Consider the following 111,582-nt stretch of genomic DNA (forward strand, 5'->3'; position numbering starts at 1 on the left):
TCGAGAACGTGAAGATGCGGCGCGTTGCATGGAAGATGCTGCCGGAAGGGGCGCATCCGTGGCCGAGGCTCGAACGTCACTTGGCAGATGTTCTCAGGCCCTATTCTGACAACACGAAGGCGGTGATCTTCGATCGCCAGAAGACGATTCTGAGCCATCACCCGGAAGAATTCTTCGTCGGAACGGGCGGCTTCTCAGACTACATCGCCTACGTCTTTCCGCACCATGGACTGGTGATCCTAGAATGCATCCGCTGGGGCAACGCCATCTACGCCTTCGGACAAAACTGGGAAGCATTCACGAAGCTGACCAAGGCGGAGGTGATCAGCGCGGGTGTGCATGAAGCCCGCATCGTGCACACAGAAGGATGGAAAGAGCGCCTGGCCCGCCTTCTCGATAACCGCAATGCCAAACACCTGGCGGCGGAATAAACCAAAAAATTCATAGGGAAAGGAGGTGAGAAATATGGCGAAAAACAACGAAGTGACGAGCAAGAAAGCGGCATCAGCGGCAGGGAAAGTTCTGAGCGACCCCAAGTCGAGCAAGGCAGCCAAAACTGCGGCGGCATCAGCGCTGACCCAGCGGCCCAGCAAGAAGCGCTGAACCGTGCCCTGCACCACGAAGACCCTTTCCCCTGCCCGACGGCAGGGGAAATCTATCTGTTCATTGAGTGGCTGAATTAAGCTTCTCGGACCAAGTGCAGCTCATCCGAACCGTGGCTTGGCAAACCGAGCGTAGTTGCCGACCTATAGGTTGGCAGACTTGACCTTCAGGACTTCAACCTCGGTCAAACTCCTGTCCGAGCCGCGCCAAATCCGCGAGTGCAGCGTCCTTTTTCTGCATATCATCCTCTTCAGCGATTAGCTTGCGAACCGTGCTGACGGACAGGAACATTCTGAGCGGGTTCGAAGGCAACGGCTCAAACCCGTAGCTCTCGTAAAGCGCCTTGCGGCGCGCAACGCGGTCGGGATCGCCGCAGTCGAGCACATCGAGCATGACGACCGCGACGCCAATTGCGTCGGCCGCAACGGCAATGCGCCGCAGGGCATCGACCAAGAGATCGCCGCCAAACCCGCCGCCGCTGAACCTCCGATCCCGCCCGATCATCGAGATATAGGCGGCAGGAATGTTGCCATGCGAAGGCCGGGTCCGCCCAAACTTCGCAGGAAGATCCGTAAACTGTACGGCATGCGCATTCAGGGCATAGAAGCCGATGACCGTGCTGTCTGGGTCAACCATCACATAGAGGCGGACATTGTCCGCCTTGGCGAGCTTGTTCGCGGTCTTCTGGAAATAGTTGTCGACTTGCTCGACGCCGCAAGAAAAAGCCGCTCGATCATGCCTCGAAGGATCGAACGGCTCGATGGTGTAGGCGACCGGTTGTGACGCGGCCATTTACTTCGACACAACCGTGTCGCTGTGTCGACGGAAGGCCGCGCGCAGGGCATCGGTCGGCGCAGATGGTGCATCGAGCGCCGCGAAGAACGCCTCATGATCGACCGGCTGCAGCACGGTGCGTTCATGCGCAGCGATCGTTGCCAGCGCTGCCTGATAGGCGGCGTTCATCGTGAAGACGGAATCGTCGACGCCGGACAGTGCCGCGGCCTGCTGGATTGCAGTCTTGATGCGCGGCTTCGTCCGGAAATTCATCCGGGCCTCGTTGCGCTCATCGATTGCGCGCGTGGTATCGTGGAAACCGAGCATGGTCGCCTCCTGAAATGTCTTGTCCATATGTACGCCAGATCGACGTACGTTTCAAGCGTGCGGTCGGGAAAGCTCTTCGAAGGGCGCGCCTCACCCGAAGCGGCGCCCTCCTTCGGTGAAGGTGTACTCGTTGACGATGATCCCCTCCTCTATGGCCTCGTCCGAGGTCAGGTGGTCGTATTCCGCCTCCAGCTGGCGGTAGAGCCAGCGGGCCAGATCGCGCAGCGCCTCGGTCACGATCTCCTCCGCATCGTCGGTCGGCGACTGCCAGGTCGGGCTGTCCCGCGTGACGTCTACCGACATCGTGTACTCGTGGTAGTAGCGCCCGCGATGGCTGACCTCGGCGGCAAGCTGGTAGAAGTTGCGGCGCTGGATGGCCTGCAGCCGGTCGGCGATGCTGTGCAAGGTTGCGTCCTGTGGCGCGTAATCCCGGATGCGCGTGGCCCCGCCCTTGGCGTGGGACCAGTAGCCCTCGAAGCATGCGCCGTCCCCCTGGCTGCAGAACCCGGAAAACCAGATGCATGGCTTCGCCCGCGTGCCACCGCCCATCAGGCGGACGGGGGTGGTCTTCAGAAGGATGCCGAGGATGTCGCAGACCCGCTCGAAATCCTCGTAGACCGCGTCCCACCAGTCATCGTGGGGGCCAAGCTCGCGATACCAGTTGCGCGCCGTTTCCTTGGCCGCATCCGAAAGCTCGGGGAACTGGTAGACGGTGGTGCAGATGACCTCAGGCATCGACGTCCTCCCCGTTCAGCGCGGCGGCGAGCCATTCCTGGCTGCTGGTCCAGCCGATGGATTTGCGCGCGCCGAGGTCGATGACATGCGCGCCACCGCCGAAGGCGTCGAGGCGCGGCCGGGAGCAGGTCAGGGCGTACTGGAACCCCCAGAGGCCGACGAGGTCGATCTCTTCCGCAAGGCGCAACACGAAGCGGATGACGGCTTCGACATCGCCGTGGTCGTCGTCATGGATCCAGAGGGTGCTGTCCTCGGGCGCGTCCTGGCGCACGAGGTCGAAGCCTGCGACCTCCGGGTCGTCTGCGTCTTGATCCGCGGCGCGGAGTTCTTCGAACAGCGCGAGCGCGCGGGCGGCCTTGTCGGGGGTGCCGACATCGAGCAGGCACGAGAAATGGGTGAAGTAATCCGCCATGGGGACCTCCTGAATGGGGAAGACCCAGCCGAGAGGCCGGGCGTTGTGTTGGGATGAAGGGGTGGTCGGGGGCGATTAGCCTGTGGAACTGTCGCCCGCCGCCTGTCGCGCGGCATGCGCGCAGAGCATCTGCCGGTAGAAGCGCTTGCGCGCCGCCCGGAATCCGCGAACGGCGCGCGTGTCGGGGTGAAGCGCCCGGACCGCTGCCCGAAGGACGGCGAAGGGCGAAGCCGTCGCTGGCACGCCGAGCCGCTGATAGGCTGGATCGGTCATCTCAGCTGACCTCGACCACGGGCGAGGCGAGATGCGGATCGACCAGCGCCTCGATCCGCGCCGACCGGCCCATCCAGGGCTCGGGCCGGATGGCCTTCACCCAGTCGGCAAAGCTCGGGATGAAGCCGAGGTCCTCCTTCACATGCTGCTCTCCCACCCAGCGGGTCGGAATGATGCGCCCGGTCGAGAGCGTGAGGGTCGGGCCGAAAATCGTCTCAGCCATGAAGATACCCTCCGCATGATGGCGGAGCGCCCGGTGCCGGAAGTCGGCGGTGATCTCCTTGCTCTGGTCGAACCAGGCATGCACCGCCATGAAATCGTCGACCGTCCCGCCCAATTTCTTCACCGAGGACAGGGCGTGGTGATAGGGATGTGCCATCGACGCCCCCTCAGAAATCATGGGTGAAGAGTTCGGACGAGGTGTACCGCTCGTTGAACTCAAGATGGATGCAACGGGCGGACGCGTCGAAGCAGAACTCGCCCCAGGCGCCGTCGTTGTTCTCCCAACCTCCATGGGTGTCGGAAAGGAAGTCGTAGGCGAGTTGCTCGACGACATCTTCCAGCGAGAGCTGCCGCATCTCGACCTCGGGGTCGTCCCAGGTCAGCGCGGCGTATTCGATCTCGGTCGCGGGGAAATCGACGGCGGTCTCACCGGACCATGCGCCGATGCTTTCGATCTGGCCACTGTCCCCGGCACCGTCGAAGGTCACGGTGACATGGGTGATGCCGGCGGCCGTGAGGCCGTCAAAAAGGCGGTCCTTGTTGCCGGGGCGCAGCGCTTCGATCCGCGCCGCGCGCTCGGCATGCGCCGCGAAGATCAGCGCCATGTCGACGGTCGAGGGCGCCATCGGGGGCGCGAGGGTGGGTTCACTCAGGGTCATCGGGTGTCTCCGGTCAGGGGAAGGGATCGAAGCTGGGCCGGGCGATCTCTCTCCCCCGGACAAGCTCCAAATCCCCCCTGCCCTCCTCTGCCTCTCGGGCCTCAGGCAGCGACTTGCAGCGCCCGGGCGGCAAAGGCGCGCCAGAGCGGGTCTACGAGACGCCCATCCAGGAGATCGGCGCGGTGGCGCAGCCGCTCCGCCAGATCGGTCTCGCGCCAATCGGCTGCATGAACCGCCTGCGCTCGCAGCTGGCTCGCCTCGGCCACGACGCCACGTGCCTCAGCTGCGCTCGTCACCGGGTGGCACCAGGCGACGGCGTGGTCACTGGCGGCCCCGGCCAGCACAAGGCGCTCGTCGCGGTCGAGGATCGCCAGAAGCTGGGGCGCGGTATCCGGAGCCATCCCCTCGGCATGGTCGATCGCGCCCTGCATGGCCTCGGCCAACGTCGCGAAGCGTGCGAGAACCAAGGGTGCGGCCCGGCCCGACATCAGATCCGCAGGCGTGCGGCGCGACAGGGTCAGGGCAAAGGGGTGGTTGGGATCAGCATCGCCCACAGCGAAAACCGGCGAGAAGCCTCGCGGGCCGGTGGTCGGGTGGATGGGCAGGGGCAAGTCGAACATAGGAAAATCTCCGACGGCGCGGGAAGCCTCTCTCCCCGCCTCATCCGTCAAAGACAAAACCGCCGCCCTCTTCCTCGAAGGGGCGGCGGCAGGTCTGCTGGGACCATCAGAGCTTGCCGAGGGCCCGCAGGCTCAGCTCCGTTCCGGCACCGACGATGATGTGGTCGTGCAGCGTCAGGCCGAGATACCTACACCCCTTCTGGATCTCCTTGGTCATGCTGAGATCGGCCTCCGACGGCGTCGGATCGCCCGAAGGGTGGTTGTGGATCAGGATCAAGGCGCTGGCGTTCAGCATCAGCGCCCGCTTGATCACCTCGCGCGGATAGACCGGGACATGGTCAACCGTGCCCGTCGAGAGAAGCTCATCGGAAATGATGCGGTTCTTTCGGTCGAGATAGAGCACGTGGAAGCGCTCGATGGGCCCGCGGACGGTCAGCGCGCAATAGTCCATCAGCGCCTGCCAACTGCCGATGACCGGGTTCTGGCTGAGGTAGCGGCCGAGGATGTCGCGGGCCTCGAGGATGACGGTTTCTTCCTGGGGGGTCATGGGAGTTCTCGCTGAAATGCGCAGGCCGAAGCCCCCTACCCTCTCGGGGCGGGGCCAACGGCATGCATTTGAAAGAGGAGTGCGCGACCGCCGCCGATGCAGGCGGTCGCGTTGTCGATCCCGGCGTCAGCCGACCCGGTCGAGCAGCTTCTTGGCGCGCCCTTCCATGTCGAGGCGGGCATCCTGCTGGGTCTTGTCGCGCGCAAGCCGCGTGATGCCCTGCACGAAATCGAAGATGCTCTCGGGCGGGCGGCCCTCTTCCATCAGCACCTTCTCGATGATCTTGCCGGATTCGGCTTTCGAGAAGCCGCGTTTGCGCAGGAAGTCATCCCTGTCCTCGTCCGTACGCGCGACGATCTGCTGCCGCGCCGCCTTGATGCCGTTTACGAACCCCTGCGGCGAGGAATTGGCAAACCGCGTCAGCGCCGGGGCCGCCTCATGGGCGAAGCGCGATGCGGCGTACTTGGAATGACGGATCGTGATCTCCTGAAAATCCTCGACGCCCCAGAGGTTGCGGTTCTGGCACACGGCCCGAAGGTAGAAGCTGGCCATGCCGAGGGTCTTCGCCCCCACCTCGGAGTTCCAGCAGTAGAAGCCCCGGAAGTAGAGATCGGGTGAGCCGTCGGGCAGGCGGCCCGCCTCGATCGGGTTGTGATCATCGACCAGGAACAGGAAGACGTCGCGGTCAGAGGCATAAAGCGTGGTCGTGTCGCGGCTGATTTCGACATCGGGGTTGTAGACCCCGGTCGACCAGTCAAGCACGCCCGGCACCTTCCAGCGCGTGTCGCCCGTGCCATTGCCCGCGATGCGCTGCACGGCCTTGACCAGTTCATGGTCATGGATACGGCCATAGTCGGGGCCGGTCACTGCACGCAGTTCGGTGCGGCCGTCTTCCGTCTCGAAGGTCTTGACCTGCTCGGCGCGATGGTTGGTCAGACCGTATTGCAGGTTGATCCCTGCCAGCGGCGCGGGCAGCTGCCGCAGGTAGGAGGCCGGCGCGCCGACGATGCTGGCAAGCTGGCCGAACGCCCAGTGCGTGGGCACGACCGGTTCATGCGCTTTCGGCAGCATCAGGTGCAGCCGCTCGGGGTTGTCGCGCGCGGCCTCGACCCGGATATCCGCCGTCTGCACGACCCGGCTGCGGCTGCGTTCGGACCGGCCCTTCACCGATGCCCAGAGATCATCAAGCGACAGATACCGCTCGTCATCGGGCCGGTTGAACCATTCGGACGAGACCCGCCCGTTCCGCTCACCCCGGCTCGCATCCACTTTCCATCCACCTGCCCGCGCCGGTGCGACCGGATCCAGAACTTCCACAACGCCCATCGGCTATCTCCCGTGACAGGCGCCGGAAGCCACTCTCCCAGCCCTCAACCCGTCACCGGGAAACCGGCACGTCTCTCACTCTGGTCGACGTGAAGGGCAGATAGCAGACGGCCGCCGCGATGTGCGGTTCCGTGACTGCGTCGCAAAGCAGCCATTCGATGGAGGGAATGGGCCTGATGTCCAACCTTGTTCAGTCTAAATTTTAATTTGAAGAAAGTTCTGCATCGCTTCCCCGGCTGCGGTTCTGGCGCATCCGCGACCGAACTACGTCGCGAAGACGACAATCATCTAGTGGCGCGATCTTCGGCTGTTCCAGCGTGACACTCCGCCTTGACGATCTTCGGTCGAGCGCCTGACTAGCTCCCCATCGCCCTTGGACCGAACAGGATGACCGCCGCGCCGAAGAGGCAGATCGCCCCGCCTGTCAGGTCCCAGGCGTCCGGCCGCTGCTTTTCGACCATCCAGAGCCAGAGGAGCGATGCGGCGATGTAGACCCCGCCGTAGGCCGCATAGGCGCGCCCGGCGAAGTCGGATGGGGCGAGCGCGAGCAGCCATGCGAAGGCGGCGAGGCTCGCCACTCCGGGGACAAGCCAGATGGCGCTCGCCCCCTGCCGCATCCAGGCCCAGACCGCGAAGCAGCCCGCGATCTCGGCCAAGGCGGCACCGGCATAGATGGCGAGTGTGCCGGGCGCGGTCACGGACCGGCCTCGCTCTCCGGATGGCGGTGGTCGGTGGAGCAGAGGGAATGGTCGCCCAGCACCTCGATCACCCGGCAATCGGCAATCTTGCCGCCCGCGCATTGCACGACCATCCGCTCCAGTTCGGCCTTCAGCGCCGTCAGCCGCGCGAGGCGGCGCTCCACCTCCGCAAGCTGCGCGCGCGCGATGGCGTCGGCTGCGACGCAAGGCTGTTCGGGATTGTCCGAGAGGCTGAGAAGGTCACGGATCGCCTCGAGCGTGAAGCCGAGGTCCCGTGCGTGGCGGATGAAGGCAAGCCGTTCCAACGCCTTGCGTCCGTAGAGCCGCTGGTTGCCGGCGCTGCGCCCGGCCTCGGGCAGAAGCCCGATCTGTTCGTAGTAGCGGATGGTCGGAACCTTCACTCCGGCCTGCGCCCCGAGTTTTCCGATGGTCAGCATCAGATTCCCCTTGAAGCTATAGTTGCTAGAGACATTAGCTTCCCGACTCGATGAAGACAATCGCCCCGCGCGGGCCGAGGATTGACGATGGCCGAAGCACGAAACGAAACCGCTTGCGACTGGACCGTGAGGGGCATGGATTGCGGATCCTGCGCCACCAAGATCAAGGATGCGGTGTCGCGCCTGCCGGGAGTGAGCGGTGTCGAGGTCGCCATCATGTCGGAACGTCTCCGTCTGACCCTCGACGAGGCGCAAACCGGGCGGGACAGGATCGAGAGCGCCGTTCGTGCGCTCGGCTATGAGATCGCGCCACGGGCAGCATCGGCGAGGAAGGACTTTGTGCTGCCCGCGACGCCGACGGCAGGGGTGCCCGGCGAGAGGGATGGCGGGGCAGATCCATCGGGCCACGACCATGACGGTCATGACCATGCGACGCACGGGAAGGTTTCGCCGCGTGACGACTCGGGCCATGGCAGCGCGGGCCATGTCCACGATGACCCCGCCGACAGGGGCAAGCCCTGGTACCAGACCGGAAAGGGCAAGCTGGTCATCTTCACGGCAGTCCTGCTCGGCGCGGCCTGGATCGTCGAGTTGATCGCGCCGGACATCGGCCGATGGGCTTTTGTCGCGGCCTGCCTCATCGGGGTTGCTCCGGTCGCGCGGCGCGCCTTCGCCGCGCTGCGGATGGGCCAACCCTTCACCATCGAGAGCCTGATGACGATTGCCGCCGTCGGCGCGCTGTTCATCGACGCGGCGGAAGAGGCGGCGCTGGTCGTGTTCCTCTTCGCGGTCGGCGAGGTGCTTGAAGGTGTGGCGGCGGGCAAGGCGCGCGACGGCATCCGAGCCCTGGCCAAACTGGTGCCCAAGACGGCGCTCCTCGAAGTGAACGGCACCACGCGCGAGGTTCCTGCGGCGAGCCTGGCCATTGGCCAGACCGTCCTGGTACGCCCGGGCGACCGCATCCCGGCGGACGGCGAGATCGTCGAGGGCACCTCGGGTGTGGATGAAAGCCCGGTCACCGGCGAAAGCGTGCCAAGGACGCGCGGACCCGGGGATGCGGTGTTTGCCGGGGCAATCAATACCGAAGCGGCCCTCCGTGTGGCGGTGACAAAAGGGGCCGAGGACAACACCATCGCGCGGATCATCCGGCTGGTCGAGGAAGCGGAGGAGGCGCGCGCGCCGACGGAACGCTTCATCGACAGGTTCAGCCGCTGGTACATGCCGGCCATCGTTGGCGTCGCGGCGCTGGTCGTGCTGGTGCCGCCACTGGCCTTCGGCCAACCCTGGGATACTTGGGTCTATCGTGGCCTGGCGCTGCTTCTGATCGGCTGCCCCTGCGCGCTGGTGATCTCGGTTCCGGCCTCGATCGCCTCGGCGCTGTCCTCCGGTGCGCGACGTGGGCTGCTGATGAAAGGCGGCGCGGTGATCGAGGCGGCGTCCAAGATCGGCTGGGTCGCCTTCGACAAGACCGGTACCCTGACGCATGGCCGGCCGCAGGTGACCGATGTGGTGCCCTTCGGCAAGACGACCGAGGCCGAGCTTCTGGCTGTCGCCGCGGGCGTCGAGACGGGGTCGAGCCACCCGTTGGCGGTCGCCATCCTGAACCGTGCGAAGGACGCGGGCGTCGCGCCGCTCGCCGCCAGCGACGCCAAGGCGCTGATGGGCAAGGGCGTCGTGGCGACGGTCGACGGCGCCCCGGCCTGGGTCGCCTCGCCCCGCTACGCCATGGACAACGGCGGCCTTGACGGGCTTGGACTGCGCCAGGCAACGATCTTCGAAGAGGAGGGCAAGACCGCCGTCGCGGTGTTCCGCGCGAATTCCCCGCTCGGCCTGATCGCGATGCGCGACGAGCCGCGGGCGGATGCGAAGGATGCCGTGCGCCAGCTGACTGCCATGGGCCTGACCCCCGTCATCCTGACCGGCGACAACCCGCGGACGGCGGCGGCGATCGCGGGCGGCCTTGGCCTGAAGTTCGAGGCCGACATGCTTCCCGAGGACAAGCTCGCCTATATTCGCGAGATCGGGGCGAAGGACGGCGTCATGATGATCGGTGACGGCATCAACGATGCGCCCGCCCTGAAGCAGGCGTCGGTCGGCGTCGCCATGGGATCGGGCACCGATGTGGCGCTGGAAACCGCCGATGCGGCGATCCTGCGCGACCGCGTGACCGACATTCCCGCAACCATCCGCCTCTCGCGCGCGGCCATGGCCAACATCCGTCAGAACGTCACCATCGCCCTGGGGCTGAAGGCGGTGTTCCTCGTCACCTCGGTCCTTGGCCTGACGGGCCTCTGGATCGCGATCCTGGCCGATACGGGTGCGACGGTGCTGGTGACGCTGAACGCGCTGCGTCTCTTGCGGTTCAACCCCGAACGCGAGGCGTGAGGCGATGATGTCGGCTTTCGGCTGGGCCGCGCTGGCCCTTCTCTTCGGCTATCTGGCACTGTTCCTCTGGGGGACCACGGCGGCGACGCAGGCGGCGGGCAGGCCGGTCTGGCTGTTCGGGCAGGCAAGGGGACGCGAGCGGCTGGCCGCCTTCGGGTTTCGTGCGGCCTTCGTGCTTGCCTTCTTCGGGCCGCTTCTCTGGCTGGCATGGCCTGTACTCCACAAGGCCGATCCGTTCTGGACCGAAGGCGGGGCGGTTGCCGCCGGGCTGATCGGTGTCTTCATCGCGGGCGTGGGGGCGATGGTCGCCTTTGCGGCGCAGATGTCGATGGGCGCCTCCTGGCGGGTAGGGGTTGTGCCCGGCGCGACGGGCGCCCTCGTCACGGGCGGGCTCTACCGCTACAGCCGGAACCCCACCTTCGTGGGGCAGTTCGCCTTGCTGGCCGGTGTCGCGCTCGCGGCGTCTTCGCTGCCCACTGTCGTCGCGCCGCTCGTCTTCCTGTGGTCGGCTGTCACACAGGTGCGCACGGAGGAGACGGCCCTGCGGGCGGCACTCGGGGCGGACTACGACCGCTACACCGCCGCCGTGCCGCGCTGGATCGGGCTGCGCCAGGGAACCGCTCCATGATCCGACCTGCGAATGTGGTGCTGGCCACGGTTCTGCTCGACCAGACCACCAAGGCGGCCGCGCTGTCCGGCCTGGTGCCCGGCCAGCCCGTTGCCATCCTTCCCGGTCTCGACCTGACGCTCGGTTTCAACGAAGGCGCGAGCTTCGGCCTCCTGTCCGGTCCGATGTCCGGTCGGCCGTTGCTGATGGCCGCCGTGACCGCCGGGCTGACGCTGGTGTTCGCCGTGATGGCCCTGCGCGCGCGCCATCCGGTCGAGCGCACCGGGTTCGCCCTGATCGTCGGCGGGGCGCTTGGCAACATCATCGACCGGCTGCGGCAGGGTGCGGTGACGGACTTCCTCGACGTCTTCTGGAAGGAATGGCACTGGCCGACGTTCAACGTCGCGGACATGGCGATCACCTTGGGAGCGGCCTGCCTCCTCGCGTCGTCCCTGCCACAGCGCCGCCGCAAGGAGCCCGTTCGTGACCAAGGCTGAGGCTGACACCCCGTCCCGGGACGACCTTGCGGTGACGACCGCGTTCGTGATCGCTCTTGCCGCCACCCTCGGGGCTCTCTTCATCGGCGAGGTGCTGGGGCAGATGCCCTGCACCCTGTGCTGGTACCAGCGTATCGCCATGTTCCCGCTGGTCCCGATCCTTGGCCTGTCGATCTGGCGGGGCGACCGCCTGGCGCGGGTCTATGCCCTGCCGTTCGGTATCGCCGGGCTGGCGCTCGCGGCCTGGCATTCCGGACTTTACGCGGGGCTCCTGCCTGCTCCGGTCGTTCCCTGCACCGAGAACGGCCCTTCCTGCTCGGGCCCGGCGCAGGTGATCCTGGGATTGCCCATTCCTTACCTTTCGCTGGCGGCCTTTGCCGCCATCCTTGCCTGTCTGATCCTTCCAAGGGGGACCCGCGCATGAACCGCCGCACTGTCTTGGTCGGGGCCTCAGCCATCGGGCTCGTCGCTTTCGGGGGCGGCGCCTTTGTCGTGAACACCCGGCGTCAGGCAGACGCCGATGCCCGCGCCGCCGCTGCGCCGCCCGTGGACGCAGCACTCCTCGTCCGCCCCTACTCGCCCAGCTTCGGCCCGGCCGATGCGCCCGTCACGCTGGTCGAGTTCTTCGACCCCTCCTGCGAGGCCTGCCGGGCGTACCATCCGGTCATCAAGGAGATCCTCCGGCTGTTCCCGGATCAGGTCCGCGTTGTGCTGCGCTATACCCTGTTCCACGAAGGGTCGGACGAGGCTGCCCGGATCCTCGAGGCGGCGCGGATGCAGGGCAAGTTCGAACCGGTGCTTGACGCCCTGTTCGAAGAGCAGCCGGGCTGGGCGGTCCACGGGGCGCCCGAGATGGACGTGGCCTGGGAGATCGCCGGGAATGCGGGCCTCGATCTGGATCGGGCCGAGACGGACAAGCTCTTTCCCGGCATCACCGGAACGATCAACCAGGACATGGCGGATGTCGAAGCCCTGGACATCCGGCAGACGCCGACCTTTTTCCTGAACGGCAAACGGCTGGAGAACTTCAGCGCGGAAAGCCTGATCGCCGATGTGCGCTTCGCCGTCGAGAACGCCTGACGCCGCCGTCAGGACTTGCTGGCGAAGGCCGCGAAGAGGGCCAGCGTGCGCGCGCTGACGTGATGCTCGATCCCCTCGGCGTCGCGCTCGGCGGTTTCGGGGTCGAGGCCCAGGCTCAGCAGGAACCGCAGCACGATCTCGTGCCGCCGACGGCACTCCCGGGCCAGCGCGCGGCCCTCGTCGGTCAGGAACACGGACCGATACCGCGCCCGGGTGATCAGGCCCTCCCGGGCCAGACGGTCGAGCGTCTTGGTCACCGTCGGGACCCGGACGCCAAGCCGCGCGGCGATATCCACCGGCCGCGCCTCGCCGTGGTCGTGGATCAGTTCGGCGATCAGTTCGACATAGTCCTCGGCCAGCTCGCGGCTGCGCGCCGCGCGCACGCCCTGGAACGCCTCGGCCCGCAGGTCGGCGGCTCGGTCATCGGTGCCCATGCGGTTCTTCGGATCGATCCCTGTCATCGCAGAAGCATCGCACGGGACGGATTGACAAGTAAAGCCGCGGGGAGAATTGTTAGCACCATCTAACATATTGCGCCCGGCCTTTGCGGACGCGTCCTTCTGGGGCTTCCATCCATGCCGATCCATGCCTGGCGTACCGACAGCACCACGCCGTCCCTGTCCGAAGTGTTCCGTTCGATCGCAGTGCCGCGCGGCGCGTCGCCCTTCCGCCGCTTCCTTGCCTTCATCGGACCGGGCTACCTCGTCGCGGTCGGCTACATGGACCCCGGGAACTGGGCCACCTCGCTCGCCGGGGGGGCGGCCTTCGGCTACACGCTGCTCTTCGTTGCGCTGTTGTCGAACATCATGGCGATCCTTCTGCAGTCGCTCTGCGCGCGGCTCGCCATCGCCTCGGGCCGCGACCTGGCGCAGGCTTGCCGGGATGCCTTTCCGCGCTGGGTGTCGGTGCCGCTCTGGCTGTTTGCCGAAGCTGCGATCATCGCCACCGACCTCGCGGAGGTGATCGGCACGGCCATCGGCCTGAACCTTCTGTTCGGCATCCCGCTCGAGATCGGCATCTTCATCACCGCGGCCGACGTGTTCCTGATCCTCTGGCTGCAGAACAAGGGATTTCGGTGGATCGAGGCTTTCATCATCGCACTTCTGGCGGTGATCGCGGCCTGTTTCTTCGTGCAGATCGCGATGGCCGACCCCGACTGGGGCGCGGTGATCGCGGGCTTTGCGCCCTCGACCGAGATCGTGACCAATCCGCAGATGCTTTACATCGCGCTCGGAATCATCGGCGCGACGGTGATGCCGCACAACCTGTATCTCCATTCCGGGATCGTGCAGACCCGGGCCTTCGGACAGGATCCGGGCGGCAAGCGCGATGCGCTGCGGCTTGCGACCTGGGATTCGACCATCGCGCTGATGCTGGCGCTTCTGGTCAACTCGTCGATCCTGATCCTCGCCGCCGCGACGTTCCACGCCAGCGGCACAACCGAAATCGTCGAGATCGATCAGGCGCATGCGTTGCTTTCGCCGCTGCTTGGCAGCGCCATCGCCCCGACCCTGTTCGGCATCGCGCTTCTGTGCTGTGGGCTGAACGCGACCGTGACAGCCACGATGTCAGGGCAGATCGTGATGGAAGGGTTCATCGCCTTCCGCATCAGCCCGGTGTTGCGGCGGCTGATCACCCGGCTGATCGCCATTGTCCCGGCGATGGCCGTGATCCTGCTTTACGGCAGCGAGGAGACCGGCCAGCTCCTGATCCTGAGCCAGGTCGTGCTGTCCTTCCAGCTTCCCTTCGCCATCGTGCCGCTGGTGATGTTCACGGCAAGCCGGGCCAAGATGGGCGATCTGGTGGCCCCCCGCTGGCTTACTGCGCTCTGCGCACTGATCGCGGCCACGATCATCGTGCTGAATGTCAATCTGCTGGCGACGGTTCTGCTCGGCTGACGCCTCATCTTTCCGTGACACCGGGCTTTTTCGCTTGAACCTCAAGCCGCTGGAGGGTTTAGGCACACCGCATCATAGACAGGGGCCGCATGAGACTGACAACATTCCAGAAAGCCCTTTGGGCAGCCGCGGGCCTGGTCTGTCTGGCCTATGGAACCTGGGTTCTGGTGGCCGATCCGGCAACCCCGCCCCGGGCCGAGGCCGCGTTTCGCCCGGTGTTCTCGTTGTCCGACGCCGAGGGCCGGATCCGCACCGAGGCGGACTTCGCGGGAAAGCACCTTCTGGTGTTCTTCGGCTTCACGAGCTGTCCGGACGTGTGCCCCACCACGCTGTCCGAGGTCGCGCAGGTCATGGATGACCTCGGATCGGACGCCGACAAGGTGCAACCGATCTTCATCTCCGTCGATCCCGTCCGCGACCGCCGTCTGGGGCTTGCCGCCTACACATCCGCCTTCCACCCGGCGATCCTGGGCCTCGCCGGAGACGAGGTGCAGACGCGCGCCGCCGCGGAGAGCTTCCACATCTACTTCGAACGCCAGGACGACCCGGCCGCGCCGGATGGCTACACCATGTCGCACAGCCCGGCGCTCTACCTGATCGGGCCCGATGGCGACTGGCTGCGCCAGTTCGCCTACGGCACGCCCGCCAGTGACATCCTGAATGACCTTCGCTCCAGACTGTGAGGCTCCATGAGAACCCCCATCCTTGCCGCCCTTCTGTCCCTTGTCGGCCTGCCTGCCATGGCCTGCGAAACCTTCACCATCGGAAATCTGATGATCGAGCACGCATGGTCCCGCGCGACGATCGGCGCCGAACGCCCCGGCGTGCTCTATGTCGAGATCACCAACACAGGCAGCGCCGATGACGCGCTGGTCGGCATCGCGACGCCCGTCGCGGAAATGCCGATGCTGCACGAAACCGTCGTGACGGACGGCGTCGCCTCGATGCCGCACGCCATGTCGGTTCCGGTTCCGGCGGGACAGACGGTGGCGCTGGCGCCCGGGGGCTATCACGGAATGCTGATGGGCCTGACCACCACCCTGAAGGAAGGCGAGGGCTTCCCCGTGACATTGACCTTCCGCGACGCGGGCGAGGTGACGGTGCCGGTCGAGGTCCTGTCCATGCAGGCGGAGGGGCCGGATTGCGAACACGCAGGGCAGTGATCCTCGGCCTCGGCGGGGTGGCGGGGGCGCTGGCTTTCACGCTCGGCCTCGGGGCATGGCGCAGCCGCGGCACCGCGCCTGCCACAGACCCACGTCTGCCTTTGCCGATCGCCGAAATGGACTTCACGCTGACCGACCAGTGCGGCGCAACCGTCCGGCCGTCCGACTGGATCGGGCGCCCGACCATGATCTTCTTCGGCTTTACCTTCTGTCCCGACGTCTGTCCGACCACGCTCAGCGACATCTCGGGCTGGCTCGAGGATCTCGGTCCCGAGGCTGACCGCCTGAACGTCACCCTGATCTCGGTGGACCCTGAACGTGACACGCCGGCGGTCCTGTCCGACTACCTCGCGAATTTCGATCCGCGCATCACCGGCCTGACGGGCCCGCTGGCCGAGGTCGAACGCGCCGCCGCGGGGTTGCGCGCGTCGTTCGAGAAGGTGCCGCGCGATGGCGATTATACGGTCAACCATACAGCCGGGGTGTTCCTGTTCCACCCGGACGGGCGCTTTGCCAGCATCATTGATTATCACGAGGATCGGCGTTTCGCCGTTCCGAAGATCCGCCGAACCCTCAGCTGAAAGGTCATTCTGCCAGATGATCCGCTCTGCCCTCATCGTCCTCGTCGCCACCACTCTTGTGCCCTTGCGGGCTGTTGCCGACCCGCCGACCGCGCACGGTCCAGCCGTGATCGATGTGACGATCGCCTCAGGCGACACGCTCGACAGCGTGCTTGACCGCGCAGGTGTCCCCGCGGGCATCCGGGCCGAGGCCGCCCTGGCGCTTGCGGGGGTCTACGACCTGACCGACCTGCGACCCAGTCATCGCGTCGAGTGGACGGCCGCATCGGGCGATCCGACCAGCCTGACGCGCCTGTCGCTTTTCGTGGAAGATGGCGTCGAGATTGCATTGACGTTCAATGGCCAGGTGACAGTCGAGCGCCTTCATCCTCCGATCCGTGAAGCAGACCGGCGGGAAACGCTTGTCCTTGACGGCACGCTTTACGAAGCCCTCGTCGCGCGCAACGCGCCGGAGCGCTTCGCCGTGGACCTGACCGCGCTCCTCGCGGGCCAGGTCGATTTCCGGCGCGATCTGCAGGGCGGCGAGACCTTCGCGCTGGTCTGGCAGGAAGACCAGCTTCCTGACGGCAGCATCGCGGGTGAGCCCCGGCTGAACTATGCGCGGCTGGAACTTGCAGACCGGGTGCTTGAGCTTGTCGCCACCGAAGCCGCAGGACCCGTCATCGTGTTCGAGGACGGGGAAGCCGTCCAGCGGTCTGCCGCGCCGATCCTCGGTGCCCGGCTGTCGTCTGTCTTCGGGCGACGCAACCATCCTGTTCTCGGGGGCGTGCGGATGCACACCGGGATCGACTATGCCGCTCCGGTCGGAACCGAGGTCTCGGCCACCGGTGCCGGGCGTGTGGTCTTTGCCGGTACGATCCGAGGTTACGGTCTGACCATCGACATCGATCACGGCGGCGGGGTTGTGACGCGCTATGCCCATCTGTCCGAGATTGCCGAGGATGTTCGGGAAGGCACCCGGGTCAAGGCCGGTGACAGCATCGGTGCCGTTGGCGCGACGGGCCTCGTAAGTGGCCCGAACCTGCACTACGAGGTCCGCGTTGACGGTCGGCCGGTCGATCCGACGGACCGGGACGCCCTGCCGGAACAAGAGATTGCCTCGTCCGAGGATCTTGATGCGCTGACGACATGGCGCCGCGAGACGGGCTTTGAAGCTTTGGTAGTAGGAGATCGGGGATGAGCGGGCAGCACATCCGACGACGCAACCTGCTGCTTGCGGCAGCGGCGAGCGTCGCGGTCCCGGGGCGCGCCGCCTGGTCGCAAGCGGAACCACCGATCCATGTCGTCAAGGGACGCGGCTGTGAATGCTGCGATGCCTGGGTCGACTACCTGCGCGAGCAAGGCTTCACCGTGACGGACGAAGTGTCGATGGGAACGCTGCTGATCCGCTTCAAGATGGACCATGGCGTCCCGGCGAAGGCTTTCTCCTGTCATACCGGCGTGGTCGATGGCTATGCGCTTGAAGGCCACGTTCCTGCCGCCGACATCCGGCGCCTGCTGGCCGAACGCCCCGATGCGGTCGGACTTGCGGTCCCTGGTATGCCCTACGGCTCGCCCGGCATGGGGCCGGAGGACCAGCGCGATGCCTATGACGTCCTGCTGATCCGTCGCGACGGTTCGCTGGATGTGTACTCCCGGAACGCAGCGAGATCCTGAGCCACCCGCGAGCTGCGGCAGGCGAGAAGCCTAGAAGTCGGTTTTCAGGTAGACCCCGGCGCAGTCGCAGGCGACGGCAGCGACCGTCGCGCCGGTGTTCATGAACAGCCGCGGCGAAAGGAACTGCGTCGTGGCGGGCAGGTCGGCGGTGATTTCCTGCTCGAAGACCGCGCCCGAAATCTCGCCGACGACGCGCATCCAGACGGAGCTGCCATTCGGCGGGGCGGCGATGAACAGTGTCAGCACGCCGCCGGTGGCAATGGCGAAACTCGCCCCCATGTCGGTGAGCGTCGGCGCGCCTGTGCGGTTGCTTGCGACAAGCCGTAAGGCAGGCCTAGTCTAAGCATTCGAACGACCGCTTGCTAGGGTGCAGCGCAATGAGCCCGACCGGCAGGTATGGGCCGAAAACGACGGAACCCGGCGGGTTTCCCCGCCGGGCCCTAGGGGGAGACCCCGTTCTTTTCAGAACGGAATCTCGTCGTCGCGATCGACCAACTCTGGGTTTTCGTTCTCGGCCGACTTCGGGCGGCTCAGGAAGTCGACCTTCTCGGCGATGATCTCGCAGCCGTAGCGGTCGTTCCCCATGCTGTCGATCCACTTGGTGTAGTGGATGCGGCCGTGGACGAGGACCTTCATGCCCTTCTCGCAGTGCTCTGCGACGGTCTTGCCGAGACCATTGAAGCAGGTGATGCGGTGCCACTCGGTGTCCATGACCCGGTAGCCGTTCTCGTCGCGCATCACGCGACCTTCCGAGAGGCGGGGCCGCGAGGTGGCCAGGGTGAAGTTGGTGATCTTGGTACCGCTTTGGGTCGAGCGCACTTCGGGCTTTTGACCGATGTTGCCGGCGAGGATGACGATGTTCTGCATTTTGTAGCTCCTGTGTTTCCTGTCCCTGGGACCGTCCCTTCGACAAGACCCGGAAAAAGCCTGTCGGCTGAGGTGTGCACGGGAGACGGAACGTCGACCGGAAACCCCCAGAGGACCGGGGTGGAGCGGGCAGTCCCGAAGGGGCAACACGGCCCGGACTGACGCGGGGTTGCGCGCCAGAGGACGAACAGGCTTAGGGGATTGTCAGTCGAAGGGATGGCACCGGGGATAGGGGCGACCTGGGGCTCTCGCAGAACTCGACCTTCCTGGCCAAGGTAACGGGGTTGAAGCCCTTTCGAGAGCATCGACCCGGCGACTCAAGCCAACCTCATCCCCCTGCCCTATTGCGGTGACCTCCACGGGAGTTGCGATGTTGCAACCTGACGGCTATCCCGGACGCATCAGTCAGGACGCGAGGGGCCCAATGGCTGATTTCAATCTCGAGGCACTGTCGCTCAAGGATCTGCGGCAAATGCAGAAAGACCTCGCCAAGGCGATTTCCACCTATGGGGACCGGCACAAGGCAGAAGCCCGTGCCAAGCTGGAAGCCATCGCCAAGGAGATGGGATACTCCCTCGCCGAACTGATCGGTATTGAGGTGAAAGCCACCCGTGCGCCAGCAGTGGCGAAGTATCGTCACCCTGAGAATGCGGCTCTCACCTGGTCTGGCCGTGGCCGGAAACCGCAATGGTTCGCGGATCATATCAATGCGGGCAGAGACCCGAGCGAGCTCGCTGTCTAGGGACAGCGAAGTGGGAACGGCCAATTCGCCGGCGGCAGACAGCTGATCGCAACTTCCCAAGAGCAGCGGTGATCGCCCATTTGGCGTGCCGACCACCGTCGGCTCATTCTGCCGTTCGGCCCGGGATGGCAGACAGGCGAAAGGCCCGGATCGGAGCCTTCGCTCCGCCTCCGAACCTCAGGAGAATCCGTGGGCCTTACGCCCACGGATCGACCTCGGCGACCACTTGCACCTCGTCTCCGTCGATTTCATCGGCGGGGACAGCGCCGAAGGTTCCATCCCCTGCCTGGAAGACGACGATCGAGACCATGAGCGTGGCGGCGAGGGAGGCGGCGAAGGCGTGAGCATCTTTGCGGGACATCTGTTTGGCTCCTGTCTTGGAGGCGGGGGACCATCCCCCGCGCGACAGGACCCCGCAGGCCCGAAGACTGGCTGACATCACTGGGTGCGTTCGGCTCGCCCGAATCCGCCCGGCGGCACGGGCTTGCCCGTAGTCCGACCCCTTGCGGGTTGATCTCGAAGACGGGATTCAGGGCAAGGAAGGGAATGGCGAGCGGGGGACGGTCCCCCAACGTCAGGAGCCAGTTGTCCCGCTGATGCTTGGAACGCCGCCAGCCTCCCGGGCAGGCTTGTGGTTGAAGACCTCCGTCTTTGGGGATGGATCCTATGGTGCCCCGCGGCATCGCGGGACGAGGGTGCGGTCGGTGAGAGGCCCGCCCTTCGGCAGGCCCCTCACGCAGTATCAGGGCTCAGGCGGCCAAGTCCGCGCCCCCCGCCCTATCGCCGTCCTCGGCACCGACGATTTCTAGCCGCGCGTTTCGGTAGCCTTCGCGTGCGATCCAGAGCTCGGCCGCAGTGATGGACTCCGCCAGATGCAGCAGCTCGGTGTTGCCACCGAAGTCCAGCAGGACGCGCACCTGCCCGGGCTTCGGTTCCTCGGCCACTTCGAAGATCAGCCGGCTGTCGGCGGAATGGCTGCGCATGATGGTGACGAGGATCACCCCGTCCGAGGAAAAGTTCCCTTCATGCAGCGTGAAGGAGGCCGGCGCCGTCCAAGTCTGATATGCCCTGGGCGGTTCCTTCTTCACAAGGCGGCCGACGCCGTTCGAGCGCTCCCAGGCCGCGAGCTTCTTGGTGAAACGTGCCGGCGGCTTGGGACTGCCGTCGGTATAGCGGATCAGCGCCCCGAGGGGGGCTATGTCGATGATGGTTGTTGCAGACATGATTTCCTCGTTTCGAATGCGAGACGTCGCATTCATCATATGGATATTGCTGTACTTTGTGAGACCGGGGGCGAGTTTCCTCGCCCCCGGATGGCTCAGATCACTCTGCGGCCATCATCGACGCGGCGCTGTCCGGCAAATCGGCAGTCAGGAAGGCGGGGAGATCGACATCCTCGGGCTGTTCCGCGTCCTCCCCCTGCCCTTCTGCGATCTCCTCGCCGTCGGACACCACCAGATCGGCCCGGCGCAGGACCTCGGGCAACCAACCGCTGCCCTTCAGAAGCCGCTCGGCCTCGGTCGCCATTTCGCCCTTCTTCAGATGATCGAGCAGCTGCGCGGTCCCCTCGCCCTTCGCCTCGCGCACGGCCTCGAGGATCCGGGCCTTGGGCACGCGGTTGAGATAGCCGTCGACCGTCGGCTCCCAGCCCGCCTCGACCATGTCGAGATCGACCGCGCGCGCCACCAGATCGGCATGGGTCATGCGGCGGGTCAGACCGCTGGCGGAGATGCCAGCCCCATAGGGATTCACCTTCTCATGGAGCGCGTTGATCCCGAAGCTGAGGCAGTGCGCCAGCAGCGCCAGACGGCTGCCGTGGTCGAGGACCGTCAGATAGTCCCAGAGGGCGGCATCATCGCCGAGAGGCAGATCAGCCTCCCAGGCGGCGTGACGCTCGTCGACCAGCTTGGCCACGACGCTGTCCTTCAGATCGGGCGCCTGGGCCGACATGTAGACATGACGCACCGAGGCTTCCAGACAGCTGCCCGAGGCAGAAGAGGTGCGGAAGGTATCCGTCACCAGCTTCAGGAGCAGGAGCGTCAGCGCCACGTCCGGCGACCGCCCGATGGCCTCGCGCAGCGCGAGGGTCCGGTGGGCCGTCAGTTCCATGACCAGTCGCTCGGGCAACGGCTTCAGCGCACCGTCATCTTCCTCATCGGAAGCATCCGCGCCGATCGGCTGACCGCCCGAAGTGATGACGGTGCCTCCGGCGGAGGTCGCCGACGGTTTCCAGGTAGAAACACCGACATCACCCCCCTGCCCCATGGCATCTGCTCCATCACCATCCTGGACCGCGGTCTCCTCGCGCGGCTCATCCTCGGGCCGGACATAACCGCGATAGACCGCAAGGCTGCCGTCCCGATCCAGCGTCACGAAGACACCCGCGCGCGCGATCTCGGCCTCATCGTAAATCAGCGGCCGCTGCTCAAGCGCTTCCATCGCCATCTCGAGCTGACCGAGCCGCGCATCGATCTCCTCGGGGTATTCGTCCTGGCCGGAGTATTCTTCCTCTAGCGCCCGATACTCGGCGAGGAGCGAAGCGTGGGCCGCGCTTTCCTCGTCGGTCATCGGCGCAGGATCACCGGCCAGACGCCGCAGACCGTGGCTGTAGCCATAGGGCAGGTCGGTCGCGACCTCGATCCACTTCCATCCCTCCGAAGCCAGAGCCTCGGCTTCCGCCTGAAGCTTCGCGGCCACCAGCCGGTCGAGCAGGGCAGGGTCTTCGAGCCAGCCACCGTCGTCACCCTGGAAGAGGTCGCGCAGCACGACACCTCCCGCCGCCTCATAGGCATCGACACCCACGAAGACCGCGCGACGATCCGAGGCCCGCACCGAGGTCTCGGTCAGCATGCGCCGGATGGCATAGGGCTCCTTGTTCCAGGAGTTCTTCACCGCTTCCCAGACCTGCACCTGACGCCCGTGGTCAGGGTTCACCGTGAACGCCATTAGCTGCTCGAGCGTCATGCCATCGTCGGCATAGACATCGAGCAGGGCAGGGGCCACGGAGGCCAACTTCAGGCGCTGCTTGACGATCTGCGGCGTAACGAAGAAGGCAGCCGCAATCGCTTCCTCGCCTTGACCCTTCTCGCGCAGAGCCTGGAACGCACGGAACTGGTCGAGCGGATGCAGGGCAACGCGCTGCATGTTTTCTGCCAGCGAGTCGTCCTCGGCGAGGATCTCCGACGCGGCATCCCGCACTATGCAAGGGATCGGCGCCGACTTCGCCAGCCGCTTCTGCTTCACCAGCAGCGACAGCGCCTGGAAGCGCCGCCCACCGGCCGGGATCTCGAACATGCCGGTCTCGACACCCTCGGCATCGAGCATGGGCCGGACGTTCAAGCCCTGCAAAAGCCCGCGCCGGGCGATGTCCTCGGCCAGTTCCTCGACCGAGACGCCTGCCTTGATGCGCCGCACGTTGGACTGGCTCAGCACAAGCTTGTCGAAGGGGATGTCCCGCGAGGGGGACAGGGTAACTTTCTGGGCAAGTTTCGCCATCAGATCTTCTCCGCGACGGGCGCCGGAAGCCACTCTCCCGATCTCACTTCCCGTCACCCCTCAAACCCCCAGCCTTTCCCTCTCTTCGTTCATCGTCTCGCGACCTGTCATGTAGTTCACAGCTGTGAACTCTCGTCCCGCGCGAGCCAGTTCACAGCTGTGAACATTATGCCGCGGTTCGCCGGGACATCAGCGCCATGATCATCGGCCCGCAAGAGAACTCGCCCGCTGCCGCCTTCGATGTCAGCGCGCGGAGGTAGCCACCGGGCGATCGGATATCGGCAAAGCGTTCCAACATGGCAACGACAACGATCGATGCCTGCTCGGGGCCCATGAACCGTTGTGCTTCTTCCCAAGCGGACGCACTGATCCCCATGGCCGGCCGTACATGGCAAGCCGCGTCGAAGAGCTGATGCCAGTGGCGGATATCGCCCTGGTAGAAGGTTTTAAGCGACGGGCAGCCCGCAATCACCAGATGGAGCGGAATCTTTGGCACGCGTCTTGTGTCCGCTTCTTCAACGTCAGCACCAGGTGCATCCGTTTCAACATCTGGCGCGTCGGCTGCCGCCCCGCCTTTTTCTAAGGCAGGTTCAAGATCTATAGATTCTTCATTTGAATTATGATGGTGACGCTCAGTATTGGCACCATTGGTGTTCATTTCTTCTGTTTCAGGCCCATCAATGACGTTGCGTGCGTGATCGAGAAGGGCGTCGAGGTCGGTCCGATATGCGGAGAGCTCCTCAAGCGTGAGCTTGCGGCGCAGGGCGCGCGCAGTAAGGACAGCCTTGTCGCGAAGCTGATCCCAGAGGCCAAGGCCTGGCCGGATCTCCTCTCCAAACTCCGCCACGGCAGCGAGATCGCGCCGCATGAGGCTCACGGCCTCCCGCAGCCGGCGCACACGGTCCTCGGCCTCACGCACGGCCTCTGCGGCCCGTGCCACCTCTTCGGACCGGCAGTAGAGTGGCGAGAGATCAAAGCCGAACGCCACGCGCTCTTCGCCGTGCTTGCGGACATATCGCTTCCCGTTGGGGCTATCGCGCCGCATGAGCAAGCCTGCCTCGACAAGGCGGGCCAGGTGACGGCGCATCGTAGAGCAGGGCATGCCATTCAGCCGCTCGCAGATTGCCTTGTTGGACGGGAAGACGACCATTTCATCGTTCCCACCAAGCGCATCATCCGGAAAGAAGCTGAGAAGCCCCTGCAGAACGGTCAGATCGCGCTCGGAAACGCCAAATGCGGCCTGCGCCTTCGAAAGCTCGCGAAGGAGTTCCCACTTGTTGACGGGCTTGCCCGGAACGGACGCCTCAGGCCGCTCGACCACGCGCAGATGGGCGTGCGAGATCGGCCGCATAAACGGCGAAATCGGTGTGTACTCCATGATGTCAGTTCACGAAGGCATAGAAAGACCGTTCCGCGAATCACATATGACTTGCGGTTTGCGCGCTGGCCCACTACCTTGAAGGTGCTAAGATCAAAGTTGGGGTCTCGTGGAGCGCAAGCTTTGCGGGACCTTTTCTTTAGCCTGTACCGTGCCTCCTTTTTGTTGCTGCTCTGCCTCTCTTCATGTCTCGCGTCTCCAGCGATCATGAAGCTCGTCGAGGACGTCCTGCGCACGGGCGTCGAGCCACTGCGCAAAGGCATCGTCCACATCCGTAAGGTCCAGCCTGACCGCCCGAGCCGACCGCTTTATGGCGCCCGCAGGCGCGCCATCGATCAAAAGAGGCGTCGCTTTGGGTCTCGGCTTCCTGCCAAGAGAAGGACCAGTGGTCTTCTTCACATGGCGGACAACGGCTTCAAATGCCGTGACCGAAGGATCAAGCTGGGGCTCCTCTTCGGCCTGTTCGACTGCAGCCGCTTTGCCTCGGGCATCACTTGCAACACGGCAAAGCTCGTCCATGCCCATGCCGGTATTGGAGAGTTCCTTCGCCAACGATTCCCATCTGGGGCGCCCGATTCCATGAGCCGGTCCAATCGCACGGGCCAAGTCGGTCCCGATCGACTTGGCAACCGAGATCGACATCGACACAGCAGAACGGGTCACATTCAGCACTTCGGCAATCTGAGCCTGCGAACCAAAGCCGTTGGCGAGCAGTTCCTGGGCGAAGAGGGCGCGTTCGATATAGCTCAGATCGCGCCTTCCAGTGTTTTCGGAAACCTGGGCACGCAGCGCGGCCGTGTCGTCCAGGTTCGCGATAAGCGCTCGAACCTTCTTGACCTTGTCGGAGGCACGAATGGCCTCAAGACGGCGGCGTCCATAGACGAGTAGATAGCGATTGGTCTCGGCCGGGTGGCGCCTTACGAGAATGGGGACGGTCTGGCCGTTCTGCTCGATCGACGCACGAAGATCATCCACATCCTTGGGGTCGAGGCGATCCGAATACCTCTCGTCCTCGATCTCGACCGGGTCGAGTTCCCAGACATGATGGGCATCTACGGCATCACGCGCGGAGCGCAGGGCCCGATTGCTTGACATCATGCTGCCCGGGGCAGGGGGCGTCCCCGCTGCTGCCAGACTGTCGAGCATGGACATGCGCTTTTTCTTGCTATCGGTCATCAGCGCCCCCACGTCCTCTGAATGAGCTGGGCAATCTCATCGTTGACGGCATTCAGACTTTCGACTGCCCGGTCATAGGTTGTCCGGGTGAAGGCGCTCCGTTCGACCTCGTACAGAGTCTGCTTTGTCAGGCCGGCATCCGAGATGGCCGTCGACTTGAGCATCGGTGCGTTCAATACCTTGTCTCCGTACATAGTTCGCAGGAAGGCAACGATGCGATTCTGTGGTGCATCCGTCGGCTCGTAGCGGGTCAAGAGATAGCGCATCCAGTCATGCGACATGTCGGCTCCGCTATCGGCGATGACATCCATGAGGTCGGCCGTCATCCTGAGGAACTGGCTCATCGACATCACGTCGAGCATCTCGGGATGGATCGTCACCAGAACGCCCGTCGCGGCAGACAGCGCCGACATGGTCAAGAACCCGAGCTGCGGAGGACAGTCGATAACGACGACATCGTACCGGTCATCGACCTGCGCCAGAGCTTCCTTCACGCGGAAGAAGAACAAGCCCGCGTTGCCGCGAGACAGTGCCCGCGGCGTTTCGTGCTCGAACTCCATGAGTTCGAGGTTTCCGGGAATCAGATCCAAGTTTGGTATGTAGGTCTTGCGGATGACCTGGGCGATCGGAACAGGATCTTCGTAGCGGATCGCATCGTAGAGCGTGCCGCCGTCAAGCAGGTCAAATTCCGGCTGAACCCCGTGCAAGGCCGTGAGCGAGGCCTGCGGATCAAGGTCGATCGCCAAGACACGGTACCCCTTGAGGGCCAACCTTTGAGCAAGATGCGCCGAGGAGGTTGTCTTGCCGCTTCCACCTTTGAAGTTCATTACCCCGATGATCTGAAGATGGTCTCCAGCACGACGACCAGGCAGGTAATCTCCCGGCTTGCGAGCCGTTTTCTCCAGCAGTATCCGTAAGTTATGAATATCTTCGGCCGAGTAGTGCCTCCTGTTCCCCGATGAGACTTCGGGCGACGGCCCCTTGCCATCAAGGTGAAGCTTTCTGAGGTATGAGTCGTTGACGCCCAGCAGAGCAGCAGCTTCACCTGAGGTGAATTTGCGCATGGTCTTAGAAGCATCGGGCGGGAAAAGGCTCTCACGCTGCGAATGTAGTTGCGCCGCCAGCAACTCAGAGTGCTGACGGATCACAGCGTTCAGGTCTTCAGGTGTCTCGGCTCTGCTCATCTGCCCTCTCGCGTCCGTGGCGTGTTCACGGATTTCGGCGTTTAGTCGCCCTTTTCCGTGACTATTGCCGGAGGACTCAGATTCGTGCAAGACCTTTCTAAATCTGGTGTCAGCCGCTGCGGGACGCACAAGAGTAGCCCGGGTACGGGTACAAGCTTGTCGGCGCAACCCATTTGATATACATTACGAAACGTAGATCAACGCAGGAGGTCACGATGCAGGTCGCAAAATGGGGCAACTCGCTCGCCGTCCGCTTGCCCGCGGAGCTTGTCCGGGAACTTGGCCTCAAGGAAGGCGATCAGATCGATCTGGTCAAGGACGACGGCCAGGTCAGAGTCCGTCGTCTGGCGCGCGCGGATGAGGTGCTTACGGGTCTGCGCCGCTTCCGGGGCAAGCTGCCCGCTGCAGAGCGCCTGAGCCGCGATGACGCGCATGAGCGCTGAGTTCGCGGACACGAATGTCGTTCTTTACCTGCTCGACGATGGCCCAAAGGCCGATCGCGCCGAGATTATCCTGGGGCAGGGGCCCCGGATCAGCGTTCAGGTCCTAAACGAGACGCTGGTGAACTGTCGCCGCAAGGCTGGCCTAAGCTGGGAAGAAGCAGGGGCGTTTCTCGAAGGAGTGCGTGCTTTGTGCCCCGTCGAAGACCTGACCCCCCAGACCCATGACGTCGGCCGTGCCTTGGCGGAACGCTACGGCTTCTCGATCTACGACGCGATGATCGTGGCCAGCGCTTTGGTTGCGGGCTGCACCACGCTGTGGAGCGAGGACATGCAAGATGGCCTGCTGGTCGAAGGCCAGCTTCGCATCATCAACCCCTTTGCGTGAGCAGAGAGTTTCTGAGCATGGCGCTGGCCAAAACCTTGTAATCCTTCCATGTCGTGGAGAATTTGCAAGGTATCTCGACTACGCAAGCAGCCCCAGCCTCTCAGCCCTCTCCAGCAGCATCTTCACCGAGGAGGGTTGCCAGCTTGTCCGCCCGCGGGGCGTACGCTCGCGCATCGCTTCCAGTCGAGTGCAGATCGCCTGAAGTGTGATGTCGGGGTCCGCGCCCTTGATGGCGGCGACGATGGCGGGCAGGCGGTCGTTGGTTTCGCGGCGGCCGGCGCGGTCCAGTACCGTCGGCGGTAGGAAGCCGTCCCGAACATAGGCGTTGACCGCGCGCAGAAGCCGACTTTGCGTCCATTGGCGCTCGCGGGGCAGGGGGCCGTTGACGATGCGCAGAACGTCTTCCCAGGCCATGTCGGGCCGCATGCGACGGACATGGGGCACCCAATCCTGCGCCGTCTCGTTCAGGCGTTCGATGTAGCCATCCTCCCGCGCCAGCCGCACCTTGCGCAGTGCGGCCGGATCGCGGGCGCGTAAACCCGGGTTCCCGCCGATCCGCCCCTTGGTGCGCGCCGAGGCCAGCCCCGCCTTGGTGCGTTCCCGGATCAGGGCCCGCTCGAACTCGGCCGCGGCGCCCAGGACCTGCAGTGTGAATTTGCCCTGCGGGGAGGACGTGTCGATCGGGTCCATGAGTGAACGGAAGAAAGCGCCCTTCGCCTCCAGCCGTTCGATCACCTCAAGGAGATGCGAGAGCGACCGCGCCAGCCGGTCTATACGCACGACGACCAGTGTGTCGCCTTTGCTGATCCGCTCCAGCACCCGCGCCAGCACCGGCCGCGCGCGGTTCCCGCCCGAGGCTTGCTCTTCATGGATCTCTGCACAGCCCACGGATTTCAGGGCCTGCGACTGGGGCAGGGGGGTCTGATCCTCGGTCGAGACGCGCGCGTAGCCGATCAGGGGCATCAAAACAGGCCGTTTGCAGTTTCATATAGCGCCAATAAACGACCGTTTGTAAACGGAAGCAAGGGCGCTCTTTGCGGTGCTGTCCATCGAAAAGCCCTTGGTTTCCTGAGGCTGACCACGGTCAGAGAGGTCTCGAAGACCATCGCGCGCGCGTGCTATATACAACTGTGTCGACGCCCCCCAACAAAACCCTATGGTAAAGTGCAAACTGCACGTATTTTGCACATATGAAACCTCAAGCATCCGTCTTGCATGATGATTTCGAGGTACCTCCCATTGCCGTTGGAGAGGTCGATGAGACGTCAGACAACAATCTGTGGTTCCTGCCCGGTCCGATCGAAGAGGAAACCGACGATCTGCCGCCTGGACCACGGGCGGAGCCCCGCGAGATGGCGGTTCTCGACGACTGGCGGAAGGCCGAGGCGGGGCATGCCGCGCGCCTCGCCCGCGTCGCGGGTCGGCTTGGAGCGCTGGATGAACGGCTAAAGCGCGGACCAGAGGGGTGGCGGCACAGACTGGCCCTGATCGAGGCGGCCGACCTGAGTTGGTTCGCCGGGGATCGAGTCGCGCCGGATAGGTTGGCACTGTGGATCTCCATGCGCCTTTCGGGAGTCCAAGACGACACAACAGCGCTGGCGCGGGTGGGGTGGGCGGTGCGGCGCCTGACGGGTGGGCCGGGGCCAGACGTCGACCTGTCTGCCTTCCTGGATCGCCGTGACCCCGAGAACATGGATGATGTGGCAGAACCATTCTCCGATCGAGCCGAGGGGTGGCTGGACCTTATGGCGCAAGCTGACGATCTGCACCCGATCACCCGCGCCTGCATGGGCTTCCACCTTTGGAACCTAGCAGGACTCGGGCAGCACAGTGACCGGATGGAAGCGGCGGTGACCGCCGCACGCATCTCGGCCAGCGAAGGGAGGGGCGCAGTCTTTACGCCGCTGGCGATGGGCGGGGCAGGGGGCCTGCGCGCAGGTGGCTCACAGACTGTCCGTCTGGCGCGCTGGCTCGACGGGATGGAAACAGCAAGCCTGACCGCGATGCGGCACCTCGACGATATCGAAGAATGGTCAGCGCGGGCAGAAATCGAGATGTCACCGCTCTCGGGAAAGACACCGCGGGCGCTGCGCGCTGTACTGACCGAATGGCCCCTCGTCTCGGCCCCCATGGCCGAGACCATGACCGGCGCCAGTCGAGCGGCCGTGCAGCGCAACCTTGCCTGGATGGAAGCGCGGGGTCTGATCCGCGAGATGACAGGCCAGGGGCGATACCGGATGTGGCGCGCGACGAACTAGGGTCGCCGTATCAGGTGTCAGCCATCGGGCAATATGATTGCATCGTCAACGAAGATGGAGCGCGATGAGCGAAGTCCTGTCCTTTCGAAACCGGGCGCCGTCCTATTGAGCCCAACAACGCTCAGCCCACGTCGATGAGCACTGGTCTTCCATCCTCACGCCATTCAGGCAAACCACCTTCCAGCCGCCGCGCGTTTAGACCGTGGCGGCGCAAAGTGGCGACGGCCTGATGGGCATAGACGCAGTATGGGCCGCGGCAATAGGCGACAATCTCGGCGTCATGCGCAAGTGTTGGGAGGATTTGCTCCAACTGCGCCAGGGTGGCGTTCCGCGCACCGGGGATGTGGCCCGCAGCGTATTCGTCGGAGGGCCGGACATCGAGAACAGTGACAGAGCCTTCCGCGAGCCGTGCGGCGAGGACCGCGCGACTGACCGGTTCGGGCGCGTCATAGCCGCCCGAGAGGCCCCGCAGGATGCGCTCGACTTGTGCCAGGTTACGTTCGGCCACGATGCGCAAAAGGTCCATGAGCGCGAGCGTCTTCGCGTCGGTCAGCCGGTAGATCACTGCTTTGCCGTCACGGCGGCTGGTGACGAGAGCGGCCCGTCGCAACTGTTGCAGGTGCTGCGAGCAGTTGGCGATGGTCAGGCCGGTCTTGTCGGCCAGTGCCTCCACCCCGCGCTCGCCTTGCGCCAGTTGTTCCAGCAGCATCAGACGCGCCGGTGCCGACAGGGCGCGCGCGACGAGGGCGTATTCCTCCAACAGGGCCAGCTTCGGGCTGATTGACAAGGACTGTCTCCTGACGCTACATCATTCAAGCGATAACTTGAATAATAGCGATTCCAGCGCGCCCCACAAGCCCCAAGGCCAGCGATCCATGTCCGAGACCATCCTTGCCACCGAGGCTACCATCCGTCTTGCCATCTTTCTGGGTGTTCTGGCGGCAATGGCGCTTTGGGAAGTGGCAGCCCCCCGTCGCAGACGGGAGATCCCGCGGGTGATCCGCTGGACCAATAATCTTGCGCTCGTGGTGGTCGATACGGTCATCCTGCGGCTGTCGTTCCCGATCCTCGCTGTCGGGCTGGCCGTCATGGCCGAGGATCGCGGCTGGGGCCTGTTTAACAATCTCGATGTGCCAGTCTGGGTCGCAATCATCGTCTCGATGCTGCTGCTCGATCTGGCGATCTACCTTCAGCACGTGATGTTCCACGCCGTGCCCGGGCTCTGGCGGCTGCACCGGATGCACCACGCCGATCTCGATTTCGACGCAACCACGGGACTGCGTTTCCATCCCGTGGAAATCCTCATTTCAATGGGGATCAAGCTGGCAGTGGTCGCGGCGCTCGGCCCGCCCGCCGTCGCGGTGCTGCTCTTCGAGGTGGTCCTGAACGCCACCGCGCTGTTCAACCACGCCAATATCGACCTGCCACGCCCGGTGGACCGCGTGCTGCGCCTGTTCGTCGTGACGCCGGACATGCACCGCGTCCACCATTCCAAAGACCCGCGCGAGACCAACTCGAACTACGGCTTCAACTTGCCGTGGTGGGACCGGCTGCTCGGGACCTACATCGCTCAGCCCGCCAAGGGGCACGAAGGGATGGAAATCGGTATCGAACAGTTTCGTACACAGCGTGATTTGTGGCTCGACCAGATGCTGGCTCAACCCCTTCGTGGACCAGCGAGCGGCTACGCCCTCGATCCAAATTCCGGGCTGAAGGATCCCGCAGAATGATTTTACGTCTGTCTTCGTCGGGAGTGCCGCGCTGATTGCGCCAGATCGAACTTACGCCTACAGTGGCGGCGTTTGGTGCCCGCCGCTTTTCGTGGCGGGATAATCGGGAACGCAGTGAAATCCTGCGACGTGCCCAACGCTGTAAGGTGGATGGGGCTGCATTTGCCACTGGTCGAATGACCGGGAAGGCGCAGCACCCGCGGGAAGCCAAGTCAGAAGACCGGCCAGACGAAACAGGACGCGCCGAAGGCCGGCGGCGCGCCCGTTTCGACGAAGGGGGACCGTCATGTCCGTTTCTGCCTCTCCAGTCGCGGCCGGAGCCTTCAGCGAAAGCGAGCGCGCTGCCGTCTATCGCGCTATCTTCTCGCGCCGCGACGTGCGCTCGCAATTTACGGACACACCCGTGGACAAAGATGTTCTGATGCGCATTTTGACGGCTGCCCATCATGCGCCTTCGGTTGGGTTCATGCAGCCGTGGAACTTCATCATTGTCCGGGATGCCGGTGTGAAAGGTCGGGTTCAGGCCGCCTTTGCCGATGCAAACGCTGAAGCCGAAGCGATGTTCGGACCTGACCGCCGTCCGCTCTATTCCAGCCTGAAGCTTGAAGGCATCCTGCAAGCGCCGGTCAGCATCTGTGTCACTTGCGATCGCGCGCGTGGCGGCCCTGTTGTGCTTGGTCGCACCCACGCGCCCGAGATGGACCTTTATTCGACCGTCTGTGCTGTTCAGAACCTCTGGCTGGCGGCTCGGTCGGAAGGGATTGGTGTGGGTTGGGTCAGCATCTTTCGGTCGGGCGCGTTAAGCGAGATCCTTGGCCTGCCCGAAAGCGTTGTTCCCGTGGCCTGGCTTTGCCTCGGCTACGTCGAGGAGCTTTACGACCAGCCCGAATTGGCGGCTAAGGGTTGGGCAAGCCGCCTGCCGCTGGAGCAGTTGATCTATTGCGACGCTTGGGGTCAGTGCGAGGGGGCACGGGATGTCCCGTCAGACGTGACGCCGCCTGCTTGCTAGTATCGCGGCAGGCCGCATGGTGCCCTGTGAAAGGATTGCCTTCCGTCATGCGCGACTGGCATTTTCCCTTGCCGCCACGACGCTGATCACCACCCAGATCGCCAGGCGCAGCGCCATCGCACCCATCGTCCGCGCCTCGTATGCAGTCCCGCGCCAGACCTCCAAGAGAAACACCGCAAAGATCGCTCCGGTCGCAAGGGTGATGGCGATGGCAAGGCCGGGTGCCCAGCCAGTCCTATACCAAAGCCCCAGACCCGCGATGATGTAGGCAAACCCTGCTAGGAAGTTGAACCACAGAACGAACGGGACGACGGCCCCCATGTCGGCGCCACCAAAAAGGGCGCGGCCTCCAGAAACGATGGTCAGGAGACCGAAGACGATTGCGACAACGGCGACGGCCGTCAGGGGCTTTCTGCGGGCGGGCATGGCCTTCTCCTTGGTTCAGCTGTCCACGAGACGACCATCGCGCAGGTGGATCAGGCGGTCGAAACGGTCGAAGATCTTTTCATCATGCGTCACGGCGATGATGCAGGCCTTCTGGTCGCTGGCGAGCTTTCGCAGAAGGTCCATCACAAGCTGCGCCCGACCACTGTCCAACGCAGCCGTGGGTTCATCGGCCAGGATGATCCGGGGGCGGTTCGCCAGCGCGCGGGCAATGGCGACGCGTTGCGCTTCGCCCCCGGAAAGCAGGGCCGGCTTCACCTTGGCCCGATGCCCGACTTCAAGGTAATCAAGCAGTTCGCGTGCCCGTTCGCGGCCTCTTTCGGCAGGCCAGCCCGCAAGGTCCAGCACGACCGAGACGTTCTCTTCGGCGGTCAGAAAGGGCAACAGGTTGTGCGCCTGAAAGATAAAGCCGATCTTGTCCAGGCGCAGCCGTCGCAGATCGCTGCGGAGCCATTTGCCGTCGAACACCGCATCGCCATCCAGTTCGACCCGGCCCGCAGTCGGGGCAAGAATGCAGCCGATCACGTTCAGCAGCGTCGTCTTGCCCGAACCGGACGGGCCCAGCAGCGCGATGACTTCGCCGACATGCACCCGCAGATCCACGGACCGCAAGGCATCGACACGGGTTTCGCCTTCGCCATAATGCTTGGCGACGCCCCGCACATCGACCAGAATGTCGCCCGACGCCATGGGTCAGCCCCCGAGCGCTGTGGCAGGGTCAACCTTCAGCGCCGCGCGGACGCCAAGACCCGAGGCAACAAGGCAGACCATCAGGATGATGCCGGTCAGCACCAGCGCGTTGAACGGCTCAAGCACAACGCGTCGGGGAAAGCTGTCCTTGACCAGAAAGATCAGGGCCAGCCCGATCGCAAGGCCAGAGATGCCAAGGATCAGCGCCTGTTGCACGATCAGGCCCACGATGGTTCGATCCGGGGCGCCGATCAGCTTCAGGGTAGCGATCTGCTTCAGCTTCTCCATGGTCATAGTGTAGATGATAAGGGCGATCACCACGGCGCTGACAGACAGCAGGATCCCCAGGAACAGCCCGATCTGGCGCCGCGCCCGGTCCACCACCGAGGCAAGCAGAAGCTGCTCCTGTTCACCTTGGCTGAGGGCGGAGAGGTGTTTCCATTGCCGAACTGTCGCGGTCAGAAGCGCCACATCTGCACCGGGCTGCAGCCGGGCAACAACGGCGGCCACCGTCGGTGGGCGCAGGCCACCATCGCCCCGGGCCGCCTGCACCCGGGCAGCGGCCGGGTCCATCGCCGTCTGCAACGTCAATGCATCAGCCAAAGTCACATAGACCGCCGGATCGCCGCCTGAGTTCATCGCATCCTCGACCAATCCCACGACGGTAAAGCGGTCGCGTCCCAGCCGGATGGTCTCTCCGGCCACCAGACCCGTCTTGCGATCTGACAGCAGTTCAAAGTGGCTTCTGCCCAGCCCCCGCCCTTCGGCAATGCGCTGCGGTCCGCCGGGACGACCGGGTTCAAAGCCGATGACATAGAGCCGCAAGGTCTTGCCGGCATGGCTGGCCTCGATCGTCTGGTAGGTGATGGCCCCGGCCTCAGCTACTCCGGGCATGCGGGCCACGGCGTCCCGGGTCGTGGCCGGGATGCTTGACGCTTCGGCAAAGGGGCCCTGTGTGCCAGCCTCGACCACCCAGACATCAGCGGCAGGGGCCTTCACGACGGCCAGGGCATCGGCGACAAGGCCGTTGTAGATGCCGATCATCGCGAGCACGACCGTCATCAGAAGCCCAAGTCCCAAACAGGTCAGGACAAAGCGGAAGAGACCGTGGCGGATATCCTTGATGGCAAGGTTCATGGCGCGGCTCCGATGCGGGCAGGCCGACCTTCATCCACGCCTTGCAGCGGGACGGCCACGACCTGCGCAGCATCGGGCAACCCGCCCGTCACTTCCACCCGGCCCCGGTCGTCACGCGCGCCGAATGTCAGGTCGGCGCGCGAAAGCCTCCCGTCCTGGACGATCCAGACCGTGCCGCGATACCCGTCGAAGCCCATAATCGCCACTTCAGGCACCATCAGGGCCGTGGCGCGTGTGGCAGTCAGGATGCGCACCTCGGCTTGTTCGCCCAGAAACATCTGCGGCGGGCAATCCGAGCAGGTCAGCCAGACGCGGCGTTCCTCATTCACCCGGTCGCTTTCCACTCCGATGCGGGTGATCGTGCCCATGAATTCGCTGGCAGGCTGAGACCGCAGACGGATGGTGCCGGGCTGGCCAAGGGCCAGCTGACCAGCGCGTTCTTCGTCAATGTAGGCCTGAATCCAAATCGTATCGGGGTCGATCAGGGTAAAGATCGGATCGCCTGACCGAACCACGGCCCCGGTTTCGGCCAGGCGTGTCACAACCAGCGCATCAAAGGGCGCGGTCAAGCGGTGACGGTCCAGCAGCGTCTGTTCAAGTTGCAGAGCAGCGACTGCATCCTGCCCTTGAGCGCGAATGACGGCGAGTTCCGCTTCGGCAACTTTCACGTCAGCACGAGCGACGTCTTCATCTCGCTGCGCCTCCTCCGCGCGCTGGATGGATGCGGCTTCCTGTCGGGTCAACTCGGCCTGCCGGCGGTTGGCCGCCTCGCGCTGCGCCAGGATTGCCGTGGCGCGGAGGACAGCCGCTTCGGCCTTGGCCTGATTGGCAGCATTCGCCGCCACGGCGGCCTGGGCACGCGCGAGCCGCGCCTCCTGCTCATCCTGATTCAGCGCGGCTAGCGCTTGCCCCTGTGCCACGCGGTCACCTGCATCGACCGTAAGCGACATCAGTGTTCCGCTGGACTCAAATCCTACGCGCGCCAGTACCCTCGCCTCGACGGTTCCGAGCCCGTAGATGCGAAGGGCCACATCGGTTTCGGGCTGCACGACCGCCACCGTCAACGGACGCTCGGTCAGGTACATCGCTCCTGCACCGATGCTCAGGGTCGCCACCACCGCGATGATCCAGATGGTCCGCATCGGTCAGCCTCCTTCCACCCCAAGCAGGTGCAGCTGGACATCCAGAAGGCGCAGCCCTTCGGCCTGCAGGCCAAAGTCGCGCGCGCCCAGTGACCAGCGGATCGCCACCCCCTGCACCAGGGAAGTCAGCAAGACCGCCACATCCGCTGCTGCAACGTCATCGCGCAGGGTATGGGACTGCTGGCCCAGCTCGACTTCGCGCATAAGATGGCCATGGAAAGCGGTCAGCCGCCCGTGGAATGCCGTGCGCAGGGCCGCGTTCTCGACATTCAGTTCGCGGGAAAACAGCAGCATGGGCATCGCGGGTGTTGCTGCGATCTGGTCCAGTTGCGCCCGGATCAGGGCCCTGATCCTGTCAACCGGCAGCTCACTCAGTGCCACAGCCGCATTCCAGGCATGGGTCAGCGTTTCGGCCACCTGGTCGGCCGCGGCACTCCACATTGCAGCCTTTGTTGGAAAATGCCTGAACAGGGCAGCCTGCGTCACGCCGACTTCGTTGGCGACGGCGCCTGTCGTCACCCGGTCCGGGCCGATCTGGTCGGCCAAGGCTAGGATCGTTGCCACGATTTCGGCCTTGCGGAGATCTGACGTCTTGCGCATCGATTCATCCAAGAAAGTAAGTGATTAATCACTTACATAATCGGATGAAGGAGTCAACGTTCCAAGTCAGACGATCGGTCCCGCACCGGAAAGCGAGAACTCGACAGGATCGTTCCTGCCTCGTCGACCGTGAACCGGAGGGCGCGATTAATGTAACGGAACGTCAGGCGCCAGCGTCCCGCGTCCGTCCCCACCCCGGCCTCGCAGATCGATGTCAGGGCGCCGGTGCGCATCGACTCGCGAACGTCGGACTCGGTCAGTCCGAATGCTTCGGCGAGCAAGATTGCCGGGACGACAAAGCCTGCACCGTCACGTTCCACCTGCGTCATTGCGACACCACGAGGTTCTTTGGCAGCGGGGGCAGGGCGATATCGGCCAGTGTCGATCGGTCGAGATCCGTGAGAAAAGCTGCTTCCGCAGAACGCAGACGCGCCTTGAGCCGACAGCGCGTGTCTATCGAACAGGCACCCCCATCGGCCCCGAAACACTCGACCAAGGGCTGCCCTTCTTCCAACAACCGGATGACCTGGCCAAGCCGGATCTCGGACGCCGGTCGGGCCAGCACGGCACCACCGCCGCCGCCGCGCCGGGTTTCGATCAGGCCTGCGCGCGCCAGATGCTGGATGATCTTGGCCAGATGATTGCGGGACAGGCCCAAGGCTTCGGCCAGTTCGGCCGTGGAGATGGCGCGCGACGGATCGGCGGCCATTCGCATCAGCATCCGTAGCCCGAAGTCGGTGAAGGAGGTCAGCCGCATGAGGTCGGTTTCCTTGAATAGGTATTTACAATACCAATTAGCAGGCCTAAGCCAAAGCGCAAGACGGAGACTCAGATGTCCAGCGCAACTGTCAGCTTGTCCATCCCGACAACCAGGCCGGAAGTGACGGCCGCCCTTATGGTAGAGACGGGTCTTAGCCCCGATGTTCTGCGCGATCTGGTACACCGCTTTTACGGCTGTGTCCGTGCCGATGCCGTTCTGGGGCCGATCTTTGCGGCCCGCATCACCGATTGGGCCGTGCATCTTGAGCGGATGGTGACGTTCTGGTCTTCGGTCGCCTTGATGACCGGGCAGTATCATGGCCGGCCGGTGCCCGCGCATACTCCGTTGCCGATCAATGCGGCACATTTTGACCGCTGGCTTGCGCTGTTCCGCGCGACAGCTGTTGATACTTGCACGCCCGCGGGTGCCTTGCACCTGATCGAGCGCGCCGAGCGGATCGCCCATTCCCTGCACATCGCCGTTCAGTCAGCCCAAAGCGACCCCGTCGCCCCACCCAAACTGTTCTTCTGACAGGAGACCTCACATGACCGAAGCTGCAGCGCCGTCCGAGCCGACCGCCCTGACCCGGCACATCGAGGAGCGCTACCATGCCCGCCACAGGGAGCAGCTGCCGCAACTGGTGGCAATGGCCGAGCGTGTCGAGGACGTGCACTTCGGCGACGTGGGCGTGCCGGACGGACTGTCGGCCTTGCTGCACCAGATGCTCGGCGAATTGGAGGTGCATATGAAGAAAGAGGAACTGATCCTGTTTCCCGCGATCCGCAAGGGCGGGATGCCCGGCATCGAGACTCCGATCGCGGTGATGCGCGCCGATCATGCCGGGCATGACCGCGAGCTGGCCGAGATCCTCCGACTGACCGCAAACCTGACCTTGCCCGACGGGGCCTGCGGCACCTGGACCGGGCTTTACCGTGGACTGGATGAGTTCGCCCGTGACCTGACCGAGCACATGCGGCTGGAGAACGACGTGCTGTTCCCGCAGTTCGAGGCGGAGCGGCGCGCCGATGTCTGAGCCGGGCCCATTCGCCTCGTCCCCCTGCATGGCTTGCGAGATCGCCCCGGACTACTTCGATCCGTTGGCTGTGGACCAAGAGCAGGCGCGCGACGTCGCCCGCTGGCGCAAGGCCGAGCGCGCGCGATTGCTCGCAGACCGTCAGGCCCTGTCCGTGTCGCAGCGTCGTGCAGCGGCAGACATGATTGCCGCGCGTGTCGATACCCTCCTTGCTGAACGTTTCCCGAGCGTCGACGGGCTGACGCTCTCGGCTTGGTGGCCGATCAAGGCGGAACTGAACTTGCGGCCCTGGCTGGAAAGCCTGCTCGCACGCGGCGCGCGCGTCACATTGCCCGTGGTCACAGCGCCCTCTGCACCACTGGCGTTCCGCCTATGGACGCCGGATTGCAGGATGGTGCAGGGCTTCTGGAAGATCCCGGTCCCGGCTGACGGGCCAGAGGTGGTGCCTGACCTGACCCTTGCCCCCTTGGTGGGCTGGGACCCAGCAGGGTTTCGGCTGGGCTACGGCGGGGGGTACTTTGACCGCACGCTCGCCGTGCTGTCGCCTCGCCCGATGACAATCGGTATCGGTCTGCAATCTGCCCGGCTTGCCACCATCTTTCCCCAACCCCACGACATCGCACTGGACGTCATCCTGACCGAGGCCGGGGTCCAGTACGAACAGAAGGACGCATGATGACCACCACTGCCGAACAGATGCGCGCCTGGACCGGCCCTGCGATCCTGACCTACGGGTTCCGGCCATTCTTCTTCGGGGCCGCGATCTGGACTGCGCTGGCCATGACGCTATGGGTGCCGATGCTGTCGGGTCATCTGACGCTGCCCACTGCCTTTGACCCAGTCAGCTGGCACGCGCACGAATTCCTGTTCGGCTACCTCGGCGCGGTGATCGCGGGGTTTCTCTTGACCGCTGTGCCAAACTGGACAGGCCGGTTGCCCATCGTGGGCTGGCCGCTTGGCGGGCTGTTCCTTCTGTGGCTGGCCGGGCGCGTGGCAGTTGCCATGTCGGGCACCCTGCCTGCCGGGGTGGCGGCGACGGTCGATCTGTCCTTTCCGCTGGTTCTGGCCGCGGCCATTGGGCGTGAGATCATGGCGGGCAAGAACTGGCGCAATCTGATCGTGCTGGCGATGCTGGCGGTCTTTGCCCTTGGCAACGGACTGTACCACTGGGAGGCGGCGCGGGGGGATTATGCCGCCCAAGGTTATGGCCTGCGTCTGGGGTTGGCGGCGGGTGTCATGATGATCGCGGTCATCGGTGGGCGGATTGTACCGTCCTTTACCCGCAACTGGCTGGTGCGGCGCGGGCCGGGAAAACTGCCCGCCCCGCCGATGCAGGGGTTCGACAAGGTGGCCCTGCTGGCTCTCTTGGCGGCGCTGCTCATGTGGGTCGCGCTGCCGACGTCCTTGGTGACCGCCGTCTTGCTGGGGCTGGCAGGTGCTCTGCATGCTATCCGACTGGCGCGATGGGCGGGCATCCGCACGGCGGCGGAGCCACTCGTCCTGGTGCTGCATGCTGGTTATGCTTTCCTGCCTCTGGGGGCCATCGCGCTCTCGGCCGATATCCTAATGCCGGATGTCTTCGGCATGGCCGCAGCACAGCATCTCTGGATGGGCGGCGCTGTCGGGTTGATGACACTCGCGGTGATGACGCGGGCAACCCTGGGCCATACTGGGCAAGAGTTGCACGCAGGCCCCGGCACAGTGGCGATCTATCTGGCGCTGGTCACCGCTGTCCTGGCGCGCGTGGCCGCGGGAGTCTGGACCGATGAGGCGATGGCGCTGCACAGCCTGGCTGGAGTGGCTTGGACCTGCGCCTTTGGCGGCTTTGCCGTTCTGTACGGGCGGTTTCTGCTGCGCCTGCCGCCTGCGAAACGGCTCTGACCGGGCATGGGCTGGAACGAATTCGCCTTTGCCTTCGGGGCCTTCTTCCTGACCCACTCCATTCCGATCCGCCCGCCGTTGCGGCCCTGGGCGGTGGCAAGGCTGGGGCATGCAGGCTTTGGCATCGCCTATTCGGCTCTCTCACTTGGCGTGCTGGCATGGTTGATCGCGGCAGCGGGTCGAGCGCCCTATGTGCCGCTTTGGGACTGGGCGCCGTGGCAGAACCATGTCGTGCTGGCCGTGATGCTGCCGGTCTGCGTGATCCTGTCGCTGGCAATTGCACGACCGAACCCCTTTTCCTTCGGCGGCGCGCAAAATGACCGGTTCGACCCGGCGAGCCCCGGAATCGTCCGCCTGACGCGGCATCCCCTGCTTCTGGCGCTCGGGATATGGTCGGCGGCGCATATCCTGCCAAACGGCGACTTGGCGCATGTGATCCTGTTCGGCACCTTCGCCGGTTTCGCGATGCTTGGCGCCCGCCTTGTCGACCGGCGGCGACAGCGAGAGATGGGGCAGCGCTGGTACGACCTGCGCGCGGCCATTTCGGAAAGCCCCGCATCGCTATCCCTGACCGCCGGCACCCGTTTGCGCCTACTTGCCGGGCTCATGCTCTATGGGGGGTTGATCTGGCTTCACCCCCTGGTGATCCGAGTGGACCCTCTGGTCTGACGCCTCAGGTGGACCCGTCGTCGATCAGCGGGTTCGGCTTGGCAAACCGCTCGAACTCTGCCTGGTTGGTGACTGTGATACGTGTTCCGTCCACCTCCAGCCCATAGGGCTGCAACCCCTTGAAGGCGCGGCTCAGGTTTTCGGCGGTCATCCCAAGCACTGAAGCGAGGCGGCGCTTCTCGAAATCAAGGTCGAACGATGCTGCCCCACCGGCGCGCCTCTGCTGGCGCAGCAAATAGTTCGCCAGCCGCTCCAACGATGTCCGCAGCTTCAGGTCTTTCTGCGCCTTGATGACCGAGCGGTAGCACTGCGCCAGTTCTGTCACGATGGCGCGGGCAAAGTTGCCGTCAATGTCGAAAACGGCGCGCACATCCTGACTGGGGATCAGCGCGATCCGGCTCTTCTCCAATGTGCGGGCTGACATGAGGTAAGGCGCATCCTTGATCGTAGCGGCTAGGATGAAGGTCGAGATGGGCCGAACGGTCGCAAGGCTGGTCTCACGGTCATTCCAGGCCGAGAAGAGGTCAACCGAACCGGAAAGCACAACATGCAGGAAGTCGCTCGGGTCGCCTTCAGTGATCAGTTCGATCTGCGCCGGGAAGTTCTGGACATAAGCACCGCGCATCAAGGCCGAGAAATTCTCGTCCGCCATCTGTGAAAACAGCGCGAGGTCGCGAATCTCCCTGAATGATGAATCGGGCATCCTGTCGTCCTTAGAAGTGCTTTGGCAGAGTCCAATCCCACGATTGATAATTGTCAAGCCAACAATTGATCATCGCAAGAGGAGCCTTGACTGACCCTGCAAGCGAACCTGACATTTTTCACTAAGCCATTTATTTCAATAAGAAATCCGCAACAGATGATCTAGATCAACCTCTTTGGCCTGCGTGGATCTCAGGACTGGCATCAACCCCACTGGGGAAACTGCCTCCCTCTTGCCGGAGATCCCGCCATGCAGACCGCAACGACAGCCTCACGCGCCGACCAGACCCGCGCCCTGACGCTGAGCACGATCGCCTTCACCGCCTGTTTCGCCGTCTGGACGATCTTTTCGATCATCGGCGTCGCCATCAAGGGCGAGCTGGGGCTGAACGATACGCAGTTTGGCCTCTTGGTCGCCACCCCGATCCTGACCGGTTCGTTGACACGCATCTTCCTTGGGGTCTGGACCGAGAAGTATGGCGGGCGGCTGGTGTTCTCGACGCAAATGCTGCTGGCGGCCTTGGCGACCTGGGCGCTGACCTTTGCCGACAGCTATCCGATGTATCTGTTGGCCGCATTGGGCGTTGGCCTAGCGGGCGGATCTTTCATCATCGGCGTCGCCTATGTCAGCCGCTGGTATGATGCGGGCCATCAGGGCACCGCGCTTGGCATCTTTGGCGCGGGGAATATCGGGGCAGCGGTGACCAAGTTCGTCGCGCCCTTCGTGATGGTGGGCTTTGGCTGGCAAGGGGTAGCGAATGTCTGGGCCGCAGGCCTGGCACTGATGGCGGTGATCTTCTTTGTTTTCGCCAAGGACGATCCCTCGCTCGTTGAACGTCGCCGGACCGGGGCAAAGCCGCCGAGTTTCGCCCAGCAGTTCGCGCCCCTGAAGAACCTGCAGGTCTGGCGCTTCTCGCTCTACTACTTCTTCGTCTTCGGCGCCTTCGTCGCGCTGGCGCTGTGGTTGCCGCACTACCTGATCGACGTCTACGGCGTCGATGTGCGCACAGCCGGCATGGCGGCCGCCTCGTTCAGCCTGTCGGCCAGCCTGTTCCGGGCCTATGGCGGACACCTTTCCGACAAGTTCGGCGCGCGGTCGGTCATGTACTGGACCTTCGGCTTTTCGATGCTGTTCCTGTTCATGCTGTCGTACCCGCCGACCGACTATGTCATCCAGGGCAAGGATGGCGTCATCGCCTTTTCAACCAGCATGGGGCTGTGGCCCTTCATCGCCACGCTCTTCGCGCTTGGCTTCTTCATGAGCCTCGGCAAGGCGGCGGTGTTCAAGCACATCCCGGTCTACTACCCCAACAACGTCGGCGCAGTCGGTGGCCTTGTCGGCATGATCGGCGGGCTTGGCGGGTTCGTCCTCCCCATCGCCTTTGGAGCCCTTTTGGACCTGACGGGCATCTATACCTCGTGCTTTGCGCTGCTGTTCGTGCTGGTCGGGATCGCGCTGACCTGGATGCACCTGTCGATCCGCGCCATGGAGCGCGCCGCGCATGGCGAGGTTCTGGACCGCCTGCCGCAGCTGCCTGAGATGCAGCCGATCCACCACCCCGAACGCACCGCCATGCCGCGTGTGCTCGAGGATTGGCGGCCCGAGGATGCGACCTTCTGGGCCGACAAGGGCCGTGCCGTCGCACGCCGCAACCTATGGCTGTCGATCCCGGCGCTGCTTCTGGCCTTCTCGGTCTGGATGGTCTGGTCGATGGTCGTGGCGAAGCTTCCGCTGATCGGATTTGCCTTCACGCCGGAACAGCTGTTTTGGCTGGCCGCACTGCCTGCGCTTTCCGGGGCAACGCTGCGCATCTTCTACGGCTTCATGGTGCCGATCTTTGGTGGGCGGCTCTGGACGACGCTTTCCACCGCCTCGCTGCTGCTGCCCGCCATCGGCATCGGCTATGCCGTGCAGAACCCGGAAACCCCCTACTTCATCTTCCTGGTTCTGGCGCTTCTTTGCGGGCTTGGCGGGGCCAACTTCGCCTCTTCGATGGCCAACATCGGCTACTTCTTCCCGAAGGCGGAAAAGGGCAATGCGCTCGCTCTGAACGCAGGCCTTGGCAACCTGGGCGTCAGCGTCATGCAGTTCCTGGTGCCGCTGGTCATCACCGCCGGTGTCTTTGGTGCCGTGGGCGGCGAGGGCGTGGCTCTGCAGGATGGCGGCACGCTGTGGCTGCAAAACGCAGGCTTTATCTGGGTGCCGTTCATCCTGGCCTCGACCATCGCGGCGTGGTTGGGGATGAACGACATAGCCGATGCCAAGGCGAGTTTTGCCCAGCAATCAGTGATCTTTGGCCGCACGCAGAATTGGCTGATGTGCGTCCTCTACATCGGCACCTTCGGCAGCTTCATCGGCTATTCGGCAGGCTTCCCGCTGCTGTCCAAGATCGCTTTCCCGGATGTGAACGCGCTGCAATACGTCTTCCTCGGGCCGCTGGTCGGCGCGCTGAGCCGTGCCGGCACGGGCTGGGTTGCGGATCGGTTCGGCGGCGGCCGCGTCACCTTTTGGGTCTTCGCGGGGATGATCGCATCCGTTCTGGCCGTGATCTTCTCGCTGCAGGCCGGCAGTTTCCCTGGGTTCTTCGCAGGCTTCATCGCGCTGTTCTTCTTCACCGGGGTCGGCAATGCGTCCACCTTCCAGATGATCCCGGTCATCATGGGCCGCGAAGTGCCGCGCCTGATGCCGCAGCTGACCGGCGCCGACCGCGCCCGCCAGATCGCGATGGAGTCGAGCGGCATCGTCGCCTTCACCAGCGCCATCGGCGCCTATGGCGGTTTCTTCATCCCCAAGGCCTATGGCTCTTCCATCGCGATGACCGGCTCACCCGTCGGCGCACTGTGGCTGTTCCTTGCCTTCTACGTGATCTGCCTGGTCCTGACCTGGGTCGTCTACACCCGGCCCGGCGGACTTCTTCATGACATCGAGCGTGGTCGCGCTTTTGCGGCCCCCCACCCTGCCGAATAACGAAAGGACGCCAAGATGAGCCACCTGCTCGACAGACTGAACTTCCTCCAGAAGAAGACGCTGGAAACCTTCTCGGACGGCTGGGGTGAAACCACGCGCGAGGATCGGGGGTGGGAGGACACCTATCGGAACCGCTGGCGGCACGACAAGATCGTGCGGTCAACCCACGGGGTGAACTGCACCGGATCGTGCAGCTGGAAGATCTACGTCAAGTCCGGCATCGTGACCTGGGAGACGCAGCAGACCGACTATCCGCGCACCCGGGCGGGCCTGCCGAACCACGAACCGCGCGGCTGTGCACGGGGGGCGTCCTACAGCTGGTATCTGTATTCCGCGAACCGTGTGAAGAATCCGCTGATCCGGGGCAGCCTGATGCGCGCATGGCGCAAGCTTCGGGCGACGATGACGCCCGTGGCTGCCTGGGCCGCGATCCAGAAAGATCCCGCCCTGCGCGCGAGCTATACCAAGACCCGCGGCAAGGGTGGTTTCGTCCGCGCCACCTGGGACGAGGCGACCGAGATCGTCGCCGCCGCCAACGCGCATACCGCAAAGGTCTGGGGACCGGACCGAGTGTTCGGCTTCTCGCCCATCCCCGCGATGTCGATGGTCAGCTATGCGGCGGGGTCACGCTACCTGTCGCTTCTGGGCGGCACCTGCATGTCTTTCTACGACTGGTACTGCGACCTGCCGCCCGCCTCGCCGCAAACCTGGGGCGAACAGACCGACGTGCCGGAATCGGCCGACTGGTACAACGCGGGCTTCCTGATGCTTTGGGGGTCGAACGTGCCGCAGACGCGCACGCCCGACGCGCACTTCTATACCGAGGTCCGCTATCGCGGCACCAAGTCCGCCGTGGTCAGCCCCGACTATTCCGAAGCCGCGAAGTTCGGCGACATCTGGCTGAACCCGCAGGCGGGCACCGATGCGGCGCTGGCGATGGCCATGGGCCATGTGATCCTGCGTGAATTCCACCTCGACCGGCAGGCCGAGTATTTCGAGGATTACGCCCGCAAATACACCGACATGCCGATGCTGGTGGTGCTGGACGAACAGGACGGCCGCCTTGTTCCAGGACGGATGCTGCGGGCCGAGGATTTCGACGACAAGCTGGGCGAGGCGAACAACCCCGACTGGAAGACCGTCGCCTTCGATGAGGCGACGGGTCGCTTCGTTGCCCCCAACGGCTCCATCGGCTTCCGCTGGGGTGAGGAGGGCAAGTGGAATCTGGTCGAAGAAGCTGGCCATGCCGAGACGCGGTTGCGCCTGAGCCAGATCCTTGATGAACACCACGACAGTATCGTCGGTGTGGACTTTCCCTATTTCGGCGGTGCCGCGACGGGCGACTTCGTCAAATGCGACGCGCCGGAGGTGCTGACCCGGAATATCCCCGCACGGAAAGTGAAATTGGCCGATGGGCGTGAGGCGCTGGTTGCCACAGTCTTTGACCTTTTCTGCGCCAACTACGGGCTGGACCGGGGCTTGGGTGGCGAGTGGGTGTCGAAAAACTTCGACGACGACACCCCCTATACCCCCGCCTGGGCGGAGAAGATCACAGGTGTCGCGCGCGAAAAGATCATCGCGGTGGCCCGTGAATTCGCTGGCAACGCAGAAAAGACCCGGGGCAAGTCCATGGTCATCCTAGGGGCCGGTCTGAACCACTGGTACCACATGGACATGAACTACCGCGGCATCATCAACATGCTGGTGATGTGCGGTTGCATCGGCCAGGAAGGCGGCGGCTGGTCGCACTATGTGGGGCAGGAAAAACTGCGGCCACAGACCGGCTGGGCGCCGCTGGCCTTCGCGCTGGACTGGAACCGCCCGCCGCGGCACATGAACTCGACCAGCGCCTGGTACGCCCATACCGACCAGTGGCGGTATGAGACGTTGCGCGCGGGTGAAATCCTGTCGCCCACGGCGCCCAAGGGCGACTGGGACATCAGCCTCATTGACTACAACATCCGGGCGGAACGGATGGGCTGGCTGCCATCGGCCCCGCAGCTGAAGACCAACCCGCTGGAGGTGTCGAAGGCCGCCAAGGCAGCGGGCAAGGACATCAAGGAGTTCGTTGCCGCTGAACTGAAATCCGGCAATCTGGAAATGTCCTGCCAGGACCCGGATGCGCCGGAAAACTGGCCGCGCAACCTGTTCGTGTGGCGGTCCAACCTGCTGGGGTCGTCGGGCAAGGGGCACGAATACTTTCTGAAGCACCTTCTGGGAACCGACCACGGCGTCATGGGCAAGGATCTGGGCGAGGAAGGCCATGCCAAGCCCGTTGAGACCGTCTGGCATGACGAGGCACCGAAGGGCAAGCTGGACCTGCTGGTCTGCATCGACTTCCGCATGTCGACGACGGCGGTCTATTCCGACATCGTGCTGCCCACCGCGTCCTGGTATGAAAAGGACGACTTGAACACGTCTGACATGCACCCCTTCATCCATCCGCTGCAGGCGGCGGTGGACCCGGCCTATGAATCGAAGTCGGATTGGGAAATCTTCAAATCCATCGCGAAGAAGTTCAGCGAAGTGGCCCCTGAAGTGTTGGGGGTCGAAACCGACATCGTTCAGCTGCCGCTCCTCCACGACACCGCCGCCGAACTGGCTCAGGCGCATGTGAAGGACTGGAAAAAGGGCGAATGCGACCTGATCCCCGGCAAGACCGCGCCGAACTACATCGCGGTCGAGCGGGACTATCCCAACCTCTACAAGAAGTTCACCTCGGTCGGTCCACTGCTGGAAAAGCTTGGCAACGGTGGCAAGGGGATCAACTGGGATACCAAGGTCGAGGTCGGGCATCTGCGCGACCTGAACGGGGTGGTGCAGGACGAGGGCGTGTCTAAGGGCCTTGCCAGACTGAACACCGCCATCGACGCGGCAGAAATGATCCTGATGCTGGCGCCTGAGACCAATGGTGAGGTCGCGGTCAAGGCCTGGGAGGAACTGGAGAAGCCTACAGGCCAGCACCACACCCATCTCGCCGAGGGCGCGCATCACACCAAGATCCGCTTCCGCGACATCGCGGCGCAACCGCGCAAGATCATCTCTTCGCCCACCTGGTCCGGGATTGAGTCGGAAACGGTCTGCTACAATGCGGGCTACACCAACGTCCACGAGCTGATCCCGTGGCGGACGCTGACGGGACGGCAGCAGCTCTATCAGGATCACCTCTGGATGCGGGCCTTCGGTGAAGGTTTCGTCAGCTATCGACCGCCGGTGGACCTGAAGACCATCACCAAGGCCGTCAACAACGACGCGGCCGAGGGCAACCCGCATGTCGTGCTGAACTTCATCACGCCCCACCAGAAATGGGGCATCCATTCCACCTATACCGACAACCTCCTGATGCTGACGCTGAACCGCGGCGGGCCTGTCGTCTGGATGTCCGAGGTGGATGCGAAGAAGGCGGGCCTTGTCGATAACGACTGGGTCGAGGCCTACAACGTCAACGGCGCGCTGACGGCGCGGGTGGTGGTGTCCCAGCGGATCAAGCAGGGCACGCTCTTCATGTATCACGCACAGGAAAAGATCGTGAACACACCCGGGTCGGAAAAGACTGGCAACCGGGGCGGCATCCACAATTCGGTCACTCGCGCCACGCTGAAACCCACCCACATGATCGGCGGCTATGCGCAACTGTCCTACGGGTTCAACTACTACGGCACCGTCGGCTCGAACCGGGACGAGTTCGTGATCGTCCGCAAGATGAAGAAGGTCGATTGGCTCGACCGTCCCGCAACCAAAGGTCTGGAGGCAGCGGAATGAAAGTTCGTGCGCAAATCGGCAAGGTCCTGAACCTGGACAAGTGCATCGGCTGTCATACCTGCTCGGTCACCTGCAAGAACGTCTGGACGACGCGGGAAGGCGTTGAATACGCCTGGTTCAACAACGTCGAAACCAAGCCCGGCACCGGCTATCCCACTGACTGGGAGAACCAGAAACGCTGGAATGGCGGATGGGTCCGCAGCGCCTCGGGCAAGCTTCAGCCGAAGCAGGGGGCCAAATGGCGGATTCTGGCGAATATCTTCGCGAACCCCTCGATGCCGGAAATCGACGACTACTACGAGCCGTTCGATTTCGACTATGACCACCTGAAATCTGCCCCCGACATGCAGGCCTTCCCAACCGCGCGCCCCCGGTCGAAAATCACCGGCGAGCGGATGGAGAAGATCGAGAGGGGCCCGAACTGGGAGGAGATCCTGGGTGGCGAATTCGCCAAGCGGTCGGCGGACTACAACTTCGACAAGGTGCAGAAGGACATCTACGGCGAATACGAAAACACCTTCATGATGTATCTGCCGAGGCTGTGCGAGCACTGCCTCAACCCGACCTGCTCGGCCTCCTGCCCCTCGGGTGCGATCTACAAGCGCGAGGAGGATGGCATCGTCCTGATCGACCAGGAAAAATGCCGGGGCTGGCGGATGTGCATCTCGGGCTGCCCCTACAAGAAGGTCTATTACAACTGGGACACCGGCAAGTCCGAGAAATGCACCTTCTGCTATCCGCGCATCGAAAGCGGCCAGCCGACGGTCTGTTCGGAAACCTGCGTGGGGCGCATCCGCTATCTGGGCGTCATCCTTTATGACGCCGACAAGATCGAGGCGGCCGCGAGCGCCGAGCGCGAGACCGACCTTTACGGCGCGCAGCTGGACGTGTTCCTCGACCCGAACGACCCCGAGGTGATCGCCGCCGCCCGCCGCGATGGCGTGCCGGAGGATTGGATCGAGGCCGCCAAGATCAGCCCGGTCTGGAAGATGGCGATGGACTGGAAGGTGGCCTTCCCGCTGCACCCGGAATACCGCACCCTGCCGATGGTCTGGTACATTCCGCCGCTGTCGCCGATCCAGAACGCTGCTCAGGCGGGTCAGATCGCGATGAGTGACCAGATGCCCGACGTGCGGTCCCTGCGCATTCCAGTGAAATACCTCGCCAACATGCTGACGGCGGGAGATGAGGAACCCATTGTTTCGGCGCTGGAACGCATGTCGGCGATGCGCCTCTACATGCGCGCACTGACGGTGGATGGCGTGCGCGACGAGGGCATCGCCGCCCGCGTGGGAATGTCGGGCCGGATGATCGAGGACATGTACAAGATCATGGCGATTGCGGATTACGAGGACCGTTTCGCAATCCCCACCGCGCACCGCGAACAGAACGAGGCCGGCGCAGACATTCGTGGCGGCTGCGGCTTCACCGACGGCAACGGCTGTTCTGACGGCGAGAGCGGCAAGACCAGCCTGTTCGGCGGCAAGAAAAAGTCCTTCGCCCTTCCGCTGGAGTCGTTCTGATGGACCGCACCCTCAAATCCTTGTCGCTGATCCTGAGCTATCCCTCGGCCGAACTGCAAGAAACGATGCCCGCCATCGCCGACGTCTTCGCAGCCGATCCTCGGCTGCCGCTTGCCACCCGCGCTGCGCTCGAGGCCCTCGCCTATCAGCTGGCCCATTCCGACCTCTATGACCTGCAAGAGCGGTATGTGATGCTGTTCGACCGGTCGCGGACACTGTCGCTCAACCTTTTTGAACACGTCCACGGCGAAAGCCGCGAGCGGGGCGGCGCGATGGTCAGTCTGATCGAGACCTACCGCGATGGCGGGTTTGAACCCGCCACTTCGGAACTGCCCGACCACCTTCCGGTGCTTCTGGAATTCCTGGCGACGCGCCCCACACGCGAAGCGCAGGAAACCTTGGCGGACGCGGCGCATATCCTCGACGCCCTCTCGGGTCGCCTCGAGCGGCGCGAGAGCGGGTATGCCGCTGCGTTCGCCGCCCTTTCCGCACTGGCCGGGGGCAATGCAGATTCCGATGCCGTGGCCGGAATGCTGGGCCAGCCCGACGATGACCCGACCGATCTGGCGGCGCTGGATGCGGTCTGGGAGGAAACCGAAGTTACCTTCGGCCCCGACCCCAATGCAGGCTGTCCACAGGTCCGCGACATGCTGGCCCTGATGGACCAACCCGCCCCGCAGCACAGGAGTGCATGACATGTTCGAGAGCTTCGACATCAACTTCGTCATCTTCGGGGTCATGCCCTATGTCGCGCTGACCGTGTTTCTGGTGGGCTCCATCGCCCGCTATGAGCGCGATCCCTTCACCTGGAAATCCTCGTCCAGTCAGCTTTTGCGGCGCAAGCAGCTGATCTGGGGGTCGATCCTGTTCCATGTCGGCATCCTGACGGTGTTCTTCGGCCACCTTGTCGGCCTGTTCACACCTGTCTGGGTGCTGGATGCCTTGGCTGTGCCTTATGGTCTGAAGCAGTGGATGGCAGTTCTGATCGGCGGGCCTGCGGGTCTTGCGGCGCTGATCGGCGGCACCATGCTGATCCATCGGCGACTGACCGATCCGCGCATCCGCGCCACGTCAACCACCCTCGACATCCTGATCATGATCCTGATCTGGCTTCAGCTTGCCATTGGCCTGCTGACCATCACGCAGTCCCTTCAGCACATGGACGGGGCAGAGATGATCCGCTTCATGGAATGGTCGCAAAGCGTGGTGACATGGAACATCAACGCCTGGGTCACAGTGGTGGACGTGCACTGGCTGTTCAAGCTGCACATCTTCCTCGGCCTGATCATCACCATGCTCTTTCCGTTCACGCGGCTGGTGCACATCTGGTCGGGCTTCGCGGCGCCCTTCCGCTATCTTGTGGCCCGCTCCGGCTACCAGATCGTGCGGTCCCGTCGCCGCCGCCCGCTGGAAGAACGCCGCCGCGCCTTTGACAGGCGGCAGGGCGTTGAGGGACCCAAAGCCCATACCCCGGCGGAGTGAGTGCGATGAACATGTCCCTTTTCCCCGATGTCGTGGTGAACGGCGAAACCATCCCCTCGGCGGCAATCGCCGCCGAGGCCCAGAACCACAGCGCACCGAAGGACAAGCCGGGCATCGCCTGGCGCAAGGCGGCGCAGGCCATGGCGATCCGGGCGCTGCTGCTGCAAGAGGCCCGGGCGCGCGGGCTGGCTGCTGAACCGCTCGCACTTGCCCCCGGGCGGTGGGAAACGGAAGACGAAGCCCTGATCCGCGTCTTGCTGGAAGAGGCGGTCTTGCCCGATCCGGTGACCGATGACGCGATCCGTGCCGAATGGGCGCGAGACCCCTCGCGTTATCGCTCGGCCCCTCTTTGGGACGTCTCGCATATCCTGTGCGCATGCGACCCCCGCGATCAGACTGAGACGGCCGCTGCCGAGGCGCGTGCACAGGCACTTCTGGCCCGACTCGGAGAGGGGCCCAAGGACTTCGCCCACGCCGCCCGCAAAAGCGACTGCGGGTCAAAGGCACAAGGGGGCCATCTGGGCCAGATCGGCCCCGGCGATACAGTGCCCGAGTTCGAAGCCGCTCTGCGCTGCTTGTCCGAAGGCCAGACGACCCCGGCCCCGGTCCTGTCGCGGCATGGCTGGCACATCATCCGCTTGAATGCACTCGCCCCAGGGCAGGTACTGCCGTTCGAAACGGTGCGGCCAAGGATCGCCGAGGCACTCGAAAAGGCCGCCTGGGCCCGTGCCTCGCGCGACTTCGTGAACAGGCTTGGCCAGAAGGCTACGATCACCGGCGCAAGCCTGGCCCCGATCTGATCCACGGTCAGGAGCGTCCCATGAAGCGGTCAGAACCAGCGCGACGTGGCAGCGGCCAAGGCCCCACCGATCCGGGCCTTTTGGCCCGGCCGCTGGACTTCATCAGCGAGGACCATCTGCGCGAACGCCAGATCTGCGCTGAGATAGACCGCCTCGTCGCCGCCGAGACCTTCGACCGCCCGGCAGGCGTCACCATCCTGCGTTTTCTGAACGAAGAGCTTGGCGTGCATCTGCGGGATGAGGTGGAAGACCTGTTCCCCACCCTTGCGCGGCGCTGCACCGATGAAGATTCCATCGCCTCCGTCTTGGGCCGCATCCGCCACGATCAGGAGCAGGCCCTGTCCCTGCTGCCTTCAGTGCGTGGGGCCATCGCCAACTGCCTCGACGCTGGGGCCGACCTTTCCAGCGAAGACCGCGAGGTTCTTGCGCGTTTCGCCGCTCATGTCCGCCGCCATCTGGTGGCGGAGAACGCTATCCTCCTGCCCATAGCCCGCGCCCGGTTGACGCGGGGCGACTTGCGCCGTCTGGCCAATCACATGCGGTTGCGGCGCGGGCTTCCCACCAGCCAGGGGGTGACCAGTGCTGAGTGATATCCTTGCCCGCAACCGCGACTGGTCGGCCAAAAGACAGGCGCAGGAACCTGGATACTTTACCCGTCTCGCAGCCCTGCAAGCCCCGGAATTCTTCTGGATCGGATGTTCGGACAGCCGTGTTCCGGCCAACGTCGTGGCGGGGCTCGACCCAGGCGAGGTCTTTGTCCATCGCAACGTGGCGAACATCATTCATTCCTCTGATATGAACATGCTGTCCGCGCTGGAATTCGCGGTCGAAGCGTTGAAGGTGCGCGAGATCATCGTCTGCGGCCACTACGGCTGCGGCGGGGTCAAGGCAGCAACCGAGGATCTTCCTCACGGTCTTGCCGACCACTGGCTGGAGCCGATCCGACGCCTTTCCCGCGCCTATGCGGTCGATCTGAGCCGCCAGCCGGACCTTGAGGCGCAGCGCGACCGGTTGGCCGAGTTCAACGTGGTCGAAGGCGTCCGCCGGGTCTGCGAGACGCCTATCCTGCAGCGAGCCTGGACGCGCGGCGCGAAAGTCCGGGTGCATGGGCTGATCTACGGTTTGAAGGACGGCCTGTTGCGCGACCTCGACTGCAGCGTGGGTCCAGGACATTTCAAGGAAGGAGCAGCACTATGAGTATCCTTCAGCCAGTGACACGGACCGGCTGTGGCTGTGAGGGTCACGATACAAGCAAGAAGCTGATGACGATCGATGCCGCTCACGACCTGATTGGGCATTGCGTGACCATCGTCGACGGAACGGAAGACATCTGTCTTGGCAAGGCTTTGGGCCGCGTGCTTGCCGACCCTGTCAGTTCACGCAGCATGTCTCCTCCGTTCGACAACGCTGCAATGGACGGATTTGCCTTTTCCTCGGCGGCGCTGCGGGGTGATGGACCGTGGGTACTGGACGTAGCAGCGCGTATCCAGGCGGGGCAGTGCTCAGCCATGTCTCTGGTCGACCTGCAAGCCGCGCAAATATTCACTGGAGCAAAAGTTCCTGAAGGCGCGGACGTGGTCATGATGCAAGAAGAAGTCAAGCGGACGGGAAAGACGATCCGGGTAGCCACGCGACCAACGCCCGGGCTCAACATCCGCCGAGCCGGTAGTGAAATGGAGGCAGGGGTCACGGTGCTTGAGACGGGACGCCGGCTTGACGCGCGCGCGATTGCCGCCTGTGCTGCAGCCGGGGCGGGCTCTGTAACGGTGCGCAGGCGATTGCGCGTGGCGCTTCTGGTGACCGGCAACGAAATTCGCACGGCCGGTGCTCTGCGTGCCGAGGCTCAGATCTGGGACGTGAACACTCCCATGCTGACCGGCATTCTGACGCAGCCCCAGATCGATATTGTTGCTGTGGAACAGGGCATTGACAGTCGCGACGGGTTGTTCCTGCAGATTGCGGAACTGGCTGCCAATGCTGATCTTGTCATCACCACCGGCGGAATTTCGGTCGGTGAGGAAGACCACATCAAACCTGCGCTGTTAGCTCTTGGCGGGGACATTCAATTTAGTGGCGTTGCGATCAAGCCGGGCAAGCCGGTATCCTTCGGTCGTATTCGGGGCGCATGGTGGCTGGGTTTGCCAGGCAATCCCTTGTCAGCCTTCGTCACCTGGCAGCTTTTCGGAACGCCGATTGTCGCCCGACTGACCGGTGAAACGGAGCGAGTTACCCGGCGCCATGTCGTTACGGGAGCGGCGATTTCCAGGAAGCCCGGTCGCTGCGAGTTACGACCCGCGAGATGCGTAGGCTTTGACGGCCAAGGCCGTGAGGTCGTGACATTTTATGCCGAAACTCATTCCGGCCATGTCCGCGGGTTACCCGAAGCAGACGGGTTGATCTTTTTGCCAGCCGACTGTGATTTCCTGCCCGAAGGCGCACTCGTCGAATTCCAACCCTTTTGTCCAAACTGAGAAGGCCGAAGATGAACCTCGCTTACACAATGGCGCCGGGCCGCGGCGATACTGATCTCATCCTCTTTAATCTTTCAAGAGCAATGGCTTCGCGTGGTTTTCGGTGCTGCGGTACGGTCCAGATAAACTCCGAGCGCTCCGATGCAGGGCCGTGTGACATGGATGTGCAAGTCTTACCCAACGGTCCAATTCTACGGATCAGCCAGGACCTCGGCCGAGCATCGCGCGGTTGCAGGCTTGACCCGGCGGCTTTGGAGAAAGCAGTTGGCCTTGTATCAGCAAGCATGGTGCAAGGTGCAGACCTGCTGATCATAAACAAGTTTGGCAAACACGAAGCCGAAGGGCGCGGATTCCGAATGGTTGTAGCGGAAGCGCTATCCAACGGGATACCAGTTTTGGTAGGTGTCAACTCGCTCAACCTGTCTGCTTTCGAAGAGTTCGCAGGTGGCCTCGCAGTCCCATTGGCGCCTGAACCGAATGCCTTGGAGAGTTGGGCCATTCAGATGACCGGATCGAACCTTGCCACGGCGTGAGTCGCCGAGGATGTAACATCGGCCATGTTGCCTTCACTCTCTGGGAGGGTCCTATCTGATATCGCCGCAAATTAGGCGCGGCAGTTGACCGTCAAAAATCTTTCACGAAATCACCGATAGACGTTGAGGTGCGCTCCGTCATCAGTTCCGATTGAGCGAACGGATCTGGGTGAGGCACGTAGAATGATGGGCGATACGCAACTGTCTAGGGACAGTCAGACACTGCGCACGCCGGGCGAGGTGTTCACCACGTTCCTGAAGCTTGGCCTGACGTCATTTGGCGGCCCGATCGCCCATCTGGGCTACTTCCGCGAGGAGCTGGTCAACCGGCGCAAGTGGCTGTCCGACCACGCCTATGCAGACCTTGTGGCGCTCTGCCAGTTCCTGCCCGGTCCCGCCTCCAGTCAGGTGGTGTCGCGTAGCCCTTTAATGCGGCATACGAAAGTCAACGAAATCAATGGGGCGGCTTTGCCATTAAATATGGTATCTTGCCTTTAAATCCGACATTCTTGCCATTAAAGCTGACACAGCGTGCGCGGGGTTGGACGGTTGGCAGCGATGGAAGGTACTGACGAAGACTGTGGCGATGCCGGTGCTGAGGCGCTGCGTCGGGCATCGGTCCTTCGACCGCTTGTTCAGGCATATCTCAGCCGCACCGGGAGCTTGGAGAGCGGTATACGTGATGCAGTCTGGGAGCTGGGCGTCAGCAGGACCACTGTCTGGCGTTGGATCCGACGGCTTGCAGAAGAAGGTGGCCGGACAAGCGCTCTTGTTCCCCGCAAACGCGGCCGACCCATGGGGTTGGTCATGGTGCCCGGTGATGTCGAGGACATCATCGAAGAGCATCTTACCCGATACTACCTTCGGCGAGAACGCCCCAGCCTGGCGCGAGTTGTAACAGAAATCCGCAGTGCCTGCCGTGAGCGTGGGTTTCAGCCGCCGACGCGCCGCACCGTTCAGCGTCGCCTCGATGCGATCGATGCGCGCGAAGTCATGAAAGCGCGCGAGGGCGCAAAGGCAGCGCGCCAAAGGTTTGCGCCGGTGACGGGAAGGAATAGATCAGAACGACCGCTGGACGTTGTACAGATCGATCACACACCAGCGGACATCATCCTTGTCGACAGCTTCGAGCGCAAACCCGTCGGCCGGCCTTGGGTGACCTTGGCGATCGACATCGCCACGCGCATGGTGACGGGATACCACGTCAGCTTCGAGGCGCCGTCCCGCCTTTCGGTGGCCTTGTGCCTCACGCGGGCCGTCGCCCCCAAAGCTGAATTTCTGGCAGACCTCGAGTGTAATGCACCGTGGCCCGCGCAGGGCAAGCCGGTCAGCATTCACGTCGACAATGGCCGCGATTTCCGGTCCCAGGCCTTTCAGTCAGCGTGTGCGGAATGGGGGATCAACCTCATCTACCGGCCGCCAGGAAGCCCGCATTTTGGTGGGCATGTCGAGCGGATGATCGGCACGATGATGGGCGCGGTGCATCTCCTGCCGGGAACAACTCAGTCGTCGGTCGCGGCCAAAGGCGGCTACGATGCCGAAGCCATGGCGGCGATGACCTTGCGAGAGTTTGATCGGTGGTTTGCCTTGGAAATCTGTCGCTACAACAACAGCATTCATTCGAGCCTTGGCTGCACTCCTGTCGCCAAGTGGGAAGAGCTCGCCGGGGAAATGTCCGGCGACATCCCCTTCGACATGGAGGCGTTTCGGGTGAGTTTCCTGCCAAGTGAGCAGCGGCAAGTACGTCGTGACGGCATCCATCTGTTCGACCTGCGCTACTGGTCCGACGCCCTTGCTGGTTATGTTGGTCGCCGGGACGGAAAGGTGGTCGTACGCTACGATCCCCGCGATCTCTCGTCGGTCTGGATCGAACTGGACGGCGGCAGATGTGTGGAGGCCCGGTACCGCAACCTTGAAATCCCGCCGGTGTCGCTCTGGGAATACCGCGAGACCATGCAAAAGGCACGGGCCATGGGCAAAGTGGGCACGAATGAATTGGTCCTCGCCGAATTGATCCGGCAGCAACGCCAGATTGAGGGTGAAAGCCGTGCGCTGACCAAGGCAGAGCGCCGATCTCGAGAAAGTAATTCTTCGGGGTCTGGCCGCCGAGGATCGGGCATCCGAGGGGCTGCGACCAGTCGACACCGGTGATACATCGCGCCCCATGTTTAAGGTGGAGCGCTGGTGAATTGAGGGTAGAACCTGAAAAAGACGGCCGTATCGCCCTCATTCAATCGGACATCTGGATCGGTTTTCCGCGCGCAGAACAAGTGCTGGACCGGCTGCAGGGCCTGATTGAGATGCCGCGGCAGACCCGAATGCCGGGCCTCTTGGTGCATGGGGCCTCCGGCATCGGGAAGACGATGATCGCCCGCAACCTGTCGCGCAGGTACGCGCCAGAATACGATCCGAAATCAGGTATCACGCGCACCCCGCTGCTTCTTTTGCAGGCACCACCGGCCCCGGACGAACGGCGGTTCTATATGCACATCCTCGCTGCCGTCGGCGCCCCGTCATCGGCGCTAAGCTTGCGGGCCCAAAGCGTCGCTTCACTTGAGGTCCGCGTTGTTGGCCTTCTTCGCGACCTCGGGCTTCGGATGATCATGATTGACGAAGTCCACAACCTCCTCGCGGGAACCCATCGCGAACAACGCCGCTTCCTGAATGTTCTGCGTTACCTCAGCAATGAACTCGAGGCATCGCTGGTTTGCTTTGGAGTCAGCGAAGCGGTCGATGCCATTCGCGGCGATGTCCAACTCGCCCGACGCCTCGATGAACACCACCTGCCAAACTGGCGCGACGATGCCGAGTTCTCGGACATGATCCAGACCTTGATCGCGGCCATGCCGCTCGCGAAGAAGTCCAATCTGAAGGTCAATCGTTGAAACAGATACTGGCGCTGACCGGCGGGGTAACTTCGCGCATCTTTTCCTTGGTCAAGGACCTCTCCATCGACGCAATCGTCACGGGCGAGGAATGCATCACGGATGAGGCTATTGCCAAATGGACACCGGTCTGGTCGCGCCATGCGAACGCCCAACGGCGGCTCGAGAAGGCCAGAGCGTGAAGCCGCGGCCGTTGCCGAAAACCGTCACGCCTCTTGCAGATGAGCTGCTTTCTGGATGGCTGACGCGACTGGCGGTCACCAACCATTGTGAGGTCGACGAACTCCTGGCGCATATTGGAGTCGATACGCGACAGGTCGCCACGCTGGATTTTGACGTCGAGGTGGCCGCGACCACAGCAGAAAAGATATCGATTGCGGCCCGTGTTGCCGCTGAAACTGTTCAATCCCTTACCTTTGGGACAATGACCCAGACCGATGCCCTGATGACGGCGCAGGTCGCGTTCCAATCTTGTCCCGACTGCTCTCGGCGCGGTATAGCGCTCAAACAGTGGCGGAAGTTATGGGCATTCGACTGCCAGATCTGCGGCACCCGACTTGTGTCGATCCTCATCAAGCCTGATCGCAGCCGACTATCCGAAAAGCTGGTGCGTCGTGCCCGAAGCGGGGCAGGGTTGCTCGAAAGCGCGGTGACGTCCAACTGCGTCAACAAACTTCGACGTGCCATGCGGGCGGCCACCTATGCCAAGGCGCTCAAGTCCGTTCGCGCGGATACAGCCTTTGCCCTTCAAAGTCCCAGACCCGACGTGAGACTCTTCTGCCTTGCCGCCATCTCCGTGGCTCAGTCACGTCCACTGGCCAAGGCTGCTATGTTCAGCACTGGCCTTGATGGGTACGCAAGAGTTGCCTTGCTTCGTGCGTTTGAAAGAGAGCCCCGTCTTCTTGCAGCAGTTGACCGGATTGTACTGCGAAACAGGGAAACGCGCCGCATTGTCGGCGCTTGAATATCACATTTAAGGGCAACAACACCGCTCAACGCGCACTGTGCCGGATTTAATGGCAACGCGACAGTCGCCCTGGCGCGGGTCGGATGGGCGGTTCGGCGCCTGATAGGGGGGCCAAGGCCGGAGGTGGACCTGGCCGCTTTTGTGGATCGTCGTGACCCCGAGAACTTGGCGGATGAGGCGGAGCCCTTTGCGGATCGCGCGGGCGGTTGGCTGGACCTGATGGCGCAAGCTGCCGACCTGCACCCGATCAGCCGTGCCTGCATGGGCTTTCACATTTGGAGTTTGGCGGGTCTCGGGCAGCACGGAGACCGGATGGAAGCGGCTGTCACGGCCGCGCGGATTGCGACCGGAGAGGGCAGGGGAGCGATATTTGCCCCTCTCGCCATGGGCGGGGCAGGCGGGCTGCGCGCCGGTGGCACTGCTGCTGACCGACTGGTGCGATGGCTCGACGGGATGGAGACAGCAAGCCGGACCGCGATGCGGCACCTTGACGACATCGAGGCTTGGTCAGCGCGGTCCGAAACCGAGATGGTCACGCTCTCGGGCAAAACGCCCCCAGCCTTGCGCGCAGTTCTGACCGAATGGCCCCTTGTCTCCGCCCCAATGGCCGAGGCAATCACCGGCGCCAGTCGCGCGGCCGTTCAGCGGAACATGGCCTGGATGCAGGCGCGAGGTTTGATCCGAGAAGTGACCGGGCAGGGAAGATTTCGCATGTGGTGTGCACGCGCAGCCTAGGTTGCCTTCTCTCACCCCGGCTCCGTCAAACCGTCAGCATCGGCCTTCGCGCCTGCTTCCGGCAAAAGCCGCAAGAGTGCGATGGCCAGCACCAGCCAACCGATCAGGTTCACGCTTAGCACGCGCGCCGCATAGAGCGCCGCAAGGTCGGGCGGCACTGCCGGGGCAGAAACGGGTGGCAAGGGCGCTCCGAAAAGGTGGGGTGCCAGGATCAGGGCAAGGCCCGCGAGCCGCCCGGGCCAGGACCGCAACCCCGCAGCAAAGAAAATGCCGGCAGCCGTCATCGCGACAGTCGCAACCCACCAGAGTTGCCGGTCCGCCAGTTCCGCTGCCTCCATTCCGGGCAGTTCGGGCGGAAGGTCGATTGCAGGCGCAAGGGACAGGACGGCAAAGCCGATAAGGCCGAGGGCTGTGGCCGGGATCCTCCCGCCGCCGGGCAGAGCCCGGAACGCGGTCAGGCCGGCTCCGGCCAGCAGGCCAAAGCCCGCCCAGGTGAGGATCAGGGTCAGGACCGTCAAGCCATTGCGCACAAGCAAGTTGTCCGTATTTTCCGCGCCCTGCGCATCATGGCCGGGCGTTTCTAGCGGGTTAGGTGCAGGGTCGGGCTTGTTGCTCTCGATCCCGATCAGAACGAGTTCGCCCGTCTCATACCGTTCAGCCAAGACGATCAGGGGTTGGATGAGAAAGAACTGAAAAACGGCAGCCACGAGGCCCGCGATGGCACCCGCGATTACCCCGCCGGACAGCAAGGTCTTTGTCATGTCGATTATCCAGAAACGTCAGTGGCAGGGAAAACCGGTCGCATGACGTGTGTCATGCGTTGCAGCGTGCAATGCGTCAGGCGAAGCAAAACCAGCGGCAAAGATCAGCACTGCGCCAATAAGCGCGCTGGTCAGGATTGGTCCGAACTGGCTCTTCGATTGCTCCGCTGTGGCGGACAGGATTCTGGTGGACATGAAGGTTCTCCGCCCGTCACACCCGACGGGATTAGGGTTGCGCCATCGCTTGGCCGGTCTCCTGGCTCGCGGATTAACACAGTCCTTCGCCTTCCCGGGCATTGGCCCAGTGGCACGATGAAGGACCGCTACCGCATACAGTCGCGGGGGCGGCTGAGGCCTCGGGCGCCGCAATTGGGTCCGCCCTTCCTCATTCCCGATTGAGTTCCAGGACTCTGCGCCCCTTGAACACCAAACAATGAGAGCTTTGCGCCGAACCCCCGCGAAGTCAACTGACTACCGGGAGTGAAAATGCTGCACCGGTACTGCTTTGCCGCTCTGCTGTGTCGTGCAATCAGATCCATGCTCCACCCCGTGCCCGAGGTCAGCCAGGATTGGGCAGTCGGGCCGGTGATCGCCGCAGCATGCGTCGGCTAGGTGGCGCAGTGTGTCGATCATGGCCTGCATCTCGCGCACCTTCCGTTCGAGGCCGTCGATCTGGTCCGTCGCAAGGCGTTTCACATCCGCGCTTTGACGGGTCCGGTCGCGCCAGAGTGCCAGAAGCTCTTCGATCTTCTCGACCGAAAAGCCAAGGTCGCGGGACCGACGAATGAACCGCAGCATCTGCACTTCAGTCGGAGAGTAGACGCGGTAGCCTGATCCGGTCCGCCCTGCGGTGGGAATAAGGCGAATAGATTCGTAGTAGCGGATCATTTTGGCCGACACGCCCGAGGCCTTTGCCGCTTCACCAATGTTCATGATCATGCCTCCTTCAATGCACAACTGCGGCCTGGAACCGCCGCAGCCGGAGGGCGTTTCCAAGAACAAAGACCGACGACAAGGCCATCGCGGCGGCAGCGAAGATCGGTGACAGAAGAACGCCGAAGCTCGGCCACAGCACGCCCGCGGCAACAGGGATCAAGGCAGCGTTATAGGCAAAGGCCCAGAAGAGGTTCTGCCGGATGTTGCGCATCACGGCCTTGGACAGCGCGATGGCGTCCGATACCGCTGTCAGGCGACCGGTCATGAGCACGACGTCCGCCGCCTCGATTGCTACGTCGGTCCCCGTTCCGACAGCAAGGCCAACGTCAGCCTCGGCCAGGGCCGGGGCATCATTGATGCCGTCGCCGACATAGGCGAGCTGTCCCAACGCCTTCAGTCGCTTGACTGCGGCGACCTTGCCGTCCGGCAGCACTTCGGCCACGATCTCGTCGATGCCGAGTTGGCGGGCGATGGCGCCTGCGGTGCGGGCGTCGTCGCCAGTGATCATCGCAACTTTCAGCCCCATAGTGTGCAGGGCGCGGATTGCCGTTGGCGTGGTCTCCTTGATCGGGTCCGCGACAGCAAGGATGGCAGCGAGTTTGCCGTCGATGGCGGCACAGAGCGGCGACTTGCCTTCGTCTCCCAATCGAGCGGCAGTATTCCCAAAGGGCGATACGTCAATCCCCAGTCGGGCCATGTAGCGATCAGCGCCGATCTCGATCCGCTGCCCGCCCGCCTGTGCAGTGACGCCGAAGCCGGTAACGGAGTCGAAGGCTGTGACGGCGGGCAGGGACAAACCTTCGTCTTCTGCGGCCTTTACGATGGCGCGGGCGATCGGGTGCTCGGACTTCGCTTCGACGGCTGCCAAGAGTGACAGAACGGCGGCGCGATCGAAACCTGGTGCAAGATCGAGGTCGGTGAGGCTCGGCCTGCCCTCGGTTAGCGTGCCGGTCTTGTCGAGTGCCACGACCTTCACCCCCTGAAGAGACTGGAGCGCCTCGCCCTTGCGGAACAGCACCCCCATTTCGGCCCCGCGCCCGGTGCCCACCATGATCGAGGTCGGCGTGGCGAGGCCCATGGCGCAGGGGCAAGCGATGATCAGCACGGCTACGGCATTGACAAGACCGAAGGTCAGCGCGGGGTCGGGGCCGAAGATCAGCCAGACGGCAAAGGTCAGTGCTGCAAGCGCCATCACTACCGGGACGAACCACATCGTGACCTTGTCGACGAGTGCCTGGATCGGCAGCTTGCCGCCCTGTGCCGCCTCGACCATGCGAATGATTTGAGCGAGCATCGTCGCCTCGCCCACCGCGGTGGCGCGGAACGTGAAGGCACCTGTCTGGTTTACAGTCCCGCCGGTTACCGCATTCCCAGCGGTCTTCTCCACCGGCAGCGGCTCGCCCGAAATCATGCTCTCGTCGATCCAGCTTGCGCCAGTCATTACCTCGCCATCGACTGGCACCCGCTCACCGGGACGGACCTCGACGACATCTCCCGGGCGCACCTCGGAAACAGGCACCTCGACCACCCCGCCGCTGCGGATCACCCGGGCTGTCTTGGCCTGTAGGCCGACCAGCCGCTTGATCGCCTCGGACGTGCGTCCTTTGGCGCGCGCTTCGAGATAGCGACCGAGCAGGATCAGCGTGACGATCACCGCCGCCGCCTCGTAGTAGACATATGTTGTCCCGGCAGGCAGGAGCCCTGGAGCGAAGGTGGCGACCAGCGAATAGCCGTAGGCGGCCGAGGTGCCGACGGCGACCAGGCTGTTCATGTCGGGGGTGAGGCGGGCAAGCGCAGGCAGGCCCTTGCGGAAAAAGCGCAAGCCGGGGCCGAAGAGGACTGCCGAGGTCAGGGCGAACTGCAAATACCAACTGTTCTGCATCCCGATCGTGTTCATTACGGCCATGTGGACCGGCATGAACAGGTGCGACCCCATTTCCAGAACGAAGACCGGTAACGAAAGGGCGGCAGCGATTACAACATCTCGCTTCAGCAACGCTTCTTCTGCGGCCTTTTTCGCTGTCGCGCCATCATGCGCAGCCATAGCTGGGGCTGCGGGGCGGGCGTCATATCCCGCGTCTGCTACCGCTCGGGTCAGCGCCGCCACATCGGCCGATCCTCGCACTGTTGCCCGCTCGGTAGCTAGATTGACGGTGGCAGACGCTACCCCCGGCACTGATGCCAACGCCCGTTCGACCCTCGCCACGCAAGAGGCACAGGTCATGCCTTCGATAGCGAGATCGATGGGCTTTACTGGCACATCGTAGCCCGCATCTTCGACGGCCCTCACCAACGCACCGCGATCGAGCGCCACGCCCGTAACCTCGGCTCGCTCGGTGGCAAGGTTAACTGATGCCGTCGTCACCCCCGGCACTGCTTTCAAAGCCCGTTCGACATGTGCGACGCAGGACGCGCAAGTCATCCCGTCGACGTCGATCGTCATAAGATCGGTATCAATTCGAGACGATTGCTTTGCGAGCATGTTCATCACGGAATTCCTTTCAGGGATGCCTCCGCCGTATGAGATACGGCTTCCCATTATGGTAAGGTCAAGGGGCAACCTGAGATTCGTCATCACGGCTTTGTGGGCTTGACCTTACAACCGTGGGAAGCCCTATCAGATGACGCATGAGGCAAAACCCTGAAGGAGGCACTCATGCAGTTCCATATCGAGAACATGACCTGTGGCGGTTGCGCCAACAGTGTGACGAGGGCGATCCAGTCGGTGGATCCGGCCGCCGACGTCAAGGCGGACCCCAGCACGCAGAAGGTCGAAGTCACGTCCGCAGTTGCGCGTGATCGGCTGGTCGCGGCCCTGACCAAGGTTGGCTACGCCCCTGCCTGAAGCATCCAAAACAATACAGGACATCCGAAAATGAAAAAACGCACAGTAGTGCTCTCCGCAGCAGCCATTGCCGTTGTTGGCGGCCTTGCCATCGCCCAGACCATGGAAGGGATGGACCATTCTAACATGGGCGGAATGGGAGACATGGGCATGATGAGCCACACGTCGCTGATCCCGCCGGAACTCGCCGACAATCCGGCCGCACAGGCCTATGCCGCCGCCATGGATAAGATGATGGCCGACATGATGGTCCCATATACAGGCGATGCGGACGTCGACTTTGTGCGAGGCATGATCCCGCACCACGAAGCCGCAGTCGCCATGGCGCAGATCCAGCTGGAACATGGAACCGACCCTGAAATCCGCAAGCTCGCGGAAGAGGTGATCGCGGCTCAGGAAGCCGAGATTGCCGAGATGAAGGCCTGGCTCGCCGCACGCGGCCTGTAAGGCTCTTCAGTGGCGTGCGGGGTGGCTTGCTCCCGGCCATCCCGCCGCCCGACTGGCAGGGGCTCTTGATCCACCCTGGCAACGTGAAAGGAGCGCAGCTATGTCGGATGCACACCGGAACAAGCATCATCAGCATGGACATGGGATCGCAGCGGGCTCTGGGCCCGCCGACGTTCAGTCGGGCGCTTCGGCAGCCACTGATGAGAGACCTGCAACTGCACATGCAGGACACCATGCCGGGCATGGCGACATGGTCGCCGACTATCAGCGCAGGTTCTGGGTCTCGCTGGTACTCACGATCCCTGTTCTGATCCTTTCGCCCATGGTGCGCGACTTTGCGGGGCAGGGGATGACGCCGCTGTTTACCGCCGAGGAGTGGGTCGCACTTGCCCTGTCCTCCATCATCTACTTCTGGGGCGGTTGGCCTTTCCTGACTGGCGCGCTTCCGGAGATCCGGACGGGGCGTCCTGGGATGATGACGCTGGTGGCACTGGCGATCTCGACCGCGTATTTCTATTCCGCCGCCGTCACGCTGGGCCTGCCGGGCGGTGAGCCGTTCTATTGGGAACTGGCCACGCTGGTGACCATCATGCTGCTGGGTCACTGGCTGGAAATGCGGTCGGTTCTCGGTGCATCGCGGGCGCTGGAGGAACTGGTGCGCCTCCTGCCCGACACTGCGTTGCGGGTGAAGGCCGATGGCGGAACCGAGGAGGTGGCAGTGGCGGCGCTGATCGCCGGCGACCGGGTTGTGATCCGCCCGGGCGCGAAGGTGCCAGTCGATGGCGTGATCACCGACGGCGTCTCGTCGTTCAATGAGGCGATGCTGACGGGCGAGTCGAAGCCCGTGACGCGCACGGCCGGCGAGACCGTTATCGGCGGGGCGGTCAACGGCGAGGGCGCGGTCACCATCGAGGTCAAGGCAACTGGGGAGGCGACCTACCTTTCGCAGGTCATCGCCATGGTAAAGGCCGCGCAGAACAGCCGGTCGCGCACCCAGGACCTTGCCACCCGCGCGGCCACAGTTCTGACCTGGGTCGCCATCACCGTCGGCCTGGGTTCGTTCGTCTGGTGGATCTGGGCGGGCGAAAGCGTCACCTTCGCACTGGAGCGGATGGTGACGGTGATGGTCATTGCCTGCCCCCACGCGCTTGGCCTTGCTGTGCCGCTGGTGGTGGCAGTCTCGACGTCGCTGGCGGCCAAAAACGGCCTCCTGATCCGCGACCGCGCAGCCTTTGAGCGGGCGCGCGACCTGAACGCTGTGGTGTTCGACAAGACAGGTACACTGACCGAGGGGCGGTTCGGGGTCAGCGATATCGTCATGCTCGACGGTGGCGCTGCAGCAGTGGCGCTGCGCATGGCAGCTTCGGTCGAAAGCCAGTCGCAGCACCCGATCGCGCAAGGCATCGTGGCCGATGCCAAGGCCAGGGGGATCGACTTCCCTGCCCCGGAGGGGCTGCAAAGCATTACTGGCGCGGGCGTCACCGCTCGGGTGGACGGAGAGGACGTGGCCATCGTCAGCCCCGGCCACCTGCGTCGGCAGAACACCCCTGTGACAGATCCGCGCCTTGCGGCACTGGAGGAGGCGGGCAAGACAGTTGTTGTCCTTGTGAGGGGCGGCAAGCCGCAAGCACTCTTCGCGTTGGCCGACATCGTGCGGTCGGAATCTCGCGATGTTGTGGCGCGCCTCAAAGCCAGGGGTGTGCAGTCGATCATGATGACGGGTGATGCGGAAGGCGTAGCCCGGTCGGTCGCAACCGAGCTGGGGCTGGACGAATACTTCGCTCAGGTCCTGCCCGATCAGAAGGCGGCCCGGGTCAAGGAATTGCGTGCCCGGGGACTGAAGGTTGCTATGGTCGGTGACGGTGTCAACGACGCCCCGGCGCTGGTCGAGGCCGATCTTGGCATCGCCATCGGCGCGGGCACGGATGTGGCGGTAGAATCAGCCGATGTCGTACTCGTCCGCTCCGACCCGCGTGATGTCGAGGCCATTCTCGGCCTGTCGCGGGCCACCTACAACAAGATGGTGCAGAACCTGATCTGGGCCACAGGATACAATGCGTTTGCAATTCCGATGGCCGCGGGGATCACATTCGGCACAGGATTCCTGATGACGCCGGCCGTCGGGGCCGTGTTCATGTCGGCGTCCACCATAATCGTCGCCATCAACGCCCAGCTTTTGCGGCGCTATCGGGGCTGACGCTCCGGTCACATGCCATGCAGCCCGTGCAGGCTGCCGGTGAGCAGGACCGGCGCCAGCAGGGGCGCCGCAACGGCAAGGACCAGTGCACGGTCGCGCCATCTTTCCAGACGCCAGCAAAGAAAGCTGGTCAGCCCCACGACCAGCGCAACTTCGAATATCCCGAAGGCCTCGCCGTAGAACTGCGGATTCCAATAGCTGACCGGACTGCGGAAAACCCAGTCCGAGACAGGCCAGAGCTGGCGGCGGGCATCATCGTGATGTGTCAGAAAGTCCGCAAGGGCATGCAGAAGACCGGCGCCCGCGAAGGCGCGCAGGATCAGACGTCTGCGCCAGAGTGCCAACCCGAGCAGACTTCCCCAGACGAAAAAGCTGTGGTCCACGGCGAAGACAGCCTGCCAGCTCTCCGAAAAGAACAGTGTGCTGAAGACCTCATGTTCCGGAATGCCTGAAACGCGGGTTGACCAAAGGACCATTGCAAACATCGGAAGGTCCGGAGCGAGCCCACCTGCGAGCGCGGCCCCCAGGGTTGCGATGCAGAGGGGTCGTGCGAAGATTGCAGCCCCGATCAGCATGTGGGACGGCGTGTTCATCGGGTCAGCAAACTGGCGCTGCCTGGGCAGCCTCGTCTTCCACAATCCGGCGAAGGAGCGCGTAAGGGATTGCGCCGTTCAGGACGGTCCGCCCGATTACAAGACCTGGCGTTCCGATGAAGCCAAAGACATCGGCGAGCGCTCGTGTTCGGTCCAGCTCTTCCTGCACCTCTGCAGAAGCCATGTCTTTGGCCAGCCGATCGACGTCGAGGCCGATATCCGCCGCCACCCTGAGGACGGAGGCTTCTTCGGCGACCAGAGGTGTTCGCATGAATCGACGCCGAAGTTCTGGTTGTTTGCCTTGCTTCGCGGCAGCGACCGACGCCCGCGCGGCAAGCTCGGAAGCGGGCCCGAAGATCGGAAGTTCATGCTGAACCAGCCGGAAGGATGCAGGATAATCGGCCATCAGCGTGTCGAGGTCTCGCTCCAGTGCCCGGCAGTAGGGACAGCGGAACTCGCTGAAATAGGCAATGGGAACGACCCCCTCAGAACCGCTGTTGCCAAAGAGGGCAGGGCAGGGGTCAGCACGTACCGCTTCGGCACGCGCGCGGCGCTGGTCTGCATCCTGAGGCGGCGCATCGAGTCCGACAAGGGCCAGCGGTGTTCCGGAGGTCTGGCCAACCCCGTCAAGTCGGCGAAACGGCGGCAGATCCGCAATGTCTGCAAAGCGCGGCCCGCGGCCCGGGAGCCGGTCCCAGGGAAGAGCCCGCAGACCATAGATCACGGCAACGATCCCTCCGAAGACCAGAAGGTCGCGGCGTCTCACGGTCACACCACGGTTACAGGTGTTCCGACCGGCACCTGCTCGTAGAGCTGGATCACATGGTCGTTCAACATCCGGATGCAACCGTTCGACACGGACTGGCCGATGGACCACGGCTCGGTCGTACCATGGATTCGGTAGTAGGTATCGCGCCCTTCCCGGTAAAGGTAGAGTGCCCGCGCACCCAAGGGATTGTTTGGTCCCCCGGGCACGCCATCGGCGAATTGGGCGTAGCGGTCAGGATTGCGGCGGATCATGTCGTTCGTCGGGCGCCAGGACGGCCATTCGGCCTTGCGCTCGATGACTGCCGATCCCTTGAATGCGAGGCCTGCCTTGCCCACGCCAACGCCGTAACGGATTGCACGCTCGGAGTCGAAGACATGGTAAAGAAAGAAGCTTCGCGGAAACACAAGGATCTGACCGGGTGCGTGCTGCTCGCGGACACGCACCTCACGCGGCTGGAACTCGTCGGCCAGCACGAACGGTTCTTGGGTATGGGCCCGCAGTATGCCGGGCGAGGACAGCGCCGCGACTGCGACTCCGCCGATAAGGGTGCGTCGGGTAATCATGCTTTCTCCTGAGGGGAACGGAAAGAAGAGGTTCGCTCAGAGGATGTGTCGCGGGGGCGGCGTTCGGGGGGAAAGGCTGTGGCTGGGGGCCGCGAACGGCGTGATCTCGAAGCGAGATGAACCGGCACTTGCCATCAGGCTGAAGAGCTGGGGCTGGTCGGCAATAATAAGCTGACATACCCCGTGCCCAGACCCTTCACCACACAGGCCGTCCGGTATCAGGGGAGCCGCGTGAAGCGCATCCGCATGGGCGCTGTGCGATGACCTGTCTGGGTGCGCCAACCCCATCAGGGAGGCGACCAGAAGGAAACTGCACAACAGGGCCATCATCGTCCGCATGGATCGATATTAGCCTTTTGCACCTCGATAGCGGGTGATCACATGAGAGTGAGCAGCAGATTTCCCTGCATAATTGGCGAAAACGCAACGCATTCACCTGTTTGTGACCCGGCCGCGATGCAAAGCCGTTTGACCTTCCCACGTTGGAAGGAAGCAAGCCTTGTTCAAAAAGGAGCAGAACATGCGATTCACTCGACGGCTTTTTGTTGCCGGAGCACTTGCCGCGCCTTTCGTGACCGGTCGCGCCGCCAGCGCGTCGGAAGACACGCCTGGCCCGGTCCGTAACAACATCTCGGCTTTTCGCACCCACGAGTGGCAGGATCACTTCGATGCTCTGGGCGTCGGGATCATCATCTCTGACACGACGGCCAAGGTCCTCCAGCACTGGACGAGCGACGGTCAAATGTACCTCTACCCGACCTCGGTCCCGCTGTCGGACGAGCTGACCCGCCGGGGCTATACCGAGGTCGTCGAGAAACGGGTGAACCCGAGTTGGGCCCCGACACCGTCGATGCGGGAAAGGAACCCGGAATGGCCGGCCTTCGTGCCTGGCGGCGACCCGACCAACCCGCTCGGCACCCGCGCCCTTTACCTGTCGTGGCAATACTACCGCATCCATGGTACACACGACACGCGCAAGATCGGTCGCCGCTCGTCGAACGGCTGCATCGGGCTCTACAACGAACATATCGAGGAAGTTTTCGACCGGACGCCGGTCGGGACGCAAGTGAAGCTGATCTAGCAAGATGAAACCTTCGTCGACCTCACCGAACCCACTCAAGAACCTGTTTTCGCGCGGGTCGTTTCGGTTCGTGTCGATGTGGCTTCTGTCCGTGGTGCTGACGCTTGGCTTGGTCCTCGGACAGACCGCAGAGGCGGGCCCGGTCGAGGATCATCATCCCGGCACGTCGGTCGAGATCGCGGGCAACGCCGGGCAAGAGACCGCGCCGGCACCTGCTTGCCACCCGGGCCTCGCCTGTTCTGTTTTCGTGCTGCCCGATGGGCCGGTCACAGCACTGTCGTTGTCAATCGTGATCACTCTGCGACCGGACCTGACACAGTCGCAACGCCGCTTTGGCGGCCCGTCCGTCACCCTGCCTCCCCCCCGAACCCGGATCTGACAGTCAGGCCGGACGTGCGTCTGACGGTTCGATAGGCTCTCCGCAGCTCTGTCGACAGTTCAATCTCTGTCAGCCTGACACCAGACAGTTGTGCAAGCCGCACGATCCGCCGGAAGGGCGGGTCGCGGGATCGGTCAACAACAAGAAACCAAGGGCAGTCAGGCAGATGAAACCACAATGGACAGGCGCTTTGGCGCTTGCCGCTTCCGCAGTTGCGGCAGTGGCGCTGGCACATAACGGGGCGACGGGTGTCGTCCTGGAACGGATGAACGGTATGACGGCGATGCGGGACACGGTGGCGGAGCTGGCGCCGATGATGCAAGGCACGATCCCCTACGACACATTTATCGTGTCGGAGGGTGCGAGCGTCATCGCTGGTCACGCGGGCGAGACGATGCTGTCGCTGTTCCCGGAAGGCAGCCTCGAAGGGGTGACCTACGCCAGGCCGGAGATCTGGTCCGACTGGCAGGACTTCGCAGCACTTGCCGAGGAATTGAAGACCTACGCTGACGCGCTCGCCGTGGCAGCCCCGAACGGTCTTGACCCGGCGCTGCCGCCGCCCGGAGATATGGCCGGGATGGATCACTCGGCGATGGCCATGACCCCGGCACCACAGGTAGATGAGGGCTTCACGATAGCGGAGTTGATGGGCTACGGCGAAAGGACCCAAGAGGTCCAGGTTGCGCGTGGCACATCGAACCCGGCGACGCTGGCGTTCGATCTGACGACGCTGGCCGCTGACGACCTCTTCACCCGGATCAGCGCCACCTGTTCGTCCTGCCATTCGCAGTACCGCGCGGGCCGGAACTGACCATGCGGGGTCTGATCCGCGCTTCCGTCATTTTCCCGGCCGTGGCGGCGAGCCTCGGGGCCGGTGTTCTGGCGCTATGGCCCATCGGCGCGCCGGAGCCGGCCGCGTTCCCGCCCGGGGATGCAGAACGCGGCGCCTATCTGGCCCGTGCCAGCGGCTGTGTGTCCTGTCACACCAACGCGGCTGCCAAGGGACTGGCGCTCGCCGGAGGTGCGCCTCTCGACACGCCCTTTGGCACTTTCGTGCCCCCGAACATCACCCCGCACACCACCGCCGGGATCGGTGCCTGGACCATCCAGGATTTCGCCAGGGCTGTTCGACAAGGCATCTCGCCGGAGGGCGACCCCTACTATCCGGTGTTCACATATTCTTTCTATGCAGGCTTCACGGATCAGGAGATCGCCGACCTGTGGGAAGCATTCCGCACCGTTCCGCCGGTTGCGGATGCTGCCCCGGCGCATGATGTCGGGTTTCCGTTCAGCTTTCGCTCGGGGCTGAAGCTCTGGCGCGCTGCCTACCTCGACGCGCCGGAGACGGATGCGCTGATGGGCACATCATCGCCCTGGAACCGCGGGCGTTTGCTCGTCGAAGGGGCGGCGCATTGTGCAGCCTGTCATACCGGCCGAACGCTTGCGGGCGGCCTGGACGCTTCCGCCCGGTTCGCCGGAAACGACAGCCTTCCCGGCGGCAGCAAGGCACCGTCGATCCTGACAGCCGACCTTCTGGAAGGCGGCTGGACGGTCGCGAACCTCGCCTATGCGCTCCAGTCGGGGCTGCTGCCCAATGGGGATGCTTTCGGCGGCAGCATGGCCGAGGTCGTGGCTGAGGGCACCTCGTACCTCACCGACGCCGACCGCGAGGCAATCGCGACCTACCTGCTCGACCCCGACGGCAGCGGGGACATCCCGGAACCCGCGCCTCCTGCCACGGAGACCCCGATGGCGGGGATGGACCACTCGCAAATGGAGATGGGCAATGAGAACTAGAGTGCTCGCAGTGGCGCTTGCTCTGTGCGTCTTTGCCCTTGTTGCCGCGTTCATCTGGGCAACGGTGCGCACACTCGATCCGCGAGACACCGTTGCGGATCAGAGCGTGCCGACAGCCGAAGTGTCGGAAGTCCTTCCGGATGGTCGGATCGACGTCCAGGTCTATGCGCTCGGAAACCGGGATGTCCGCCTCGAGATCCAGTTCACACCGGATGCCGATGCCATCGAATCTGCTGCCATGAGGCCGGACGTGAACTTCGCGATGTTGGAGATGCATATGGACGGCTTTGATCCGCCGCTTCAGTTAGTCGAGGCCGGGGTCTGGCGAGCAAATCTCAAGTTGCCAATGGCTGGACGTTGGGTGGTCAGTGTTGGCTTTGGCGAGGATCGTGCAGAGGTTGAATTTGATGCACAGTGACGGAGCGACACAACAGGCAAAGCAGGACGACACCCTGCGCAGGGGGCTTCGCGGCACCGCCGTCGGTGTCGCGCTGTTCGCCGTCCTCGGGACGGTGACCGCAGTGTGGGCGAACCCCCTCTTTGTCCGCATGACCCCGGTCGGCCCGTGGGAGTTCGGGGCCACCGTCCTGACGGCACTCTTGGCTGGAGTGACAGTCGCGCTCTGGGTTCCCAGATGCAGACTGCGGACGTCCGGGGCAGGCGGTCTTGCGAGTTTCCTCGGCATCGCCTGTCCGACCTGCAACAAGGTCCTGATGCTGATCTTCGGTGGCCCGGCGCTGCTCTCCTGGTTCGATCCGGTCCGGCCCTGGCTCGCGGCAGCCGGGGTCATCGTCATGGGCTTTGCTGCCTTCCGCAACTGGCGGGCGTTTCGCGAGTCCCGATCTGACCTTCAGATTGTCGGCGGCGTTGAAGCTCCCTTGACGGGAGGACCGCAGTGACGGCGTCAACTGGTTTGCGGTCAGTGATGCGCGGGCTGGCCCGGAAGGCGCTGGTTCGGCACGTGCTTGTGGCTCTTCTTGCGGCGGGGCTTGTGCTGGGCTTTGCGGCGGTTCACGCGCAGTTCAACCCGATGCACCGCTGGAACCGCGCCTTCGGGGATGCCTCGCTGGTGCTGATCTCGCTGTCGATGGGGCTGGGGCCGCTGACACGTTTCCTGCGCGCGGCGGTAATGCTGCTGCCGTTCCGCCGCGAGATAGGTATCCAAGGCTGCCTCTTAGTCGTCGTCCACGCGGCGATCGTTCTCGTCGGCTGGGTCGAATGGGATCTGATGCGGCTGTTCGGGTTCGAATGGCATCCCGACCTCTTGGCCTATGTCATGTTCCAGCATGGTTTCGGGCTTGCCAACGCCATCGGGATCGCGGCCCTCGTCCTTGCGGTTCTGCTTGCCGCTACGTCGAGCGATTTCGCGATGCGGCGTCTGGGGCTGTCCGGCTGGAAGTTCCTGCAGATGGGCGTCCTGCCGATGTGGTGGCTGACCGTCGCCCACGTCGCCTACTTCCTCTTCATGCATTTCCTGAGCTTCCATCGGGCGACGCCACCGCCGAACCCGCTTCAGCCCTGGTTCGTCGGACTTGTGGTTCTGGTCCTTGGTCTGCGCGCTGCGGCCTACGTGAAGACCATCCGCGCCAAGGCCCTGTCCGAACTGCCGGGAGAGGAGGCAAGCCATGCGTAGATCGGAACGTGACCTCGTGCAGGCGGCGAAAAAGACAACCCGCCGGGCACTGATCGTTGGTGGTGCGATGACGTCAGTGGTGGGCGTCCTTGGTGTCCGGATGTGGCAACTGAGCGTCCGTGATGCCGAGCAATACTACCTGCTGGCCGAAGAAAACCGGATCAGCCTGCGGCTGGTGCGACCGGACAGGGGGCGCATCCTTGATCGGGCTGGAAAAATCGTTGCGGACAATGAGCAGGCATATCGCATCACGCTGGTGAAGGAAGAAGCCCGCGATGTCGACGACGTTCTGGAAAAGCTGCAGGTGCTGCTCGGCCTGGACGCAGAGACTGTCTCCAAGGTCAAGGAGCAGATCGACCGTGTTCGAGCCTTCGTGCCGGTAACGGTGAAAGACCGCGTCACGTGGGAAGAATTGTCGATCGTGGCACTGAACTCACCTGTCCTTCCCGGTGTGCAGCCCGAGATGGTCCTGTCGCGCGTCTATCCTTTCGGGCCGGATTTCGCGCATCAGGTCGGTTATGTCGGGCCAGTCAGCGACAGCGATCTGGAAAACGAAGCGGCTGACAATGAGCCGTTGCTCCGCCTGCCCGATTTTGAAGTCGGCAAGACAGGAGTTGAACGAAGCCACGAACGCACCTTGCGCGGCTTGCCAGGCAAGCGCCGCGTCGAGGTCAACGTGTCCGGCCGCACAATGCGCGAACTCGCTCTCGATCCGGCCACCCCGGGCCCGGACATGCAGATCACGCTCGACCACCACTTGCAGAACTTCATGCGCGTCCGGCTGGAAGGCCAAAGCGCGGCCGCGATCGTGATGGACGTGACGAACGGCGATTTGCTTGGCTGCACCTCTGCGCCCTCCTTCGATCCGAACCTCTTCGTCCGCGGGATTTCCAGCCGCGACTACGGCGCGCTCCGTGATAGTGAGTTCCGCCCGCTTGCCGACAAGACGGTGCAGGGGGCCTATCCGCCAGGATCGACGATCAAGATGTCGAATGCATTGGCCGCGCTGGAAACCGGGCTGATGGACCCCGAAGAGACTGTCGCCTGCAATGGCTATGTAGAGATCTCCGGCCGAAGGTTCCACTGCTGGAAGCGCGGCGGTCATGGCCGGGTGAACATGGTCGGCGCCCTGCGAGAGTCCTGCGACGTCTATTTTTATGAGGTCGCTCAACGTATCGGCATCGATGGCATCTTCGCGATGAATGACCGGCTTGGACTGGGTCAGAAGTACGATCTGCCGCTGTCCGGAATGGCGCATGGCAACAACCCGTCCCGCGCTTGGAAGCAGGAACGTTACGCAGAGGACTGGCTGATCGGCGACACCATCAATGCCTCGATTGGCCAAGGCTTCACGCTCACCTCGCCGATCCAACTTGCAACCATGACTGCACGACTGGCATCGGGGACCGCCGTGCTTCCCCGGCTGGTGCGGCCGCTTGCCGGGCCGGACCAGGTAATGGTTGCTCCCGCACCGCTTGGTCTCTCTGCCGAAGCACTGGCCATCGTGCAACAGGGCATGTTCGAGGTCTCAAACCATGAGCGCGGGACGGCCTATTCCTCGCGGATCGCCGATCCGACATTGGCGATGGCCGGCAAGACGGGAACGAGCCAGGTCTTCTCGATCACCGCTGCCGAGCGGGCGGCAGGCGTCCGCTCGCAGGACGAGCTGCCGTGGAACCGGCGCGATCACGCGCTGTTCGTGGCCTTTGCACCCTTTGACGCGCCCCGCTTTGCTGTCACGGTCGTGGTGGAACACGGCGGCGGCGGGTCAACGGCAGCGGCGCCAATTGCGCGCGACATCATGCTGTTTGCGCAGCATGGCGGCCTGCCGCCTGAGGACGCCTATCCGACATCGCAGAGGGCGCGCATACGGGAGGACCTGGCCCTGCTGTCCGAACGCATCCTGCCGCCGGACGGCACGACCGCCACGGTGAGCCGGACATGATGCACCGTCTCAGAAGAGCATTGTGCCGAAGCGTTCCTGGGGCTGTCATGGCCGCAGTCACCCTCGTTCTTCCGTTGGTTCCAGCCCAAGCGTTCTTTTACGACACGCCGGACATCGAAGACGGGCGAGTCATTTACGCGGCCAAGTGCGCCTCCTGTCACGGTGCCAACTTGGAAGGGCAGCCGGACTGGCAGTCGGCGAAGGAGGATGGCACCTATCCCGCGCCGCCCCACGACGAGACCGGCCACACCTGGCACCACGGGGATGCGATGTTGCGGGACTACATCCGTCGCGGCGGACAAGCGGTGCTGGACGATATGGGGGTCGACTTCACCTCCGGCATGCCCGGGTTTGGCGGTGAGCTGACCGAGGACGACATCGAGGCCGTCCTCGCTTATATCCGGTCGACCTGGCCCGACCGCATTCGTGCCGCACAGGCTGAACGCAGCCAGATGGAAGCAGGTTCGCCTTGAAGCCGCAAGTAAGGCCACCGACCTCCCAATTCCCGCTTGCCTCTCCAGGGACTAGAGGGTGCAGACCGCCTGAAACTCAAAATCTTCATCCGTCACACAAGGCTCTTCCCATGCGCGTCACGTCAATCCTGTTTGCTATCACGCTCGTTTTCGCTCCCGGCCTCACCCTGGCGCAGGAGATTACGGAAGATCGGATCAAGGAACTGGTCGCCGAAACCTTGCGCGAGAACCCGGAGCTTGTGCTCGAGGCTCTCCAGACGCTGGAGGCGCGCCAGGCAGAGGCCCAAGCTGCCGCCGTTGCCGCGACCCTGGCCGACGAGCGCGCCCTGCTGGAGCGCGACCCCAACGCTCCGGTCCTCGGCAACCCGGAAGGCGACGTGACGGTGGTGGAGTTCTTCGATTACAACTGTCCCTATTGCAAACGCGCGATGCCTGAAATCGACGCCCTGCTGGCCGAGGACGGAAACATCCGTCTTGTTCTGAGAGAATGGCCAATCCTCAGCGAAGGATCAGCGATCGCGGCGCGGGCCGCTTTGGCTGCACGGAAGCAGAACAAGTATGCTGAACTGCACAATGCGCTGATGGGTGCGCGGGCGAAGTTGGACGAGCAGTCGGTGCTGCGGATCGCGGGCGAGGTCGGACTCGATGTCGAGCAGCTCAAGGTCGACATGCAATCGCCCGAAGTCGAGGAACATATCGCCACGTCGCTACGTCTGGCCGAGGCTCTCGGCTTCAACGGCACACCGTCATTCGTGGTGGGTGATCAACTGATTCCGGGCTTTGTCGAGAAGGCTCAGCTTGCCGAGGTGGTAGCCGCCGCGCGGGCCGCCGAATGAGTATCCGTCTTACGCGTCTTCTCGGTTTCCGACTTCAGCGGCCTTTCACGATCACTGAGACGGTCTTGGGCCGGATCAGGCATTCCGTCGTGGCAGCCACTTTGTGGATCGCCTTGACAGGGATTGCTTCGGCGCATTCATTCACCGTCGGCCTTCTGGTCGTCGGCGAGGACGTTGACGCAAGTCTGGCAGAAGCGGTGCGCGGTTTCCTCCTAGCGGCCGACGAACGGGACGGGCACGCCAACGAAACATCGGACGGACATCTCGGTGGGGTTGATGTGCAACTGCTGCCGCTGCCACGAGATGCGGCGGGGCTGGTCGAAGGACTGTTCGGTACGCCCGACGAGCCGACCGATGTCGTCATTGTCATTGGCGCCGAACCCGCGGCCAGCGACGCCGCGCGCGCGTATGCCTCGGCAAGCACGGTCTTGCGGCAGTTCGTACTGCCGGATGGGTGGGACAGCGCAGACGGAACCGACGGTTTTGTGTCGCGTTACCGGCTCGCCTATGGCGCAGCGCCCGGCGTAATGGCGGGGACGGCCTATCATTCGGCTCGCAGGCTCGACGCCGCAGTCAGACCGTTGGACGGTGTGGTACCCAAGGAAGCACTGCTAAACGCCTGGAGGTCAAACGAATCCGGTCTGTCCTGGTGACCCGGGAACCAATGGCGCAAGGCGTCATTGGTTCTGGGCAGTCCTTGCACGACTGAACGGGATCAGGCTGCAGGGTAGCTCGTGAAGACGCTACTGCTGCCGTCCAACCCGACAAGGATGACGTCATAGGCTTCGCGCTCGGTCTCGGGTCCCATGCCGGGTGACCCGTAGGGCATGCCAGGCACGGAGAGACCGACGGCGACGGGTCGTTCAGCCAAAAGACGGCGGATGTCGGCGGCGGGAACGTGCCCCTCGACAGTATAGTCGCCGATGGTGGCGGTGTGGCAGGACGCGAGGTCTTCCGGAATGCCACGCTCGCGCTTGAACGCCGCAAGCTCTTCGATGCTGCGTTCCTCGAAGGATACCCGAAAGCCGCTGTCGCGCAGATGTCCGATCCACCCGTTGCAGCAGGGGCAGCCGGGGTCCTTGACGACGTGGATGGCTTCGTCGCCCTCGGCAAGTGCTGGGGTAGCCGCAATGGCGGCCAGCCAAGGAACGGCGGCGAGAACCTTGCGCCGGGACAGTGTCATGATGTCGGCCTTTCGTTGGAACTTTACGGGAAACATAGCTGCAAGTGCGGGGATCGGCGAGCAAAGTCTGATGAACCCGGCGACAGATCACCGAAATGCTACTCCAGCCTTGGGTCCCCGGCTTGAACCAGCAGAACCCCGTGGTTCTCGTCGGCGTCGTCGTCGGTGATCGTCCGTGTGGAGACGCCCGGCAAGTCGGCAAACCCCTCCATCATCCGTTTCGGAAACCAGGTCATCGGCAGGCCTTCAAATCCGGGCACCCCTTCCAGCACCCGCGACAGCGCGATGGTGCAGTTTGCTTTCGGCACCGCGCCATAGGCCATTGCCCGCTGCATGATCAGTGCCGCAACCTCGGGCGATACCTCGATAGTCTGTTCAACCACGTCGTAGGTCTCGCGGGCATGGTAGTCGATGTAGAAATCCACCATCTTCGGGGTGACCCCGAAGTGCACGTCGTTGCGCTCGGGCAGCCGGGGATGCCGCCAGGTGCCAGCCGGATCGAACAGCACGCGCTGCGATCCGTTGATGAGCAGGCCCGCATGCGCTCCCGCTCCGCTGCGTGTCGAGAGGACCGTGAAGAGCGTGACCGAGGTCGGGCCGGGATGCTCGTAGCGGGCGGCGGCCACGGCCTCCTCGGGTGCCCAGATCGGTTCGGCACCGCAGGATGCCAGGCCAAGGATTGCCGCCATGGCGAACAGAAGTTTCCACATCGATTCACTGTCCCGCGTTTTGCGCAGGTTCTGCGCAATCGCGACGGATTCCAGTAAACTCTGCGATAGTGGGGCAGGGAATTCGGAAACTCGGCATTGATGCCGCAGCTTTAGAGATCAGAGTGCCCCTCAGGGACACCAAACTGTCAGGTGACGGAAGCGGGCCATCCTGATAGATGTCTCAGATATGGCGCTTCTCACGTTTCGCATGCATGTCCTGATCCTCGCCGCCTACGTCCTGGCGGCAATCCTTCCCGTATTGGCTCTGGGCGAACGGCAGCAAGCTCAGGCAGACCATGCGCAGATGATGGCGATGGCCGGCCACCTGGCGCACATGCCCGCGACTGACGGCCCGAAGGAGCTGACGCAGCAGCTGATCTGTCAGCAGCACTGCCTGTTCGCGGCAGCGACCTTTCCTGCGCCGGACCGGGTTGCGGAAACTGTCGCGCGGTCCTCCGATGTGGAGGCTAGTGTCGACATCCTTGCCGCCTCGCTGGCCATTCCGCCCCCAGGTCCGCCTCCGAAGATCGCCGTGATCTGAGCCTGCGGCTGCGGCATTCGCCGGGGACCGCTTGTCCAATTCACGACGCGATACAGGAGAATTCGCATGTCGCCCTTTTCTCGCCGCGGCTTTCTGGCCGCTTCTGCGGCCACGGCCGCTTCACTGATGCTTCCCGCACGGGTCCGGGCCCAGTCCGGCCGAATGTCGCTGACCGCCGCCACCCGCACCATTGACGTGCGGGGCAGAGCCGCAACCGTCTGGGGGCTTCTGGACGGCGCTGGCCGGTCCGGCCTTGTCCTCGATCCGGACCAGGCGTTCGCGGTCGATTTGACAAACGCGCTGGCCGAGCCAACGATTATTCACTGGCATGGTCAGATCCCCGACAACGCGCAGGATGGAGTGCCCGACCTGCCGATGCCGATGCTGCAACCCGGTGAATCCCGCGCCTACGATTTCGCGGCACGGCCCGGAACACACTGGATGCACGCCCATATCCCCGAGCATGAAATGATGCTGCTGGCCGCGCCTCTGGTGGTGCGGCGAGCTGAGGATGTGGCGGCAGACCGGAAGGAAGTGACGCTGTTCCTGCACGACTTTTCCTTCAAGCCACCTGCCGAGGTGCTGGCCGAGATCACCGGCGGCGCTTCGATGGCCGGGATGGATCATGGCCAGATGGGGCAGGGCGGCATGGACCATTCCGGAATGGACATGGGTGGCATGGGTCAGGGGGACATGATGGCGATGCCGGGGATGGATGGCATGGCGATGGACCTGAACGACTACAACTTCGACGCCTATCTCGCCAATGATCGCACGCTGGACGACCCCGAAGTGGTTCCGATCGACAAGGGCGGCCGCGTTCTCGTCCGCGTCATCAACGCTGCGGCCGCCACCGTGTTTTGGATCGACACTGGCGCGCTGCCGGGACGGCTGGTCGCCGTCGATGGCGAGCCGGTGCAGCCCGTGCCCGGCAGCCGCTTTGGCGTCGCAATGGGCCAGCGGCTGGATATCGAACTGGATGTGCCGGGCGAGGGCGGGGCCTTCCCGATCCTTGCCCTGCGCGAAGGTGCCAAGGAAAGGACGGGTGTCATCCTTGCCACGCCGGGCGCGGCGGTGACCAGGATCGCCGAGATGTCGGAGGCCGACCATCCGGCCTTCAGCGGTGATCTGGCGCAGGAGGGTGCTCTGCGCGCCGTCACCCCGCTGCCCGAACGCGCGCCAGCCTCGCAGCCGATGCTGATGCTGGGCGGCACCATGATGCCCTATGTCTGGACGATCAACGGCCAGACTTGGGGGTCCCATGTGCCGGTGACTGCGAAATCCGGCGACCGAGTCGAGATCATGTTCCACAACATGTCGATGATGGCGCATCCGATGCACCTGCACGGCCACGCCTTCCAGGTAGTGGGTGTCGGCATGGACCGGATCGCAGGCGCGGTCCGCGACACCGTGCATGTGCCGCCGATGGGCATGGTGACGGTCGCGGTGGACGCGGGCGAGGCGGCGCGGTGGATGCTGCATTGCCACCACATGCCGCACCTTTCGACCGGCATGATGACCGAGTTCGCGGTGTCGGCCTGACGCACGGCCGGACCCGCAGCCTGCCTGCGGGTCCGGGCCCTTTCCCGGAGAGAGCGGACCTATGCCAACACTCATCGGACGCCGTGCCGTCCTTGGTGCCCTCGCCGCGCCCTTCCTTGCAGGGTCCGCCGAGGCGCGCCCGCCCTTCCGGCTGCGCGAGGACCCGCAACCGCTGCTGTCCCCGCCGATTCTCGACGAGGCGGGCATCACACGGAAACTTGACGATTTCGCCGGCCGGGTGATCCTCTTGAACATCTGGGCGACCTGGTGCCCGCCCTGCCGGGAAGAAATGCCGGCTCTCGAGCAGCTTCAAGGGCGTTTGGGTGGTGCCAACTTCATGGTCTTGCCACTTTGCATCGACGACGCTGGAATCGACCGCTGTCGCCGTTTCTACGACGATATCGGTATCGCTGGCCTCCCACTCTTTTGGGCTGAATCGCTGAGGGTGCAACTTGCTTTTGCCTTCATGGGCTTACCCACAACGTTGCTGATCGACCGAGACGGAAGGGAGATCGGTCGACTTCAGGGGCCGTTCGACTGGAATGGCGACGCTGCGGTCGGCCAGATCGTTGACGTCCTTCGCGAGTAGCCTGCGGCTGCAACAATTCGATACAATCGAGCAACAGTGTCGTAGCGTGCGGCAGTCACTCAGGAAGGGGAGCGAGACCGAAGGATATGTTGCAACAGCTGGGGACCACTCAAGCCACGGAAGGCCGAGTTCTTGTCGTAGATGACGATGGTGAAATCCTTTCGCTGGTTGCCAAGTTCCTGCGCGCCAACGGGTTTGTCGTCGCGACGGCCCGCAACGGTGCCGAGATGAAGGCGCAGATGCAGGCCGCGCAACCCGACCTCGTGGTGCTCGACATCATGCTGCCGGGAACCAACGGGCTGGATCTGTGCCGGTCGCTGCGGGCGGAAAGTCAGGTGCCGGTGGTCATGCTGACCGCCAAGGGCGACGAGATCGACCGCATCGTGGGTCTGGAGGTCGGGGCCGACGACTACCTGCCCAAACCCTTCAACCCGCGCGAGTTGCTGGCACGGATCAAGGCGGTCCTGCGCCGCAGCCGGTTCGCCGACAGCGCCGGCGCGCCGGGATCAGGTCGGCTGATCGAGTTCGATGGCTGGCATCTGGACACGTTGAAGCGCGAACTGACCGACCCCACAGGCGTCGTCGTGGACCTGTCGAGTGGCGAATACGACCTGCTGGTGACGTTTCTTGAAGCCCCCCAGCGGGTCCTCTCTCGCGACTATCTGTTGGACGCGACCAAGAACCGCACGCTCGATGTCTACGACCGATCCATCGATGTGCAGGTCAGCCGCCTGCGCCGCAAGATCGAGGCGCAGGGTGAATTGATCAAGACAATCCGCGGCGCGGGGTACCTGTTCGCTGCGTCGGTACGTCGCAAGTGAGGCGCATAAAGGCGCTGTGGGGCGCTGTCCGGGGACTTCGTTTCGACACGCTGGTCGCCCGGACTACGATCGTGCTGATCCTCGGGATTGCAACGGTCCAGATCGTGGGGCTGCAGACCTATCGCGCCTCGCTCAGTGCGGATTTGTCGGACGCGACCGAGCGGCGGCTGGCGGATCGGTTGCTGACCATCAAGCGGACGCTGACCGGACTGCCGGAGAAATTACGCGAGGATGCCGCGCACGATCTGTCGAGCGGGGCGATCGAGGCGCATTGGAGCCCGGACGAGAGGGCGGTCGAGGCCGACGGGACCAACGCGCTGTGGGCAGACTTGCAGGCGCGCCTAATCGAACTCGCACCCGAACTCGCCGAGGGCGGGCTTATCGTGGGTGCGCAAGGGGGCGAAGCGCCGGACCCCCATGTCGCGCTTATCTCGATGCGCTTGGTCGACGGAACCTGGCTGAACGTCAGCCTGCTCAGCTGGACACCCCGCATTCCGGGCGCACCGCAAACGGTGATGGTCGCCTGGATGATCGCCGCGGTCGCGTTGGCGACGGCGGTGCTCATGGTGCGCTGGATATCGCGTCCGCTTGGTAGGTTTGCCGAGGCGGCGAACGGGTTCTACACCACCGGTCGCGTCGCCGCCGTGCCGGAAACGGGCCCTTATGAGGTCGCCGTTCTGGCACGTGCTTTCAACGATCTTCAGGACCGGCTGGCCCGGTCGATTGAGGACCGGACCCAGGCGCTCGCCGCCGTATCGCATGACCTGAAGACCCCGATCACACGGTTGCGCCTTCGCACCGAGGAAATCGACAACGACCCTTTGGCGCGGTCCATCGCCCATGATCTGGAGGAAATGGAACGGATGATCGACCAGACACTGTCCTATCTCCGTGGTGACCGGTCGGACGAGCCGCTGCGTCCGGTCGATCTGGTCGCGATCCTGGAGACCGTGACCGATGACCTGAGTGATCAGGGCGCGGCGGTGACGTTCCAAGGACCACGCGCAGCAGTGATCGCCGGTCGGCGGCTGGGTTTGAAGCGCGCCTTCGTAAACCTCGTTGGCAACGCGGTGAAGTATGGCGGTACGGCGCGAGTGACCCTTGCGGAAAACGTAGCGCAAGTCACAGTGACCATAGACGATGATGGCGCAGGCATCGCGCCTGGAGATCGCGAGCGCGTGCTGCTGCCCTTTGTGCGGTTGGAATCTTCACGCAACAATGCGACGGGCGGTTTCGGGCTGGGGCTGACCATCGCCCGCGCGGTAGTCGACGGCCATGGGGGGACGTTGGACCTCGAAAGCGCCCCATCAGGTGGGCTGCGCGTCAGCGTGACGCTGCCAAAGACTGCTGCCTGAAACACTTTGTTACAGAGCGGAAATCATTGGGAGATGCGGGTCCCGCACTTGGACATCAAAGCAACGAGACGTCGAGGTGGGATATGCGGTTACTCTGGGGTGTCGTCACGGCCCTGATTTTCGCATTGGCCGGTGCAGCCAATGCGCATGAGGGCCATGACCATGGCGCACCGCCGCCGCCTGTCAGCACGACCATCGCTCCTCGGGTCGAGGCCGCGTCGACGACGTTTGAGGCCGTCGTCGTGGCGCGCGGGACCGAAATGCAGGTCTTCATCGACAGCTTTGCCACCAATGAACCTGTCACCGGTGCCGCGGTCGAGATTGACACGCCCACCGGTATCCTGGCGGGTACCGAGACGGAACCCGGGGTCTACGCGTTTGCAGCACCCTGGGTCGCATCGCCCGGAAGCTATGACCTGGCGATTACCGTCATTGCCGACGCGGGCTTCGATGTCCTTGTGGGGTCGCTGACAATCCCCGCGCCGCCGGCCCCACCGGTCGTAGAGGCCAGCACGGCAGAGGTGCTGGCAGCCAGTGTTCTTGGCGACCTTCGTGCTCGCCTGTCTGCACGCGATGTGTCTCTGGCGGTGGTGGGTGGCCTTGGACTGCTTATCGGCGTTGTTATGATGCTGGTTCTGCGTCGTCCGCGCAGGTCAGGCGGCGCGAAGGTCGCAGCGATTTTCTTTGCCGTAGTAGCTGCAGCACCCGAACCCGGGAAGGCCGAGGTTGCCGTGGCGAATGCAGCCCTTCCGGCCCCTGCCACGGCGACGCGAGACGTGGCGCAACGCTTTCCAGATGGCGGCCTCTTCGTTCCCAAGGGCACTCAGCGTGTTCTTGGTATCCGGACTTTGCTGACGGTTAACGAAAAACACGGGCGGCGGATCGAACTGCCGGGGCGGGTCATTCCCGATCCCAATGCGTCGGGATACATACAAGCTTCACTGGAAGGCAGGCTCGTCGCGCCCGAGGGGGGGTTTCCTCAACTGGGGTCGGTGGTCAAGGCGGGGCAACTGGTTGCCATTGTCGAGCCGACGATTGGAGCTGTGGACCTAGCTGACCGCCAGCAACAGATTCGTGAGATCGAGCAACAGCTGGAACTGGTGACCAAGCGACTGGAACGAGGGAGACAGCTTTCAAACGCCATCGCAAAGACCGAAATCGAAGAACTTGAAATCGAGCAAGAAAGTCTGATTGCACAGCGCGATGCCCTCATGTCGTTGACGGACATCTCCGAGAGCCTGATTGCGCCAGTGGAAGGAGTAATCGCAGCGGGGCAGGCAATCGCAGGTCAGATCGCGTCTCCAGGTGTGACCGTCTATGAGATCGTCGATCCGGACAGGTTCTGGGTAGAGGCGTTGAGCTATCGCTCGGAAACACTTGGCACAGAGGCGGTGGCAGTCTTCGCCGACGGCACAACTGTCGACCTTGCCTATCAAGGCACCGGACTGGCGGATCAGGGGCAGGCTGTTCCCGTGCGCTTTTCTGTCGTGGGTCAGGCCGAGGGGCTGCGAGCAGGCCAACTGCTAAGGGTCATCGCCGCAACCCCCGCCGATCAAGAAGGGATTGTTGTCCCCCGCGATGCCGTGCTGCGCGGGGCGAACGGCCAGCTAGTGGTGTATATCAAGACCAACGCTGAGCGGTTCGTGCAACGCGAGGTTCGGGTCGAGCCTTTGGATGGCGACACCGTACTGGTGGTCGCGGGGCTGGAGCCGGGCCTGCGCGTCGTGGCCGAAGGGGCCGAACTTCTCAACCAAATCCGATAGGCAGCGCGCATGTTCAACTTCCTTGTCACGCAGTCGCTGCGCAACCGCCTGTTCGTGCTGGCAATTGCCGCCGTCATGGTCCTTTACGGCGCCCTGACCGTCACCCGTCTGCCAGTGGACGTGTTCCCCGACCTGAACCGCCCGACAGTCACCATCATGACCGAAGCCGAGGGGCTCGCCCCTCCGGAAGTGGAGCAGCTGGTCACATACCCACTGGAAACCCAGATGAACGGCCTGCCGGGCGTCACCCGGGTGCGGTCGACCTCGGGAGTGGGGCTGTCCATCGTCTATGTCGAGTTCGACTGGAACACTGACATCTATCGCAACCGCCAGCAGATCGCCGAGCGTCTGACCCTTGTGCAGGCACAATTGCCGCAAGGGGTGGTCCCGCAAATGGGACCGATCGCGTCGATCATGGGCCAGATCATGCTGATCGCCGTGACCGGCCCCGACAATGTCACTCCGATGGAATTGCGCGAACTCGCCGATTTCACCATCCGGCCGCGGCTGCTTACAATTCCGGGTGTAGCGAACGTCATCCCGATCGGCGGCGAGGTTCGCCAATACCGCGTTGCACCCAATCCGGCGGCGATGCGCGCTTTTGGCGTGACCTATGAGGATGTCGAGACTGCACTGACCGGGTTCGGGGCAAACACGGGTGGCGGCTTCGCTGATCAGTACGGGCGCGAATTCCTGATCCGAAACATTGGCCGGACGCAAAGCCTCGAGGATCTCGGCAGTCTGGTAGTGGCCTCGGTCGAGGGACAACCGGTTGCCCTGGATCAGGTGGCCGAGGTGAGCTTCGCCCCACGAACCAAGCGGGGCGATGCCGGCTTCATGGGTGACGATGCAGTCATTGTGTCGGTCGAAAAACAGCCTGACGTCGATTCCATCGAGCTGACAATTCAGGTCGAGGCAGCACTTGCCGAGATGACGGCCGCGCTGCCCGACGGGGTGAAAGCAGACAACATCCTGTTCCGGCAGGCAACCTTCATCGAGACATCGATCAGCAACGTTCAGAAGGTGCTTCTGGAGGCCATCGCCGTGGTTGCGGTGGTGCTGTTCCTCTTTCTTCTGAACCTGCGCACCACGATCATTTCGCTGACCGCAATTCCGGTGTCGATCCTGGTCACGGCGATCATTTTCTACTGGATGGGCCTGTCGATCAACACAATGACCTTGGGAGGCTTGGCCATCGCCATTGGTGAACTGGTCGACGATGCCGTGGTGGACGTTGAGAACATTTTCCGCCGCCTGCGCGAGAATCGCGAGAAGGGCAACCCGCGGTCGGTGTTCGACGTGGTCGTGTCGGCCAGCCAAGAGGTGCGGTCTGGCATTGTCTACGCGACGATGACCATTGTTCTAGTGTTCGTGCCGCTCTTCGCTCTCTCCGGCATCGAAGGGCGTCTTTTCGCACCACTGGGGCAGGCCTACATCATCTCGATCCTCGCCAGCCTGGTTGTCTCGATCACCCTGACCCCTGTGATGGCATATTACATGCTGCCGGGGCTGAAGCGGCTGGACGAGCACGAAGGCATGGTCGTCCGCGTCCTGAAACGTGGCAACCGACGGCTGCTGGACTGGTCCTTTGCCCATCCGCGCCTGCTGGTCACCGGAGTCTTTGCTGCGGTCATCACGGCGGGCAGCTTTGCCACGCAATTGCCCCGCGCCTTCCTGCCACCCTTTAACGAGGGCACGCTGACGATCAGCATGCTGTTCAACCCCGGCATCTCGCTTGAGGAATCGCAGCGTATCGGCCTCGTTGCCGAACGCCTTATCCTGGAAGTGCCCGAGGTTGTGCTGGTTGGTCGTCGCACTGGGCGGGCGGAACTGGACGAACATGCCGAAGGCGTCCATTCGTCCGAGGTCGAGGTGGAACTGGCCAAGGACGGCCGCCCGAAGGCAGAGATCGAGGCCGACATCCGCGCGCGCCTGTCGGTGCTGCCAGTGACCACGAACATCGGCCAGCCGATCTCGCACCGATTGGACCACATGCTGTCGGGCGTCCGCGCGCAGATCGCATTGAAAATCTTTGGCGAAGACCTCGATACCATGCGAGCCTTGGCCGAAGAGTTTCGCGTGGCCTTGGCCGAGATTCCCGGGGTTGTCGACCTCCAGGTCGAAAAGCAGGTCCGCATCCCACAGCTTGAGATCATCGTCGACTACGGGCGCGCCGCGCTCTACGGTCTGCAACCTGCGGCCGTCACCGAACAGCTTGAACAACTTTCGAATGGCCGCATCGTGTCGCGCATTGTCGACGGCAATCGCCGCTTCGATGTGGTGTTGCGGCTACAAGACGAGGAGCGCACGACACGCGGGCTCGGCGATCTGTTGATCGAGACTCCCAGTGGCTGGATCCCCGTCAGCCAGATCGCGGACATTGTCGAAACCGACGGCCCGAACCAGATCCTGCGGGAAAACGGCAAGCGGCGTCTGGTTGTGCTGGCGAACTCGGACGGGCAGACCGACATGGCGCAGATCGTGGAGCAGATCCGCGCCGTTATGGCAGCCAAGGATTTGCCGACCGGCTTCTTTGCCACGCTGGAAGGCACGTTCCAGGCGCAGGAAGAATCGATGCGCACGATCGGCCTGTTGTCGATCCTGTCACTCGCGATGATCTTCGCCATTCTCTATAGCCGGTACCGTTCTCCTTTGTTCGTGGGGATCATCATGGCCTCAGTGCCGCTGGCGTTGATCGGCAGCGTGGCGGCCTTGTGGTGGGCGGGGCAGCCTTTGTCGGTGGCGTCCATGGTGGGTTTCATTACCCTGACCGGCATTGCCACGCGCAACGGTATTCTGAAGATCAGCCACTACATCAACCTTGCGATCCACGAAGACATGCCCTTCGGACGCGAACTTGTGATGCGCGGCAGTCTGGAACGTCTGACACCAGTCCTGATGACCGCACTCTCTGCGGGCGTGGCGCTGGTGCCGCTGATGCTGGGGGCGGATGCGCCGGGAAAGGAGATCCTGCACCCCGTCGCCATCACCATCTTCGGCGGCCTGGTCACTGCGACTCTGCTCGACACCGTGCTGACGCCCACCCTGTTCCTGCGCTATGGCCGCGCCCCGCTGGAGCGTCTGGTGGCGCAGGCGCGGGCTGAGGCCGCCAGACAGTCGGACACCACGGGGCGCGCGCCCACCCTTGAAGCCTTCTGATCAACGGAGACGAAACATGAGTTTCCCCAAACTCTCACGCCGGGTAAGCTTGGCTGTCATTGGGTCGCTGTTCGCAGTCGCTGCCCATGCGCATGAACCGCGTCCAGGCCCGAACGGTGGCTGGAAGGTTGATGCCGGTGCCTGGCACGCAGAATTGGTGGCCGATGGCACCACCACCGTGGTCGTTCACCTGTTCGACGCCGGGGATCGGCCGGTGTCGGCCGAAGGTTGGAGCGCAAACGCCATTCTTCTGGTCGACGGTGCCGCGCAACGGTTCGACCTCGCGCCCGACGCGGATGGGCGGCTTACGGGCACCGCTGCAGTTGCCGTACCAAAGGACGTCAAGGGCGCCATCCAATTGGCAGCGCCAGACGGAACTACGGCGCAGGCGAAGTACTAGCGCAAGCAGGTCTTTCTGGGCGTCTTGCGAAGACCGTGATCCGCGGCGGGCGTAGCAGTTTCGGTTGATGGCTACGTTCACGGCAAATCCATTTGTAGAAGCAACGGGTTTGAGTGAGATTGCCCGTATGGGCAGTGTCACACGCGCACTCTTTTCGCTGGTTATCGCCGTCGCGCTTCTTGCGACCGTGATTTCTCAGCCTGCGACTGCCGTGGAGGCGGAAGTGGCCATGGCTTCGATGCCTTGCTGCGATGATGATTGTCCGCAAGATCCAGCTTGTGACATGGCCTGCATGGTGATGATGCGCTGTGCGACCGGAAGCGTGGGATTGTGTCGCGTTGCTCTTAAAGGGGCTCTGCCTCAATCTGTGTGGCGGAGGGGCAGCATTCTTGCCCTCAACAGTTCTGGCCCGGCTCGGCCGTACATGGCGCGTTTGAGGGTCTTCAGACGATTAATCTGACCTTCTGCTTGGCCGTTGCTCCAGGGCATCTCGATAGCGTTTTTTACCGCATCGAAATCCCGGTTCAATGTGCGTGCGAAGCGCACGATGGGCGCCAGGTCGGTTTCGATCGCGTCGTCGATCCATGCAGGGAGCGGGTCTGCCTCGCGGCCACGCAGGATACCGTTGAACCGCATGACGAGGCAGCGCATCGTTGCGAAGGCGGGAGAGCCAGCCTTGAGCGCGTCGACCTTCCGCGCCTGATCCGGGGTGAGTTTTCCGCGGGGTTTGATACACAGCGCTGCTGCGATGACCGGGGAGATCGCGTGCCCCGTTTCCGGGTCCCGGACCGGTTCCAGGATCTGGTGCTCCAAGGCAGGGCCCTTCGCTTGCTTTTCGGCTCTGCGCCACCCCGCCAGCAGCCGCTGCAAATGCGTCGGGCTCCCCTCGTAGCCACGCTCTCGGATCAGACGGAACAGGGCGCTTCCAGTTCGAATTCCGCCCTTCCAGCTTTGGCTCAGGAACTCTTCAAAGTACCACGGCGAAGTCGGCTTCAAAGCTGCCCGCCTGCGGTCCGGCGGCGTCTCGAACTGCAGCCATTTCGCGATGCTGCGACGAGGGAACCCTGTTCGCCGCCCAATCTCGCTGCAGGTAAGCCCCTGATTTCGAAGCGCATGGATGGTGGTGAAAATCTCTTCCCGAGACGTCCTGTGCGCAAGGCGGGACTTCAGAAGGCTTCCCTCTGCGGTGATATTGTCGGCGTCGGACAGCAGCGCCCTGCCGGTCGCACGGCCGTGAAGGTTCATCTGCTCCTCGATAGCCTGCCGCAGGTTCTGCACGATATGAAACCGGTCGGCGACCTGTTCCGCTTGCGGCGCGCCTTGCCGGGCAGCCTGGGCGTAGAGACCGCAGCGATCTCTGCTGATCACTTCCACCTCGGGATGTCGTTTCAGCCAGTCGGTGCAGGTGACCACATCACGATCTTCGAGAACATCGATGACCGCGCGACGCTCCAGATCGACAATGATCGTGCCGTAGGTCTGCGACTTCCGCCAGCTCCAGTCGTCGATCCCGATGACGGTCGGCGGCTCGGCAGTGTCTTGAGCACGGTTCTTCAGCTGCCTAAGCACCGTGTCATCACTGACCCCAAGGCCCAAGCGGTGCAAGAGCCGCTCGGCAGGCCGCCCGCCGGTCGCGTGCCCAAGATGGCTGACAATTTCCCCGACACGCGAAGTGCGCCGCGCAAAAGGACGCGCAATCGAGCCGATCTGGTCCGAGAAAGTCCGGCGCGGGCAGGCGGGTGCCAAACATCGCCAACGGCAAACCCAGAGGGTTACCGTAACCCCGTCACCATGGGCGGGATAATCCTGCAGCCGCCTACGCCGCCAGCCGTGACGACGTCGCGATTGCAATCCACAGTCTGGGCAGATGCCGTTTGGTGTCAGACTGCCGGATACAGTCCACCCGCCGGAATCGCGCCGCTCAACGCTTTGAACGGAAACATCGCTCCCGGGCGACCAGTGCTTCCTTGAAATCACCACTATCCCTCCTGAATCTTCCCGTTCTCAGGATAGTGCGCCACACAGATTGAGGCAGAGCCTATTTAACGGCAACGCGACACATCGACCGTCGAAGATCTTTTTGGGAAGACCTACGGAGACCTGGAATCGGATGAAGAGAAAGCGAGGTACGCGGTCCCCAAGCTTGAGGCGACTCTGCGACAATGGATGGACGGCGCACCACTGAATGAAATTCAGCCGACAATATCACCTAAAGGCGCCGCGGCGGAGTTTTCGCCCGACGCACGTAAGTTTGTCATCCGCATGGTCCCTGACTTGGCACATGTGATGGGTTTGCCGTCACGAATAATGCAGATGTTCACGCGAGGAGGGTCTGAGCCCAATACGGCTGAGGGTGCCGGTGCTCTTCTACTCGCACATGTTTGCGTGCGACGCGGGCTTCGAGACGCAGAGATGGCAGCGTTTTCGATGTTGGGAGGAGCATTAAATCGAAGGGCAGTCCATCGGGCGTTTGAAGAGATACGTCCGCATGTGGCTGAAGGGGAAAGTAGCGAGACCATAGAAGGCCTGAGGGAAAGGGTTCGGGCGGCGAGAGCTCTTAAGGAGGCGATAGATGCATTTTCAGAAATAGACCCGGGTCCATTCGACGCCACTTCGATGTAACAACAAAGCGTGATGGTAGCAAAACGGACGCATCAATTGTCGGCTCTTCCCTCTAACTCCCTCACGCTACTTCCTTTACCAAAGCCATCAAGTCAGCATAGCTAGTGACGACACCATATTTGACGCGATCCTCGTTGATCCTCCGGCCGATTTCATCAAAGAACTTTCTGGCGCACTTGATCTTGGTCTGCTCCAATTCCCGCATCTTCATCGACGGCTGATCGGATTTGGTTTCAGCCACAAAGTAGAGGTGCCTCACGCCCCCTTCTCTGAAGGCAATGGCCCAGTCGGGGTTGTAGTCGCCGACCGGTGTGGGGATGAGGAACCCTCGGGGTAGCTTGGAATAGACCACTACTTCGGTGCTGGTGTCGAGATCACGGACGAAGTCTCGCTCAACCTTCGAGTCAACGATTGCAAAGTCGTAAACGTGATTCTTGAGTTTGTCGGTCGCCTTCTTGAAGTCATTTCCCGTCTCGCCAGCGGTGAACAGTTCGGCATCATATCTGTCTTCCGTGGCGTCGTAGGTCAGCCGTTCAATGACCGCGATGGCCTTTTGTTCTTGGATCAGGTGCGAGGCATCGGCGATGAACTGCTCAGGGTTTTTTGCAAACTCCCCAAACTTGGCGGCCTGAATGCCGGTTAGGATGTCACCCACGGTTTTGCGGGTCAGGTCTGTGTTTTCTGCAATCGCCCCGATGACATCATAGGACACCCGAGAGTGGGCGCTCTTTCCCGTCTCGGTCCGAACCTTGCCTTGGACGAAGGCCTCACCCGTACGCAGGCGGTCATCCGTTACAGCGTCTTCCAACGCCCCTTCGGTAACCAGATACTGCAGTGGCGTCACCCTCAGGTCGCGCTCTAGCCGGTCGATGCAGCTTCGGACCAATGCGGCGCTTTCAAATTCGACCTGGTAGACGGCCTTGCGGTTGATCCGGCGCCAGAGTTCTTGAAACTCCTTGCGGTGGAAATTGTCGTTCAGGGGGTTCTTTTTAGGTTTGCGCCCGTCGCTGAACATTTCTTCGACCGCGCGCCCGTTGAACACCGTGTCGATCAGGGCCAACACAGCCTCACGATGCGGTTCCAGCTCTTCGGGCAGGGCCTCGATGGCATCGGCCTTGCGGGCCTCATGATAGGCCGCTGTGATGTGGCCATCCTCATCCACGAAGTCGTTTTTGATCAGGAAACGTTCCAGTTTTTTGGCCAGAGCCTTGTCCAGCACCAGCTCTTGATCCTCTGTCTTCAGGGTCTTGCCGGCGAAGTATTCGGCGTCCGCCTGCCTCGGGCGGGTAGATAGGTTCTCGACGATCTCTTTCTGGAGCGCAGCAACAAAGCCTTTGTAGCTCTCGGACGCAACCACCGTGAGGACATTGATGTCATGCACCGTCACGGGATGGCCCATCCGCTCGCCATTTCGGTTCACGGCGATGCGCAACCCGCGCCCCACCTCTTGGCGGCGGGAGATCGTGTTCTGGCTGTCATTATGCTTGAGCATGCACATCACGAAAACATTGGGGTTGTCCCAACCTTCGCGTAGGGCGGAGTGTGAAAAGATGAACCGAGTGGGTTCCTCAAACGACAACAGCAGCTCTTTGTGTTTCAGGATCAGGTCGTAGTCGCTAGGCTCAGTGGATTGGCCTGCCATCTCACCCCGTGCCGCAGCCTTGGGGTCGGTCATCCGTCCCTTCTTGTCGATCGAGAAGTAGCCGCGATGGGTTTTGCCCACTTCGATCCCCTCGAGGTACTTTCGGTATTCAACGTTCTCTAGCGGCAACTCGCCCAGCAGCGCCTCGACCGCCTGCGCATATTCCTCTTCGAAAATTCGGGCATATTCGCCTTGCTCATCGGGCGCATCGTAATCGCGATACTTCACCACCTCGTCGATGAAGAACAGCGACAGCACCTTGACCCCACGCGCGAACAGCACCTGTTCGCGCTCCAGATGCGCCGAAATCGTCTCGCGGATCTGTATCCGGCGGATATCCTTCTCGGTTACATCGCCCGAGGCCTCGCCGGCACGTAGGACGTCGCCATTCGTGAAATGCACCGTGTCATCGCGGGCATCGATGTTGGCCACCACGAAGCCCCGATACACCTCCAGCCCCTTGGACAGATCGAAAAGGTTGCGTCCCTGTTCCAGCTTGCGGGTCATGCGTTTGATCCCGTTGTCCGTCTTCACCTCCAGGTCGACAAAGGCCACCGGGGCGGCAGATGTCACATCGACCCGGTGCAGAAACAGATACGGGTTCGTCCCACTCAGCCCCTTGGTTTCCACCCCCCGCACGCGGATTTTCTTGACCAGTTTCTGGTTGAACGCATCCACCGCGTCCAGGCGATGCACCTTGTTATGGACGGTCTTGTGCGTCGCCGAATAGCGCAGGATGAACAGAGGGTTGAACTTGGGTAGGCTTTCCTGGGTCGCGGGCCCTTCCATCTTTTGTGGCTCGTCCAAGATCAGGATCGGGCGGTTTTTGGCGATCACGTCGATCGGGCGTCGGGACTGGAAGTCGTCCAGTTCATCGTAAATCCGCCGGTTATCCGCCCCAGTGGCCGCAAAGGCCTGGACGTTGATCACCATCACGTTGATGCCCGCGTCCGAGGAAAAGCTTTCCAGCTCATGCAGCCGCTTGGAGTTATAGACGAACGCCCGCAGCTTCTTCCCGTACTCTTGCTGGAAATGCTCAGCCGTCATCTGGATCGACTTGGCAACGCCTTCGCGGATGGCGACGCTGGGCACCATGATGATGAACTTCGACCAGCCAAACCGCTTGTGCAGCTCGAACATGGTGCTCAGGTAGACATAGGTCTTGCCCGTGCCGGTCTCCATCTCGATGTCCAAGTTCACCCGTGCGCCGGGGTTATAGCTGCGCGGCTTGGCTTTGCCCTTGTCGTCCACATAGGAGGTCAGGCTTTCGGACAGCGGTAGCAGAGCGCGACGTTGCACCTTGTGGATATTGCCAAGCAGGTCCAGGCTTTGCAGCAGCTCCGCATTGCCGAAGCCTGCGATCTCCATCCGCGCCTGGGGACCAGCGCCGGGGTCGATGGTATAGCGCAGCGCATCTTGCCGGGGCTGGCCGTCGAAGCAATCGACCACGGCATCGACCGCCTGCGCCTGATAGGGCTGCGACTTGAACTTTATCTTCATGGCTGTCGCTTTCTTAAATCGAGCGCTTCTTGCGTAGTTTCTTTCGTACGATGTCCCCGGTTCATTCGCTCAGCTTCCAGGCCGGGGCAGGCTTCGAACCAGCGTTGAAAATTACACCCTTCCGCCGCAAGCCGCTGAGAAGATTGCCAATTTTGTTGGCTTTCTGAGCCTCATCCAAGGCATCGCTCAGCTTGTCCCACAGCAGGTCATCAACGTCCTTTCGTGAGGCAGTGCCGAACTCTCTTAAATACTGCACCAGCATATCGGCATAGTGCTGGTCATCGAAGGCCCGGGTCTTGATGTAGGCCGCCTTCTTGCCCGAGGCGGCAGCGACGGTCGATGACACGCGATACCGCGGCCTGCGCCCCTCGATCAGTCCCTTGCGCTTTAGCACCCGGACCGCCTCGTCCGGCACCTCTAGCCCCTTTTGCACCCGGTCCAGGGCCAGCACATCTGCCAGCTTCAGACCGCCATGCTCCATCAGCACGCGAGTGTAGGCCGGATCGACCACCCCGCCATACAAGGTCATCACGACGGCATCCCCTGCCACTTCGTAGTCCGGCATCGGGAGGTAGCGCCTGCGCTGCATCTCATACATGCGCTGAATGCCGTAACCCATCTGATCGATCATGTTCAGCTCGACCATGGCCTGCACCAGGTAGGGGTTCCGATAGCCCCTTGGTGTCTTGTCGCCTCGCACGTAGTCTTCCGGCGCCCCTTCGTAGAAATGCCCCGCGTTCTCGAAAACCAAGCGATCCGGTCGCTCGGTCACGATGATCCGCTGGTTCTGCCGGTAGTCCTGGTGGGCGATGCAGTTGTGCAGCGCTTCCAACACCACCTTCTGATCGTATTTCGACACTTCATGCGGCAGCAGCTCGTCATCGGGCAACAGCCGCAGCTGGATGTTGCGGATGCGCTGATACAGTTGCGAGGTCGACAGCAGGAACGGTGGCCCGAAGTGTTCGTAGGCCGTTTCCTGCCCGACCAGCTTCCATGTGATCTGGGCGGGGTGGGGTGACAGCAGATAGGCGCTCTCTGCACGCCCCAAGAGCAGCAGCGCGGTGCGCGTCACCTGTCCGCGTTGCGTGACCTTGGCGCGGTCCAGAAGGGTCGCCACCGGCCAGCCGCGCACCTCCTCTGCGTCGATCCTGTTCTGATGCTTCAGCGCAAAGTCACGGCGCGCGCGCTCCACCGCTTGCGGGTCCAGATCGTCCAGCGTGGCGCCGTCCACGACCTGTGCGCTCCAATCGCCCTGCAGGGTCTGGTTGCGGATTTCATCCTGTTTCACAAACCCAAGCGCAGTCACGCTTTCACCCGCCCGCGCATAGGTCTGCCCTTGCCACGCTATGGGAATACCCCTTGGGGCAGGCGGGATTTCCAGCATGACAACGCGCTTGCCGTCCACATCCACCTCGTGGATCTGACGGAACGTCGTGCTGGGGTCAGCCCCATGGGCGATCTGGTGCTTCAACCCGTCCAGCCGCTCCCGCTCGGGCCGATAACTCGTGCCCACGACATCACGGGTCTTGTTGTTCACTCCGAACACCAGCCAGCCCGCATCGGCGTCGCGCAGGTTCGCTTCGTTCGCCAGCGCCGAGAAGTAGCGCCCGATCCTGTCGGTGTCGTAATCGTTCGACGCCTCCTTGAACTCGACCACCTCGTTTTCCCAAGTGGCGATCAAGTCTGTCAGTTTCTGGCGCAGCGCGGTTGGGTCCATCAGATCGCCTTGACGTCGGTGTCGGGCGAAAGGGATTTGAAGATCTGCTTCACATTGATCTTGGTCGCGTCGTCCTTGAAGCCCGTGTCCTTGAACACCACGCGCAGGGGTTTGCGGGTGGCGAGCGTCTTGACCAGCGCCTCGTCCACGCCGTTGTCGAAACAGGCGATCAGGGCCGTGCCTGCGACGGTGAAGACGGTCTTGCCCTCCAGCGTCTCCCGCGTGATGGGCAGGGTCAGGTCAACGCCCCAGTCGAGCAGTACCTGGAACAGCAGGTCTTCGGCCGTGCGGCCCTGTTTGATGTTGTCCACGCGCAACAGCAGGTCGGCCTGTGTGGTGGCGTCGGGGGTGTAATAGACGTCGGCCATGTTCGAGCTGTCGATTTTCAGCACGCGAAAGCCCACATCCCGATTCCAGTCGTCCGAAACGCCGGAAGACAACACAGCCGCGCCAGCGCGGCGGATGCGTTCCTTCGATACTTCAGACAACACCAGTGGCCTATCAAGCTTCTTCATCAGCTTAATCGCAGCCTGAACGGTCTTCTTTGCAGTTCCGGTCGTGTTACGTTCTGCGTCTTCGAGGCTCTCTGGTAGCTGCACCATGATAAATCGGTGATTGCTTCCATAGGTAGCGTTAGCTCTAAGAACAGCCTCAGCGGTGCTGGCTGAACCCGCAAAGAAATCCATGATGATCCCAGAACGATCATTCGGGGTTACGTATTCGATCAATCTTGCAAGCTCGTCATGGTCTTTCGGGTTCGTAAAGACTTTGCCCTCCATTAGCTTTCGCAAGTATTTAACAGACACTTGGGATTGCTTGTAGAAATAGGACCCGCGAACCTGAGTTGCAAATTCAGCGTCTTCGGTTTCGTCTTCTTCGTCCGTTTCCGAATCTTGATCGTCCAGCTGATCCTCTGCTTCACCGGGTGCAGGGCGAATGTGGGCCTTGCGGAAGGGTGGCTCTGTGTGGTCTTCACGAAACTCGACTAAACCAAGTTTGATTTGCCTTTGCATCTCGTCTGGCGAAGCATAGATCCAGCCGCGTTCTGGAACGGCACAAGGCTGCTTAGTTACTGGATGGATTACATCATACCGAGGGCCATCGCCGCCCGGCCATGAGATATCACGATCACGCCAAGGGCCATACTTATCCACACGCTTGTATCGCGCCCACTTCTTTGCAGGGTGACCTTTGGGCAGGTCGGAATACCATTGCGTTAAGCTCGTTTCGATGGTCTTGAAGTCGTCACCGTGTATAGCTCGCAGCCTCGTGAATTCGTCCCAGATATCACGGGCACCGGGCTTCTCTTCACGCCAAGACTCGTTTCTCTCTCTCAGCTTGGTGACGTTCTTTCCGAAAACCAGCATGTATTCGTGGCCAACCGAGAAGAACTTGGCATCGTTCTTCCGACCTTTTTCCCAAGTAAGCTGAGCGACAAAATTGCGCTCGCCAAAGACTTCGTCCAAAAGTTTACGCAGGGCTGCTTGTTCATAGTCGTCGATGCTGACAAGGATGATACCCTCATCCATCAATAGACGTTTTGCCACAGACAAGCGGGAATACATCATCGACATCCAGTCAGAATGATACCGCCCTCTGGTTTCGGGGTTTGATACAAGTTGCCCACCTTGAGCGTCGCGTTCGCCCGCCTTTTCTTCTTGTTCTTTTTGGCTACTCGCGAAGTTGTCTTTATAGATGAAGTCCTTCCCCGTATTGTAGGGCGGGTCGATATAGATCATCTTGACCTTGCCCAAATACGTCTCTTGCAGCAGCTTCAGTGCCTCAAGATTATCGCCTTCGATGAACAGGTTGCGGGTGGTGTCGAAATCTACCGACTCCGGCCGTACGGGCCGCAGGGTTTTCGCTATCGGCGCATTGGCCGTGATCAGCGCCTGCCGCTTGCCCGGCCAGTCCAGATGATACCGCTCTTGCGGACCATCCACGATGCTGTCCGACAGCTCCTGCCGCAGCAGGTCGAAGTCGATCATTCGGCGCAGGGTGCCGTCTGGCCCCTTGGCCTCGGTCACGCAACCGGGGAACAGGGCTGCAATGCGGTCGACATTCTGCGCCGTCAGGTCGGGGCTGTGCATCTTCAGTTTCTCGATGTCGTCGGTCATCCCGCGCCCCCGTTTTTCAAGTACTCGAATTCTGCCTGTGCCTTGGCCAGTTGGCCGTGCAAGGTCAGTTTGATGTTGAACTGTGTCTCGCGCTGCATCTTGGTTTGCAGAGCGTTGATTTCTTTCTCTTTTGCCCTGATTGCGGCCGCGCGCGCAAGGCGCGTTTCCACATCCTCGCCCGCCTGAGCCGTCACGGGGATGAAGGGGGCCAGCATACCGTCGTAAAGCGCCCTCATGTTCACTGCGACAGGCAGGGGTGCGCGGCTGGTGGTACGGGGCGCGCGCAGGGGATCGTGGATCACCCATTTGCCGGCCTCGGCCCCAGACGGGCGCTTGTAGGCGGCGGCGGGCTCCACCTGCGCGCCGTGGTAGATCTCGAAGATCAGCGGAAAGGGAATCGCCCGGTCGATCGCGCGCAGGACATCGTCATGGATGCTATCGCCCTTGGGCGTCAGGTGAATGACCTGAATTTCCGGCACGGCCTTGGTGGCGGGCAGGTTCAGGGTTTCGGGGGCAAGTTTGTGCGCCCAAAGGATCTGGTCCACTTCGCGCGTGAACCGCTCGCGCAGGGCGGTACTGGCGCCAGCTCCGTCATAGATGCGGGTCTTGGGGATGACGCGCTTGAGTGCCGTCTGGGGCGGGTAGTGGTACAGCGTCATGGGTCGCGGACCACGATGAAGGCGATAAGCTCGAAATCCTGCAGCCCCGCGATGGTCTGGGTCAGCGCCGTGGTGTGCCCGCCCGAAAATAGGCTGTCTAGGTCGCGCTCTTCCTTCACCTCGATCATCGAGCGGATGGCGTCGTTCAGCAGGGTTGAATAGGTGTCCATCCTGCGCCCGTCCTGCGTCTCCGCGTTGAAGGCGGCGCAAAGGTCGCGGATGGGCTGCGTGACCCCCTTGCATCCGGTGCGCACCAGATCGAGCAGGCGTTTTACCTGCGTCTGGTCGGCGATGATCTGGCCGCTCTGGCTGATGTAGATCAGGTAATAGGGGTGCAGGCGGTTCATCTGGTTGATGTTCACGCTGTCATGGATATTGCGCAGCGCAAAGATGACGCCCGCGTGCAGGCCACGTGCCGGATCCGACGGGATGACCGTGTGCAACCCATGGGGCATGCGCGGCAGGTCTTCGTGGGTTTTCAGGTAGTTGAGAAGGTCCATCCGGAAATCGTTGAGGCCAAGGTCGGTGATGGAAATGCCGGTCTTGACGTCTTCGAGCTCGATCACCTCGTTCTGGAGGCGCTGAAGCTGGTCCTTGCGATAGGCCACGTCGCTGCTCTTGGCGGTCAGCACGTTGTCCTCACCGGTGCCCGCCATATCGACGATGTGCATGCGGTTTTCGACCCGCTCCTTGAGGTTGATGTACTCGTCCAGGCTGATGTCCGGCCAGTAATTGGACAGCTGGATTTGGGTGTTGGGTGACCCGATGCGGTCGATCCGGCCAAAGCGCTGGACGATGCGGACGGGGTTCCAGTGGATGTCGTAGTTGATCAGGTAGTCACAGTCCTGGAGGTTCTGGCCTTCGGATATGCAGTCGGTCCCGATCAGGATGTCCAGCACGGCGGGATCATCCGGCATGATCTTGTCCTTCTCCTTGGCGCGTGGAGAAAAGAGGGTCAGGACGGACTGGAAGTCGTAGAATTTCTTGAGCGTCGTCTTGGGGTTGCCGGAGCCGGTGACGATACCGGTGTGGACGTTCTGCGCCCTTGCGAAATGCGGGGCGAGTTGGTCGAAGAGGTAATTCGCAGTGTCTGCATAGGCAGTGAATACGATCACCTTGCGATTGCCGGGATTCAGGGGGTTGGCCATCTTGCCCGCGATTTCCGCGATCAGATGCTGCAGTTTCGCATCGTCGCCAGGGGTGACGCGCTCCATCTCGCCTATCAGGCCGTCGATGATGATCTTGTCGACGGACAGCTCCTGTTTCCAGGCCGTGATGTCCATGTCGGCGAGGTCAATCTTGATCTTCTTGCCGACAGAGAAATCGGCGAAATCCTCGTCCTCATCCGCGATGGCCTCGAGGTCAATATCCAAGTCTTCCACCGTCGCCGCCCCGCCCGAGGCTTCAAACCGCGCAATCGCATCGAGTGTGCGACCGATGTTCCCGGACAAGGCCCCAAGGGTCATCCGGAAGGCATGGACAGAGCTTTCCAAGCGCTTGAGCAGGTTGGTGGTCATCAGCGCCTGAAGGCTTTTCTCACGGTCCGCCTGTTTCAGCGTGCCTTTGCCACCCTCTGTCTTGGTGTCGTAGAGATCTTCATACTTCTTCAACCGACTGGGCTGGATATAATTGACCGGCGCATAGACGGCCATTTTCAGATCACTGAGCCTCGAAAAGATCTTGTTGAAGCCTATGACATCTGGCCGCTGGGTGATCGGTAGATGGTGTGACAGGGGCTTTAGTCGAGCCGGGAATTTCCCGATATCGGCTGTGTCATAGAAGGTCTCGATATGCTTGCGTGAACGGGCGATGGTGACCGCATCGAGGAGCTCGAAGAAGTCGAAATCCAATGATCTCAGGATTGCCGCTGGGGTACGTTTTTCGGGCGGTAGGTTGGACCATGCGTTGAACGCGGTCTGCGCACGACGGAAGATTTCCTCGACACTTGTCTTGGTCTTGAGGTTTTTGCTCAGTGCGTCGGAGTGCCCCTCATACGCAAGGGCCAGCTGGTTGCGAAGATCGGTGAACCGGTTGTTCACTGGAGTTGCAGAAAGCATCAGGACTTTGGTTTTCACCCCAGCCTTGATGACCTTGTTCATCAGGCGCTGATACCGGGTCTCGCGGTCCTTGTAGACGTCATTGTTTCGGAAGTTGTGGGACTCATCGATTACCACAAGATCGTAGTTTCCCCAGTTCACCCGGTCCAGGCGCATGCCGAAGGACTCGCCAGATGTGCGCGACAGGTCGGTGTGGCACAACACGTCGTAGCGGAAGCGATCCTTGGCAAAGATGTTGGTTGTCAGATTGGCGTTATAGTTGCGCCAGTTGTCCGCTAGCTTTTTGGGACAAAGAACCAGCACATCCTTGTTGCGCAACTCATAGTATTTGATCACCGCCAAGGCTGTGAACGTCTTCCCCAAGCCGACCGAATCCGCAAGGATGCAGCCGTTGTAGGTCTCAAGCTTGTTGATCACCCCAACGGCAGCGTCGCGCTGGTAATTGAAGAGCTTCTGCCAGACGAGGCTTTCTAGATAACCCGTTTTGTCCTTGGGCAGAACATCCTCGTCGATCTCGCTCAGGAAATCACTGAACAGGTTATAGAGGATCAGGAAGTACACACGTTCGGCTGGATTCTCCTGATAAACTGACTCGATATGCTCCAACACCTCGGCCGTCACATCGCGAAGCTTCTCCTGATCGTGCCAGATCTGATCGAAGAGGTTCAGGTAGGTCTGCGCAAACTGCGGTTCATCCATTACCTGTGTGTAACTGGATACCGCATCTCCACGCTGATACCCAAGATCAACAGCGGTGAAGCCCGAAAGGGGCATGTAGGCTGTCTCGGTTCCTGACTTTTGAATATGGGCGAATTGCTGCATGGGCGCGGCGGTCGCGTTCGATTTGAACCGCGCTTTTTTACGGATCCACTCGGCACACTCGCGCGCGACGGCACGCTGAGTCATCTTGTTGCGGAGCTGGATCTCGAATTCACTGCCGGATAGAGTCCCTTCCGAACGCGCCAGTGGGATAAAAAACTCGCGTCGTTCTTTCTTGAGGCGATCGACCGCGCCGTTTGGGACGAAGGTCGGCGAGGTAAAGATGAATTCGAATTCTTTCAGCCTGCCCAGCTCAGATTTCAGGGCATCAAAGGCATAAATTGAAAAACACGCAGCCGCGATACGGCACTTCGAAGCCCCTGCTAGCTCTCGCTTCATGTCATCGCCCAAAAGGGTCGTGGTGTTATCGACAATCCGCAAGAGTTCCCCCCCTTATGATGCAGAGCTAAAGCCTCAACACCCTACTGTGACAGTCGTGATGTGCAACGCCTTCACAGCATCCCATCGATCGATCTCACAAACCCGTTCCGATTAGAGTTGCGGGGCAAGCAGATTAGTACGCTCCTTGGCCTTTTGGTGATGCGTGACGTTCTCGCGCGCCTTCGACGAGCGGTATGCTTGCCGTCGTGCAGCCCATGTCGGCAAGGAAGCTGACAAGGCCGACAATGGTCTTGAAGTCACGCAGCTTGAGGAGGCTTCGGCTCGTGACCAGCATCTTGTCGGGCCGCCCATCCGATGCAATGGCCCGGATAACCCAAACACCGTACCAGCTGTTGTGGCGCTTCTCTGCACCCTCCTTGCAAACCACTTCGATGACGTAGCCCTCGGTCAAGAGGCCACGTAGCCCGTCTTCTGTGACCACATTCGGTGTTTCGTCCATCGTGGCCATGCGGTGTAGGTTCTTCTTCTGCCAGAGGAACGGATTGAGGCAGACAAGATCACAAGCCAGATGACGATACAACATAAATGAAGACAAAAAGACACCTACGACCTTATATCCCCAATGCGATGGATGACGCCGTCACCAAGCGCTGTGTCCAAGCATCACCACGGACGCCAGTATCATTACCGTTGCGATAGTATATTTTCGTATGTATGCTAGGTGAAGATCGCCGAGGGTCTTTGCCATGCGTGTCCAAGTCAAAAACCTCCTGAAGGTCGCCTTGCCGGCTCTCGCCTTGGCCGGTCCGATATCTCCGACGCAAGCAAGCGCCCAAACCTATCCGATCGACTGCGCCATCCTGTTGTGCCTGTCCGGCGGGTGGCCAGCTTCCGTGCCATGCGCCCGGGCGCGGGCCGAGTTCATCCGGCGCATCACACCTTGGCCGGTGGAGCCGCCGCTCCAGATCTGGCGCTGCCCGATGGGTGCCTCTTTCGATGGACCTGCCAGGTCGCGGCCGACGGACCGGCTCATCGATGTGCTGTTCCACGGCGCTGAGACGCGACCCAACTTTTCTTCCCCAGTCCTTGACCATGCCGCTCTCGGTGATGACAGGCTCGATGTCGAAGGCCTGAACGCCACTTGGGGCAACTTGGTGATGGCTGATTACGCCCTTCATCTCGCCCAAGACCGCGCCGACATCGACATCAGCGGGCCTGAGTTCAACTTCGTGCGCTCTATTCGTGTGTTCGATGTCCGTCACGCATGGCAACGGGAATCCGGCCAAGACGGAGACTGCAACCGGAGCGCGACGGTCGTACTCGGCTCCTACGGCACACAGGGCGACTTTTCGTGGAGCGCATCTTCACCCGCAGCGCTCCCTGCTGCGCATGTCGGTCTCGAGGGATGGGGCGAGCACTGCCCGGGGATCTGGCACAGATCCGTCTTTGTGGAGTGGCGCGATTACAGCGGGACTTACGGCTTCGAGCAGGTCAATTACTGACGCTGCGCTGCTGCGAGGCAGGGCGGGCTCACGAACGAATTGACCCGGTACCACACGCACCAGCGGTGGCATATGGTCTGAGCCCGTGAAGCCCGTTGTCGTCCATGTCAGTCGCCGAGACAGGGCAGCTGCGTGAGAGACGCGAAGTCGATCTCGGCTTTGTCGGCGTCGCAAAGATCCGGGCAAAGCTTCGAAACGCGCTGTGGCCCGTGCGCGTCCCAACGGACTGCAAGCGCGCCTGTGTTCCAGCGATAAACCCAACCGACAATACTGCTCTGATCGGCTGCAATCAAATTGGCGATTGCAACGGCTTCGACCATATCTTCCTTCACTGGCTACCGACCTTCTAGAATTGGGCTGTGCGGATTGCAGCCCCGCCTTCCTTGGGCACGTGCTGCAGCGGCATGCTGGGTTTCCTGGAAATGGGTTGGGTGTTCGGCTTTGCGGCACCGGCACTCACGCCGGGAGGCGTCATATGTTTGGCGCGCGATGCACGGACCGGCTCAAATCCGATGGTCGGACTCCGTGGCGCCTTCAACGATCGCCAAAACCTCGAATGGGTCAAAGCCAATGGCGCGGGCGAGGACGACCAGTTCGACGACGTCGATCCGGCGCTGGCCGCTTTCAATGCGCGCCACGAGGGATTGATGGCACTTGAGCTTTGCCGCCAGCTCTTCTTGACCGAGACCTGCCTTGATGCGGGCCTCGACAAGAGCCTTGCAGAGGGCAACCTGTCCCGTGCTTCTGATTGTTCTCGCCACGCGCCACACACCTTTTGTGACGTCGCTAGCGGAGGAAATCTGTTATCTAAAAAGTAGATAAGTGAGGGTGTTATCGGCGTCGGGGTTCCATGGGGTGCGAGTCTGATGCTCCCCTCGAAGCCCATCAATCCCCTACCATTTGCAGGAACCGACCATACTCCTCGCTGACCTCCCGCGCTTCCTCGAAAGCGCGGGCGCGCTCGCTGTCGAGACAGCGGAAGTAGCGCTGGATGTCCTCGATGTAGGTTTCGAAATCGCCCCGAATGAGGTCGGCATAGTCACGTGCCGCTTGCGAATCGCTGGGGAGGAAGGGACGGGGCGGCGCGAGGCAGGACGCCGCCACACCAGCTCCCGGGAGGCAGGCAAGAATGACCATAGCTTGCAAGCCGATTGGGCCCGTCAACCTTGGGTTTCTCAAACCTGTTATCTCCTTGAACGCGGAGGTGGACCGTGGCTACTGTTTGCGTGCCAAGCTACAGCAAGGGCATGATATTATATCTTGCCGCTGATAATATAGTATCGTAACTCTGGGCTTCAAGTGGGAATGCCTTGGGTTGCGCCATCGAAGAAAGCGTGAGCCGGGCCATGAGCTGGGACATCGAAGCACCAAATGTGGTTACGGAAGCGCGCTTCCGCGAGCTCGTGGAGCGCGGATACAGCGCAGAAATCCTGTGCCAGGAGACGGCACATCAGAAAGGCCCGAGCTATTACGGGGTCTGGATCATGCGCGTTGTCTCCGACGAGGGCGTCGAAAAGCTTCTCGTCACGGCCCGCACCAGAACGACCTACAACGACATCAAGATCCGTGAGTTCAAGACGGTCTCCGGCGTGGTGTCCTTCTTCCTGGGCCTCGGCTTTACGCATGTCGACCTGCCCCTCGTCGCAGGCACAAGCCGGAGCCACAAGCTGGCCCCGTCGGCCACGGCCCCGACAGACAAAGCCGCGTCAGACAAGAGCGCTGACAGCTAACCTCTTCTGCCTCTGGCTGCTGGCCACACCGGCCGCGGCGCAGATGGTCCTGGTGATGGAGAGCGACGGCTCTCTCACCCCCTCCCGCTCACAAGACAGCTTCGCGCGCCATTATCAGGATGGGTTTGCCGTGGGCCCAGGGAACCGGGGCTTGACGATCCTTGGGACGGCAGATGCTTCGGGAGATCCCGACACCGATCCTTCTGCAGGTGTTGAACGGCCCCGCGCTTTGCCAAGCCCCGAGGTGCTGGCGGCTATCGAAGCGACGGGGCTGCGCTATGCCAGCCATCCCGGCCTGCGCCGCGCCACGCTCTCCGTGACCGACTGGCTCCTGCTCTACCGGGCCAACATCGAGGTCGAAAGCGCCTACCGGCAGGAGGCGATCTCGACCGCCGGTGCGATCGGACTGGGTCAGCTCATGCCCGAGACGGCAGAAGAGCTCGGCGTCGACCCGACCGACCCCTTCGAGAACCTCGACGGCTCGGCCCGTTACCTCGCCTTGATGCTGCGGGAATTCGGCAATCCGCAGCTGGCGCTCGCCGCCTACAACGCCGGACCCGCCGCGGTGCGCCGCTATGGCGGCATTCCCCCCTACCCGGAAACCCAGAACCACGTGGCCCGTGTCCTCGCCGTCGTGGCCCGATTGGAAGGATCAGATTCATGAGACCGATTTCCACCCTCCTGACCGTTACCCTTGCGCTCCTCCTAGTCGTGGCAGGACCTGCTCTCGCCCAGAGCATCGACCTCTCCCCGATCCAGAGCTTGTTGCAGGGCATCGTCGATGCGCTGACCGGCCCGCTTGGCGTTGTCATCGCGACGCTGGCCGTGCTCGGGGTCTTTCTCAGCTGGTTTTTCAACATCATCGATCTGCGCCAGGCGCTTTGGGTGCTTGTCGGCATCGCAGGTGTTGCGGCAGCCCCCACCATCGTTGCTGCGGTCTTTGCCGGTGGCTGAACGCTCGCCCCTCTTTCTAGGGCTCGTGCGCCCGCCGAAGCTCCTCGGCCTGCCCATCATGTATGCGATGGTCTGGCTCTTCGGCTCGGTGCTTCTCTTCGTCTGGGTCCAGCATATTGCGGTGCTGGGTGTGGCCGGCCTGCTATATCCCGTGCTTTGGAAAGCGGCCGATTGGGACCCGCGCTTCATCGACGTGATGATGACGTCGCTGCAGGAGACACCGCCCACGCGCAACCGCTCCATCCACGGTGGGGACAGCTATGCCCCGTGATGACGCCCGTGATGCAGCGCTCGACGCCCCGGTTGATCCCCGCACGATGACGCCAGAGTGGTATGCGCGGGAGACCCGCCTCGCGCATATGCTGCCCTATGTGAGCCTCGTCGATGACCAGACCGTGCGCACCCGGGTCAACGAGCTCTTCCGTTGCATCCGGCTCGAGGGGATCAACAGCTACACGACGGACGATGCCTATCTCGACAAGGTGACGGCGCTCTTTGCCCGCATCGTCGCGCAGCTCGGGCCGGAATTCAGCTATTACGTCCACAAGGTCTCCAAGGCCATCAAACCGGATCTCGACCCGATCCGTGAGGACAGCTTCGCAGGTGAGGTCGACCGGCGCTGGCGCGCGAAACTCGCGACCAGCGGGCTGCGCGACAAGACGCTGACGCTCACCGTCATTCACCGCCCACCCCCCAAAAGCCTCCTACCGTTCCTCAGCCGCAGCGCACCGGACCGCCTGAGAGAGGAGACCCGCAAACGCCTGCAGCGCCTGGGCGAGGCTGTGAACGTCTTCCTCTCGGGCCTCACCGAGCTCAAGCCGCGGCTCCTCTCGGCCGCATCGGGGGAGTTGGTGGGGTTTCTGGGCGCGCTGAACACGGGCACCGAGCTGCCGCTCTACCCGGCGAACACCTACGGCTTTTTGTCCTTCAACGTCGCCAATACCCGCGTGACGTTTCATGGCGATCATTTCGAGCTCTCGGAAGGCGTCGTGGGCCATCGCTACGGCAAGAGCTTTACCATCGGCGAATATTCCGAAGGCACCTCCTGCACCATGTTCGACATGCTGAACCTGCCGGTCGACATGATTGTCACCCAGTCCTTCACGCCGATCAATTCGAACCTCATGGCGGGCCGCATCAAGCGGCAAAAGCGGCAGATGCAGGCGAGCCAGGACGCCGCCCTCTCGCTCATGGAAGCCCTCGACATCGCCGCCGATGATCTCGAAGCCAAGCGCCAGAGCTTCGGCGAGCACCATATGGTCGTGACGCTCTTTTGCGACACGCTCGAAGAGCTGCAAACCCTGAGCGCCGAGATCGTGAACGCCGCCGCGACCGAAGGCGTGAAGATGATCGGCGAGCGGATCGCGGCCAAGGCGCATTACCTGAGCCAGCATCCCGGCAACCAGCCCAAGCGCGTCCGCGCGAGTGCCGTCACCAATCGCAACTTCGCGGATTTCGCGGCATTCCACCGGACGCAGCTCGGCAAACCCGCGGGACTTACCCCCTGGGGCCGGGTCATCACCTATCTGCCCACGCCGGAGCAGAGCGCCTACCGATTTTCCTATCACGAGCAGGGCTCGCCCGACAAAGAACCCACGAGCGGGCATACCCTTATCATGGGACGGCCCGGCTCGGGCAAATCGGTGCTCTCGGCATTTCTGATGACCCAGGCCCGTCGTGCGGGCGCCCGGATCTTCGTCTTCGACTACCGCCTCGGCATGGAGATGGCCGTCCGCGCCAATGGCGGGCGCTACGCCTCCCTGAAAGCCGGTCAGCCCACGGGCCTCAACCCCCTCTGGACCGAGACCGATGCGCGCGGCACGGCCTGGCTCTCGGACTGGCTCACAACGCTGCTCTACCGCGCCGACAAGCCCCTGACCCCGGCACAGACCAACCGCATCCAGGAGGTCGTGCGCCAGAACGCGCAGGCGACCAACCCCGCCTTGCGGAACTGGCGGGATTTCGCGTCGCTGTTCGTCTCCACCGATGATGGCGGCGATCTGCACCAGCGCCTCCTCGAATGGACCGAGGACGGCCGCTATGGCTGGATCTTCGGGCAGAGCCTCGAGGACACCTTCTCGCTTAAAGGCGATGTCGTGGGCTTCGATCTCACCGGCATCCTCGACAGCGAGGCCGACAAGGAGCGGATGGCGGTCCTCTCCTATCTCTTCCGCCGGGTCGAGCGGGAGATCGAGGACCGCCGCCCCACCATCATCGTGATCGACGAGGCCTGGAAGGCGCTCGACAACGCGTATTTCGCCGAGCGGCTGTCGAACTGGCTGGTGACCGCGCGCAAACAGAACACCGTCGCGGTGATGATGACGCAATACGCCAGCCAGCTCGAGCGCACCCGGACCGGCAAGACCATCGTCGAGGCGGTGCCAACGCAGATCCTGCTCCCCAATATCCGCGCCAGTGCCTCGGACTACGCCATGCTGAACCTTACGGAGAAGGAGCTCGACGTCCTTCTCAACACGGGCAGCAGCAGCCGCCTGGCGCTGATCCGCGACGATCAGGGCTCGATCGTCGTCGATGCCGATCTGAGCGCGCTTGGTCCCACGCTCACCATCCTCGGCGGCATGGAGAAAGGCGAGGCACTCGTCGGCGCCGATTACCGCGACCGCCCGGACTTCTGGAGACTTTCATGATCCGTATTCTCCTGTCCCTGGCAGCCCTCGGCCTGCTCGCCTCCTGTGCGCAGTACCGCGAGCCGCGGGCCAACTGCTTTTCCTTTCTCGCCTCGACAGGTGCTGCGGGCGCGACAGCCCCGGATTGCAACTTCGCGCCGCTTGGGGCGGCGGAGGGCGGCATTGACGTCTAGGCTCCCCCATCTCCTCGCGTGTTGTCTGCTGCCGGGTCTCGTTGCCGCCCAAGGCGTGCCGACCGATGACAGCGGGCTGACCGCGCGCGATATCGTCCAGACGGGCGACCGCGAGGCCGATCTGGCCTTGCAAGCCGACAAGCTTGCCGTGCGCGAACTCATTGCGGAGATTGAACGGGAGCAACTCGCCACCCTGCAACGCATCCTCAACGCCCAGACCAGCTTCGGGGGTCAGGGCTTGCCTGCCATGGTCTCGGGGCTGGAAGGTGGCAGCGGCGATCCCGACCGCTCCGTCGAGGCGGTTTACGGCACGGGCGAGATCGACCCGAATCCCGGCGGCGCGCAGATGTTCGGCGACGCCGCGGAGAACGTAGAAGAGCTCATCATCCGCGTGGCCCAGGAGACCAGCGGCTTTGCCGGTGTGACCCGCGCACGCCTCTCCCCCGTCCAATGGCGCGCTCTCCTGCAAGCGCTGATCTGGCAGGAAAGCCGCTTCACCATCGACGCCCGTTCCCCCGTTGGCGCCTATGGTCTCACCCAGATCATGCCGGGCACCGCCAGCGATCTCGGCATCAACCCGGAATACTTCTCGAGCCCCTATCTGCAGGTGCATGGCGGCGCGCGCTACCTCGCGGCCCAGCTCGACACCTTCGACGGCAACATCATCTTCGCGCTGGCTGCCTATAACGCTGGGCCCGGGCGGGTCTTCGAATATGGCGGCGTCCCGCCTTTCCGCGAGACCCAGCATTACGTGCAGGTCATCCCGGAGCGCTACAATCTCTATCTGAGCCGGATCGGCGGGATCGATGCGCTCGGCACGATCGACCCAGCCGATCTCGCAAACGCCAATCTCTCCCTCACGGGTCACGGGGCGGCCTTCTACGGCACCAATGCGCCCGTGGCGATCCGCCAGGCCGCGCTGCGCATTGCCGACATCGTCGAGCGGATTTCCGAGACGGAAGACGTGCAGGAGAGCATCGCGCTCAACACCTATGCCCGCGCCGAACTCGTGCGCCTCGTCGCCGCCCGTATCCGGCTTCAAGCAGCCCGCACCCGCGTGCTCTCCGCCGAAGAACTGGCCCAGGCGAGCGCCCGCATGGCGGAAAACACCTTCATGGATTCTTCGATCAGGGAGATTGAGTGATGAAGCCTGTCCTCTGGAACACGTGCCTGGCCGCGCTGCTTGGGCTTGGACTGCACATCGCATCCATGACCCCGGCGGCAGCACAGGGCGTGCCCGTCGTCGACACCCAGAACATCGCGCAGAGCATCCAGCAGTTGCGGCAGATGATCGAAGACGAGATCCTGCAGAACGAGCAGCTGGTCCAGCTTCGCGAACAGCTGGCCACCCTCACGGAACAACTCGCCGAGTTGCAGCGCACCTACGAGGCGCTGACCCGTCTCGCCGAGCTCCCCGAAATCATCCGTACCCAGATGGAAGAGGAGTTGAACGGCCTCCTCGACCAGGAGTTCGGCGACATCCTCGCCACCATCGAGGCCATCAAGACCGGCGACTTCTCCAGCCTCTCGGGCTCCGGCGCCACCGAGATCGAAACCCAGATGGACCGGGTGCTGGCCGATCTCGGTTTCGACGAAGACACGCTCGCGGAAATGGCCCGCAGCGACAATGCGAGTGCCAACCGCGTGGCGACGCAAGCCACGACCGGCGCGCTCGTCTCGGCCGCCGCCCAGAACAGCTATGATGATGCAGGCCAGTCGCTCGAACGGGTCGACCGTCTCGTCGGGCTCATCGACGACATGGACGAGCTCAAGGAAAGCATCGATCTCAACACCCGCGTAACGGCGGAGCTCGCCATTGCGCTCGTGGCCATGTGGCAACTCGAAGCCATCCAGACCGTGGGCGACGGCACCGGCGGCGTGATCGACGCGGCCACCATCGCCGAAGAACAGCGCTTCATGGATTTCACCCTGCCCGAGTTGCGGGCTGAGTGAGTGCGGGGTGTGACGCGTGGCGAGTGAACAGGAAATCATCGAGGAAGAACTGGTCTATGGCGCGCTGCGCCGAGAACGGCTCTGGCAGCGCCTTGGCCTGACCGGCCTTGTCTTCGGCATCATCGGCTGTCTGAGTGCTGCAGCCGTCGCGATCCTCGATGTCGACCCGCCACCCGTCGTTGTTCCCTATGATCCCGCCACCGGCTTTGCGCTCCCCGAGGCCTCGGTCGGCGCAACCTCGGTGACCGCCAACCAGGCGATCATCGAGGCAGAGGTCTTTCGCTACGTGACAGACCGGGAGGTCTACAACCAGCTCGACAACGATCTGCGGATCCGCAGCGTCCTGCGCCGCTCGGACGGGGCCGCCGAAAGCGGGCTCCGCCAGCTCTGGAACAGCGCGACTGCGGACTATCCCCCCACCGTCTATGGGCCGAACGCCAGGCTCGATGTGGAAATCCTCAGCATCACCCAGATCGGT

The 111,582-nt window shown here is 63.0% G+C and carries 120 protein-coding genes, 2 pseudogenes and 2 riboswitches (1 of these 124 only partly in view); of the genes and pseudogenes, 72 read left to right on the forward strand and 50 right to left on the reverse strand.

The genetic code is table 11. The annotated features are described in order from the left end of the window. Together GU920_RS17485 and GU920_RS19375 are read left to right on the forward strand one after the other, a co-directional pair. Positions 1-431, forward strand: a 431-nt coding sequence (locus GU920_RS17485) for a hypothetical protein (RefSeq protein ID WP_201744229.1), incomplete at its 5' end; no start/stop codon positions are given. Positions 432-465: 34 nt separating this feature from the next. Then, entirely contained in the window at positions 466-603 is a 138-nt protein-coding gene (locus tag GU920_RS19375) for a hypothetical protein (RefSeq protein ID WP_186312474.1), read from the forward strand. Positions 604-777: 174 nt separating this feature from the next. Here GU920_RS19375 and GU920_RS17490 read toward each other — a convergent pair whose 3' ends face one another. From GU920_RS17490 to GU920_RS17545, 12 genes are all read right to left on the reverse strand, one after another. Next, on the reverse strand, positions 778-1,395 hold the full coding sequence (locus tag GU920_RS17490; RefSeq protein WP_161768422.1) for a GNAT family N-acetyltransferase: 618 nt from the start codon (positions 1,393-1,395) through the stop codon (positions 778-780). Beyond that, complete coding sequence (locus tag GU920_RS17495) at positions 1,396-1,731, reverse strand: type II toxin-antitoxin system TacA family antitoxin (RefSeq protein WP_235933382.1); 336 nt, start codon at positions 1,729-1,731, stop codon at positions 1,396-1,398. A gap of 63 nt (positions 1,732-1,794) precedes the next feature. Beyond that, positions 1,795-2,439 (reverse strand): antitoxin of toxin-antitoxin stability system, encoded by a 645-nt coding sequence (locus GU920_RS17500; RefSeq protein WP_161768423.1) that lies wholly within the window; start codon positions 2,437-2,439, stop codon positions 1,795-1,797. Next, on the reverse strand, positions 2,432-2,851 hold the full coding sequence (locus tag GU920_RS17505) for a hypothetical protein (RefSeq protein WP_161768424.1): 420 nt from the start codon (positions 2,849-2,851) through the stop codon (positions 2,432-2,434). The genes GU920_RS17500 and GU920_RS17505 overlap by 8 nt, the downstream gene beginning before the upstream one ends. Before the next feature lie 75 nt (positions 2,852-2,926). Next, positions 2,927-3,124, reverse strand: a complete 198-nt coding sequence (locus GU920_RS17510) for a hypothetical protein (protein WP_035714343.1) — start codon at positions 3,122-3,124, stop codon at positions 2,927-2,929. A 1-nt stretch (position 3,125) separates the two neighbouring features. After that, complete coding sequence (locus GU920_RS17515) at positions 3,126-3,503, reverse strand: DUF6915 family protein (protein WP_161768425.1); 378 nt, start codon at positions 3,501-3,503, stop codon at positions 3,126-3,128. A gap of 10 nt (positions 3,504-3,513) precedes the next feature. Continuing rightward, complete coding sequence (locus tag GU920_RS17520; RefSeq protein ID WP_161768426.1) at positions 3,514-4,005, reverse strand: DUF6878 family protein; 492 nt, start codon at positions 4,003-4,005, stop codon at positions 3,514-3,516. Positions 4,006-4,106: 101 nt separating this feature from the next. Continuing rightward, positions 4,107-4,625, reverse strand: a complete 519-nt coding sequence (locus GU920_RS17525; protein WP_161768427.1) for a DNA repair protein RadC — start codon at positions 4,623-4,625, stop codon at positions 4,107-4,109. Positions 4,626-4,731: 106 nt separating this feature from the next. Next, positions 4,732-5,172 carry a JAB domain-containing protein gene (locus tag GU920_RS17530; RefSeq protein ID WP_018001782.1) on the reverse strand — a complete coding sequence of 147 codons (441 nt, stop codon included), beginning with the start codon at positions 5,170-5,172 and terminating at the stop codon, positions 4,732-4,734. 126 nt (positions 5,173-5,298) lie between these two features. Beyond that, on the reverse strand, positions 5,299-6,498 hold the full coding sequence (locus tag GU920_RS17535; protein ID WP_161768428.1) for a DUF932 domain-containing protein: 1,200 nt from the start codon (positions 6,496-6,498) through the stop codon (positions 5,299-5,301). A gap of 356 nt (positions 6,499-6,854) precedes the next feature. Then, positions 6,855-7,196 (reverse strand): YnfA family protein, encoded by a 342-nt coding sequence (locus GU920_RS17540; RefSeq protein ID WP_021096163.1) that lies wholly within the window; start codon positions 7,194-7,196, stop codon positions 6,855-6,857. After that, entirely contained in the window at positions 7,193-7,633 is a 441-nt protein-coding gene (locus GU920_RS17545) for a MerR family transcriptional regulator (RefSeq protein WP_161768430.1), read from the reverse strand. Before GU920_RS17545 ends, GU920_RS17540 begins: the two co-directional genes overlap by 4 nt. Positions 7,634-7,720: 87 nt before the next feature. Between GU920_RS17545 and GU920_RS17550 the strand changes: the two genes are divergently transcribed. From GU920_RS17550 to GU920_RS17570, 5 genes are read left to right on the forward strand one after another with little or no spacing between them, the layout of a single operon-like run. Next, positions 7,721-10,018: a heavy metal translocating P-type ATPase gene (locus tag GU920_RS17550; RefSeq protein ID WP_161768431.1), complete on the forward strand. Its 2,298-nt coding sequence runs from the start codon at positions 7,721-7,723 to the stop codon at positions 10,016-10,018. A gap of 4 nt (positions 10,019-10,022) precedes the next feature. Then, a complete protein-coding gene (locus GU920_RS17555) occupies positions 10,023-10,646 on the forward strand; it encodes a methyltransferase family protein (protein ID WP_235933383.1) in 624 nt (207 codons plus the stop codon). Next, complete coding sequence (gene lspA, locus GU920_RS17560; protein WP_161768432.1) at positions 10,643-11,122, forward strand: signal peptidase II; 480 nt, start codon at positions 10,643-10,645, stop codon at positions 11,120-11,122. The genes GU920_RS17555 and lspA overlap by 4 nt, the downstream gene beginning before the upstream one ends. Next, positions 11,109-11,546, forward strand: a complete 438-nt coding sequence (locus GU920_RS17565; protein ID WP_161768433.1) for a disulfide bond formation protein B — start codon at positions 11,109-11,111, stop codon at positions 11,544-11,546. The genes lspA and GU920_RS17565 overlap by 14 nt, the downstream gene beginning before the upstream one ends. Then, complete coding sequence (locus GU920_RS17570) at positions 11,543-12,202, forward strand: DsbA family protein (RefSeq protein WP_161768434.1); 660 nt, start codon at positions 11,543-11,545, stop codon at positions 12,200-12,202. Before GU920_RS17565 ends, GU920_RS17570 begins: the two co-directional genes overlap by 4 nt. An 8-nt stretch (positions 12,203-12,210) precedes the next feature. Here GU920_RS17570 and mntR read toward each other — a convergent pair whose 3' ends face one another. After that, complete coding sequence (gene mntR / locus GU920_RS17575; protein ID WP_021096156.1) at positions 12,211-12,663, reverse strand: manganese-binding transcriptional regulator MntR; 453 nt, start codon at positions 12,661-12,663, stop codon at positions 12,211-12,213. 114 nt (positions 12,664-12,777) lie between these two features. On the opposite strand from mntR, the gene GU920_RS17580 reads away from it, so the two are divergent. The 6 genes from GU920_RS17580 to GU920_RS17605 all read left to right on the forward strand — a co-directional run bounded on the left by GU920_RS17580 (position 12,778) and on the right by GU920_RS17605 (position 17,500). Further along, positions 12,778-14,100: an Nramp family divalent metal transporter gene (locus GU920_RS17580; RefSeq protein ID WP_161768435.1), complete on the forward strand. Its 1,323-nt coding sequence runs from the start codon at positions 12,778-12,780 to the stop codon at positions 14,098-14,100. Positions 14,101-14,189: 89 nt separating this feature from the next. Then, the gene (locus GU920_RS17585) at positions 14,190-14,783 is read left to right on the forward strand and encodes an SCO family protein (RefSeq protein WP_161768436.1); all 594 of its coding nucleotides are present in this window, start codon (positions 14,190-14,192) and stop codon (positions 14,781-14,783) included. Positions 14,784-14,789: 6 nt separating this feature from the next. Next, positions 14,790-15,263, forward strand: a complete 474-nt coding sequence (locus GU920_RS17590) for a copper chaperone PCu(A)C (protein ID WP_161768437.1) — start codon at positions 14,790-14,792, stop codon at positions 15,261-15,263. Then, a complete protein-coding gene (locus tag GU920_RS17595) occupies positions 15,242-15,844 on the forward strand; it encodes an SCO family protein (RefSeq protein ID WP_161768438.1) in 603 nt (200 codons plus the stop codon). Before GU920_RS17590 ends, GU920_RS17595 begins: the two co-directional genes overlap by 22 nt. Positions 15,845-15,860: 16 nt before the next feature. Beyond that, positions 15,861-17,024, forward strand: a complete 1,164-nt coding sequence (locus tag GU920_RS17600; RefSeq protein ID WP_161768439.1) for a M23 family metallopeptidase — start codon at positions 15,861-15,863, stop codon at positions 17,022-17,024. Next, positions 17,021-17,500, forward strand: a complete 480-nt coding sequence (locus GU920_RS17605) for a DUF411 domain-containing protein (protein ID WP_161768440.1) — start codon at positions 17,021-17,023, stop codon at positions 17,498-17,500. The genes GU920_RS17600 and GU920_RS17605 overlap by 4 nt, the downstream gene beginning before the upstream one ends. Positions 17,501-17,530: 30 nt before the next feature. Here the strand turns inward: GU920_RS17605 and GU920_RS17610 are convergent, their stop codons facing one another. Continuing rightward, positions 17,531-17,779 (reverse strand): hypothetical protein, encoded by a 249-nt coding sequence (locus GU920_RS17610; protein ID WP_235933384.1) that lies wholly within the window; start codon positions 17,777-17,779, stop codon positions 17,531-17,533. Positions 17,780-17,962: 183 nt separating this feature from the next. Then, positions 17,963-18,367, reverse strand: a complete 405-nt coding sequence (locus GU920_RS17615; RefSeq protein WP_161768441.1) for a single-stranded DNA-binding protein — start codon at positions 18,365-18,367, stop codon at positions 17,963-17,965. Positions 18,368-18,791: 424 nt separating this feature from the next. Between GU920_RS17615 and GU920_RS17620 the strand changes: the two genes are divergently transcribed. Beyond that, a complete protein-coding gene (locus tag GU920_RS17620; RefSeq protein ID WP_161768442.1) occupies positions 18,792-19,109 on the forward strand; it encodes an H-NS histone family protein in 318 nt (105 codons plus the stop codon). 196 nt (positions 19,110-19,305) lie between these two features. On the opposite strand, the gene GU920_RS19380 is transcribed toward GU920_RS17620, so the two are convergent. The 6 genes from GU920_RS19380 to repA form a co-directional block, all read right to left on the reverse strand. After that, positions 19,306-19,470, reverse strand: a complete 165-nt coding sequence (locus GU920_RS19380) for a hypothetical protein (RefSeq protein ID WP_018001789.1) — start codon at positions 19,468-19,470, stop codon at positions 19,306-19,308. 388 nt (positions 19,471-19,858) lie between these two features. Continuing rightward, complete coding sequence (locus tag GU920_RS17625; protein ID WP_161768443.1) at positions 19,859-20,332, reverse strand: hypothetical protein; 474 nt, start codon at positions 20,330-20,332, stop codon at positions 19,859-19,861. Positions 20,333-20,432: 100 nt separating this feature from the next. Then, positions 20,433-22,604 carry a ParB/RepB/Spo0J family partition protein gene (locus GU920_RS17630; protein ID WP_161768444.1) on the reverse strand — a complete coding sequence of 724 codons (2,172 nt, stop codon included), beginning with the start codon at positions 22,602-22,604 and terminating at the stop codon, positions 20,433-20,435. Between the two features lie 166 nt (positions 22,605-22,770). Beyond that, entirely contained in the window at positions 22,771-23,982 is a 1,212-nt protein-coding gene (repC, locus tag GU920_RS17635; RefSeq protein WP_161768445.1) for a plasmid replication protein RepC, read from the reverse strand. Between the two features lie 183 nt (positions 23,983-24,165). Continuing rightward, positions 24,166-25,158 (reverse strand): plasmid partitioning protein RepB, encoded by a 993-nt coding sequence (gene repB / locus GU920_RS17640; protein ID WP_161768446.1) that lies wholly within the window; start codon positions 25,156-25,158, stop codon positions 24,166-24,168. Beyond that, entirely contained in the window at positions 25,158-26,342 is a 1,185-nt protein-coding gene (gene repA, locus GU920_RS17645) for a plasmid partitioning protein RepA (protein ID WP_161762939.1), read from the reverse strand. Before repA ends, repB begins: the two co-directional genes overlap by 1 nt. A 215-nt stretch (positions 26,343-26,557) precedes the next feature. Between repA and GU920_RS17650 the strand changes: the two genes are divergently transcribed. Continuing rightward, positions 26,558-26,785 (forward strand): AbrB/MazE/SpoVT family DNA-binding domain-containing protein, encoded by a 228-nt coding sequence (locus GU920_RS17650; protein ID WP_018065893.1) that lies wholly within the window; start codon positions 26,558-26,560, stop codon positions 26,783-26,785. Beyond that, positions 26,775-27,170, forward strand: a complete 396-nt coding sequence (locus tag GU920_RS17655) for a PIN domain-containing protein (protein WP_161768447.1) — start codon at positions 26,775-26,777, stop codon at positions 27,168-27,170. Before GU920_RS17650 ends, GU920_RS17655 begins: the two co-directional genes overlap by 11 nt. A 78-nt stretch (positions 27,171-27,248) precedes the next feature. Here the strand turns inward: GU920_RS17655 and GU920_RS17660 are convergent, their stop codons facing one another. Next, complete coding sequence (locus GU920_RS17660) at positions 27,249-28,133, reverse strand: recombinase family protein (RefSeq protein ID WP_161768448.1); 885 nt, start codon at positions 28,131-28,133, stop codon at positions 27,249-27,251. A 227-nt stretch (positions 28,134-28,360) separates the two neighbouring features. On the opposite strand from GU920_RS17660, the gene GU920_RS17665 reads away from it, so the two are divergent. Next, on the forward strand, positions 28,361-29,428 hold the full coding sequence (locus tag GU920_RS17665) for a hypothetical protein (RefSeq protein WP_201744230.1): 1,068 nt from the start codon (positions 28,361-28,363) through the stop codon (positions 29,426-29,428). 121 nt (positions 29,429-29,549) lie between these two features. Here GU920_RS17665 and GU920_RS17670 read toward each other — a convergent pair whose 3' ends face one another. Beyond that, positions 29,550-30,215, reverse strand: a complete 666-nt coding sequence (locus tag GU920_RS17670) for an ArsR/SmtB family transcription factor (protein ID WP_161768450.1) — start codon at positions 30,213-30,215, stop codon at positions 29,550-29,552. 88 nt (positions 30,216-30,303) lie between these two features. On the opposite strand from GU920_RS17670, the gene GU920_RS17675 reads away from it, so the two are divergent. Further along, positions 30,304-31,158: a sterol desaturase family protein gene (locus GU920_RS17675; RefSeq protein ID WP_161768451.1), complete on the forward strand. Its 855-nt coding sequence runs from the start codon at positions 30,304-30,306 to the stop codon at positions 31,156-31,158. A gap of 56 nt (positions 31,159-31,214) precedes the next feature. Beyond that, a riboswitch (cobalamin riboswitch) is annotated at positions 31,215-31,401 on the forward strand. Positions 31,402-31,444: 43 nt separating this feature from the next. After that, entirely contained in the window at positions 31,445-32,167 is a 723-nt protein-coding gene (gene bluB, locus GU920_RS17680; RefSeq protein ID WP_161768452.1) for a 5,6-dimethylbenzimidazole synthase, read from the forward strand. Positions 32,168-32,212: 45 nt separating this feature from the next. On the opposite strand, the gene GU920_RS17685 is transcribed toward bluB, so the two are convergent. From GU920_RS17685 to GU920_RS17715, 7 genes are read right to left on the reverse strand one after another with little or no spacing between them, the layout of a single operon-like run. Continuing rightward, positions 32,213-32,593, reverse strand: coding sequence for a hypothetical protein (locus GU920_RS17685; protein WP_161768453.1), 381 nt, complete (start codon positions 32,591-32,593; stop codon positions 32,213-32,215). A gap of 15 nt (positions 32,594-32,608) precedes the next feature. Then, positions 32,609-33,301, reverse strand: a complete 693-nt coding sequence (locus tag GU920_RS17690) for an ABC transporter ATP-binding protein (RefSeq protein WP_161768454.1) — start codon at positions 33,299-33,301, stop codon at positions 32,609-32,611. 3 nt (positions 33,302-33,304) lie between these two features. Next, positions 33,305-34,438 carry an ABC transporter permease gene (locus GU920_RS17695; RefSeq protein ID WP_161768455.1) on the reverse strand — a complete coding sequence of 378 codons (1,134 nt, stop codon included), beginning with the start codon at positions 34,436-34,438 and terminating at the stop codon, positions 33,305-33,307. Then, the gene (locus GU920_RS17700) at positions 34,435-35,580 is read right to left on the reverse strand and encodes an efflux RND transporter periplasmic adaptor subunit (RefSeq protein ID WP_161768456.1); all 1,146 of its coding nucleotides are present in this window, start codon (positions 35,578-35,580) and stop codon (positions 34,435-34,437) included. The genes GU920_RS17695 and GU920_RS17700 overlap by 4 nt, the downstream gene beginning before the upstream one ends. Before the next feature lie 3 nt (positions 35,581-35,583). Next, on the reverse strand, positions 35,584-36,192 hold the full coding sequence (locus GU920_RS17705) for a TetR/AcrR family transcriptional regulator (RefSeq protein WP_235933385.1): 609 nt from the start codon (positions 36,190-36,192) through the stop codon (positions 35,584-35,586). 41 nt (positions 36,193-36,233) lie between these two features. After that, positions 36,234-36,509 carry a DUF6522 family protein gene (locus tag GU920_RS17710; protein ID WP_161768457.1) on the reverse strand — a complete coding sequence of 92 codons (276 nt, stop codon included), beginning with the start codon at positions 36,507-36,509 and terminating at the stop codon, positions 36,234-36,236. Next, positions 36,506-36,937: an Rrf2 family transcriptional regulator gene (locus GU920_RS17715; RefSeq protein WP_134078522.1), complete on the reverse strand. Its 432-nt coding sequence runs from the start codon at positions 36,935-36,937 to the stop codon at positions 36,506-36,508. The genes GU920_RS17710 and GU920_RS17715 overlap by 4 nt, the downstream gene beginning before the upstream one ends. A 75-nt stretch (positions 36,938-37,012) precedes the next feature. On the opposite strand from GU920_RS17715, the gene GU920_RS17720 reads away from it, so the two are divergent. From GU920_RS17720 to GU920_RS17740, 5 genes are read left to right on the forward strand one after another with little or no spacing between them, the layout of a single operon-like run. Further along, positions 37,013-37,471 (forward strand): group III truncated hemoglobin, encoded by a 459-nt coding sequence (locus tag GU920_RS17720; RefSeq protein ID WP_161768458.1) that lies wholly within the window; start codon positions 37,013-37,015, stop codon positions 37,469-37,471. 13 nt (positions 37,472-37,484) lie between these two features. Then, positions 37,485-37,973 (forward strand): hemerythrin domain-containing protein, encoded by a 489-nt coding sequence (locus GU920_RS17725; RefSeq protein WP_161768459.1) that lies wholly within the window; start codon positions 37,485-37,487, stop codon positions 37,971-37,973. A gap of 28 nt (positions 37,974-38,001) precedes the next feature. Continuing rightward, the gene (locus GU920_RS17730; protein ID WP_235933386.1) at positions 38,002-38,649 is read left to right on the forward strand and encodes a 5-formyltetrahydrofolate cyclo-ligase; all 648 of its coding nucleotides are present in this window, start codon (positions 38,002-38,004) and stop codon (positions 38,647-38,649) included. After that, entirely contained in the window at positions 38,649-39,854 is a 1,206-nt protein-coding gene (locus GU920_RS17735; RefSeq protein ID WP_161768526.1) for an NnrS family protein, read from the forward strand. Before GU920_RS17730 ends, GU920_RS17735 begins: the two co-directional genes overlap by 1 nt. A gap of 6 nt (positions 39,855-39,860) precedes the next feature. Continuing rightward, positions 39,861-40,523 carry an NnrU family protein gene (locus GU920_RS17740; protein WP_161768460.1) on the forward strand — a complete coding sequence of 221 codons (663 nt, stop codon included), beginning with the start codon at positions 39,861-39,863 and terminating at the stop codon, positions 40,521-40,523. A 4-nt stretch (positions 40,524-40,527) separates the two neighbouring features. Here GU920_RS17740 and GU920_RS17745 read toward each other — a convergent pair whose 3' ends face one another. Beyond that, entirely contained in the window at positions 40,528-41,226 is a 699-nt protein-coding gene (locus GU920_RS17745) for a cyclic nucleotide-binding domain-containing protein (protein WP_161768461.1), read from the reverse strand. Positions 41,227-41,475: 249 nt separating this feature from the next. Here GU920_RS17745 and GU920_RS17750 point away from each other — a divergent pair, with 249 nt between their 5' ends. From GU920_RS17750 to GU920_RS17820, 16 genes and pseudogenes are all read left to right on the forward strand, one after another. Then, positions 41,476-44,193 carry a nitrate/nitrite transporter gene (locus GU920_RS17750; protein WP_161768462.1) on the forward strand — a complete coding sequence of 906 codons (2,718 nt, stop codon included), beginning with the start codon at positions 41,476-41,478 and terminating at the stop codon, positions 44,191-44,193. A gap of 15 nt (positions 44,194-44,208) precedes the next feature. After that, positions 44,209-47,955: a nitrate reductase subunit alpha gene (locus GU920_RS17755; RefSeq protein WP_161768463.1), complete on the forward strand. Its 3,747-nt coding sequence runs from the start codon at positions 44,209-44,211 to the stop codon at positions 47,953-47,955. Then, on the forward strand, positions 47,952-49,478 hold the full coding sequence (gene narH, locus GU920_RS17760) for a nitrate reductase subunit beta (RefSeq protein ID WP_161768464.1): 1,527 nt from the start codon (positions 47,952-47,954) through the stop codon (positions 49,476-49,478). The genes GU920_RS17755 and narH overlap by 4 nt, the downstream gene beginning before the upstream one ends. Beyond that, positions 49,478-50,173, forward strand: coding sequence for a nitrate reductase molybdenum cofactor assembly chaperone (gene narJ, locus GU920_RS17765; protein ID WP_161768465.1), 696 nt, complete (start codon positions 49,478-49,480; stop codon positions 50,171-50,173). The genes narH and narJ overlap by 1 nt, the downstream gene beginning before the upstream one ends. 1 nt (position 50,174) lies before the next feature. Then, positions 50,175-50,960 carry a respiratory nitrate reductase subunit gamma gene (gene narI / locus GU920_RS17770; protein WP_161768466.1) on the forward strand — a complete coding sequence of 262 codons (786 nt, stop codon included), beginning with the start codon at positions 50,175-50,177 and terminating at the stop codon, positions 50,958-50,960. Positions 50,961-50,965: 5 nt separating this feature from the next. Next, positions 50,966-51,760 carry a peptidylprolyl isomerase gene (locus tag GU920_RS17775; protein WP_107326210.1) on the forward strand — a complete coding sequence of 265 codons (795 nt, stop codon included), beginning with the start codon at positions 50,966-50,968 and terminating at the stop codon, positions 51,758-51,760. A 20-nt stretch (positions 51,761-51,780) separates the two neighbouring features. Beyond that, entirely contained in the window at positions 51,781-52,350 is a 570-nt protein-coding gene (locus tag GU920_RS17780; protein WP_133618473.1) for a hemerythrin domain-containing protein, read from the forward strand. After that, the gene (locus GU920_RS17785) at positions 52,340-52,957 is read left to right on the forward strand and encodes a carbonic anhydrase (RefSeq protein WP_134078534.1); all 618 of its coding nucleotides are present in this window, start codon (positions 52,340-52,342) and stop codon (positions 52,955-52,957) included. The genes GU920_RS17780 and GU920_RS17785 overlap by 11 nt, the downstream gene beginning before the upstream one ends. A gap of 65 nt (positions 52,958-53,022) precedes the next feature. Further along, on the forward strand, positions 53,023-54,231 hold the full coding sequence (locus tag GU920_RS17790; RefSeq protein ID WP_235933387.1) for a molybdopterin molybdotransferase MoeA: 1,209 nt from the start codon (positions 53,023-53,025) through the stop codon (positions 54,229-54,231). A gap of 11 nt (positions 54,232-54,242) precedes the next feature. After that, positions 54,243-54,764 (forward strand): DUF2478 domain-containing protein, encoded by a 522-nt coding sequence (locus GU920_RS17795; protein WP_161768468.1) that lies wholly within the window; start codon positions 54,243-54,245, stop codon positions 54,762-54,764. Between the two features lie 183 nt (positions 54,765-54,947). After that, a pseudogene (locus tag GU920_RS17800) lies at positions 54,948-55,175 on the forward strand (chromate transporter); the annotation flags it as partial. Between the two features lie 396 nt (positions 55,176-55,571). Continuing rightward, positions 55,572-56,915, forward strand: coding sequence for a Mu transposase C-terminal domain-containing protein (locus GU920_RS17805; protein ID WP_235933388.1), 1,344 nt, complete (start codon positions 55,572-55,574; stop codon positions 56,913-56,915). 38 nt (positions 56,916-56,953) lie between these two features. After that, on the forward strand, positions 56,954-57,649 hold the full coding sequence (locus tag GU920_RS17810; RefSeq protein WP_235933389.1) for a TniB family NTP-binding protein: 696 nt from the start codon (positions 56,954-56,956) through the stop codon (positions 57,647-57,649). Further along, positions 57,646-57,831, forward strand: coding sequence for a hypothetical protein (locus GU920_RS19620; RefSeq protein WP_235933390.1), 186 nt, complete (start codon positions 57,646-57,648; stop codon positions 57,829-57,831). Before GU920_RS17810 ends, GU920_RS19620 begins: the two co-directional genes overlap by 4 nt. Beyond that, positions 57,828-58,613 carry a TniQ family protein gene (locus GU920_RS17815; RefSeq protein ID WP_161768469.1) on the forward strand — a complete coding sequence of 262 codons (786 nt, stop codon included), beginning with the start codon at positions 57,828-57,830 and terminating at the stop codon, positions 58,611-58,613. Before GU920_RS19620 ends, GU920_RS17815 begins: the two co-directional genes overlap by 4 nt. A 63-nt stretch (positions 58,614-58,676) precedes the next feature. Beyond that, positions 58,677-59,351: pseudogene (locus GU920_RS17820) on the forward strand (hypothetical protein); the annotation flags it as partial. Between the two features lie 11 nt (positions 59,352-59,362). Here the strand turns inward: GU920_RS17820 and GU920_RS17825 are convergent. The 4 genes from GU920_RS17825 to GU920_RS17840 all read right to left on the reverse strand — a co-directional run bounded on the left by GU920_RS17825 (position 59,363) and on the right by GU920_RS17840 (position 63,530). After that, the gene (locus tag GU920_RS17825) at positions 59,363-60,112 is read right to left on the reverse strand and encodes a CbtA family protein (protein WP_161768470.1); all 750 of its coding nucleotides are present in this window, start codon (positions 60,110-60,112) and stop codon (positions 59,363-59,365) included. 18 nt (positions 60,113-60,130) lie between these two features. Continuing rightward, positions 60,131-60,307, reverse strand: a complete 177-nt coding sequence (locus GU920_RS17830) for a CbtB domain-containing protein (RefSeq protein WP_084450957.1) — start codon at positions 60,305-60,307, stop codon at positions 60,131-60,133. A 34-nt stretch (positions 60,308-60,341) separates the two neighbouring features. Next, a riboswitch (cobalamin riboswitch) is annotated at positions 60,342-60,558 on the reverse strand. A gap of 25 nt (positions 60,559-60,583) precedes the next feature. Further along, positions 60,584-61,051, reverse strand: a complete 468-nt coding sequence (gene cueR / locus GU920_RS17835; RefSeq protein ID WP_449301117.1) for a Cu(I)-responsive transcriptional regulator — start codon at positions 61,049-61,051, stop codon at positions 60,584-60,586. 7 nt (positions 61,052-61,058) lie between these two features. Next, positions 61,059-63,530, reverse strand: coding sequence for a heavy metal translocating P-type ATPase (locus GU920_RS17840; protein WP_394351576.1), 2,472 nt, complete (start codon positions 63,528-63,530; stop codon positions 61,059-61,061). A 174-nt stretch (positions 63,531-63,704) separates the two neighbouring features. Here GU920_RS17840 and GU920_RS17845 point away from each other — a divergent pair, with 174 nt between their 5' ends. From GU920_RS17845 to GU920_RS17855, 3 genes are all read left to right on the forward strand, one after another. Beyond that, complete coding sequence (locus GU920_RS17845; protein ID WP_028030797.1) at positions 63,705-63,893, forward strand: heavy-metal-associated domain-containing protein; 189 nt, start codon at positions 63,705-63,707, stop codon at positions 63,891-63,893. A 30-nt stretch (positions 63,894-63,923) separates the two neighbouring features. Then, positions 63,924-64,340 (forward strand): CopM family metallochaperone, encoded by a 417-nt coding sequence (gene copM / locus GU920_RS17850; protein WP_028030798.1) that lies wholly within the window; start codon positions 63,924-63,926, stop codon positions 64,338-64,340. A 250-nt stretch (positions 64,341-64,590) separates the two neighbouring features. Further along, positions 64,591-66,537 carry a copper-translocating P-type ATPase gene (locus tag GU920_RS17855; RefSeq protein ID WP_201744232.1) on the forward strand — a complete coding sequence of 649 codons (1,947 nt, stop codon included), beginning with the start codon at positions 64,591-64,593 and terminating at the stop codon, positions 66,535-66,537. Between the two features lie 8 nt (positions 66,538-66,545). On the opposite strand, the gene GU920_RS17860 is transcribed toward GU920_RS17855, so the two are convergent. The 3 genes from GU920_RS17860 to GU920_RS17870 are packed head-to-tail and all read right to left on the reverse strand — an operon-like array spanning position 66,546 to position 68,462. Continuing rightward, a complete protein-coding gene (locus tag GU920_RS17860) occupies positions 66,546-67,112 on the reverse strand; it encodes a cobalamin biosynthesis protein CobQ (RefSeq protein ID WP_235933391.1) in 567 nt (188 codons plus the stop codon). A 22-nt stretch (positions 67,113-67,134) separates the two neighbouring features. Then, positions 67,135-67,854: a DsbA family protein gene (locus GU920_RS17865; RefSeq protein ID WP_161768474.1), complete on the reverse strand. Its 720-nt coding sequence runs from the start codon at positions 67,852-67,854 to the stop codon at positions 67,135-67,137. A 44-nt stretch (positions 67,855-67,898) separates the two neighbouring features. Next, a complete protein-coding gene (locus GU920_RS17870; RefSeq protein WP_149143144.1) occupies positions 67,899-68,462 on the reverse strand; it encodes a L,D-transpeptidase in 564 nt (187 codons plus the stop codon). Between the two features lie 520 nt (positions 68,463-68,982). Between GU920_RS17870 and GU920_RS17875 the strand changes: the two genes are divergently transcribed. The 11 genes from GU920_RS17875 (at position 68,983) to GU920_RS17925 (ending at position 77,259) form a co-directional block, all read left to right on the forward strand. After that, the gene (locus tag GU920_RS17875) at positions 68,983-69,543 is read left to right on the forward strand and encodes a L,D-transpeptidase (RefSeq protein ID WP_028030802.1); all 561 of its coding nucleotides are present in this window, start codon (positions 68,983-68,985) and stop codon (positions 69,541-69,543) included. 4 nt (positions 69,544-69,547) lie between these two features. Continuing rightward, on the forward strand, positions 69,548-69,922 hold the full coding sequence (locus tag GU920_RS17880; protein WP_235933393.1) for a hypothetical protein: 375 nt from the start codon (positions 69,548-69,550) through the stop codon (positions 69,920-69,922). 88 nt (positions 69,923-70,010) lie between these two features. Next, complete coding sequence (locus tag GU920_RS17885) at positions 70,011-70,733, forward strand: c-type cytochrome (protein ID WP_161768476.1); 723 nt, start codon at positions 70,011-70,013, stop codon at positions 70,731-70,733. 2 nt (positions 70,734-70,735) lie between these two features. Next, complete coding sequence (locus GU920_RS17890; protein ID WP_235933394.1) at positions 70,736-71,719, forward strand: cytochrome c; 984 nt, start codon at positions 70,736-70,738, stop codon at positions 71,717-71,719. 1 nt (position 71,720) lies between these two features. Beyond that, complete coding sequence (locus GU920_RS17895; RefSeq protein WP_161768477.1) at positions 71,721-72,137, forward strand: FixH family protein; 417 nt, start codon at positions 71,721-71,723, stop codon at positions 72,135-72,137. Beyond that, positions 72,097-72,618: a hypothetical protein gene (locus GU920_RS17900; RefSeq protein ID WP_235933395.1), complete on the forward strand. Its 522-nt coding sequence runs from the start codon at positions 72,097-72,099 to the stop codon at positions 72,616-72,618. The genes GU920_RS17895 and GU920_RS17900 overlap by 41 nt, the downstream gene beginning before the upstream one ends. A gap of 62 nt (positions 72,619-72,680) precedes the next feature. Continuing rightward, complete coding sequence (locus GU920_RS17905; protein WP_328799315.1) at positions 72,681-73,352, forward strand: ferric reductase-like transmembrane domain-containing protein; 672 nt, start codon at positions 72,681-72,683, stop codon at positions 73,350-73,352. After that, positions 73,345-75,297 (forward strand): penicillin-binding protein 2, encoded by a 1,953-nt coding sequence (gene mrdA, locus GU920_RS17910; RefSeq protein WP_161768479.1) that lies wholly within the window; start codon positions 73,345-73,347, stop codon positions 75,295-75,297. The genes GU920_RS17905 and mrdA overlap by 8 nt, the downstream gene beginning before the upstream one ends. Positions 75,298-75,344: 47 nt before the next feature. After that, entirely contained in the window at positions 75,345-75,770 is a 426-nt protein-coding gene (locus GU920_RS17915; protein ID WP_235933396.1) for a c-type cytochrome, read from the forward strand. Positions 75,771-75,880: 110 nt separating this feature from the next. Further along, a complete protein-coding gene (locus GU920_RS17920; protein ID WP_100196062.1) occupies positions 75,881-76,606 on the forward strand; it encodes a DsbA family protein in 726 nt (241 codons plus the stop codon). Then, positions 76,603-77,259 carry a hypothetical protein gene (locus GU920_RS17925; RefSeq protein WP_161768480.1) on the forward strand — a complete coding sequence of 219 codons (657 nt, stop codon included), beginning with the start codon at positions 76,603-76,605 and terminating at the stop codon, positions 77,257-77,259. Before GU920_RS17920 ends, GU920_RS17925 begins: the two co-directional genes overlap by 4 nt. 62 nt (positions 77,260-77,321) lie before the next feature. Here GU920_RS17925 and GU920_RS17930 read toward each other — a convergent pair whose 3' ends face one another. Continuing rightward, the gene (locus GU920_RS17930; RefSeq protein WP_149143152.1) at positions 77,322-77,789 is read right to left on the reverse strand and encodes a DUF411 domain-containing protein; all 468 of its coding nucleotides are present in this window, start codon (positions 77,787-77,789) and stop codon (positions 77,322-77,324) included. Positions 77,790-77,887: 98 nt separating this feature from the next. Next, positions 77,888-78,499, reverse strand: a complete 612-nt coding sequence (locus GU920_RS17935; protein WP_161768481.1) for a hypothetical protein — start codon at positions 78,497-78,499, stop codon at positions 77,888-77,890. 187 nt (positions 78,500-78,686) lie between these two features. Between GU920_RS17935 and GU920_RS17940 the strand changes: the two genes are divergently transcribed. The 8 genes from GU920_RS17940 to GU920_RS17975 all read left to right on the forward strand — a co-directional run bounded on the left by GU920_RS17940 (position 78,687) and on the right by GU920_RS17975 (position 88,669). Continuing rightward, the gene (locus GU920_RS17940) at positions 78,687-79,040 is read left to right on the forward strand and encodes a hypothetical protein (RefSeq protein WP_161768482.1); all 354 of its coding nucleotides are present in this window, start codon (positions 78,687-78,689) and stop codon (positions 79,038-79,040) included. A gap of 66 nt (positions 79,041-79,106) precedes the next feature. Next, the gene (locus GU920_RS17945) at positions 79,107-80,582 is read left to right on the forward strand and encodes a multicopper oxidase family protein (protein ID WP_161768483.1); all 1,476 of its coding nucleotides are present in this window, start codon (positions 79,107-79,109) and stop codon (positions 80,580-80,582) included. Positions 80,583-80,643: 61 nt separating this feature from the next. After that, entirely contained in the window at positions 80,644-81,171 is a 528-nt protein-coding gene (locus GU920_RS17950; RefSeq protein ID WP_201744233.1) for a TlpA family protein disulfide reductase, read from the forward strand. Between the two features lie 86 nt (positions 81,172-81,257). Beyond that, entirely contained in the window at positions 81,258-81,992 is a 735-nt protein-coding gene (locus tag GU920_RS17955; RefSeq protein WP_161768484.1) for a response regulator, read from the forward strand. Positions 81,993-82,063: 71 nt separating this feature from the next. Then, the gene (locus GU920_RS17960; RefSeq protein ID WP_161768485.1) at positions 82,064-83,347 is read left to right on the forward strand and encodes an ATP-binding protein; all 1,284 of its coding nucleotides are present in this window, start codon (positions 82,064-82,066) and stop codon (positions 83,345-83,347) included. Between the two features lie 83 nt (positions 83,348-83,430). Then, entirely contained in the window at positions 83,431-85,110 is a 1,680-nt protein-coding gene (locus GU920_RS17965; protein WP_161768486.1) for an efflux RND transporter periplasmic adaptor subunit, read from the forward strand. 9 nt (positions 85,111-85,119) lie between these two features. Beyond that, positions 85,120-88,269 (forward strand): efflux RND transporter permease subunit, encoded by a 3,150-nt coding sequence (locus tag GU920_RS17970; RefSeq protein WP_161768487.1) that lies wholly within the window; start codon positions 85,120-85,122, stop codon positions 88,267-88,269. Between the two features lie 16 nt (positions 88,270-88,285). Beyond that, positions 88,286-88,669, forward strand: coding sequence for a hypothetical protein (locus GU920_RS17975; RefSeq protein WP_161768488.1), 384 nt, complete (start codon positions 88,286-88,288; stop codon positions 88,667-88,669). A gap of 360 nt (positions 88,670-89,029) precedes the next feature. On the opposite strand, the gene GU920_RS17980 is transcribed toward GU920_RS17975, so the two are convergent. The 7 genes from GU920_RS17980 to GU920_RS18010 all read right to left on the reverse strand — a co-directional run bounded on the left by GU920_RS17980 (position 89,030) and on the right by GU920_RS18010 (position 102,652). Further along, on the reverse strand, positions 89,030-90,646 hold the full coding sequence (locus GU920_RS17980; protein ID WP_434622679.1) for an ISL3 family transposase: 1,617 nt from the start codon (positions 90,644-90,646) through the stop codon (positions 89,030-89,032). Positions 90,647-91,352: 706 nt separating this feature from the next. Beyond that, a complete protein-coding gene (locus GU920_RS17985) occupies positions 91,353-94,433 on the reverse strand; it encodes a type III restriction-modification system endonuclease (RefSeq protein ID WP_161768489.1) in 3,081 nt (1,026 codons plus the stop codon). 61 nt (positions 94,434-94,494) lie between these two features. Beyond that, positions 94,495-96,150 carry an RNA-binding domain-containing protein gene (locus tag GU920_RS17990; RefSeq protein ID WP_161768490.1) on the reverse strand — a complete coding sequence of 552 codons (1,656 nt, stop codon included), beginning with the start codon at positions 96,148-96,150 and terminating at the stop codon, positions 94,495-94,497. Continuing rightward, positions 96,150-98,267: a site-specific DNA-methyltransferase gene (locus GU920_RS17995; RefSeq protein ID WP_201744234.1), complete on the reverse strand. Its 2,118-nt coding sequence runs from the start codon at positions 98,265-98,267 to the stop codon at positions 96,150-96,152. Before GU920_RS17995 ends, GU920_RS17990 begins: the two co-directional genes overlap by 1 nt. Then, positions 98,264-98,926 (reverse strand): DUF4391 domain-containing protein, encoded by a 663-nt coding sequence (locus GU920_RS18000; RefSeq protein ID WP_161768491.1) that lies wholly within the window; start codon positions 98,924-98,926, stop codon positions 98,264-98,266. The genes GU920_RS17995 and GU920_RS18000 overlap by 4 nt, the downstream gene beginning before the upstream one ends. Beyond that, positions 98,923-102,183 (reverse strand): helicase-related protein, encoded by a 3,261-nt coding sequence (locus GU920_RS18005; RefSeq protein WP_161768492.1) that lies wholly within the window; start codon positions 102,181-102,183, stop codon positions 98,923-98,925. The genes GU920_RS18000 and GU920_RS18005 overlap by 4 nt, the downstream gene beginning before the upstream one ends. Before the next feature lie 133 nt (positions 102,184-102,316). After that, entirely contained in the window at positions 102,317-102,652 is a 336-nt protein-coding gene (locus tag GU920_RS18010) for a hypothetical protein (RefSeq protein WP_235933397.1), read from the reverse strand. 238 nt (positions 102,653-102,890) lie between these two features. Between GU920_RS18010 and GU920_RS18015 the strand changes: the two genes are divergently transcribed. Further along, the gene (locus GU920_RS18015; protein ID WP_161768493.1) at positions 102,891-103,646 is read left to right on the forward strand and encodes a hypothetical protein; all 756 of its coding nucleotides are present in this window, start codon (positions 102,891-102,893) and stop codon (positions 103,644-103,646) included. Positions 103,647-103,753: 107 nt separating this feature from the next. Here GU920_RS18015 and GU920_RS18020 read toward each other — a convergent pair whose 3' ends face one another. The 3 genes from GU920_RS18020 to GU920_RS18030 form a co-directional block, all read right to left on the reverse strand. Beyond that, positions 103,754-103,978 (reverse strand): hypothetical protein, encoded by a 225-nt coding sequence (locus tag GU920_RS18020; protein WP_161768494.1) that lies wholly within the window; start codon positions 103,976-103,978, stop codon positions 103,754-103,756. A 171-nt stretch (positions 103,979-104,149) separates the two neighbouring features. After that, on the reverse strand, positions 104,150-104,407 hold the full coding sequence (locus GU920_RS18025; RefSeq protein WP_035714657.1) for a helix-turn-helix domain-containing protein: 258 nt from the start codon (positions 104,405-104,407) through the stop codon (positions 104,150-104,152). A gap of 124 nt (positions 104,408-104,531) precedes the next feature. Then, entirely contained in the window at positions 104,532-104,783 is a 252-nt protein-coding gene (locus GU920_RS18030) for a hypothetical protein (protein WP_161768495.1), read from the reverse strand. 209 nt (positions 104,784-104,992) lie between these two features. Between GU920_RS18030 and GU920_RS18035 the strand changes: the two genes are divergently transcribed. The 9 genes in view from GU920_RS18035 to GU920_RS18070 are tightly spaced (at most 55 nt apart) and all read left to right on the forward strand, a layout consistent with a single transcriptional unit that may run on beyond the window. After that, positions 104,993-105,376, forward strand: coding sequence for a hypothetical protein (locus tag GU920_RS18035; RefSeq protein ID WP_161768496.1), 384 nt, complete (start codon positions 104,993-104,995; stop codon positions 105,374-105,376). Between the two features lie 43 nt (positions 105,377-105,419). Then, positions 105,420-106,040, forward strand: coding sequence for a lytic transglycosylase domain-containing protein (locus GU920_RS18040; RefSeq protein ID WP_161768497.1), 621 nt, complete (start codon positions 105,420-105,422; stop codon positions 106,038-106,040). Further along, positions 106,037-106,330 (forward strand): TrbC/VirB2 family protein, encoded by a 294-nt coding sequence (locus GU920_RS18045; RefSeq protein WP_161768498.1) that lies wholly within the window; start codon positions 106,037-106,039, stop codon positions 106,328-106,330. The genes GU920_RS18040 and GU920_RS18045 overlap by 4 nt, the downstream gene beginning before the upstream one ends. Continuing rightward, positions 106,323-106,601, forward strand: coding sequence for a type IV secretion system protein VirB3 (locus tag GU920_RS18050; RefSeq protein WP_131389993.1), 279 nt, complete (start codon positions 106,323-106,325; stop codon positions 106,599-106,601). Before GU920_RS18045 ends, GU920_RS18050 begins: the two co-directional genes overlap by 8 nt. Continuing rightward, entirely contained in the window at positions 106,591-108,978 is a 2,388-nt protein-coding gene (locus GU920_RS18055) for a VirB4 family type IV secretion/conjugal transfer ATPase (RefSeq protein WP_161768499.1), read from the forward strand. Before GU920_RS18050 ends, GU920_RS18055 begins: the two co-directional genes overlap by 11 nt. Continuing rightward, on the forward strand, positions 108,975-109,151 hold the full coding sequence (locus GU920_RS19385; protein ID WP_201744235.1) for a hypothetical protein: 177 nt from the start codon (positions 108,975-108,977) through the stop codon (positions 109,149-109,151). Before GU920_RS18055 ends, GU920_RS19385 begins: the two co-directional genes overlap by 4 nt. A 55-nt stretch (positions 109,152-109,206) precedes the next feature. After that, on the forward strand, positions 109,207-110,295 hold the full coding sequence (locus GU920_RS18060; RefSeq protein WP_161768500.1) for a lytic transglycosylase domain-containing protein: 1,089 nt from the start codon (positions 109,207-109,209) through the stop codon (positions 110,293-110,295). Then, positions 110,295-111,104 (forward strand): type IV secretion system protein, encoded by an 810-nt coding sequence (locus GU920_RS18065; RefSeq protein WP_161768501.1) that lies wholly within the window; start codon positions 110,295-110,297, stop codon positions 111,102-111,104. The genes GU920_RS18060 and GU920_RS18065 overlap by 1 nt, the downstream gene beginning before the upstream one ends. A 16-nt stretch (positions 111,105-111,120) precedes the next feature. Next, a protein-coding gene (locus GU920_RS18070) for a virB8 family protein (protein WP_161768502.1) crosses the window boundary here: on the forward strand, positions 111,121-111,582 show its 5' portion. The gene runs 192 nt beyond the window's last position; 462 of the gene's 654 nt are visible here — the first part of the coding sequence; the start codon lies at positions 111,121-111,123; its stop codon lies off the right edge, out of view.

Origin of the sequence: Paragemmobacter ruber, assembly GCF_009908315.1 — a bacterium.
Taxonomy (GTDB): Bacteria; Pseudomonadota; Alphaproteobacteria; order Rhodobacterales; family Rhodobacteraceae; genus Paragemmobacter; species Paragemmobacter ruber.

Excerpts from the sequence above, each read along its gene's own strand:
- GU920_RS19375 (WP_186312474.1), top strand. The coding sequence starts at position 466 with ATGGCGAAAAACAACGAAGTGACGAGCAAGAAAGCGGCATCAGCGGCA.
- GU920_RS17490 (WP_161768422.1), bottom strand. The coding sequence starts at position 1,395 with ATGGCCGCGTCACAACCGGTCGCCTACACCATCGAGCCGTTCGATCCT.
- GU920_RS17495 (WP_235933382.1), bottom strand. The coding sequence starts at position 1,731 with ATGGACAAGACATTTCAGGAGGCGACCATGCTCGGTTTCCACGATACC.
- GU920_RS17500 (WP_161768423.1), bottom strand. The coding sequence starts at position 2,439 with ATGCCTGAGGTCATCTGCACCACCGTCTACCAGTTCCCCGAGCTTTCG.
- GU920_RS17505 (WP_161768424.1), bottom strand. The coding sequence starts at position 2,851 with ATGGCGGATTACTTCACCCATTTCTCGTGCCTGCTCGATGTCGGCACC.
- GU920_RS17510 (WP_035714343.1), bottom strand. The coding sequence starts at position 3,124 with ATGACCGATCCAGCCTATCAGCGGCTCGGCGTGCCAGCGACGGCTTCG.
- GU920_RS17515 (WP_161768425.1), bottom strand. The coding sequence starts at position 3,503 with ATGGCACATCCCTATCACCACGCCCTGTCCTCGGTGAAGAAATTGGGC.
- GU920_RS17520 (WP_161768426.1), bottom strand. The coding sequence starts at position 4,005 with ATGACCCTGAGTGAACCCACCCTCGCGCCCCCGATGGCGCCCTCGACC.
- GU920_RS17525 (WP_161768427.1), bottom strand. The coding sequence starts at position 4,625 with ATGTTCGACTTGCCCCTGCCCATCCACCCGACCACCGGCCCGCGAGGC.
- GU920_RS17530 (WP_018001782.1), bottom strand. The coding sequence starts at position 5,172 with ATGACCCCCCAGGAAGAAACCGTCATCCTCGAGGCCCGCGACATCCTC.
- GU920_RS17535 (WP_161768428.1), bottom strand. The coding sequence starts at position 6,498 with ATGGGCGTTGTGGAAGTTCTGGATCCGGTCGCACCGGCGCGGGCAGGT.
- GU920_RS17545 (WP_161768430.1), bottom strand. The coding sequence starts at position 7,633 with ATGCTGACCATCGGAAAACTCGGGGCGCAGGCCGGAGTGAAGGTTCCG.
- GU920_RS17550 (WP_161768431.1), top strand. The coding sequence starts at position 7,721 with ATGGCCGAAGCACGAAACGAAACCGCTTGCGACTGGACCGTGAGGGGC.
- GU920_RS17555 (WP_235933383.1), top strand. The coding sequence starts at position 10,023 with ATGATGTCGGCTTTCGGCTGGGCCGCGCTGGCCCTTCTCTTCGGCTAT.
- lspA (WP_161768432.1), top strand. The coding sequence starts at position 10,643 with ATGATCCGACCTGCGAATGTGGTGCTGGCCACGGTTCTGCTCGACCAG.
- GU920_RS17570 (WP_161768434.1), top strand. The coding sequence starts at position 11,543 with ATGAACCGCCGCACTGTCTTGGTCGGGGCCTCAGCCATCGGGCTCGTC.
- mntR (WP_021096156.1), bottom strand. The coding sequence starts at position 12,663 with ATGACAGGGATCGATCCGAAGAACCGCATGGGCACCGATGACCGAGCC.
- GU920_RS17580 (WP_161768435.1), top strand. The coding sequence starts at position 12,778 with ATGCCGATCCATGCCTGGCGTACCGACAGCACCACGCCGTCCCTGTCC.
- GU920_RS17585 (WP_161768436.1), top strand. The coding sequence starts at position 14,190 with ATGAGACTGACAACATTCCAGAAAGCCCTTTGGGCAGCCGCGGGCCTG.
- GU920_RS17590 (WP_161768437.1), top strand. The coding sequence starts at position 14,790 with ATGAGAACCCCCATCCTTGCCGCCCTTCTGTCCCTTGTCGGCCTGCCT.
- GU920_RS17600 (WP_161768439.1), top strand. The coding sequence starts at position 15,861 with ATGATCCGCTCTGCCCTCATCGTCCTCGTCGCCACCACTCTTGTGCCC.
- GU920_RS17605 (WP_161768440.1), top strand. The coding sequence starts at position 17,021 with ATGAGCGGGCAGCACATCCGACGACGCAACCTGCTGCTTGCGGCAGCG.
- GU920_RS17610 (WP_235933384.1), bottom strand. The coding sequence starts at position 17,779 with ATGGGGGCGAGTTTCGCCATTGCCACCGGCGGCGTGCTGACACTGTTC.
- GU920_RS17615 (WP_161768441.1), bottom strand. The coding sequence starts at position 18,367 with ATGCAGAACATCGTCATCCTCGCCGGCAACATCGGTCAAAAGCCCGAA.
- GU920_RS17620 (WP_161768442.1), top strand. The coding sequence starts at position 18,792 with ATGGCTGATTTCAATCTCGAGGCACTGTCGCTCAAGGATCTGCGGCAA.
- GU920_RS19380 (WP_018001789.1), bottom strand. The coding sequence starts at position 19,470 with ATGTCCCGCAAAGATGCTCACGCCTTCGCCGCCTCCCTCGCCGCCACG.
- GU920_RS17625 (WP_161768443.1), bottom strand. The coding sequence starts at position 20,332 with ATGTCTGCAACAACCATCATCGACATAGCCCCCCTCGGGGCGCTGATC.
- GU920_RS17630 (WP_161768444.1), bottom strand. The coding sequence starts at position 22,604 with ATGGCGAAACTTGCCCAGAAAGTTACCCTGTCCCCCTCGCGGGACATC.
- repC (WP_161768445.1), bottom strand. The coding sequence starts at position 23,982 with ATGGAGTACACACCGATTTCGCCGTTTATGCGGCCGATCTCGCACGCC.
- repB (WP_161768446.1), bottom strand. The coding sequence starts at position 25,158 with ATGACCGATAGCAAGAAAAAGCGCATGTCCATGCTCGACAGTCTGGCA.
- repA (WP_161762939.1), bottom strand. The coding sequence starts at position 26,342 with ATGAGCAGAGCCGAGACACCTGAAGACCTGAACGCTGTGATCCGTCAG.
- GU920_RS17650 (WP_018065893.1), top strand. The coding sequence starts at position 26,558 with ATGCAGGTCGCAAAATGGGGCAACTCGCTCGCCGTCCGCTTGCCCGCG.
- GU920_RS17655 (WP_161768447.1), top strand. The coding sequence starts at position 26,775 with ATGAGCGCTGAGTTCGCGGACACGAATGTCGTTCTTTACCTGCTCGAC.
- GU920_RS17660 (WP_161768448.1), bottom strand. The coding sequence starts at position 28,133 with ATGCCCCTGATCGGCTACGCGCGCGTCTCGACCGAGGATCAGACCCCC.
- GU920_RS17665 (WP_201744230.1), top strand. The coding sequence starts at position 28,361 with ATGAAACCTCAAGCATCCGTCTTGCATGATGATTTCGAGGTACCTCCC.
- GU920_RS17675 (WP_161768451.1), top strand. The coding sequence starts at position 30,304 with ATGTCCGAGACCATCCTTGCCACCGAGGCTACCATCCGTCTTGCCATC.
- bluB (WP_161768452.1), top strand. The coding sequence starts at position 31,445 with ATGTCCGTTTCTGCCTCTCCAGTCGCGGCCGGAGCCTTCAGCGAAAGC.
- GU920_RS17685 (WP_161768453.1), bottom strand. The coding sequence starts at position 32,593 with ATGCCCGCCCGCAGAAAGCCCCTGACGGCCGTCGCCGTTGTCGCAATC.
- GU920_RS17690 (WP_161768454.1), bottom strand. The coding sequence starts at position 33,301 with ATGGCGTCGGGCGACATTCTGGTCGATGTGCGGGGCGTCGCCAAGCAT.
- GU920_RS17695 (WP_161768455.1), bottom strand. The coding sequence starts at position 34,438 with ATGAACCTTGCCATCAAGGATATCCGCCACGGTCTCTTCCGCTTTGTC.
- GU920_RS17700 (WP_161768456.1), bottom strand. The coding sequence starts at position 35,580 with ATGCGGACCATCTGGATCATCGCGGTGGTGGCGACCCTGAGCATCGGT.
- GU920_RS17710 (WP_161768457.1), bottom strand. The coding sequence starts at position 36,509 with ATGACGCAGGTGGAACGTGACGGTGCAGGCTTTGTCGTCCCGGCAATC.
- GU920_RS17715 (WP_134078522.1), bottom strand. The coding sequence starts at position 36,937 with ATGCGGCTGACCTCCTTCACCGACTTCGGGCTACGGATGCTGATGCGA.
- GU920_RS17720 (WP_161768458.1), top strand. The coding sequence starts at position 37,013 with ATGTCCAGCGCAACTGTCAGCTTGTCCATCCCGACAACCAGGCCGGAA.
- GU920_RS17725 (WP_161768459.1), top strand. The coding sequence starts at position 37,485 with ATGACCGAAGCTGCAGCGCCGTCCGAGCCGACCGCCCTGACCCGGCAC.
- GU920_RS17730 (WP_235933386.1), top strand. The coding sequence starts at position 38,002 with ATGGCTTGCGAGATCGCCCCGGACTACTTCGATCCGTTGGCTGTGGAC.
- GU920_RS17735 (WP_161768526.1), top strand. The coding sequence starts at position 38,649 with ATGACCACCACTGCCGAACAGATGCGCGCCTGGACCGGCCCTGCGATC.
- GU920_RS17740 (WP_161768460.1), top strand. The coding sequence starts at position 39,861 with ATGGGCTGGAACGAATTCGCCTTTGCCTTCGGGGCCTTCTTCCTGACC.
- GU920_RS17745 (WP_161768461.1), bottom strand. The coding sequence starts at position 41,226 with ATGCCCGATTCATCATTCAGGGAGATTCGCGACCTCGCGCTGTTTTCA.
- GU920_RS17750 (WP_161768462.1), top strand. The coding sequence starts at position 41,476 with ATGCAGACCGCAACGACAGCCTCACGCGCCGACCAGACCCGCGCCCTG.
- GU920_RS17755 (WP_161768463.1), top strand. The coding sequence starts at position 44,209 with ATGAGCCACCTGCTCGACAGACTGAACTTCCTCCAGAAGAAGACGCTG.
- narH (WP_161768464.1), top strand. The coding sequence starts at position 47,952 with ATGAAAGTTCGTGCGCAAATCGGCAAGGTCCTGAACCTGGACAAGTGC.
- narJ (WP_161768465.1), top strand. The coding sequence starts at position 49,478 with ATGGACCGCACCCTCAAATCCTTGTCGCTGATCCTGAGCTATCCCTCG.
- narI (WP_161768466.1), top strand. The coding sequence starts at position 50,175 with ATGTTCGAGAGCTTCGACATCAACTTCGTCATCTTCGGGGTCATGCCC.
- GU920_RS17775 (WP_107326210.1), top strand. The coding sequence starts at position 50,966 with ATGAACATGTCCCTTTTCCCCGATGTCGTGGTGAACGGCGAAACCATC.
- GU920_RS17780 (WP_133618473.1), top strand. The coding sequence starts at position 51,781 with ATGAAGCGGTCAGAACCAGCGCGACGTGGCAGCGGCCAAGGCCCCACC.
- GU920_RS17790 (WP_235933387.1), top strand. The coding sequence starts at position 53,023 with ATGACGATCGATGCCGCTCACGACCTGATTGGGCATTGCGTGACCATC.
- GU920_RS17795 (WP_161768468.1), top strand. The coding sequence starts at position 54,243 with ATGAACCTCGCTTACACAATGGCGCCGGGCCGCGGCGATACTGATCTC.
- GU920_RS17805 (WP_235933388.1), top strand. The coding sequence starts at position 55,572 with ATGGTGCCCGGTGATGTCGAGGACATCATCGAAGAGCATCTTACCCGA.
- GU920_RS17825 (WP_161768470.1), bottom strand. The coding sequence starts at position 60,112 with ATGACAAAGACCTTGCTGTCCGGCGGGGTAATCGCGGGTGCCATCGCG.
- GU920_RS17830 (WP_084450957.1), bottom strand. The coding sequence starts at position 60,307 with ATGTCCACCAGAATCCTGTCCGCCACAGCGGAGCAATCGAAGAGCCAG.
- cueR (WP_449301117.1), bottom strand. The coding sequence starts at position 61,051 with ATGATCATGAACATTGGTGAAGCGGCAAAGGCCTCGGGCGTGTCGGCC.
- GU920_RS17840 (WP_394351576.1), bottom strand. The coding sequence starts at position 63,530 with ATGCTCGCAAAGCAATCGTCTCGAATTGATACCGATCTTATGACGATC.
- GU920_RS17845 (WP_028030797.1), top strand. The coding sequence starts at position 63,705 with ATGCAGTTCCATATCGAGAACATGACCTGTGGCGGTTGCGCCAACAGT.
- copM (WP_028030798.1), top strand. The coding sequence starts at position 63,924 with ATGAAAAAACGCACAGTAGTGCTCTCCGCAGCAGCCATTGCCGTTGTT.
- GU920_RS17855 (WP_201744232.1), top strand. The coding sequence starts at position 64,591 with ATGGTCGCCGACTATCAGCGCAGGTTCTGGGTCTCGCTGGTACTCACG.
- GU920_RS17860 (WP_235933391.1), bottom strand. The coding sequence starts at position 67,112 with ATGCTGATCGGGGCTGCAATCTTCGCACGACCCCTCTGCATCGCAACC.
- GU920_RS17870 (WP_149143144.1), bottom strand. The coding sequence starts at position 68,462 with ATGATTACCCGACGCACCCTTATCGGCGGAGTCGCAGTCGCGGCGCTG.
- GU920_RS17875 (WP_028030802.1), top strand. The coding sequence starts at position 68,983 with ATGCGATTCACTCGACGGCTTTTTGTTGCCGGAGCACTTGCCGCGCCT.
- GU920_RS17880 (WP_235933393.1), top strand. The coding sequence starts at position 69,548 with ATGAAACCTTCGTCGACCTCACCGAACCCACTCAAGAACCTGTTTTCG.
- GU920_RS17890 (WP_235933394.1), top strand. The coding sequence starts at position 70,736 with ATGCGGGGTCTGATCCGCGCTTCCGTCATTTTCCCGGCCGTGGCGGCG.
- mrdA (WP_161768479.1), top strand. The coding sequence starts at position 73,345 with ATGCGTAGATCGGAACGTGACCTCGTGCAGGCGGCGAAAAAGACAACC.
- GU920_RS17915 (WP_235933396.1), top strand. The coding sequence starts at position 75,345 with ATGGCCGCAGTCACCCTCGTTCTTCCGTTGGTTCCAGCCCAAGCGTTC.
- GU920_RS17920 (WP_100196062.1), top strand. The coding sequence starts at position 75,881 with ATGCGCGTCACGTCAATCCTGTTTGCTATCACGCTCGTTTTCGCTCCC.
- GU920_RS17925 (WP_161768480.1), top strand. The coding sequence starts at position 76,603 with ATGAGTATCCGTCTTACGCGTCTTCTCGGTTTCCGACTTCAGCGGCCT.
- GU920_RS17930 (WP_149143152.1), bottom strand. The coding sequence starts at position 77,789 with ATGACACTGTCCCGGCGCAAGGTTCTCGCCGCCGTTCCTTGGCTGGCC.
- GU920_RS17935 (WP_161768481.1), bottom strand. The coding sequence starts at position 78,499 with ATGTGGAAACTTCTGTTCGCCATGGCGGCAATCCTTGGCCTGGCATCC.
- GU920_RS17940 (WP_161768482.1), top strand. The coding sequence starts at position 78,687 with ATGGCGCTTCTCACGTTTCGCATGCATGTCCTGATCCTCGCCGCCTAC.
- GU920_RS17945 (WP_161768483.1), top strand. The coding sequence starts at position 79,107 with ATGTCGCCCTTTTCTCGCCGCGGCTTTCTGGCCGCTTCTGCGGCCACG.
- GU920_RS17950 (WP_201744233.1), top strand. The coding sequence starts at position 80,644 with ATGCCAACACTCATCGGACGCCGTGCCGTCCTTGGTGCCCTCGCCGCG.
- GU920_RS17955 (WP_161768484.1), top strand. The coding sequence starts at position 81,258 with ATGTTGCAACAGCTGGGGACCACTCAAGCCACGGAAGGCCGAGTTCTT.
- GU920_RS17965 (WP_161768486.1), top strand. The coding sequence starts at position 83,431 with ATGCGGTTACTCTGGGGTGTCGTCACGGCCCTGATTTTCGCATTGGCC.
- GU920_RS17970 (WP_161768487.1), top strand. The coding sequence starts at position 85,120 with ATGTTCAACTTCCTTGTCACGCAGTCGCTGCGCAACCGCCTGTTCGTG.
- GU920_RS17975 (WP_161768488.1), top strand. The coding sequence starts at position 88,286 with ATGAGTTTCCCCAAACTCTCACGCCGGGTAAGCTTGGCTGTCATTGGG.
- GU920_RS17985 (WP_161768489.1), bottom strand. The coding sequence starts at position 94,433 with ATGAAGATAAAGTTCAAGTCGCAGCCCTATCAGGCGCAGGCGGTCGAT.
- GU920_RS17990 (WP_161768490.1), bottom strand. The coding sequence starts at position 96,150 with ATGGACCCAACCGCGCTGCGCCAGAAACTGACAGACTTGATCGCCACT.
- GU920_RS17995 (WP_201744234.1), bottom strand. The coding sequence starts at position 98,267 with ATGACCGACGACATCGAGAAACTGAAGATGCACAGCCCCGACCTGACG.
- GU920_RS18000 (WP_161768491.1), bottom strand. The coding sequence starts at position 98,926 with ATGACGCTGTACCACTACCCGCCCCAGACGGCACTCAAGCGCGTCATC.
- GU920_RS18010 (WP_235933397.1), bottom strand. The coding sequence starts at position 102,652 with ATGGCCACGATGGACGAAACACCGAATGTGGTCACAGAAGACGGGCTA.
- GU920_RS18015 (WP_161768493.1), top strand. The coding sequence starts at position 102,891 with ATGCGTGTCCAAGTCAAAAACCTCCTGAAGGTCGCCTTGCCGGCTCTC.
- GU920_RS18030 (WP_161768495.1), bottom strand. The coding sequence starts at position 104,783 with ATGGTCATTCTTGCCTGCCTCCCGGGAGCTGGTGTGGCGGCGTCCTGC.
- GU920_RS18035 (WP_161768496.1), top strand. The coding sequence starts at position 104,993 with ATGAGCTGGGACATCGAAGCACCAAATGTGGTTACGGAAGCGCGCTTC.
- GU920_RS18040 (WP_161768497.1), top strand. The coding sequence starts at position 105,420 with ATGGTCCTGGTGATGGAGAGCGACGGCTCTCTCACCCCCTCCCGCTCA.
- GU920_RS18045 (WP_161768498.1), top strand. The coding sequence starts at position 106,037 with ATGAGACCGATTTCCACCCTCCTGACCGTTACCCTTGCGCTCCTCCTA.
- GU920_RS18055 (WP_161768499.1), top strand. The coding sequence starts at position 106,591 with ATGCCCCGTGATGACGCCCGTGATGCAGCGCTCGACGCCCCGGTTGAT.
- GU920_RS19385 (WP_201744235.1), top strand. The coding sequence starts at position 108,975 with ATGATCCGTATTCTCCTGTCCCTGGCAGCCCTCGGCCTGCTCGCCTCC.
- GU920_RS18065 (WP_161768501.1), top strand. The coding sequence starts at position 110,295 with ATGAAGCCTGTCCTCTGGAACACGTGCCTGGCCGCGCTGCTTGGGCTT.